Consider the following 115,343-nt stretch of genomic DNA (forward strand, 5'->3'; position numbering starts at 1 on the left):
GAACCGGTGGCGTGTCGCCGATGGGCGATCCGTTGGCGATATTGCCGCCGATCGACCCCATGCTGCGGATTTGCCAACCCGCGATCCGGTCCCAGAACGCGGCAAGGTGCGGGTAGTCGTCAGACATCGCCGTCCGGCTGTCGGTATAGCTTACACCCGCGCCGATTTTGATCTCGTCCTCTGTGACGTCGAGTTGGCGCAGCTCGTCCAGATGGCTCAGGAACACGACGGGAGAGATATCGCGCAGGAACTTCGTCACCCAAAGACCAACATCGGTCGCCCCTGCGATGATCGTCGCGTCAGGGGTTTCCAGCAGAACTTCCGCCAGATCATCTACAGAAGCGGGCAAGATACAGCGGCTGCCACCGCTTGACACTTCAACCCGTTTGCCATCGCGCAACTGCGCCAGCTTGGCGGTCATTGCCGCCCGTTCCAGTGTCAGCGCGTCATCGGCTGGGCTGCCGTGGGCGGTCACGGCCTTCGCTGCTTTGATGATCGGCTCGTAACCCGTGCAGCGGCACAAGTTGCCTTGAAGCGCGGTTTCAATCTCGGTCTCGGACGGTTCGGGGTTCCCCATCCAAAGCGCATAAAGCGACATGACGAAGCCCGGCGTGCAGAAGCCGCACTGGCTGCCGTGATGATCCACCATCGCCTGTTGGACGGGATGCAGCTTCCCGTTCGGACCGGACAGATATTCAACGGAGACAACATGGCAAGCATCGAGCGACGCTGTCAGCCGGATGCAGGCATTCACCGGCTCATAGCGCAGCACGCCATTTTGCAACCGTCCCACCAGAACCGTGCACGCGCCGCAATCGCCCTCGGCGCAGCCTTCCTTGGTGCCGGTCAGGCGGCGATCAATCCGCAGGAAATCAAGCAAGGTGTCACTTGCGCTCACGGTGTCCAATGTCACGTCGCGGTTGTTCAGCACGAAGCGTATTTCGGATCTGGTTGTCATAATTCCTCCCTTGCCGCAGTCGGGAATCTGCGATCTCAGCAACTATGACTCACTTAACTATCCCGAAATACGGCGCATTCGGCTACGCTCTTTCAACGATTCGTAGATAATCAGAGGTTCCCGTGCCCTATCTTGAAAGCCTGAGAGTATTCGTGAGAGTGGTCGAGCTTGGCAGTATCACAGCCGGTGGGCGCGACCTGCGACTGACACCGGCGGTCGCGAGCAAACGTATCAAAGAGCTTGAACGACGGTTGGATGTGCGTCTGTTCAACCGTACGACCCGCAAGCTGTCCCCCACGGACGTCGGCCAAACATTCTACGATCACGCCCGCCAGGTTGTGCAAACCCTGGAAGACGCCGAGGCCGCGATTTCCGGCTATTCCCAAACACCGCACGGCACCGTGCAGGTGACAGCACCCCTTGGCGTCGGAAAGCGATTGGTCGCACCGATCATTCCCGAATTTGTCGATATGTATCCGGATGTGTCGGTGCGGCTGCGCCTGTCAGACCGCAAGGTGGATCTGTTGGAGGACGGCCTTGATGTGGCGCTGTTCATTGGCCGGCCGCCGGATTCGAACCTGAAGCTGCGCAAGATTATGGACACGCCGCGGATCCTTTGTGCCGCGCCGTCCTATCTTGAAAAACACGGTGTGCCGCAGACACCCGATGATTTGACGCGCCACAATTGCCTGCTCTTGCGTTACCCACGATCGCCCGAATGGTTCTGGACGTTGTCGACATCTGAAGGCCCTAAGCGGATGGACGTCTCGGGCAGTTACGATTCCGATGACGGAGATGTGCTGACGGCATGGGCCTGTGCCGGGCGTGGTATCATCAACAAGCCGCGTTTTGACGTCATCTCCCACCTCCAGAGTGGGGACCTCGTCGAAGTGCTCCCTGAAACGCCGCCAGAACCCGCGATGTTCGGATGCCTCTATCCGCACCGGCGATTGCAGGACAACAAAGTCCGCCTTTTCATTGATTTCTTGCTTGAGCGCTGCCGTGAGAAGCTGTCCCTGACATGAACTGTGGATAGGTCTCCATCAGGGCGAAAGCAGACACGGCAAACGCAGGCTCGAATAGCCGGTGTGCCCCGCAATGTTGGCCTCGAACTACTTTGCAGCGAACATCCGGTATCCGCCCTTTTTCCAAACGCTGACTGGACTTCATGGGCACGGGAAGCGTGGGTGTGGTCACGGCGTCACTCAAACCTCTGCATGGCGAAAGGGACGCCGCCTAGTTCGGACCGAGCCAGATCTCATTGACCCTTAGCCCGATATCCGGTCACCGCCAACATGATGGCAAACATAACCACCCGCCCGGCTCAGCTGCACAAGCTGCGCACCCGCAAAAGTGGCGCGACACGACGCAGATCCAGAAGAGCTTTGATTGACAGCCGCATACAACCAGAGCAGCAATCTCGCGATTGCGTCACGCCAGCGATGTCGTTTGATCCTCCGTTGCTAACTACAGGGGCGGACCACCTCTGTGGGGTAGGATCAACCATCCTTTCGGACGAACGAACACACTTACCGATCAAAATCCGAAATCTCTACACCAATTGATCAGCGTCAATTTGGCTGCTGCTTCATGCGCAAGACTTGGCGGGCAGACGGCATCATCCTAGTTGGTCCGCAGCGACCCGTCGCCCTGAAAGAAAATAGTCCGGCAAAACTCCATCCGATTTGCCTGCGGTCTGACCAGTTCATGATGGATGAGCTTTGGACAGAAAGTGACCTGATGATACGGCTTTCAGAATACGCACTCGACAGAATGCTGAGGTCGACTCTGCGCGACGGTGCACTGCACGTCGTCATGCCGTCCGGCGACAGTCATAGATACGGCGACCAAAGCCGCCATCCAGTAACAGTTCGGCTACGCGACGCCTCGACCGTAAGGCGTCTGGCATTAAACCCAGAAATGGCGTTGGGCGAAGCCTATATGAACGGGTCGCTGACGATAGACGGGGATGATCTGCAAGGATTTTTGTCGTTGATCGTGCGCAATGCTCGGCTTGCTGCTGGAAATCGGGTCTGGTGGCAAAAGCCGCTGCTAAGATTACGGTCTTCTTTGAGGGTGCTGGCGCAAAACAACGTCATAGAACGCGCGCGCGGCAACGTGGCACATCACTATGACCTTTCGGGGCGTCTGTACGACCTCTTTCTAGACGAGGACCGGCAGTATTCGTGCGGTTATTTCAAAACCCAGAACGAGACGCTGGAGCAGGCGCAGGCGTGCAAAAAGAAGCATATTGCCCGCAAACTGATGATCGAACCGGGCATGTCGGTTCTGGATATTGGGTGCGGCTGGGGCGGAATGGCACTGACCTTGGCCAAAGACTACGATGCACGTGTTGTCGGCATCACGCTGTCGCAAGAGCAGCATGCCTATGCAACACGGCGCGCAGAACGCGAAGGTCTGGCGCACAGGGTCGACTTTCGGCTCTGTGACTATCGCCACGTCAATCAAAGCTTTGACAGGATAGTCTCTATCGGGATGTTCGAACATGTGGGGTTGCGCCATTTCGATGAATACTTCCAGACGGTGCGCGACCGGCTGTTGCCGGATGGGATCGCCCTGATCCACACAATAGGCTGGGCTGGCCCGGCGGAGGGCACGAACCCGTGGATCGCCAAATACATCTTTCCGGGTGACTACATCCCGACCGTTTCAGAAGCCATGAGCGCCGTCGAGAAAGCCCGGCTGTGGGCAACTGACATCGAGTGTTGGCGCCTGCACTATGCCTATACATTGCGACATTGGTACAACCGCTTTCAGAAGAATGAAGATCAGGTGGCGGCGATGTATGATGATCGCTTTGTCAGGATGTGGCGCTTTTATCTTGCCGCGTGCGAGCAAACCTTTCGCAATGGCCCGCAAGCAGTTTTCCAGTTCCAGTTGTCACGATATATCGATGCCGTCCCGCCGACGCGCGACTATATCTATGACAGATCAGGTTTTGCGGCGATCACACAGGCGGACGGTGCAGGACGGCCAACGCATTATGCAGGCAATGGACGGGCAGTTCGTCCAAACGATTTAGGCAATTCACATTATTTCCCTCGAAAGGAGCAAGACAATGATCGACAAAATCCTTCTGGCCGTCGATGGGTCTCAGAACGCACAAAGGGCCGTTGACCTTGCAGCTGAACTGGCAGGCAAACTGAACGCAAATATGTTCATCGTGCATGTCACGATGCGCGGTCGTCCGGCCGAGGAGTTGGTGCATATGGCTGAGGTGGAACATCTGGTCAAAGAAGTGCAAACAGTCATTTCTCCGGGCATCGCATATGTGACGGGAAGTCACCCCGAATTTCTGGGGGGCAGTAGGACGGATCCAAGAACCGAAAACATCATATCGGTTCTTGGAGAGCAGATCGTCGCCAGAGCGAAAAAACGTTGCGCTGAACGAGGTGTCAATAACGCCAAGACCTCCGTGCGTGCAGGCGACTACGCCGAAGAAATCCTGGGCGCCGCCAACGAATTCAACGTCGACATGATCGTCATCGGGTCGCGCGGACTTGGTGTTCTCAAGAGCACCGTATTGGGCAGCGTCTCGCAAAAAGTTCTGCACAATGCGGACTGTAGCGTCCTGACAGTCAGATAGGTCAGCAGACCCGCTTTTCGAACGCCGCAGCGTCCCATGCACATTGGATCAGGCTTCGCCGTCGATATTCCAGACTTGGCGAAGATCAGTAACGATATTTTTGGGTACCTTGAAATAGCGCGCAATCTCTGGATCAGACAGCCCGAGGTCTGCGAGCGTTGCCAGGCAACTTTTCGGCGTTGGCCCCAGAATATGCATGTATTTCTGCAATTCATAAGTCAGTTCGCTTCGCTTTGGTTGAACCTGCGACGGAAGCAAACGCCCGCCGGGGCCAAGCCACCGCATAACATCCAGGCAGCTTTCATTGTCGGTCATCGCGAAATTTTCACCTCCACACATGGCTAAGCACGAACGTGATTCAACTGATAAGAGCGATAATTATCCCTCAAGTGATTCCGATCAATATGTCCGTTGGAATTCTTTCGTTTGGCAGAAATTTGCTGACTACAGATTAAGGATAGGCGGCATTTTTACCATGGCCGAGTGATCCGCATCATTCTTGCCCGCAACAGACGGTTTACAAGCCGTGGCCATCGATGGAGAGAAATTGATGAAAGCAATGGTTCTGCACAAAGGGACGGCCGAACTTCGGCTTGAGGATGTGGCTGTGCCAACCTGCGGGCCCCGACAGGTACGGCTCGTTATTGAGGCTTGCGGTGTCTGTCGCACTGACTTGCATATCGTCGACGCGGAACTAACGGACCCGGTGTTGCCCCTTATTCCCGGACACGAAATTGTCGGTAGGATCGCGCAAGTCGGCGGGGAAGTTGAAGGATTGGCGATCGGCCAACGCGTGGGGGTGCCATGGCTGGGACAGACCTGTGGCCATTGCCCCTATTGCAAGGCAGGACGCGAAAACCTGTGTGATGCACCCGGTTTTACGGGATACACCTTGAACGGCGGCTATGCCGAAGAATGCGTCGCCGATGCCGCCTATGTTTTTGCGCTTTCGCGCGATGCGGACCCGGTCGGGTTGGCCCCCCTGCTGTGCGCCGGACTGATTGGGTATCGCAGCTATTCCATGGCGGGTGACGCGCAGCGATTGGGGTTCTATGGTTTTGGCGCGGCGGCACACATCCTTGCCCAGATCGCTGTATGGCAGGGCCGTGACGTATATGCCTTCACGCAACCGGGCGACAGCGCCGGACAGGATTTTGCGCGCGCAACTGGTGCCGTCTGGGCGGGCGGTTCCGACATGGCCCCCGACGTTTTCCTGGACGCTGCGATCATCTTTGCACCTGTGGGCGCGCTTGTCCCAAAGGCTTTGAAAGCAGTCCGCAAGGGTGGTCGTGTCGTCTGTGCGGGTATTCACATGAGTGACATTCCGTCATTTCCCTATGCGGACTTATGGCATGAGCGTCAGATCATGTCCGTCGCCAACCTTACGCGGCAGGACGGCGCGGCTTTTTTTCCGCTGGCCGAAAAGGCCGGTGTCCAAACCCATACAACACGCTATCCACTCAAAGACGCAAATAAAGCCTTGGACGACCTGCGAAACGGCCATCTGAACGGTGCCGCGGTGCTTGTGCCCTAAGACGTTCTTGGCCTGAAAGATACTTCGCGCCACGATTGATCGACCTCACTCTTGGAAGCCGCCGACGTCATAGACTCGCCACCATGGAACAAGTGATTTTCACGTTTACTGATCGCGCTGACGCGGGCCGGCAATTGGCTGAAGTTCTGGTGGCGCTGGAGCTTGATCAGCCGTTGATTTATGCCCTGCCCCGCGGCGGCGTGCCAGTGGCCGTCGAGATCGCAAAATCGCTTCATGCGCCGCTTGATCTATTACTAGTCCGAAAAATCGGTGCACCGCGAAATCCCGAGGTTGCCCTTGGCGCAATTGTTGAGGGAGCGAGCCGAGAGATTGTCATCAACGAAAGCGTGAAACGCCTGTCTGGTGCTGACGAGGCTTTCATCTCAGAGGCTGTGGCCAGCCAACGAGCCGAGCTTGAACGACGCAAAAGGCGTTATCTGGGCGATCGCCCGAGGCTGGACCCAACGGGTCGAACCGTTGTTGTCGTAGACGACGGACTGGCCACCGGTGCCACGATGAAGGCGGCTTTGATCGGGCTGAAACGCTCCAATCCGAAGCGGATCATCGTTGCCCTTCCGGTCGCGCCGAAAGAGGCATTGGAGGAAATTTCCGATCAGGCAGACGATGTAATTTGCCTGCATCCAGCGGAAGTGTTCCGGGGCGTCGGCGGCTTTTACCGCAACTTTCACCAGTTGTCGGACAACGAAACAGTGGCCCTGCTGGGTCAGGTTTCGACCCGACCGACAAATACCGCGCGCGCAGTCACGCCAGCCCGCCACAAACGGCAAGCGTCCATTCCTCCGCTTGGCTTGCCCGGCGATCTGACGGTTCCACCAAATCCGCACGGCATCGTCCTGTTTGCGCATGGTAGCGGGTCTAGCCGCCACAGCCCACGAAATACATACGTGGCCGACAGACTCAATGCAGAAGGGTTTGCGACGCTTTTGTTCGACCTTCTGACACCGGAGGAAGGACAAGACCGCAGAAACGTATTCGACATACCGCTGCTGGCCGACCGCGTGGTGGAAGCGTCGATCTGGATCACATCTGAGCCTGATCTTGAAGATTTGCCGGTCGGGGTTTTTGGGGCAAGCACGGGTGCCGGAGCCGCGCTTGTAGCAGCGGCTGAACTCAAAGGCCGGGTGGCAGCGGTTGTTTCGCGTGGCGGGCGGCCAGATTTGGCCACGGATTACTTACCGCAAGTCACCAGCCCTGCGTTGCTGATCGTTGGCAGTCTGGACCACGACGTCATCCGGCTGAACCAACAGGCGCTTGCTGCGATGACCTGTGAGAAGAAACTGGAGATCGTGCCGGGGGCGGGTCATCTATTTGAAGAGCCGGGCACACTGGATCGTGCCGTCGATCATGCCGCCCAATGGTTCAAGGCGTATCTGCGCCCGGCGGTGGCCGCACGACCGAAGCCCGCGCCGCGACCAAAAGTCGACACCGCCCTGTCCGTCCTGCGGGCCGCCGCTGAGCCCCTGCCCCCGATCAATGATCCTGATTTCGCAAAGGCATTCGACCGTTTCGGAACAAAGCGCGTGGTGCTTCTCGGTGAGGCCTCACATGGCACCTCGGAATTTTACCGGGCGCGGGCCGCGATTACCCAACGACTGATTGAAAATTTCGGCTTTTCAATTGTCGCAGTTGAGGCCGATTGGCCGGACGCTGCGGCCGTTAACCGCCACATTCGACAAGTGAGTCCCGCACCCATGAACCCGCCGCCCTTTGCGCGCTTTCCCACATGGATGTGGCGCAACGTCGAGTTTGATGCTTTCACGCGCGATTTGGAGAAATACAACCGGGCAAGAAAGATCGACGACCGCGTCGCATTCTATGGCCTCGACCTCTACAATATGAATGCATCGATTGCGGCGGTTCTGGCGTATCTTGATCGCGTCGACGAAGCGGCAGCCGCTGTAGCCCGCTCGCGTTATGCCTGTTTGTCAGCATGGTCGCATGACCCCGTTGCCTACGGCCGCGCTGCGCTGACGCGCGGGTTTTCTGAATGTGAAAAGCCGGTCACGCAAATCCTGATTGATCTGTTCAAGAAGCAATTGGACTATACCGCGCAAGACGGCGATGCGTTTTTTGATGCGGCGCAAAACGCACGACTGGTCACCAGTGCAGAGCGGTATTACCGCGCGATGTATTACGGTTCGCAAGTGTCTTGGAACCTGCGCGACAAGCACATGTTCCAGACATTGAACCAAATTCTAGACCATGCTGGGCCGGACAAAAAAGCTGTTGTCTGGGCGCATAATTCTCATATCGGCGATGCGCGTTTCACGGACATGGGACGCAACCGTGGCGAGTTGAACATCGGTCAACTTTGCCGCGAGAAATATGGCGACGCGGCCGCCCTGATTGGATTTGGAACTGCATCAGGCACCGTTGCTGCCGCGTCCGAATGGGACGCCCCAATGGAGACAAAAGACATCCGCCCCCCGCGCCCCGAAAGCTATGAGGCGCTTTTCCATGGCCTCGATCTTGAACGCTTCCTGTGGGACTTCAAAAAGGAACAATCAGCTGATTTCCTGCGGCTCCTGTCCCAGCAAAGATTGCAGCGCTACATCGGCGTCATTTATCGGCCCGAGACTGAACGTGCGAGCCACTACAGCTATGCCACGCTGCCTGACCAATATGATGCTTTCGTCTGGTTTGACCAAACGCAGGCGGTCACAGCGCTGCCCACACTGGCAAACACCAAAGAGGACGAAACCTATCCGTTTGGCTTGTGAACTTGCCCCGAAAACCTGCGGGTCGTTCTTACATCTGCACGTGTCTCAGGTGCCTTCTTTATGTCTTGATGAGGGAAAATATGACGAACAGAAAGCAGCATGGAAGTAAGCAAAGAGACGACTGATCAAACCAACGAGGAGTCGGCGACGGAAGAACCCGACATAGCCATCCCGGATTGGGACGAAGAACGAGAGATGCGCACTTGCCGAGGCCGAGAGCGCGCGCAAACGCGCCACGAAAAAGTGACTTAAGTTCAGCGGCTTACAGGCGCTAATGCACGCACTGGCACCGTGCTCCGCTCACTCTTGATCATACCTGACGAAATCGGCAAATGCGGGATTGCGTTGGGTCACCGCCACCTCGACCGACATTCCGGGTTCCCTGGTCCGCAGTTCATCCAACACGTCCTCGATCAATCGCAGGAACGCGACATTGCGAACTTCCGCATGACCGATCCGTTTTGTTGATATCGTCATGTTCAAGAGGCTGAAGCGGCACCGCGCTGTCAAGAACAGATGTCGCACATGATCAACGTGCCCGTGTGTTTGCAGACACTGCCAAAATGTCTCGGTCTCGGGGCTGCCAAAAGTCAGCAACGTCCGAGAGTCCGGGTCGGCGAGCACTGTCTCAAACAGAATCCGACCCGAGGCTTCATCGCGGATTGTCACGTCAACACCGTCATCGGTGCCCATGTCCGTGATGTCCAGTGCCAGCAATGGCCTTTCATTCATCGGACTGGCAGCGTGCCGGAGCTGACCGGTTCTGTTGAACGCGCAGCGCATATGACCTCTCCTTCGACAAGGCAGGCTTTCCTCGCCCGCCAACTGTCTTAGGGTGGTCCAAATTCCCGCACTGGAATTGATATTTCTCAAAGGCCGTTGAAAATATGTTCTGTGGCGCTGTTAAGTGGGTGCATCCAGCAATTTGCGCAGGGTTTTGGAAAGTGTGTCAATGTCATAGGGTTTGCGCAGAACTGGCCAAGTCGCATCATCGGTCGTGCGGGCAAATCCGGTTGTCAGAATGATCTCCAAGTCCGGGTGAAGCGCGCTTGCCCTGTTGGCCAGTTCAAACCCGTCGATGCCCCCTGGCATCACAATATCTGACAGCATCAGATTGATATCACGCCCTTTTTCCAGATGCGCCAGCGCTGCGCGCCCGTCCGCAGCCTCGACAACCGAGTAGCCCAAGTGTTCAAGACGCTGCTGAGTCAGGTTTCGCACCCTTGGATCGTCCTCGACCAGAAGAACGGTTTCACCCTTCGCCTCTCCTACTGCCCCATTCGCCGCCGATGCGCCATTCTGTACGGCATCATTCCCCGCCGCGACTGCGGGTAGGTAAAGGCGCACCTCGGTGCCTTCGCCCAGTTTGCTGCGCAGGGTAAGAGCGCCGCCACTTTGCCGAGCCCAGCCATACATCATCGGCAGGCCCAGGCCGGTCCCCTTGCCGGGGTCTTTCGTGGTGAAAAACGGCTCGAACGCGCGGTCCATCACTTCGGATGTCATACCCGACCCTGTATCAATGACCGACAGGACGACATAATCCCCTGGGGCCAGATCAGCGTTGTCATCCGCGTGCTGACCCGCGCCCACCTTTGCGTTATGCGCCCGGATCGTCAGGGTTCCCCCCTGCCCCATCGCGTCGCGGGCATTGATTGCCAAATTCAGCACGGCACTTTCGATCTGCCCCGGATCAGCCAGCACCAGATCGACATCACTGTCCACGTCCGCCCTTATGACGATATGCTCGCCCAGTGTACGTTGCAAAATAGGTTTGAGCGCTTCAATAACATGGCTCATATCCAGTCGTTCGGGTGCCAGTCGTCGCCTTTTGGACAGTAGCAGTAATTTGGCAACCAGTGCCGCACCAAGATTTGCAGCCTCAAGGGCTTCGCCCAGAATGGACGCACGGTTGGGATCGTCAGGGCGCATTTCCAACAATTCGATATTGCCGATTATGACGGTCAGCAGGTTGTTGAAATCATGCGCGATGCCGCCTGCCAACTGGCCGATAGCCTCCATTTTCTGGGCCTGTTCCAGCTGTTTTCGGCTTTCCCTTTCTGCGGTCAGATCGCGTATGACGCCCAGAAACTGCCGATCACCGCCGATCACTACCTCTGATACTTTCAGATAGATCGGAACGGACGCTCCGGATTTTTGGCGCGCTTCCAACTCGCGGCCGATGCCGATGATCTTGGCTTTTCCGGTCGAAAGATAGGCTGAAATATATCCGTCGTGCTGGTGTCGGTGCGGTTCGGACATCAGCATGTTCACGTTGCGGCCCAGCACCTCGGATTTGGTATAACCCAGAATCATCGCCGAGGGCGGGCTATAGCTGGTGACGATCCCGTTAGTATTGATCGTGATGATGGCCTCAGGTACGGCATCCATAATGGCATGCAACCGGGCCTCCCGATCACGCAGCGATTGTTGCGCCCTTTTTTGTTCGGTCACATCTTCCAATGCCAATAAGATAAGGTCCGCGGCAGCATCTGGATTGGCCATCTTTTGGGCGTTTAGAACCAAATCCCTTTTGCCTTTTCCAGCAACCTTGATCGTCAGGCTGAAGGCCTCGACCGATGGTCCCTCAGGCACGACACGCCCAAGATGGCGGCGCAACTCGGCCGTATCCCATTGGCCGTCTGCCAGCGCAAAAAGGCTTTTTCCGACGACGTCTGCATCTGTCGTATCGAACAGCCGATGAAAGGACCGGTTGGCCTGGATAAGATTCAGGTCTTCGTCAAGCGCCAGCAAGGGCGCGCGAGCCGTATTTACAATATTCTCTGCAAACCGCTGCGCCGTCAGTGTCTTGTGCTGGAACGCCTTGAGTTCAGAAACGTCCGAATAGGTAATCACCACACCGTCAATCTTTTCGTCCTGCGTGCGGTAGGGCAAAATCTGACGGTTATACCATTTGCCATCCTCCGCCTGCACTTCGGCCTTAACGGGAACCAGGGTTTCCTGCACTTTCGCAATGTCATCGAACAGGCTTGGGTCGTCGAGCTTGCTGGTGAAATCGCTGATCGGGCGGCCGACATCCTTGCTGATCAAATTGAAAAGACCACGGGTTGTCGGTGTAAAGCGCATGATTTCCCGGTCGCGATTCAGGAAAATCGTGGCAATTCCCGAGCTGGCCAGAAAGTTGTTCAGGTCGTCCGACAGTTGCCGCTCGGCGTCAATCTTCTGCTGCAACTGAGTGTTCAGCGTGATCAGTTCCTCGTTCAGTGACTGCAACTCTTCTTTTGAAGTTTCAAGTTCTTCATTCGTCGACTGGAACTCTTCGTTCATCGACATGGCTTCTTCGTTGCTGGCCTTCAACTCCTCAGTCGAGCGCTCATAGTCGCGAATGGTATTGCGCAGATCGGCGCGGGTTTTTTCCAGCTCGCGCTCCAGCAGATGGGTCGCTGCGCCCTCTTGCGGTGGGCTGGTCGTAACCGATGCTGGTTCCGCACGATCCTGGAAGGTCACAAGGAACGGTCGTGCACCATCCAGAACGATCGGATGTGCGTGTATGTCAACGGTCACGCTGGATCCGTCCCGCATCATTCTTGCGGTGTTGCTTGCCGTGTTGTCCGTTTCGCGCGCGGCGCGCAGAACGCTGGCCAACGGCGTGCGTAAACCGTCGCGCGCCATGGCCAGCAGATCGCGGCTGGCCTCGCCGGTTGCCACCTTGACATAGAGATCTGTCCGACCTTCCAGATACAGGGTTTCTGCATTGGCATTCACTAGTACGGCGGCGGGTGCATAATTCTCGACCAACACACGCTGGCTAAGGTCGGCCAGTCGTAATCCACCGGGCAAGGGTGGCATGGCATGCGGCGAGGCACCCGTTCGCAACTGATAACCGGGGCCGACCGGCAACGGCAAGTGGCGCGCGCGTGACGCACCACAGCGTTTGAAGATGTGATGTTTCTTGGACAGCGGCTGAAAAAGCGCCTCACTCTCGCTGACGGTCTCTGACATCCCCAGAAACAAAACGCCCCCATCGCTCAGGGCGAAATGAAAGACCTCCATCACGCGGTCCTGCGCTTCTGCCGTCAGATAAATCAGCAGATTGCGGCAGGAAATCATGTCCAGCTTCGAAAACGGCGCATCGGCCAGGACGTTATGATGTGCAAAAACAACCGCTTCGCGCAATTCCCGCGACACGCGATAGCTGTGGTCTTCCTTGACAAAAAAGCGGTCCAGCCGCCGCTGCGAGACATCGGTCTCGATCGAATCCGGATAGAGACCGACGCGGGCCGTTGCCAAAGTGTGTTCGTCCACATCGGACGCGAAAATTTGGATTCTGATATCCTTTTTCAGGCTTGATACCCGTTCGATCAGCAACATCGCCAGCGAATAGGCCTCTTCGCCAGTGGCGCAGCCCGGCACCCATACGCGAACCGCCTCGCCTGCCGGACGCGTGGCCACCAGTTCAGGCAGCACGGTGTCTTCCAACCAGGTATAGGCGTCCGCGTCGCGAAAAAAAGACGTGACGCTGATCAACAGATCGCGGCACAGGGCCTCTGCTTCTTCCGGTGAATCCATCAGCAACGCATGATAATCCACTGAATTCTGCATGTGTCGCAGCACCATGCGCCGTTCGATCCGGCGCAGCAGCGTGCCTTCCTTGTACAGGTCGAAATTGATCGGCGAATGGGCTTTGAGCGTGGCCACGATCCCTGCCAGCGACTGGCGCGCATTTTCGCCGAATGGAGCTTTGGAGGCAGTCGATGCCACAAACGCATGTTGAGCAAAGTCGGCAATGATCCCCGGCATCTGAGCAATCGGCACGACATGATCGGCGGCACCGGTTGCAATCGCGCTGCGCGGCATCCCGTCCTGCTGCGCCTCTGCCGGGTCCTGAACCAGCACGATACCGCCCTGCGCCTTGAGCTCGGCAATCGCGGCTGATCCGTCAGTTCCGGTGCCGCTTAGGATCACCGCAACTGCATTGCTTCCCCGATCGCGAGCCAGCGACAACAGGAATCTGTTGATCGGCAACCTTGTCCCGCGCTTGTCCTTTGGCTCTGATAGGCGCAGAACGCCTCTTTCGATCTCCATGTAACTGTTCGGGGGGATGACATAGACATGGTTCGGGGCCACCGGCATATCATTTTCAGCCATTTCGACGGGCATCTTGGTGTGTTGCGCCAACAGTTCCGCCATCAGGCTTTTGTGCTGGGGATCCACGTGATGCACCAGAACATAGGCCATACCGCTGTCGGGCAGCAGAGCTTTCAGGAATGCCGTGAACGCCTCAAGCCCGCCAGCCGACGCGCCCAACGCGACAACCGAGAACGGTTTTTCCTGCGCCTTGGCGCGGGTGGTTTTGCCGCTCTTTGGCTTGGTTGTTGGTTTTTCTTTGGTCACTCTAATTCCTGACGATCTTCCAGATCTTTTTCGGCCAACAACCCCGTTCTGGCCACACACGTGTTCAGGCAGCGTTCACAACAGCCTCGATATCAGGGATCGGCAAGTTCGTCAGGTCCTTTGGAATTTCGCCGACCAGCCGTTCCTTCAGCGGCGCACCATATGCGGGCCGCATCTCGCCAAGTGTTTCGGGATCGGCGATGATCACGATTTCGTTGAATCGTTTCTGTTCGGCCCGTTTATTCAGCTCGGTAACGAGCTGTTTTGCGAACGCCGTTTCCAAAGCCTCGTGCTGATTGTTCTGCTTGAACCCGGAGACCCCCGGACGAAAACGCTCATGTTGCCGCCCTGCGCGGTCTCTGGCGAGATCCTGTGTCTGCGGCACGTCAATCTGGTCATGTTTCAGCACACGCAAATCCAGACGTGTGGGAAAGCCCACGTTGTTGAGGAGAAGGTATTTGGTGCCATCAGCCACAACAACCCAAGTGTCAGTTTTCAGTTTCATCATGAAATTCCTTTGCAGCAACGGATATCTTCTTTCGTACAATCCACAGACGCTTTGCGCATGGACTTGAATCAATTTGTGCAAAAAAAATGAGCACCGGCTGAGGATATTTCAACAACTGCTGCTGTGTCTGGCGATATCCAGATGTAGCGCCAACCGATTGATCTTCGTCAAAACGCGCGGGCGAACCGGCACTACATTTGGTCCAAATGATAAATATTCGGGGTGCCGCCATGTTTCGTTCGATCCTGACAACAGTGTTTGCTCTTGGGCTCTTGGGTGCCCCGCCAATTACCGCCCAGACGGTCGAGCGGGTTCACGGCGGGGACACTTTCGTTGCCGAGCCGACAGTCAGTCAGACTTTTGCGGCCGAGCGGAATGTATTTGCCGTCGGCAACGTGATCACCGCAAAGGGATCCGCGAATGGTGATGTGTACCTTCTTGGTTTTGACGTCGATCAGGGGACCACAGTGGGCGGCGATCTATTGGCGACCGGCATGACTGTCGCGCTGGGGGCGCCAATTGCGGGCGATGTTACTGCCACCGGCTTCAGTGTGCGCAATAGCGGCAATGCCCCCATCGGCGGCAACGCCTTTCTGATCGGCAACACGGTCACGATTGACGGCCCTGTTTCGGGTGCGTTGACGGGCTTTGGGCAGAACGTGGTTTTGAACGCCCAGATTGATGGTGATGCATGGCTGGTGGGCGAGGACATCAGCTTTGGTCCCGATGCGGTCATCGCGGGTCAGTTGGTTTATTCAGCGGAAGACCAGATATCAGTGCCGGAACGGGTCATTTCCCCGGACCGTGTCCGCTTTGAGAAGTTGCAGCCTCCACAGGTCGCCTCGCGGATACGCGAGGAGTGGAGAGACTATCCGGTCTTTCCAGCATTCATGTCGATGTTTGCACTTTTTCTGGTGTCCCTTGCCTTTTTCGTCGCCCTCGCTGCTATCTTTCAGACCTTCCTACCGAAACAGTTGAATCGCATGCAGGCCGCCATTCAGGCCCGGCCGGGGCAGATATTTCTGTTAGGCGTCATCGGCCTGTCGATGCTGTTTGGCATGGTGCCGATCATCGCGCTGACGGTGTTTGGACTTCCACTTGTGCCGATTGTCTTGCTGGCAATCGTAGCTGTCTGGACATTGGGATACGCTTTGGGTGCATATGCTATTGCACAACGGTTTTTGCTGGCGTTCGGCGGTAAGGTGGAACCGACGAATCTGATCCGGCTCGTTGCATTTGCAGGGGTGCTGATCGTCGTCGCCGTCCTTAACTTCATTCCGTTTCTGGGCTGGATCGCAAATTACGCGCTGGTCCTGCTGGGCATCGGGGCGATGACGGGGGCCGTCTTCAACCGGATCCTCGGCAATCCCGGCCTTGCGCTGGATGTCGATATGAACCCAATCGACACCTAGATTTCTTGAAACATTGCAAACAGGAGAAATTCACATGTCCGCCACAGGATTAGAAGTTCTTGATCGCACTTGGCAGAAAACCCACGAGTGGGTAAATGAACTCCGCGACCGACTGGATTGGAGCAGTGACCGGGACACACTGCGCCTGTTACGCGTTACACTGCATCAGATCCGTGACCGGGTTCATGTCAACGAAACCGCGCAACTTTCAGCACAGCTGCCCATTATGATCCGGGGGATGTTCTTTGAGGGGTGGCAGCCACATCTGGTGCCTGTGCCTGGTCGCCGTGCTGCTGATTTTGTCACCGCCGTAGAACGCCATGTTGGCGATGTCGTGGAGTATCGGGGCCAGCAGGATATCGTTAAGGTTTTCAAACTGCTGAACGCCCGGATTTCACCGGGCCAAATCAACGACATTCGCGGCAATCTGCCAGAAGACATCCGCTCCCTGTGGCCAGAGCCATAGGGAGCGGCCGACAGGCTTAGGCCCGTTGTCCGGCAAGCGCGTCAGGAAGCTGCGGGCGCAGCAAGATGATTTGATGAATATTTTTGATTTCAATCAGCTTTGCGCGGCGCAACTCGGTCAGGCTGCGGCTGACGGTTTCCCGGGTCAGCCCCAAATAGTCGGCAATGTCCTCGCGTGGCATCGGCAGCTCGAACACTACATGTCGACCCAGTGGAACCCCTATACGGTCACCGAGAAATGAAAGAAACGCAGCGATCCGGTCGCGGGCGCTTTTGCAGCTCAGCATCATGCAATGTTCTTGCATGGCCTCAACTTGCCGAAGAGCCCCTTTGAACAGTACCTGCTGCATTTCTGGCTCTGCGTCATTGCTTTGCAGCAGTCTGGGGCGATGGCTGATCACCTTGGCAGCGATAAGCGCATCACAATCCGAGATATGGTGCTGATCCGGCCCGTACCCCAGTATGTCGCCGGGAAAGCCGAAGCCGACGACATAGCGACTCCCGCCGCGCGTCACACGGCTAAGCCGAAACACCCCGCTCTCTACCTCGAAAAGACCAGAACAGGCATCCCCTTCGCGAAATAGGTTTGCACCTGTCTGCAAACAGTAGGGCAACCGGCCCCGTGGCTGTCTGAGAGGAACGGTCGCGACCGGATGTGCCTTGAGCTTGGCAGGGCTCGTCATATACATATCGATCTCCTTTCAATTTCAAGAAGATCATGGGCAATCTGGGTCGCCACAGTTTCGCAGGCATGTATCAAATTGTATCTGCGGGGATGGATTGGGAAGATCGGCGACTAACCGCGCAGGCAGACATTGTATTTTGTCAACAAATGACTGCTAAATATATCTATAGTAACGAAAATCGGTTTTTGGATTAGCGGGATACCATGGCAGATGAAAAAATTCTGGTCGTCGACGACGATCCCAAGATACGCAGTCTGCTGTCGCGCTGCCTGACGGGCGAAGGGTTCACGGTTCTGGAGGCTGAAAATGGGCCTCAGGCACTGGATCTGGCGAAATGTGCCCGGCCCGACCTCATTACGCTTGATATTAATCTTGGCCACGGCGACGGGTTCGAAGTTGCCCGCGAGGTGCGGACTTTTTCGGATGTTCCGATCATCATGATCACCGGCAAGGATGATGTGATCGACCGGGTCGTTGGCCTTGAATTGGGCGCAGATGACTACATCACCAAGCCGTTCCATCTGCGCGAACTGATTGCGCGGGTGAAATCTGTGCTGCGCAGAGGTAGGATCCGGCGAGCCGATCTTTTGGTACAGCAAGCGGAGGAACCCGGCACAGACCAACACATCATCCCAGACAGCGATGTCTTTCGTTTTGACGACCTGACCGCCATTCCCGACCAGTTCAAACTGCTCGACCGTGATGACAAGCCTTGCGAACTGACCAGCGGAGATTTCAAACTTCTCAACGTGTTCCTTCTGCGCCCCAAGCGTATCCTTTCGCGCGAACAGTTGATGGACCTGATCGGCGGACCAGACTGGACCCCGCTGGATCGGACAATCGACAATCAGGTCGCGCGGCTTCGCAAAAAGATCGAGCGGGATCCAGCACATCCGAAACTGATCACGACAGTGCGCGGGGTGGGTTATTCGTTTACCAGCGAGGTTGTGCGCTCAAAACAGACTGGGTCACAGCCCGAAAAGGTCTAGACTATCGGCGCGGCAGTCAAACACAGCCCGATCCATCCTTTGGCAAGATGGCACTGCTGGGCTGGTTGATAAGGGCTGACTGTCACGATCAGGCCCATCATAGTTTTGGCACCCCGGTTTTCGTCAGCGCTCTCTAGTTCTTTTTTGCGAAAAATGGCGATGTCGCCCCCTGCGCGCCCGACACTGCACCAACCTGCATTGAGAGAGCCAGAAAACCGATCATGTCCGAAATGGAAATCACACCCAGCAGTTGCGTGCCGTCCGCGACAAGGTACTTGCGCCGTTTTGAATGGTTCATAAGTTTGAACAGGTCCTCGGCTGGCATGTCAGGGCCGACCGTGTTGCCCTCATCGCTTGCGATGAACACGTCACCGATGCGGGTTATGGGCCAGTTATCCCGATCTATCCGGACAACAACATCCAGATCGACATAACCCAACAGACGCCCATTCTCGACCACGGGACAAAAGTTCAAGCGCTTTGCGAGCACATTTTCATTGACGAAATCCGACAAGGATCGTTCCGGCGTTGTTGTCACGACGGTTGTGCTCATCAGATATCCGACGGTCTGGCCTGCCATCGCGCTTGTCATCAATTGTTGCTGATAGGCATTTTTTGCTGCACCCAATAGGAACAGACCGATCACGACCTGCCACAGGCCGCCGATCTGGGCGCCTTTAAAAAAGGAAAAAAAGCCCAGCCACACCAGCAACCAGGCAAAGACAGTGCCGGACAAAGATGCGACGCGCGTTGCTTCAAGCAGATTGCCGTGGCGTTTCCAAAGCAAGGCCCGCAAGACCCGCCCCCCATCCAGCGGAAAAGCTGGGACCAGATTGAACAGCGCCAGAACCAAGTTGATCAGCGCGAGATAGGTGAGTATCGCCGCCAGCGCGGCGGGCAAATCCAGCACCATTGCAGTTACTCCGGCGAACCAGAACACCGCTGCCAGCGCGATGCTCATAGCCGGCCCTGCCAGCGCGGTCCAAAGTTCGGCACCCGCAGTATCAGGTTCCGCAGCCAGTTCTGCGACGCCGCCAAACAAGAACAAGGTAATCCCCTTGATCTTCATGCCGAATTTTCGCGCCACCAGTGCATGCGCCAGTTCGTGCAGGATCAATGATCCGAAAAACAGCATCATCGCCGCAAGGGCCATGGATATGTAGTCGGCGCGGGTCGCATCGGGGATGGCGACAGGGAAATACCCGGTCGCAAGGCTCCAGGTAATCAGGGCTGCAATCAAAAACCAACTAGGGTCGATTTTTATCTCGAACCCAAGCAACGACATGAGTTTGAACGATCTTGCAAACACTGCACACCTCTTGGACTATGACATCCAGCTTACATCTGTGGGGAAGCAGAGAATTGATAAATCTCAATAATCAGCTTCAACAGTGGACGGGCAGCAAAATCGGGAGGGGAAAGGCCTGCATGCCGAGTGGTATGGACGGGCCTTCGGTCGAGAGGCACCCGGCAAACGAAAATCGTTTGCATTCAGCGCCTCATACAAAATGATACAAAACAACGCAGTTGGATCATAAGTCAGATTACACCACCTGTCCAAAGTGGCCTCCGAACAATATGGGAGCCAAAAATGTATGTCACCATCCCGACTTTCTACGCCGACAAATCGCTCGTCAGCCACTTCACAAATAACACCAAACGTTTGCCCGAAGCCCGCTTGAAAACCGGGTCATACCTCTATTTCGAGGGGGACGAGGTGGAGTGGGTGTATCTGGTGACCTCGGGCGTTCTGCGCCTCACCCGTCTGCTCGACGACGGTCGCCGTCAGGTCATCGCGTTCGGATATCCCGGAGACATCGTCGGATTTCCTGCCAATGGTCGACATAACGCCGATTGTGACGTTCTTGTCGATGCCACCCTGCAACCTTATCGCTTGGCGTGCCTCGAAGGCTGCTGCTCTGACCTGAAAACCCATCAGCAGCTTCTTCAGGCGGCGCTTCGCGAGATCAGCGCGATGCAAGACCATTTCATGATGCTCGGTCGCAAGTCTGCGATCGAAAAGGTTGCCTCGTTCCTCTGTGTCCTGACAGACCGGGTCGGCGAACAAGTCGGCAGATTTGTTCAGGTCGAGGTGCCGATGATGCGTTCCGACATTGCTGATTTTCTGGGCCTGACGAAAGAAACTGTCAGTCGATCACTCACGCAGATGCGCGAGGACGGAATAATCGTCATCGACAACATACACACGATCATAATACTGCGCCCCACTGCCTTGCTCGACTTGTCGCTGACAGGTGCCGACTGAAATGTGATGCCCACCAAAGCCATTCAGACAAGGCACATTGGCCGCAAAGTTCACGTGGGCATTTTCGTGCCATCAACCCTGATCCACAATTGATCTGCGTCAGTTCCCGCCCGCCGTGACCATCTAACCTTGCCCTTGACTAAAAGACAGCGAGGCAAACCTAATGGACAGTCCCCCCATTACGAAGGCTGCGCGAACTCGCGCTGCGGCGAACATGCCAGACTACGCCCAAACAAGGGCCGAGTTTTCTTGGGAAGCCGCCGAAAAGGCCATCGACGGCCTAGGCGGCAACAGGCTCAACATGGCGCACGAGGCAATTGACCGGCACGTCGCCGCAGGCCATGGCGACCAGATCGCTATGCGCTGGATCGGCAAGGCAGGCGATGTGCAGGACTTTTCGTATCGTGATCTTCAGCTTCAAACTAACCGATTTGCCAATGCACTGCGCGCCCACGGCCTCAACCGGGGCGACAAAGTCTATTCGCTTCTTGGCCGCGTCCCCGAACTTTACGTCGCCGCCCTCGGAACCCTGAAAGCGGGCTGCGTTTTTTGCCCGCTCTTCTCAGCCTTCGGGCCGGAACCGATCCAATCCCGCATGGAAATCGGCGGTGCGAACGCGATTGTCACTTCAACCCGCCTCTATCGCCGCAAGCTTAAAAAATTAAGGGCCGACCTGCCCGAGTTGCGCCGGGTGTTTCTTACCGACGGGCAAGAACCGGACACCGTTAAGCTGGCCGAAGCCACAGAAAATGCATCCGACGCCTTCACGACCGAGCCGATGGGCCCCGAAGACCCGGCACTGCTTCACTTCACCTCGGGCACCACTGGCAAGCCCAAGGGCGTGGTCCATGTCCACCAGGCCGTCGTCGCGCATCACACCACCGGTCGCTTGGCGCTCGATCTCTGCCCTGACGATGTCTACTGGTGCACAGCCGATCCAGGATGGGTCACCGGAACCTCTTATGGCATCATAGCTCCGCTGACCAATCGCACGACGATGATCATCGACGAGGCCGAGTTCGACGTTGAAAGCTGGTACAACACCTTAGAGCGCGAGGCGGTCAACGTTTGGTACACCGCGCCAACAGCGATCCGCATGCTGATGAAGGCGGGCGCCGCGCCCGCCAAGGCCCATGACTTCCCGGCGCTCAGGTTCATGGCCAGCGTCGGCGAACCCTTGAACCCCGAAGCGGTCATCTGGTCCAACGACACATTCGGTATGCCATTCCACGATAACTGGTGGCAGACCGAAACCGGCGGCATCATGATCGCCAATTATGCTTCAATGGACATCAAACCGGGTTCAATGGGCAAGCCCCTGCCCGGCATCGACGCTGGCATCGTCAAGATCGACGACACAGGCCTTCGCGAATTGACCGAGCCCATGACCATCGGTGAACTGGCACTTCGGCCCGGTTGGCCCTCGATGATGCGCGCGTATCTTCACGAAGAGGCACGCTATGCCAAATGTTTTCGCGATGACTGGTACCTGAGCGGCGATTTGGCAATGCGTGATGCCGACGGTTATTTCTGGTTCGTCGGGCGCAGCGACGATCTGATCAAAAGTGCGGGGCACCTTATCGGCCCCTTCGAAGTGGAAAGCGCCCTGATCGAGCATCCGGCGGTTGCCGAAGCTGGGGTCATTGGCGTGCCGGACGACACCGCCGGTGAAATTGTCAAAGCCTTCATCGCCCTGAAACCGGGCTATGAGGCCTCGGAGGGTCTTAGACTCGAGCTAACCGGCCATGCGCGTAAGCGCCTTGGTCCTGCCGTCGCGCCTAAGGCCATCGAGTTTCGGGGCAACCTGCCGAAAACACGCAGTGGCAAGATCATGCGTCGCCTTCTGAAGGCACGTGAACTGGGCCTGCCCGAAGGCGATATCTCAACTTTGGAAAGTGACGAGACATGACGGACGCAAACCTCAAGCCCCGCCTGGACCACGCCCATGTGCGTGATCTGCTCAAAGCCATGATCCGCATACGCCGGTTTGAAGACCGCTGCGCCGAGTACTACACCCGCGAAAAAATACGAGGGTTTCTTCACCTTTACGACGGGCAAGAAGCTATAGCCGCGGGCGTCATCCCCGTCCTTGGCACCGATGACAGGATTGTCGCCACCTACCGCGAACATGGTCATGCGCTTGCCCGCGGCGTGCCCATGGGCGCGATCCTGGCCGAGATGTTCGGCAAAACCGAAGGCTGCTCGGGCGGACGTGGCGGCTCGATGCACCTGTTCAGCCGCGACCACAATTTTTACGGCGGCAACGCCATCGTGGGTGGCGGCCTGCCGATGGCCGTTGGCCTTGCCTTGGCCGATCGAATGCAGGCGACAGGAGCCACCACTGCCTGTTTCTTCGGCGAAGGTGCCATTGCTGAGGGTGAGTTTCACGAAAGCATGAACCTAGCGGCCCTCTGGCAGCTGCCGGTTCTATTTATCTGCGAAAATAATGCCTATGCCATGGGATCGGCGCTTGCGCTGACCGAAGCGGAAACCGACATCACCAAGCGGGCGGGTAGCTATGGGATTACTGCGGAAACCGTCGATGGCATGGATGTTGTCGCGGTCGAAGCCGCCACCCGGCGGGCGATGCACGCCATCTCGGAAACAGGGAAGCCCTATTTTCTTGAATGCAAGACCTACCGATTTCGCGCGCATTCCATGTTTGACCCACAGCTCTACCGCTCAAAGGAAGAGGTTGCCGAATGGCGTGCCAAGGGGCCAATTCTGCGGTTCCAGTCCTGGCTTGAAGGCAACGGTTTGCTCCACGAAGACGATGTTGCCGCGATCGAAGCGGAAATCGATACCGAGATAGCCGAGGCCGTTGCCTTCGCCGAAGCAGGTACAGACGAGCCGGTCACCGATCTGGCCCGTTTCGTCATGTCACCAGACCGCCCCGCACCGCCGCCACCGCCCGCGACGGCCCACGAGATGCGCACCACGACCTACCGCGAGGCCATGAAAGAGGCGATCACCGATGCGATGACCCGCGACGACCGGGTGTTTCTGATGGGTGAGGATGTGGGCCACTACGGTGGCTGCTATGCCGTCAGCAAGGGGCTGTTGAACAAGTTTGGCCCGGACCGCATCCGCGACACGCCGCTGTCCGAAGCGGGTTTCACCGGCGCTGGGATCGGTGCTGCGATGGCCGGTATGCGCCCAATTGTGGAGGTGATGACCGTCAACTTCTCGTTGCTTGCGCTTGACCAGATCCTAAACACCGCGGCCACGCTGCGTCATATGTCGAACAACCAGTTCGGCGTGCCTGTCGTGATCCGCATGGCCACCGGCGCGGGCAAGCAACTGGCCGCACAGCATTCGCACAGTCTGGAAGGTTGGTACGCACATATCCCCGGTCTGCGGATCTTGGCGCCCGCGACGCTGGAAGATGCACGCGGCATGCTCTGGACAGCGCTTGAAGACCCTGATCCAGTGCTGATTTTCGAAAACGTCATGCTCTATAATCAAGAGGGAACGCTTGCCGAGAATGCCGGCCCCGTCGACATCGACCGGGCCGCAATCCGTCATGTTGGTGATGATCTCACCCTTATCACTTACGGCGGATCGCTTGAAAAAACGCTTGCCGCTGCGCAGCGGCTCAGTGACGAAAATGGGATCAGTTCCGACGTCATCGACCTGCGCACACTCCGACCCCTCGACTTCGATACAATTTTGGCATCCGTCCAGAAAACCCGCCGCGTGTTGATCGTCGACGAAGGCTGGAGGAGCGGCAGTCTTGCCGCCGAAATCGGCATGCGCCTTGCGGAAGACGCCTTTTTCGAGCTGGACGCCCCCCTTTCACGCGTTTGCTCAGAAGAGGTGCCAATCCCTTACCCCCATCACCTTGAACAGGCCGCCATTCCGCAGGTCGACAAGATTCTGGCCGCCGTTGCACGCTTGATGAAGGACAAGACATGAGCCAGTTTCTGATGCCCTCGCTGGGTGCCGACATGACCTCGGGCAAGCTTGTGGAACAGACGATCGCAGCGGGCGAAGCCTTCCAACGGGGCGATGTGATCGCGGCGGTTGAAACCCAAAAGGGTGTGATCGAGGTTGAGGTGTTCGAGGATGGCGTCCTTGATCGGTGGCTTGTCGATCTGGGCACCGAGGTGCCGGTCGGCATGCCACTTGCTGTGATCGCGCACGAAGGCGACCCGCAGCCGGATCATCCCGAAATTCCATCCGAACCGAAACCACCCATGCCGCCCGACATTCCGGTAGTCCGGGCAGAACCCGATCCAACACAAGAACCCACGCCGCCAGAAACCGTGCCATTGCCGCCGGAACCCCAGCCCCAGTTGGGTGAACTGTCACCGACAACTGCATCAGAAACGTCAGCCACGCCTTACGTCGGCGCAACGCGCCCCAGAATTACCCCGGCGGCACGGCGACTTGCGGCCGAGTTAGGTATTGATCCTGCAGGCCTTACACTCGCAACGGATCAGATCCTGAATCGTCAGCAAATCGAGCAGCTGGCCGTGACCTTGGCAGAAACCCGCGACAGCCCCGCTCCGAAGTCGGATGCCGCTGGCGAGATGCGCAAAGCGATCGCCGCCGCCATGACCCGGTCCAAACGGGAAATACCGCATTATTACCTTGCCCATCAGGTCGATCTGACGACCGCCGATGCCTATCTGACCAAACTGAATGCCGAGCGCGCTCCCACCACACGGCTGCTTATGGGCGCGCTCTTTGCCCGAGCCATTGCCCTCGCTCTGACGAAATTCCCCGAGTTCAACGGTCACTACAAAACCGACGGTTTTTGCCCCGCCGAAGCCGTCCACCTTGGCATCGCCATCCATATCCGTACTGGCGGATTGGTGGCGCCTGCGCTCTTTGATGCCGAAACCCGAACGGCTGACGACCTGATGCAGGGTCTCAGCGACCTTGTCTCGCGTGTGCGCGCTGGCCGATTCAAAGCCCGAGAATTGTCAGACGCCACGATCACCATGACCAGCCTTGGCGCGCGCGGCGTTGATCTGGTGACCGGCGTGATTTATCCGCCGCAAGTCGCCATCGTCGGCGTCGGAACACCGCGCCTACGGCCCATGGTCCACGATGAACACGTGGTGCCCCGCCTCTCCGCCACGCTGTCGCTCGCCGCCGACCATCGGGTCAGCGACGGCCATCGCGGAGCGCTTTTTCTCAGGGCCATCGACACCAAGCTACAGGAGCCACAAAACCTATGACCCAAGCAGAGATCGAAACCGCTCTTACGAACGAGCTTTATAAGATCGCCCCGGATGTCTCTTTGGATGACATCGACCGCGCCGGTGACCTCCGCGAAGAATTTGATATTGATTCCATGGATTTCCTTAACCTCGTTGCGGCTCTCGGCAAGCGCTTCAACCTCCCGATGCCGGAAGCGGACTATCCGCAAATGTCGTGTTTCGACGATCTGGTGCGCTATCTGGTCGACAAATCGCCGTAAGCCCATCATTCCAGCTTACCTAACAGCGCGGTCATATGTGCGATGGCTTGCGGATAGAGGTTTTCGATCTCTTCAGCTTCATAGACATGCCCGCTGCCATCAATCCCACATGTCGCGTCATCAAGCCTTAAAAGGAAAAGGATTGGGCGCTTCTCGCCGTCTGCAACCAATGCGCGTGAGGTGGACCGGACAGATATCCGGGTTTCGACGATGGCGGCGACCGCATTGCGACCGATCCGAACCGGGGGGTCTATGGCCCAGTTCATCGGTCTGGCCAAAACGCCGACCAGCCAAAGCGGATGAACGGCGGGACAAGCATGAATGGGACAAACGACAAATCCAGCGCCACTCTGCCTTTCAAGATGGCCCGATCAAACGCTGGATCCACATTGATATGGACCCGCGGCGCGGCAGATGTGCCATAAATCAGCGGGGTCATTTGACCAAAAGCCTGACCTGTCTCGGCGGGATCGTCCAAACCGAACCGCAGATCAAGCGTAGCTGCGTCGACCCGCACACGGTCCCAAATATCCATCACAAGCCTGATCGCAGCGCTGACAATCTGCAGCGGCGACGCCTTCCAAAACCTCCGACGAGGCGACTTTTTGGTCTTCGCCTTGGGCGCGGCCTCTGACCTCTTTCGCTTGCGGTCCGATAGGGAGATCTTTGGGCCAAACCGCCCAAAAGGCCGCAGCGCCAAGGAAAACCGAAGCGCTTCCTCTTAGGACAATTGCAACTCAATCCTCAGCGGCAGCGCGAGGATCAACACGAGCAATACCAGCACCGCGACCAGCATCCACATAACCACTGTGACTACGGTGAGCATCGTCCTACGTCAGCCCTGCGCGTTTTTTGGCTTCACATTGTCCGCGGTTTTTTCGATGGCCTTCCCAGCAGTCTGACCCAGCACCTCGGCAAAAGTGGTCATTGCGCCTTGTACCGACTCCACTCGGGCACCGTCCTTGTCGATAATAATCGCACCAAGCGGTTTAATCCCACCGCCGCCGCCCGTGCCGGCACCGTCCCCGGACTTGGCGTTGCCGCCACCGCCGGCTCCAAACCCGAAGCCGTAGCTGACAATGGGGATCACCATCGCACCGTCCTTTTCAATAGGATCGCCAAGCACATTCTTAGCGTTCAACAGACGGTCCAACTCGTCGACGGTGCCTTTTAACAGGCGCTCAACGTTTTCCATGGGTCTTCCTTTCCTAGAACTATCAAAATCAATGCATGCAGCCTTACACCTTTCATCCTGTTCCAGTTGACATCGCTCAATTCGTTGCATCCGGCTGATCTGTATCAAGCCGTGCCGAAATCAATGGGGCATGCTGGAGGCGACTCAAATCCAGGAAAGGCGCAGCATGGCCCGTACCACTCAACACGTCGTCAACTTCACCAATGTAAATCGCGGTGATGTCGGCCTTGTCGGCGGCAAGAACGCATCGCTTGGCGAAATGATCGGAGCACTTCAACCCAAAGGTATTCTTGTCCCACCGGGCTTCGCCACAACCTCCGATGCCTTTCGGAGCTATCTGGCCAGCAACGATCTGAACGGCGCGATCGGGCAGCAGCTCGACGCTTTGGCGGGCGGCAAGATAACACTTCAGACGGCTGGCAAACGGATCCGAGCGCTTATCCTTGGCGGCGACTGGCCCGACGAAATAGCCGAGGCCATCGCCACCCACTATCGTGCGCTCAGTGAAGCCGCGAACGAGGCCAACGTGCCCGTCGCTGTCCGCTCAAGCGCCACTGCCGAAGACCTGCCAGACGCCAGTTTCGCGGGCCAGCAGGAAACCTTCCTGAACGTCTCTGGCGAAGCAGCCCTTCTTGATGCGTGCAAGCGATGCTACGCTTCACTTTTCACAGATCGAGCCATTTCCTATAGGCAAGTCAAAGGCTTCGCGCATGAACACGTGGCGCTTTCGGTCGGCGTTCAGCAAATGGTACGTGCTGAGGACGGCGGTTCGGGCGTGATGTTCTCGATCGATACGGAGTCGGGATTTCCCGACGCGGTGTTGATCAACGCTGCTTGGGGGCTTGGTGAAAATGTCGTGCAAGGGGCGGTGGACCCCGACGAATATCAGGTCTTCAAACTCTTTCTCGACAAGCCGGACCTGACACCAATCCTTGAAAAACGGCTGGGGGCCAAAGCGATCAAGATGATCCATGGCCGAGACGGCGCGCCGCGCAACGTCCCCACGTCCAAGGCCGAGCGTCAGAGCTTCGTTCTTAGCGATCCCGAGATCCTGTCATTGGCCCGACAGGCAAAGATCATCGAAGACCACTATGGCCAGCCGATGGACATGGAATGGGCGCGCGATTCAGTGACTGGTACGCTTTATATCGTACAGGCCCGGCCCGAGACGGTTCAGTCCCGCGCCGATATGGGGACGCTCAAAAGTTACGAGGTTATCGACCCCGGAGAAGTGCTGCTAACCGGGCTCAGTGTAGGAAGTGCGGCGGTCGCCGGGCGGGTGTCGATCATAGAAAGCGCCGACGACATCGGCCGTTTCGTTGACGGCTCGGTGCTGGTGACTGGCACGACCGATCCGGACTGGGTGCCGATCATGAAACGGGCCGCCGCCATCGTTACCGACCACGGAGGACGCACATCGCACGCCGCCATTGTCAGCCGCGAACTGGGTCTGCCCGCTATCGTCGGTTGCGGCAACGCCACCCATCTGCTGCATGACGAACAAGACGTCACCGTGTCCTGTGCGGGCGGAGAAGAGGGCGTCGTGACCGCCGGTCTCTCTGACATCAAGATCACCGAAGAGGCTCTGGAAGCTCTGCCCGAGACCAAAACCAAAGTTATGCTGAACCTCGCCAATCCCAGTGCCGCGCTACGCTGGTGGCGTCTGCCGGTCGATGGCGTCGGGCTGGCGCGGATGGAGTTCGTCGTCAACAGCGCGGTCCGCATCCACCCTATGGCGCTGGCCCATTTCGAACGTGTCACCGATGAAACCGCCCGAGCCGAAATCGCACACCTGACCGCTGGCTACGCTAGCAAACCGGACTATTTTGTCGACCGGTTGGCCCGCGGATTGTCGCGCATCGCGGCCTTCTGCTATCCAAAACCCGTCATCGTACGGATGAGTGATTTCAAGACAAACGAATACGCCGACCTGTTGGGTGGCCGGGATTTTGAGCCGCACGAAGAAAACCCGATGCTCGGTTTCCGGGGTGCCTCGCGTTATTATTCCGACCATTACCGAGATGGATTTGCCCTTGAATGTCAGGCCATTGCGCGGCTTCGCACCCAGATGGGCTTTGACAACGTCATCGTCATGATCCCTTTCTGTCGGACACCCGAAGAAGCCGACAAAGTGCTTGCCGTTATGGCAGAGCATGGCCTTGAACGGGGCCGCGACGGGTTGGAAGTCTATGTTATGTGCGAGATTCCGGCCAACGTCGTCCGCGCTGAAGAATTTGCCCAAAGGTTTGACGGCTTCTCGATCGGATCGAATGATCTGACGCAGCTCACCCTTGGTATTGATCGCGACTCCGACGCGCTCGCCCCGCTTTTCCGCGAGGACGATCCGGCGGTGCTTTGGATGATCGAAACCGTGATTGCCAAGGCCCACGAAGTTGGATCAAAGGTCGGCTTCTGCGGTCAGGCCCCCAGCAACGACCCGGACTATGCGCGCCATCTGGTCAAGTTCGGCATCGATTCCATCTCCGTCACACCCGACAGCTTTGTTCAGGTCCTGCGCAATGTGTCGGACGCCGAAAGCGGTTAGATAGAAATGGATGTCCTGCGAAACATCGTGGTATCACTTTGCTTCGCAGGCCAGCTTCCAGCCGAGACCCTTAACTGCCCCGACCCGCTTTTGCAGGTCACGGGCGGCGACGCAACCTTGCGCGCCCGCACTTGCAAGGTCGCATCTGGCGCACGAATGTTCCTGGAAAGTTGCGGGGTCGCCTTACGCCGAACCGTCGAAATCGAAATCCAAATCGTCAAGACGTTCGATGAGCAGTACACCTCCTGTCTCGGCCTCTATCATTGCGGCGAAAATCGGATTGAGATCCTTTCTCCTCAGGGCATGAGCTTCGCCCGTAACAAGGAAGGTGCCTTCAAACTGATTTCAGACGATGCCTATTGGGACAGCATTCTTGTGCACGAATTGACCCACGCCGCCTATGATAAGGTCGAATGCCCGTTCTTCAATTGCATCGTGACAAGCGAGTATGCCAGTTTTGCCATGCAGGTTTTGTCGCTGCCCAAGGATCAACGATCACTCTTCGGCCAAACAGTGACGCTTCGAAGTAAGCCGAGCGACGACTCGATTTCGGAAACCATGCTCTTCCTGTCGCCCAGCCATTTTGCAACGCTTGTCTGGCTTCATTTTCAGGACAGAAATGATCCATGTGAATATATGCAGCAGATCATGGCTGGACAGGTGTTCTTTGACCAATAGCGGCCATAGCCCGCGCAAGACAGCGCCATACTATTGGTCACAGGTTCCAATGGCTGCCTCGGCTTGGTTCATTCTTTCACATAGGGCTTGCCGTCCGCCGCAGGCGCACGCGCGCGGCCGACAACGCCAGCCACCACGACGATCGTGGCGACATAAGGGGCCATCGCCAGAAACTCTGACGGGATCGGTGTGCCCAAAAGGGCCAACTTCTGTTGCAGTGAATCGGCAAATCCGAAAACCAATGCCGCCAGTAAAGCCCCTATCGGATGCCAACGCCCAAAAATCATCGCGGCCAGCCCGATAAAGCCGCGCCCGCCGGTCATCCCTTCGTCAAACCGCCCGACGGATCCAAGCGTGAACCAGGCCCCGCCAAATCCCGCGACCATGCCCGCCACCGTCACGTTGATATAGCGCGTGCGATAGACGTTGATGCCTAACGTATCGGCAGCGCGCGGGTGTTCCCCGACAGCCCGGGCGCGCAAACCAAGTCGGGTGTGGAACAGGTAATAAGTTGCCAGCCCCGCCAGTATAAACGCACCATAGACAAAGATGTTCTGGTTGAAGAACACCGGCCCGATCACCGGCAGATCGCTGAGGTAAGGCACGCTGATGGCCCGGAAGACGGGTGCATTGTTCAGCGCGCGGTATTCTTGAAACACTTGGCTTGAGATGTAACTGGTCAATCCCAGCACAAAGAGGTTGATGAACACCCCCGCGATGATTTGATCCATTCGGTAGGTCACCACAAGCGCGGCCAGCACGAACCCGAACAACCCGCCAACGGCTACCGCAGCGACCAGACCGGCGACTCCACCCGCAAGCGAGCCGACCAAAGCGCCAGTGAAGGCCCCCGCCAGCAACATCCCCTCGATGCCGATGTTCACGACCGCGACACGCTCGGACAAAACGCCTGCCAGACCGCCAAGCGCGATTGGCACTGCGCGCACAAGGCTCGCCTGCAACATGCCGGTCAGCGAAAAGGATTTACCTGCTGTGGCCCAGACAAGAAACGCCGCGACGGCAATGGCCAGACCGATCCCCAGCGTCAGCGCGCTCCACTTTGCAGCCCCGCGCAGGAACTGGCGCACACCAAGGAACACCAGCAAGGCCGACACCACGTAAATGAAGGGCCCACCCGGAACGAGCAGGTTCGGCACCGGCCAGACATCCGTGGGGCGTGACAGGCGGAACGTGGCTACGCCCGGCGCGTTAGGTGCCAGAAAGACGGCCATCATCACGCCCAATGCGATCAATATGCCTCCGGTGATCCGTGTTTGACGCAGACGGGCTTTGTCCAAAAGTGCGCTCATGATCCGCCCTCCCCCGTCCGTTCCCTGCGAAATCCCCAAGGGAAAATCGCCCGCACCAGAAGCGGCGCCGCGATGAAAACGATGATCAGGGACTGGATGATCGCGATCAAATCAATGCTGACGCCTGCGTCCACCTGCATTTGACGGCCTCCCGCTTCCAATGCGCCAAAGAGAACGCCAGCAAAAAGCACGCCAACCGGATGCGACCGGCCCATCAGGGCGACGGCAATTGCGTTAAAGCCAATCCCGGCTGAAAATCCTGGTGTCGCGCGGTCCAGAACGCCGAGCACCTGATTGGCCCCGGCCAGCCCAGCCATGGCACCCGCGATGGCCATTGCCAGGATAATGGTCAGGCTCGCATTCATACCCGCGAACCGGGCCGCCACGGCGTTTTCGCCACTGGCGCGAAATTCGAACCCCAGCTTGCTGCGAAACAAGAGCCAATAGGCAAGTGCGACCATGGCAAGCGTCAGGAAAATGCCCGCGTGCACCCTGAGGTTCGGATCGAGAAACGCCAGAAGCTGCGGCAGTTCTGCGGAATCCGGCACGGCCTTCGAGATCGGATCGGCACGGCCCTCCTTTTGGATCAAGGGCGTCCGCAACAGATAGTCCAACAAGCGGTAAGAGATCAGGTTCAGCATGATGGTCGAAATCACCTCATGCGCGCCCGTCACCGCCCGCAGCCACCCGGCGATACTGGCATAGAAAGCCCCCGCCAGCGCGCCGGCAAGCACCGCGCCGGGCAATGCGATGATGGCAGGCATGTCTCCTAACGCGACACCAGCCACCACGGCAGCCAACCCGCCCATGATGACTTGTCCCTCGGCGCCGATGTTGAACAAACCTGCTCGAAACCCAAGCGCCAGGCCCAACCCAGCCAGAACCAGCGGAGCAGCAGCGGTCAGCGTTTCCGACACGGCGTTGATAGACCCGACCGACCCCCGCACCAACGCCACATAAGACGTGCCGATCGTCGCCAGATCAACACCCGTGGCTGCCATCACCAGCGCGCCCAGAACCAACGCGGCAACAAAGGCGAAAACCGGTACGACCACCAGATCTTCCAATTGACTTCGACCCAGAAGCTTGCCGCTCACCGCCCGTTCCATAGCCTTGGTCATGCCGCCGCTCCTGCCATGGCCAACCCGATGACCGCCTTGTCAACCGGACCCTCGTGTGGCGTGTATTCCGCCACGATCCGGCCCTTGAACATCACCAGAATACGGTCCGATACCGCCATGATTTCGTCCAGCTCGGACGAAACAATCAGTAGCCCGTCACCTTCATCGCGCGCTGCCATCAACTGGGCGTGAATGAACGCAATCGAGCCGACATCCAGCCCCCGCGTCGGCTGCCCGGCAATCACCAACCGCGTGTCCCGCGACAATTCCCGCGCGACGACCAGCTTTTGCTGATTGCCACCTGACAAATGCGCCGCAGGTACATAAACCGAAGGGGTGCGCACATCATATTGCTCGGCCACTCGCGCCGCCTCGGTATGGACGCGCGGCCAGTCGATTCCGGCCCCGGTCGAAAACGGTGGGCCGTAATAGTTATCAAGCACCATGTTCTCGGCCACGGTGAAGTTTCCGATCAACCCGGCGCGCTGACGGTCTTCGGGGATATGTGCGATGCCCATTCGGTGACGCGCCCGGGGGCTGGCTTGGGTAATATCTTTGCCATCGAACAGCACATTGCCCGCTACGGGGCGGCGCAATCCCGCAAGTACCTCGATCAGGGCTGATTGGCCATTGCCCTGCACACCCGCAATTCCCACAACCTCGCCGCTTCTGATCTTTAGCGAAAGATTGTCGACAGCCACCGAACCATTGTCTTGCAGCACGGTCAGATCGGCGACATCAAGGATCACATCGCGCGGCGCAAAGGGCGCGCGTTTCACCTCGAAATCCACCGGATGTCCGACCATCATCTCGGCCAAATCCGGTCTGGTCAGCGTTTTGGGGTCACCGCTGCCAACAATCTCGCCGCGCCGAATGACGCTGATCCGGTCCGAGATTTCAAGGATCTCGTTCAGCTTGTGCGTGATGAAGACAATCGCCTTGCCCGCTTCGCAAAGTGACCTGATGATCTGGAAGAACTCGTCGACCTCTTGCGGGGTCAGAACGGCGGTCGGCTCATCTAGGATCAGCACATCGGCGGCACGAAACAGCACCTTGATGATCTCAACACGCTGTTGCACGCCGACGGGCAGTGTTTCGATGATCGCATCCGGATCGACCGTCAGACCGTATTCCTCGCTTAACCGGCGCACTTCATCGCGTGCAGCGGCCAGATCAAGCCGATCCAGATGGCCGACGGGTTCCACACCCAGCACGACGTTTTCCGCCACAGAAAAAACCGGCACCAGCATGAAATGCTGATGCACCATGCCAATGCCCGCCCGGATCGCATCGCCGGGACCGCCAAAGCGCACCGATTTCCCGTCAATGAAAATCTCGCCCTCTGTCGGCTCATAAAGGCCGCAAAGCACGTTCATCAATGTTGATTTTCCTGCACCGTTTTCGCCCAGAAGCCCAAGCACTTCGCCGGGCTCAATGGTCAGATCAACGCCCTTGTTTGCGACAACCGGGCCGAACCTTTTGGTGATATTTTTCAGCTCGACCCGCATCGCTCTGGCCTATTCAGACACGGAAATGCTGCCGTCGATGATTGCCGCCCGGATCGCCGCCAGTTCGGCTTTCAGATCGTCGGGCACAAGGGCCTCCATGTCATGGAAGGGCGCCAGATCTACGCCGCCATTTTCCAGCGTGCCAACCAGCAGCCCACCTTCGAACTCACCTTTCATGGTGTCCTCAATCACTTGGGCAACGGTCGCGTCCATCCGCTTGGTAATAGAGGTCAGATAGACATGCTGGCGCTCGGTATCGGTGAAAAAAAGGTCGGCATCAACACCGATGATTTTCAGCTTGTCGATGCCAAGTTCATCCGCCAGCGTAGCCGAGCCAAGGCCGACAGGTCCGGCAACCGGAAGCACGATGTCCGCCCCTTCGTCATAGAGGTTCTGCGCAAAGGCGCGGCCGTCATCAAGGTTGTCAAAGTTGTTGGTGAAAAGCCCTTCGCGCGTTTCGATGTCCCATCCCAAGACGCTGACGGTGTCGCCTTTCTCGGCGTTCCAGTGGTTAACACCTTTGACAAACCCGTCCATGAAGATGGTCACAGGCGGAATATTGATGCCACCGAACGTGCCAAGTATCTTGGTCTTGGTCATCCCGGCCGCCAGATACCCGGCCAGAAACGCCGCCTGATCGGTGGCATATATCTGCCCCAGTACATTCGGGATGGTCGGTTCATAGGCGAAATCAACGATCGAGAAAGGCTGTTCAGGATTGGCTTTGGCAGCCTTCTCAGTCGCGTCACCCAACAAGAAACCGACGGTGATAATCACATCGCAATCGCCGTCGATCAGCGAGTTGATGTTGGCATCATAGTCGGTCTCGGCCTGGGATTCCAGAAACCGGGCATCGATCCCGAATTCCTTCTGGGCATCCTGAACACCCTTCCACGCAGTCTGGTTAAAGCTGTTGTCGTCAATGCCGCCAGTGTCGGTGACCTGACAAGCGGTAAATGCCACGGCCGGGCTGGCCATCACCAACGCAAGGGCCGCGACGACGGCGATGTGTCTTAGTTTCGATCCTGAATAACTCATGGCGCATCTCCTTTTCGGCGCTGTATTGGTGTGCATCCTATGGCAGTTGAACTGGCGACCTTTGAGGAAGATCAATCGCCGCGCTCGTCCTTTTTCAGTATCATTGAAAGGCGCAGCAAAGCCGCCAGTATGGCCTGAGCCAGAACCGGAGACCGCCCCATGCCGATGGCCGCATCATTGTCGCGAGCATCGCCCTCGCGCAGTGTACAGCGCCAGTGTCCGTTACGATCATTGGCGCGTCCGCGGATATGAACGACCCAATTCGGATAGGCCTCGTCGGCGACATGTATCGCACCATCGGTCGTGCCGATGACCTGCGATGTCAATCCATCGGCCGTCTTTCCGGGCAGCAGAAATTCAAGCGCATGAACTACGGCGTCGAAGTCCGCGACCGTCATGGCCTCGCGTCCTTCCAGCTCGTCAATAAGGATGTCTAGTTCCGGGTCTTTCATGTCCACAAGCTCCATTGTTGTAGGAAAATTCCATCAAATCTCGGCGACACCGATGACGTAGTTTTTGCCGTAAGCGCGGGCGCATTTCGGACAAGTCGTATAGAACATAAAGATGCGTTTCGCGGTTTGCCCCGCGGCCTCGGCAGCCGTTTCCATCACATGGTGCCATTCCTTGGCATGACGATATGGGCCTTCAAACACACGGGTGATGAAGTCTCCGGTCAGCGTCGTCATCTCTTCGTCAGGAACATCACGCGTCACAGCAAATAAATGCTCGGCTTCTGTCGACGACAAATCACGGCTGAGCACCAGATAGCCTGTGGGATTCTGCGCACCGGCATCTTCAATATGCTCCTGAACCCTCGTAAAAACGGTGCCCATGTTGATCGGCACATGCAGCAGACTGCGGGTTGTGGCCCGCACGAACGGCTTGTCCTCGAAATGCAACTGGCGCCCATCCCACCCTTCGGGATTGAACTTGGGGCAGCAGCCCGTCGTGTTAGTCGACATATCCATTGCAGGCAGAAGATTGGTATCCATGGCAAACACCGTGATTGGTTTGTGTGGTGTTCAGCCTAACGGTGACGCAGAGGCTGCGATTGATTTACCTCAATCACTGTCACCGAATAACTCGCGAATATCCGGGTCGCAGAGCAGGACCGGCCAGACCTTTGCCGGGATACCCCCGCATCCGGCAATGTGGCGCTGGCACGCATTGCGCCTTCTATCGCTACATTGGCTCGAGTATCGACGAAATACTGCTGCAATGTTCTGGCCGTCCAGCACGATCCTGATCTTCTCTTCCGCTGAATATTGCTTACGCGTCGCACGGCGAATGTCCTTCACGATCTTCTCGCCGTGGTTCTTCCGTGTTCAGGACTTCTGTCTCATCTTCACTCCTTGGTTGTTACGATGAGCCAAAACCCTCTCTTATCAAACTGCCCTAAACTGTCCCATCGGTGCTGACCTCTCATATTCTCCATGCGTGATATTGCGCGCCTGCTTTCGGTCAGGACTCAACCTTGGATGGGCAGGCCCGACAGGTGTGCTTCAAGGAAGCCCTTCCCCGTGTGAGTCCGATCCCTCTGCTTGGCACAAATGCTGGCACAGGAGTCGCGGACTTTGCACATCTCAATCACATCGCAACCGCATCTCGAATAGGCGCGACATCGCGCTGTTCCGCATCAGACAGCATGCTTGAGAGGGTTTTCAGACGAGTTGCCAAATGTTCGTCAGTCAGCAGCATGGCGGTCAGCAAGTGCGTTACAATCAACCACCGCAACAAGTTCAAGAAGTGCCACGCTCTGCGAAGGTGCAAGTTAGCAATCCGCCTTGCGCAGTCTGGGTCAACGGGATGATTTTCGAGCAAGTCAGGGCGAACGCCTTCGATCCAACCATTAGGATACAGATCAGCGATAGACGTTACCAAGGCGATCCTGACGCTTCGATTTTGATCGGAACGCAAAGGGATACTGGAAATCAAATTTGCACCCACTGCAATATTGGGAATTGCGTCTTGCGGGCCAGAGATTGGCAGATTGGCGGCGACGATTGCATGTGCATCTTGTAAAAGCAGAATTTCAGGGACTTTTTGGCGACGGGCCGAACTCAATCAATGCCACCTTTCATGTTGCATTACTTGGTCGAAAACCTGCATTTCCCCGCCAGTGACCGGCGTCTCTTCCGACGCCGCAAGCAGTGCCGTTAGCGATAGAATCCCAAATCGGGTGTTTCGGACCTAGGGCCCAGAGGATAAACACGTCGTGCTGCTTGAACCTTTAGCGCAAATCAAATGAAATGTTTGAGGATCTGGGGGTACCGGAAGGCGATGCCGGATGCTCGTCCAGTGGCAGGGCATTTTCCGACCTATAAGCGCGTTACCCCTGCCCTTGGGCGCCAGCATGTTGGCCTGACTCCGGGAGGAGTAGCCAGCAGAATCGTGACCTATCTCGTTCAGGGAGGATGTGTCCCAAGAGCGTCGATCAGAAACGGCTTATAGTGGTAGATAGTCGCTTTGCCGCAGACAGGATCGGAACACTGCCGCTTCATGGGCTTTCAAGGTTGGGGCGACCGTAGGGCCGAAACTCGCCATCTCTTTGGCGAGCGACGGAAAGAGATCCAACAGTTCCTGTCGCGGTCCTTGATCAAGCGCATTCACGGCGTGGTCGGCCAAGAAGAAACTCTCGGAGAGGGCGCCGGCAGATTGCACGACAATATGCTGGTCACACATGAAATGGGTATAGCGAATACGGTCCCGTTCCTGGATCGAAACACCCGGCAACCCGCACAAGTGTTTGGCCGGGACCAATATCTCGGGGGTGCCGAACAACAGTTCGGAATGGGCGTTTTCAAAAAAGATGCGATGCTGCTGCGACACGACCAACTCCCGCGTGTTGCCAATCGCACCGGGTTCGAACACGACCGGGGCGAAGGACCCTGTGCCCGGCACCTCGGTCGTCGCAATCCAACGAACGCGATGGTCACCGCCATCTCTGGACCAGACCGCCTGACCTCGGCTCAGTTGTTCCACCGGGATCTCGCCGCAGGGCGTCGCAATCGGAGTTCCGGGGCCAAAGCAGGCGACAAAATCACTGTAGCGCGTAGTGCCGATATTATTGCCGCCCGTCTTGATATAGGACGTGCCCGGCTCAAGCTTGGTATCACTACCAAAACCCCAGACATCCGATGTGGTGCCATTCTGCGAAAACACCGTGATCGTGATCGTTGGACCTGTCGGATTGCCCGAGCCGTCGAGCGCACGCAGTTCAATGAGTGATTCCGCCTCGACTTCGGTCCCGTTCGCGACGATGCCACCGCCATCCGTGATGACGTGGTCCTGTTCTCTGTCATCATCGAATCTGCTGCGGCGACTCGTATCGTCAAGCTCCACGGTCGTGCCGCCGCCGCCGCTATAGGAAAAGATAGTGCCGTTCGGCGTATCCGAATTGTTGATGACGGAATTGCCGACAATCGACGTGTTCGAACTTGACGTGACCACAAGACTGGCGGAGTCGATCGCAAAAAAACTTCTGATAGCCATACCTTGTTCCCAACGATTTACCTCAATTCAGATTGACGCCGCCGAACACATGCTGTCCGCGCAACGCAATCCATGAGGGTTGCACTGTTATTTCGCTGACGCATATACGTCAACGAAAGCTATTGCCGCCTAACAGATTTCAGCAGGGCTTTGAAGTCGCCGGTCTTTTCAGGCCGTTACTGTGCACAATCTTGCCAGTTGCGATCCATTGTTGCTCTCGGCAATTGTGAACGATGCAATCATTGGTTGGCCGGACGAAGGGTGGATTGGCCGCAATTGCGCCAATGACGATCTTGATCGTTTCTTTTGTATCAAAACAAAATCAATCCTGACAGCACAGCAGTTCTCAGTGTCATCTCATCGCACTCGGTTTGGCAATTTGTGAGATACGCTGGAATTTCTTTCGATACGCAGCGGGTGAAAGACCGACGCCCCGTTTAAATACCCGGCGGAATGAAGCTGGGTCTTCATACCCAACTGAACCGCCGACATCGTCTATGGAATGCACATCCATTTCAAGCATCTGCTTGGCTTCTTCGATCCTGAGCGCCTGCACATATTCTATGGGCGCAAAGCCAGTTGCCGACCGGAACCGACGCGAAAAAGTACGAGGGTTCAGGCCGGATCGCGCAACCATCTGTTCGACCGGCTTAGCGAGGGCGTAATTGTCAGCGATCCAAACCTGGCAATCGGAGATTTGCGCATCCGAGATTTCCATAGGGCGCGTCATGACCGAATAAGGTGACTGGCCGTCAGAGTGGCCGCTGATCAAAAAGACTTTCGCGGTTTCGATCGCTTGCCGGTATCCGCAGAACCTGGCGATCAGGTAGATCGCCAAATCATGCCACGCGGTGACCCCACCGACCGTCACAATGCGGTCTGCTTCGGCCGTCAAACACATGATCGATTCACTGCAAAAAGCGACTTCCGGAAAATGGCGTTGAAACATATCACGATACGCCCAATGCGCCGTCGCCTCTTTCCCGTCCAAAAGCCCTGCTTCCGCGAGAAGGAGCGATCCTGAACAGACGGACGTAAGCATAGCCCCGTCCGCGTGCATCTTTCGTAACCAGGCGCTTTCTCGGGGGTATCGGTCCTTCGGTACATCGTAGATCGACGTATACATGTCGCAAACAACAACGGCATCAGGTGTCGCCTGATTGTCGACCGGCATATGCGGTTCAACCGGGATATGGCCGATACAATGAAACGGTTTTCCGTCTGCCGACGCGATCTTGATGTCCAACAGTTCATCACCCGGCAATCCGGGGATCATGTCACAGCGAACTGCGCCTGCGGATTGCAAGATATCAAACAACCCATAGAGAACCGACGCTGATGATTCTGGCGCGGCAAGCAGCACGATCTGAGGCTTCTTGGGTTGGGTCATGGCTGCTCCTTGTCCAATTCGGCACGGTATTGGCAAATTTGCCTTGGCCACTTGTCCAGTATGCCTCGTGCTTGGCCTCAATGCCACTCTGCCAGGCTTGAGTGTTGGGTTAGCGTGATGCGAAATTGGAAAAAGGGATGCCCAAGATGGATGACTTCACAAACACGCTGGATAGGCTTTCGCTTGATTTTCGTGGCGAGATGTTCGGTCCGGAAGATGCGCGATTTGACGATGCGCGCGGGGTCTGGAATGCGATGATAGATCGCCGCCCTGCGCTGATCGCTCAATGCAAAACTGCCAGCGATGTGCAGGTCGCGATCAGGCTAGCGGTTGCCCGTGACCTGCCCATTGCCATTCGTGGCGGCGGGCACAATGTTGCGGGTCATGCGGTCTGTGACGGCGGCGTGATGATCGACCTTTCGCTCATGCGCGGCGTGACGGTTGATGCATCGGCACGGGTGGCAAAGGTAGAAGGCGGCGCGCTCTGGCGCGATGTGGACGCTGCCACTCAGGTTCATGGGCTTGCGACCCCCGGCGGATTGATCTCCGATACTGGGGTAGCAGGATTGACGCTTTCGGGCGGCATTGGTTGGCTGCGGGCCCAGCACGGTTTGGCAATCGACAACCTTTTGGCCGCCGACGTTGTCACTGCTGACGGGACGCTGATCCATACCAGCGCAGAGGAAAACCCCGAATTGCTTTGGGCCCTGCAAGGTGGGGGTGGCAATTTCGGTGTCGTGGTCGGATTCGAATTCGCACTTCACCCCATCGGCCCGGAAGTCATGTTCGCAGCCCCGATCTATGCTGTTGAAGATGGCCCCGCACCCATTCGAGCCTGGCGCGACTTCCTTGCTAAACACGGCGACTTTGTCGGGTCTTTGTGCGAATTTTCCACGGCAGGTGGCGAAGATTTCCCAGAGGAGTATTGGGGCAAGCGGGTTTACACTTTGGCCTGCATTTACAACGGTGATGTGGCCGAAGGTGAAGCGCTTCTCAAGCCGCTCAGTGAGCTTGGAAAACTGGTCACAGATTTCTCCGGGCGGATGAACTACTGCGACGTTCAGCAGCTGTTTGACACGCTCATACCCGCCAGAGAGTTTCGCTGTTACTGGAAGGCGCGCTATCTGACCGACCTTTCTGACGAGATGATTGATCTGGCCATGGCCAACGCCTTGGCGGCGCCGTCGGACAACTCGCTGTCATCTCTTTGGAATTTCGGCGGGGCAACCGCCAAAGTCGCGGCGGACGCCACCGCCTTTGGCGACAGGTCGATGGGGTGGATGTATTCGCTGGATGGCGTTTGGACCGATCGTCGTGACGATGACGCAAACATTTCCTGGTCACGCGAAGGCTGGTCCAACTCCGAACGATTTGGCCATCATGGCCGCGCCTACCTTAATTTCCGGGCCATGGTGAGGACAATGCGGCGCTGACGCGGGCCAGTTTCGGTGCTAACTATGAACGGCTTGTCGCGATCAAGACCAAATACGATCCGCAAAACCGGTTTTGCTTCAACCAAAACATCGCGCCTGCGGTCTAACGCCGGCGCGCAATCCCCTTCTCAGTCACTTCAATAGACCTGACAGGTGCATCACATGTCCCGATCAACACCCCGTTTGCCCCACCAAACCGACGACATTTTCTTGACCGACGGCGGAACGGAAACTTGGCTTATGTACAAGCGCGGGTTCGAACTTCAGAAATTCAGCGCTTTTCATTTGCTGAACGATGAACGATCGGCCAAGGCATTGCGGGAATATTACACCGCCTTCGCCAATATCGCGGTGAAACTTGGAACATCTTTCATCTTTGACAGCCTGACCTATCGCGCAAGTCGGGACTGGGGTGCTTTGCTTGGATACTCAACCGAAGGACTGGCCGAGATGAACCACAAATGCATAGAGTTTTACCGCGAATGCGCCGCCGAGGCTGGTTTGGCGGCAGAAAACACAGTTCTCAGCGGCTGCATCGGACCGAAAGGGGATGCCTATAGGTTAAACAAGGGCCTCACGGCCGAGAGCGCCGAAAGCTACCACAGAGAACAGATTGATACATTCAAAGCTGCCGGTGCCAATATTGTCACAGCGTTGACCTTAAGCACGACAGCCGAAGCGATTGGCGTCGCAAAGGCCTCAGCCGAAGCTGGTATTCCGTCGGTCATCGCCTTTACAATCGAAAAAGACCGCAAACTTCGTAGTGGAGAAACGTTGAAACAAGCGATTGAAACAGTTGATCGCGAAACGTCCAATGCACCCGCCTATTACATGATAAATTGCGCGCATCCAGTTGATTTCGGCCCTGCGCTTGCAAACGAGGATTGGGCTAATCGCATCCGAGGGCTTCGGGCCAATGCGTCATCCGTGGCTCATGGGACCTTGTGCAAGTTGGGCCATCTTGATGAGGGTGACCCCGAGGAACTGGCGCGCCAATACGTAGATATCCGGGCCGCCCACCCAAAAATGAATGTTTTTGGCGGGTGTTGCGGCACGGATTATGTGCATGTCGAGAAAACTGGGCGGGCCTTGTTAGCTGCTGCGTAGTCCGCTCGCAACATCGCATTTGGACCGCAAGCGGACATGGTGCGATCCGAAACATTCGGCTCGATTGCGACCCGTTAACGCCGCCGGATCATCCGAACAGCAACTTGTGCGGAACCGCGCACAACATCGCCCAAATTTGCATCGCTCAGATCCATCACACCAAACCCGTTATTGGGAGAGGTCACAATTGCGATCAACATGACATGGTCGCGCCGCCCTAAAAAATTCAGGTCGACCGAGAATTTCACCGCCCTGGGGGTTCGCGCATCAACTGCAGACGTCGGGTTGAACCGCCCGATATGCGTTAGGCCTGCAGGCAAAGCGGCCGCTGTCCCGTTCACGGTGTTCGCAACAGCGGTCCGCCATGTATCCGTCAAAATATACCTGTCTATGCCACGGCGCGGTGCATCCTGTTGCATGAAAATATCAATATTCATGTCCGCCCCCGCGACGGGCGTTGTGTGCCGGTGATGCACCATCGCAAACCCGTCATATACGCGCTTGCGAAAGCTGCGTGGCACGCGCGCGTCCATCATTTCCGCCTCATTGGGCAGACCCGGATCCCATGGATGACTGCCGCTTGGCAACAGGATCAGATCAGAACTTTCGTGCAGTTTCAAAGCTCGATTGCTGCGCGGATCAAGCGGTGGGTCCGGAAGGGTAAAGCGCCCTGTATCTGTTGGTACGGTTCGTATGAACGTCGTCCCGACAGACGTGGGGAGATTGGAGATGTCACGTTCCCAAACCCCACGGGACACCAGCCCAGCCTGAAGAAAGGCGTCACCGTCATAACGCTGAATGTTAAGGTCCTGCACGACAGTATGCGGCAACCCTTCCATTGCTGGCTGCCACGTCCATGTTGGATGGGTTCCACTATCATCGAACGTCCCGCGCCACACACCGATCCGATTGCCGACATAGACCTCGTTGGTGTCGTCCGGGTTGACCACAACCGAGTAGGCAGGTGCCGACGATCCACCCTGCCCCGTTGTTGCGTTCAGGACTTGCGACATCAAACCGGTCGGATACCAGCGCCCAGACCCATCATACCACCACAACGTATCCATTGCGGGGTCGGCCTCAAGATCACCAGAAACCGCGTTCCGGCGCAGGCTACCCGTCGTCGTGACATAGAACTGTTCGCGGTTGGCGACGGTGCGGTGCGGTGCGATATCCGTCCATTGCGTTCCCGACAGACGCGGCAATTGCCGAAGGAACGGATCGCCAACACCGGGTGCTGCAACTGTTGATGTCGCGCTAACCACGGAATTTGCAACGGACGTCCACGCGCCTGCAGTAAAGCGGAACAACCGCACTGTGCGTGCGCAAAGAACTAGAAGTGCAGTGTTTTCATAGGTGGCCAGCGTTCCTTCGTTCTGGATGTCAATCGCAACCACCGGGTCCGAACTGGCACTTTCTGTCAACTGATCCTGCGTCGTATTTCGCCTCCGGTAGGGATCGGACATCGTAGGAATAGTGACCCAATTCATCCGACGTCTGGGCCGGTTCCAGTTGGCGGAGTACCAAATTCTGTCGGTCCCGATAAACAGCCGCGCGTCATCTGCGTTGTTGGAGCGCGCGACGGCCGCCTGAGAATAGAACCCCGCGCGACCGCTCTCGGTTGTTTCGTGGGTGCGCGCACTATTGGCGCGAAACACCGGGCTGGAGGGCCTGAATCGGTCCGGGCGGAATTCCCAGTCAGCGTTGGTGTATTGCAGAAACCGAAAATGTGGTTTTGTGGGATGGAACAGACAGCCCCCGCCATCGCCTTTGCGTTCCAAACGCCAAACCGTGTCACCGATCCTCTGGATTGATCCATTGTCCTGCGTTCCGGCAATCAATGTGCCATCATTGGTCGGGTGCCCATCAATGTATCCAATTTCGACCGAAGATAGCCCGGCATTCAAGGATCGTGCGTTATTGCTGCCCTGCCGTTGGAAAACGCCCCCATCACAGCCGACCCACAAGTCCGCGCCGGCCCATGCAAGGCTGTGGACATCCGGGTGAATGCGCGAACCGATAAAGGTGCTGTCACGATGGGCGCGGTGTTGATTGCCAGGTCTGAAGTTCGTGCGCACCGCGCCACTTGCGTTGATAGAGATTGTCAGATCGAAAATTGCGGCATTCCAGGCATTCTGTGAATATTCGAGCGATCCGCCAACAGTGACCTTATCGCTGCCGCCATCCTGACGCACAGCAATTGCCTGATCGTAATCTGACTGGTCGTTCTCGGTGATGAAGTTGCGGCCCCTTCGTCGTTCGACGGAAGACACAAACAATCCTATTGGTGTATTGGAAACAGTCCGCGCCACCGTTGCGTTGTGGGTCAGATCTACCAGCCACAATTGTGCATGGCCGGTATGGCGAGTTGCATCAACCGGGCTTGGTGTTTTGCCCAAGACATACATGCGGTCGGTGTTATGGGCGGCTTCGCCAAGGCTTAGTCTGGCCGCAGCTTCATAGGTGGGCAGGTTGATGCGGACAAAAGGACCGGCAGTGCCGTTGACTGACCGATAAAGGCCGTCAGCCACACCATTGTTGTTGGTCCCAACGACGGTCACCCAAAGGCCTTTGTCATTCCAGACCACGTCCGAACAGTGGATTTGGCTGCCATATGTCGACGTGGCATTCGCCAAAAACTCGACCAACGTCCAATCCTGATCTGCGGTAAATGCGCCGCTGCGTGTGTAAAGCCCCCACGATGTCGCCGCGACCAGCGTTCCCTGCCCTGCTGCATTAAATGTAGCTGCCGGGTCACGGGCAAGGCGATAGAAACCCGCTGCCGACAGGTTTTCCGCTTCACGTGCCCATGGGTTGGATTGCTGATTGGCAAGCACTGTTGGCAATGGATCTTTCAGGCGTAAAACGCCAAGGCCACCAAAAGATGAGCCGGGCGTGGCGCTTGTGCTGGGGCGCCCTTCGCCGGTGGCGGCATAGACGATATCAGACGCCTCGGTTGCGCCAAACTGGACCAAAAGCGCGCCCACGGTCAGCGACAGATCGGATCGGTCCGTTGTCGGTGCCAGACCCGCGCTACCCAAAGGCCGCCATGATCCATGGGCTTGCGTCCAATACCACACGCCGCCATTCGCGGTCCCGGCATAGGCGCGGGTGCCGTCCGGGCTGACCTTGATGTCCCTGGTACGGCCCGAGACGATCGGATTTCGTGTTGCTTGCCCGTTGGTCAGGATATGAGGCCCAAGCGGCATCCACAGCCGGTCTTCGTCAAAATTTCGCGCGATCACCTCGTCAAGCAAATCAATGTTACCGATTGATCCATCGGCGGATTGGGTAACGACGCCGGAGCGAAGTGCGCGTTCTTCGCGGTGTATCAGCCGGTCGGGCGACTTTCTGAATTCACGGGGCCATTCATAACGTGCCATCAGCCTGCTCCCGGTTCATTGTCGATGTCTTCGTCGGGCGTGATGCGGATGTAGCCCTCTTCCACCGTTACCCGCCCTGCAGGCAGGACCGCGGCTTGGGTGGCGGCCAGAATGGGGTCATAACGCCAGGTCAGCGGCGTGTTACGCCGGGTCCAGGTTTGGCTTGCGCCAAAGGCTGCGATCTTGGGCAGGCGCACCCGGTCGGGGTCAATCAACACCGGACCCACGCGCGCTGACGGTGCGATGCGGCCCATGCCCTTGGTCACCCATTCGCGCATCAACTCCAACGCTTTGCGTGGCAGGAAACCTGTCGTGGCGTGAACGCGCGCGGTTGGGTGCATCAAAAGGGTCAGATTGACACGCTGTCCCGCATGCACGGCCAAGGCTTCGCCAGCCGAGATATAGGGCGACTTCAGCGGGTCTGGCACCGGCAGAAAGCCCGGCCCCAACGTGTCGGCGACCCCGCCCAGCATGGTTCGAAAGCCGGTGCCAAGTTTGGATATGCGCGCGCTTGAGCGTACCTCTTTTTCGATCACGTTCAGCGTCGAAAAATCATCACCGATAAAATATCCATACAACCCATCATTGCCTTTCGCCAATTCACCCAACCGCACCCCAAAGGCGCGGGATTTGACGGCTTCATAGACGCCTTGGCGAACAAGATGCGCGGCGATGTTGTCGGCCTGCTGTCCAAATGCGCCCGTCGAGGCAAGGTCCTTTGGAATATCCAGCCAAAGTTGCGTCTTGACGACGGCAATTGGGCGGCCAACCAAGCCTGCGATTGTGGCCCCGGCATGCGTAAGGCTGCCATCCACACTCCACATCGTTGTGTCTACAGCGCGAAGAAAGGCACTCAGAGGGCTTTCTTCGCCATCAAACTCGGGGTCGTTGCGCTGGAACACATCGGCCGCAATCATGCCGTCCGCGATGTCGCCGATCCGGCTTGCACTTATCGGCAAATCACTGCGCGGCGAGGACGAGACAGGGCCTTCGCGCCCAACACCCCCTTCCCATGCCAGGCCGCCGGTCACCGCGTCATGCAGAATTTCACCCAACGGATTGCCATCCTGGTCAAAAAATTCAAGGCTTTCATCCATGAAATCAGGCAGGATGTATCCGGCCACGGGGTTGATCGTCCGGGCGGGATCGCGTTGGTCGATGCGCGCCTCGCGCGGCACCGCTGCACTGTCGGCAGGGTCAACAAATCGCCACATCAAACGGGACGGCAAGGTCAGGCGTGGCGGCATCGCCAACGCCGCGTTGCCACTTGAATCCTTGGTGGCAAGCGCGACAGGCAGTGTGGGATTGTTCGTATTGATATCGCGGTATCGCCCGAATGTGTCGATCACCCGCGCCCGCGTCAGGCGCAACGTTCCGTCCGCGACAAGGCTTGGCAAGGCGACTGCCTTGAATTCGTCTGCAACCTCTTCTGGAACCGACATCTCTTTGCCATCAGGGCCGGAACGGATCGCAAGCCACACATCACTCAGGCGATCAATTGTGATCGAACCCAGATCAGTTCTATCTAAAAAACCAGAAAGCGAGGCAAGCGTTCGTGCGGTTGGGCCGCCGATCTCGCCGTCTTGGGTAATGTCGCGTTGGGCTTCGGCGATGAGGTATGTATCAATGACCGATTTGAACGTCTTGGACAGACCTGTTGTGATGGCTGATCGGCCAGACAGAACAAATGTTCCACCCCTTGGAATGCTCGCCCCTTCAAAGGTCACCCGGTCCAGCGACCAGCCCTTAAACCCTTCACCCGGTTCAAGCGCGATTTCCCATTCAAGCCAGATCGGGCACCATGGCTGGACATAATTCGTAACAGCGACGGGGCTGACTTCGCGTCCGCCCAGCAGCGAAAACCGCAGCATATCCTGTTGTACGGCCACGCTGACCGAGCGCGAAACCTTGCCCGACGCAACGACATCCTCGCCGCTTCTGAGCAATGGGGACATTCCGTCAAACACCCCGTCTGGCGAATGGCGAAGCGCCAATTCTCCAACATAGCGTGTTTGGGTTGCTTCAATTCGTTCGGGCTCGATGGTTTCCTTGAACGCGTCCAACACCCAAGGTGCTGCGTGCGCGTCGTTTAAAAAAGCATCGCGCAGGATTTCTGCCGTCGCGTTTGGGATGGCTTCATGAGTCAGTTCGGGAACATAACGTTCCAGCGGGAACCAGATCGCAAATTTACGCCGTATTTCCCGGGTCCAGCGGCAATGAAGATAGCCGTCTTCGCTAAACAGCCCATCCCCAAGGAAGCGGTTTGACTTGCCGTAGTTTCTTAGGCCGACTACCGGCGGGCGGGCCATGTGATAGCGTGGGCCGGGGCGGCGGACAGTTCTGAAAACGGGGGCATCACTTGTAGCGCGGATCGTTTTCTTCGTGTCGTCACTGTATGAGGCGGCCGCATCGCGAAGTTCGTCTTTGCTGGCGACCAAACCGCCCCGTTTGCGTCCGTTCCAGATCAGATCGGCTTTTGGCGGGCGCGGCGTCTTTGATCGCGCAGCCTTGGTGCGCAACGGACGGCCAGCCTTGAAGTCTTCGCGCTGTCGGTCTGCCACGATTTCTTCAACCACATCAGGGCCTTGAAACGCCTCAAACCCATCCGCATGTTCGGCTTCGTCAAGACCGATCACCCCGTCGCGCTCATCCACACGCATCAAGGATGTATTGGCCACAGCGGTCATCAAGGTTTCCATAAACTCCTTGCGCGCCGTGCCGCTTACGCGCATTCCGGCCGATGCCTGAGCGGCCAATAGACGTTCAAGCGTCGGTGCCATCGAAAGCTTGATTGCCGACGCTCTCGGGGCTGCGTCTCTGCCCACACGGCCACGAACCGGCACGCCATAGACGGCACCATGCATAACCGTTTCATAAAGCTCGCGTTTTGGAACGATGGTCACATGGTCAAGGCCATATTCGCGATAATCATCCAGCAAAGCGACGCCGGAGGTTGTGAGTTTAAGGGTCGACTTCAAATCTACGGTTCCAAACCGTCCGTCACTTTCAGAACGATGAACCTGTGGTGGTTGCCAATCCGACACCTTCGGCGCTGACGATGCCGTCCACCCAAGCGATTTGATGCGTCGCGGCACGCCCCATGGCGAATAGACCCCGGCCAATGGGTCACCCGTTCGGCTGCTCCACCAGCCAATCACCACATAGCTTGCCCGGCCCGTGGTAACTTCACTTACGGTCAGGTCATCTAATGGGTCATGGAAGGCAAAACGGTTCAGCGTGGCATCATAGGAGGCCGTCCAATTCGGGGACCCACCGATGACACCGGTAAGCTCGCCCGCCTCCACCTGCGCATCGGACTTGGCAACGGGGTCACCGGGATATTTCTCTAACTCAAACGCAGATCCTTTGTCGGCCTCGATGATCCAGGCTTTGTGATCCTGACTTGTGGCACCACGACGACCAGTCATACGTACGACTAGCCAGCGGTCTGGCAAGGGGCGCATTTTGATCGGCGTGTCATTGTCATCCACCATCTCGCCACGCAGCAGACCATCGGGCATCGCCCAATGCAGATGCACCCCATGCGTGCGGGCCACGGGCGTTGAGAACGGCGCGACGTCGTCCTGTCCGTCGTCCATGTCCAGCGGCAGGCGGACATACCGCTCGCGGTGCGATTTCGGCACATACAGCGCCTGAACATCCACCGGAACCAGAAGCGCAGGGCGTGGTTCGGGCAAGGGTCGCGGAAAAACTGCAGTTGGCGGCAGGACGTATTCTGCCATTGCAGCGGTGAACTGCCAGTTATCGGAAACCAGCAGGTCTGCCATGAGGTCAGCGCGGATCGGGTCTGCCATTGGCGTCAACTCCTTTCGATCCGTGCTTTCAGCTCAGCCGTATAACGTGCTGTCACGTCACCAAGGCTGGGTTTGAAAGCATCGTTCTGTGTTGCCGTTGTGCCTGCGTCCTGTGCGAAAATCTGGCGGTAGGGAAACCGGATCATCTGCATGGCAAATTCGGCACCATCCACTTTGCCGTCGAGGTTCATGCTGGTCGCCGCTTCATCGGCGAAATTGCGCGCCGTGTTGGTCAGATCAAGCACACCGGGGGCTTTGCGTCGAAAACGAACCGGTATTTGCGCCGCGTCATTCGGGTCGTCCTGTTCGACCCCCGCCGCATTCACATATTCCGCAGACCGCACATTGCGCGCAGGCACGGTCGCCGAATAACTTCCGCGACGCCCGGCGTGCAGATTATAGCCAAACTGCAATCCCTGACGCGGCTCTTCGATATGCAGTACCTTTGGCAGGCCGTCGAACAAGCACAGCAAAACCGCAGGCGACAGGCGTTCCAGACGCAACAGTTTGATGCGGCTTGGGTGGCTTTCGGGGAAAACCTCGGTCGCGCTGCCGGCGGGAGGTTGCGAATAGGCGCGTACATGCATGCCGGGCCACCCCGCGACAGCAGCCGAGCGCATCAGAAAGCCCGTCACCAACCCAGCCTCGCCCGTCAAAGCTGGTTCACCACCGGGCGCGCGCACTTGCCGTTCGGCTTCGTCAATCTCTTTTTCGATCTGGGGATAAAGCCGTTCCAATTGCGCCCGTTCGATGGTGTTGCCTGTCGCTACGGAAAGCGCGCCCTGCACGATTGCATCTGTCCAGGCGCGATCCAGATAGAAAAACCGGATCGATTCATTTGGCAGAAGTTCGGTGTCGGGCACGATGTTGTTGAAGGGAACGCCCTGAAGAAGACGCAGGCGGGCAAGAAACGTTAGAATTTCCTGAGGCGCAATCGTGCCTTCCGCATTGGGCGGCAACACGTCCACGGTCATGACAGCCATATACATGGCTTCCATCGGTTCAGATGTGTGAGCGACCATTACCGTCTCCTCCCCAAGCGATCATTGATGAACGCGTCAAACGTTTCGAAAGATTCCATGTCCCGGATTGTGTCGCGTGTGATGTCGACGCCACCAACCGCGGTTTCGGCGATGATGCGGACACCTTCGACCAAACGTGCGTCCAACAGCTCGTTCACGCGCCCGTCGACGTCATAGGCAACATCTTCCACGACCCTTGGTGTGGTTTGTTTCAGCTGATTGACGGCGCCAAGATCAAACGCGTCACCTGCCAGCGATTTGGTAAGGTCATGGTCAAGCCCAAGCCCAGTCGCGAGCTTTTCGGTGAACCCATCCGCAAGAACCGCGATCGGGTCGCCGGGGCGCACCAAAGGCACCGGCTGGGACACAGCGGCTTCACGGGCCTTGTCCAACTCGTCAAACAAACCGCCAGTCAGAATGTCACCAATGCCGCCCAACCGCACCCGTTCCAGCAGAACATCAATATCGGCAAACTCATCAAGACGCCCAAGCAGATCCAGCTTATCTGCGAGGTTCAAGCCCGCGGTCGCTTTGGCCCGTGCCGCGCCAAAGGTTTCTGCCCGCCACCGTTGAAGGGCGGCAACAAAAGAAGGCTGCGACATCGCCATCAGCCTGCCCGTCTCAAAAGCCACAGCGAGCGAGACATCTTCGCGCCCATCAGGCGTCATCATGCGCAAGTGGTCACTGACATGGGCGAGGATTGGGAAGGGTTCTTCATCCGCCAAGGGATTGCGCAGCAGTTCATGCGTGGAAAACGGGCCTCGATACCAAGCGTTGGCGTTCTCACCAGTGCGCGTTAGATGCGGCAGTCCGACATGGCCCGTCTCTGCAATCTCAAGCGGCAGGGCTGTCACGGGGGGCTCACCGGGTGCTTCACCTTCACGCGGACCACCGGTGCAGGGCGGCAAAGGTCGCTCAAACCCACCGGGTGATGCCGTGCCCAACAGCCCCACATCAAGTCCGTTCATCAACTGCTGAAAACCGCCGGCACCCGTGCAAGTGAAACGCCATGACGTCAGAACCGGGAAGCGGTAGAAGGTTTCGGGAATGATGACTTCAAGCGGAAGGCTAAAGCCTGCGAAGCTTCCGGCCACTTGGAACACCTGACTGTCTGACGTCGCATCGCGACGCACCCTGCTGAAGTTTCCGGATAGGAAGTCTTCCTCATCCAGACGCCCCAGCACGTGCAACCCGTTTCCATCGACGCCCGCGCGATCAATCAACGTGCCTTCGTGAAACACAACCTCGCCGCGCCGGACAGCATCGCCAAGCGCGCCGTTGTCATTGGTATCCAGCACGCGCGGGCTGGCAGTGGCGGTTAGCGGAACAGCGGCGCCTGATTGGGTCGCCGTCGCCAGCATTTCCACCGTTTCGTTGATGTAAAGCGTGCTGATATCGTAGGTTGGAACCGGCGGCGTTGGCGGTGGCAGGACGCCAAGTTGCCCTTCCAGACTGATCAGACACGCGGTGTAGGCTTTGGGCTTACAGTTCTGCGTGTCAAAAAGCGGCGTGCGATTGGCAATGACAACGGCCAGAAACCCATCATCGTCGCCCATGGCGTTTTCGGTGTCATCCGGGTTCACCTCGCGCACATGAGTGAGCAGGGAAATATCGTCGAGCGTCGGGAATATCGTGTCGACGGTTGATTGAGGGACGGACAGATAGCTTCCGGTCGGCTGGTCCATCGGTCCGGTTATCGGCGTCTCGGCGGTAAAGCATTCCTCCCACGGCTGATCGTGGACAAGCTGGCCCTCGCCTTCGGCAATCACCACAAGCGCCAGCCATGGGGTTGTTTCGGTGACCGTTTGATCGTGATGCTCATCCCCCACCGTGCCCGCAGCCCTGTCCCAAGGCAACGTTCGCCGTTTCAGCACAATCTGCGGCAATCGGTTTTCGAATGCGCCTTCTGAATTGGCGGGCGGAAAGGTCATCAGTGCTTGGTCAGGTGGCAGCTTCAGGCGCGGGGCAGTGACATTGAAATGAGTTTCCAGCGTGTCGACGGGATAAGACGTTGTGCTATTGCTCTTTAGCGACAAGTCACCAAACAAAGTGTAACTGCCAGCCGTCAGGGCCGGGTCGATGCTGTCATAAAGAAAGAATTTTCCGCGCGCGACCATGGCTTACTCCAGCTCTACATCTTTTGGGGGTATCCAGCGGGCAGTTGCGCCGCTGGCTTTGCTGTCGCTGATTACCTCAAGGTCCAGATTCATTGCACTGTTGAGAACGCGCGAGATCAGAGCGTCAGACCCAAGCGATGTTGCCAAAACACCGTCAAGGCGCTCTGCGATCCGGCCAGCAACAGACACGCGCAGCGATGCGCCTTTGTCATCTGACGTGATGTCGTAAACCAATAGCGTCTTGCCATCGAACGGCACGATTTGCGGCCGCTGATCCACCAATTTCGCGCCAGAAATTGCGATGGACAGATCAGCAAGATCAGCCTCGGTGCCCGGCCCTTCAAGCACGACCGCAACACATGTCGCGCCCGCATCAAAATCGGTTTCAACCAGTGACGATTGGTCCACCAAGTCGCGGGCCGTCATCCAACCTGTACCAGCTTTTCGTCCACCCCTTGCCCGGCCCGCACCTTCAGCACGCACAACACCGCCGCGGCATCGTGCCAGCGAATAACCTAGATAGGCGACATCGGTGCTTTCCACCCAACCGGCGATTTCTTCAGACGAGGCTTCCACACCAGCAATGATCGCAAAGGCACGGTCGGTGGCCGACAGCTCAACCTGTCCGCCAACCTTCCGGTTTTGTGAAAGTTCACCGTCGCCGCCGATCACCAGCAGACGCCCTGCCCCGGATAAGGCCAACGCTCCGTTTGAGGGGAACCGGGTGACGGCTGTGCTGGCTGGCAAGTCAAAGACCGCGATCTGGCCGCCTGACAGAACGGTGTCGCGGCTGCCTTTTGTACGGGTGCCAACAAGGTTGTTTTGCACGTCGCCCAGAACTGCGCGCTCGGCTGGCCCGCTGCCTTTCGCGGCAAATGACACGGCAGAGGCCGCGCGCGCAGTCTCGGGCGTATGGCCTTCTGCAAGCAGCGTTCCGGCTTTAGTGGGCGCGCGTACCTCGGTGCGCAACAGGACCGAGCGTTCAGCTTGCATGGCATCCAGCAAGGGCGGTGCCATGCGTTTCAGCCCTTTCGCTGCGCGTGTGCGGGCGGTGACTTGGGTTCCTTTTTCGGCGAATACGCCATCGGTGCTGCGCAATTCCTGCTGCAACATACCGCGCAGTTGAGGACGCCGATATTTCTGCGGAATTGCACTGTCCGTTGGCCTGCGCTTAAGTTTCTTGCGGCCAGTTCGCACAGAGCCCACGATCCGTTCGGACAACAATCCAACCCGCATGGGCGTTGCCCTGTTCCCTTGGAAAGATCGCATGGCAGTTGCGGACCGAGGCGTCAGTGAAAGATCAGTATTGCGCGTCGCTCGATGCCATTCGCCTGCATATATTGGCATCTGGTTGTGATCGATGGTCTTTAACAACGCGCGTTGCTGCTGCGCAGCCGCAATCACACGCGCCCGGATGGCCCCGCCGCGCCGCAATGGCAATGGCGCAGGTCGGCTCGGCTCAACCTGATCAAACGAGACGCCACCAGTTGATGCAATCGGAATGCGCGCGTTCAGAGACGGCACGAATTTCAGGTCGACACCTTCGGTTGCGGGGATCACATCGCCTTTCGGAATAACTTTTTCGTCTTCACCGGGCGCAATGCCCCAGACACCCTTGGGGAAGCGACCCGTTGTGCGCGGCGTAATCGTCACACGTGCGGTATCCTGCAGCGCGATCGGGCCACCGGGCGATCCATGTTTGGGGACCAGTCGCAGGTTCAGCCTTGACGTTCCCAGCGCACGCCGCATCGGCGCCAGGCCAAGATTGGCATTGGGCATTACATTGTTCTGGGCATCAAACTCTTTGCCCTCAAGCGCGATTGACAGGATGGGAATGGTTGACGTCAGGCTCAACTCAAACTCGCTCATCACCTCGAACGGATGGGCCGCACTTCCGTCTGGTGTCGCGCCCCGTTCACTGCCGGAACTGCTCTGAACGGGTGGCGGCAATGCGCCACGCCCTGCGATTGATGACAAAGCGGCCGCCCGGTTGCCCGGTGCCAATTCCAGATATTTCTCGACGAAGGCCACCCATGAAAGCGGGTCTGGGGTCTGTCCGTTGGCGTTGCCAAATCGGACAGTAATGTCAATCGGTCCAATCTCGACGCGCGCAGATCCGTGGAATTCTGGGCCCGCAACCTCGACAAATGCACCGAGCGAAAAGGACAGGTTAATCGTGCCAAACAGCACATTTATGCGAATGCCTGCTGACACCCGCACATGGGCGTCAGCCTCATACCGGAACGGGTCAAAATACACGATGGCGTTGCCGCCAAACGATAGATGGGCATAGGCCGGTCCGAATTTCGCACTGGCCTCGAACAGTCCGCCGGCCATGAACGCTTCAGAGGTCAGCGCAAAATAGGTTTCGGCCTTCACAACGATGTTGCTGGACACGGACCAGTTGAAGCCGAGCCTGGGCACAACCGGATAGCCATCACGATGAAAGTTCGGGTGATAGCCACCCAAAGTGATCACAAACTCGCCCGCTTTCGCGCCCTTGAACCAGCTGACATAGGCAAACCCGCCCGTCAGGCGCGCGCTTTGATGAAACAGCCAGGAATTCTCGGTAAGCTGGGCTTGGATCCAAATGACACCCTCTTCCGTCGAAAAGCGTGCGATCAGTCCGAGTTCAATGGACACAAGTGCCGCCTCGGGACGCGGAAGCGCCATGCGCGCGAGGCCAAAGATCGACAGCTCGAACCCATGACCAAATTCGACCGCAACAACCGCAATCCCGTCGACAAGCGCGAATGAGTTGAAGCTGATCCCGGCGGCGAACCAGAAGTTGCCTTTCTTGGGCAGAAATTCGTTTCGCACTTTCTCCATCTCGGCCATCAGATCGTCTGATGGCCGATAGGCCGGATCAAGCGCGGCAATCATGGTGAATTCGTTAAATTTGCCAATATCATCAGGAGGTTTTATGTCGCGATTAATCCCAAACCCGCCACCGACACCCGTCAGGAAAAAGCACGGCGGCCCGCCAAATGGCCCAAGAACAGCACCATAGACAAAAAACGCGCTGTATTGATCATTGTCTTCGTTGACCGAGGAATAACCGCCATAGACCGACAGGCCATAGCTCGCAAAGCGCGCCTGCAGCATACCGATGTAATCCACACTTGGCGGATCACCAAACTTGCGCAAACCGCCTGCCAGTGTGACGCCTGACATATCCGCGGAAATCGCCAGACCTGCAAGGTCGACCGCCCACGCTTCGGGGTCAAAAATACCGCCACGATCAAGACGATGGCGCAGTTCCAAATCATCGACAGCCGCTTGCAGACCGGCAATCGAGACGTTGCCATCAAATAGAAGCGAGACAGATTTCAGGTTCTGCGTCGCCGCGTCCATCTGCGCGCCCAGCCCTATCTGATCAATGTAGATCGGACCAAATTGGCTTCGGATCGGCAACCACCATGGCCCGTCACCTTCGCCTGCACGAAACCCAACAGCAATTCCACCACCGGGCTTTGTCTGAACTGACAAGGCGGGCGAGAATGCGGGCGCAAGCGGTGCTTCTCCGTCATTGGTTTCGGACAACATCCCTTCGGCGACCCCGTTGCCGTCAGAGCTTTCACCGCTGCCCCCACCGACCGCCACGGAAATCTCGGCCAGTTCAACCTGCGCGCCGCCAAGAACCTGTCCGGGTTGAAGGGCTGCATAGATATGAAAAGCGACAGACCCCAATCCGATCGGCTCGGTCAAAAGCGGTGCATTCGAGCGCCCGATCCGAAGGCCAACACCGTTGACCGACAGACGGGGGGCAAACCTGATGTTGATTGGGTTCGAGATATCGACAAGACCGACGATCACGCCCGCATCGGGCGTTCCGATGATCCATCGGTTATCATTTTCCAACCAGACGGCGATATCGCCCTGCGCAATTGCCAGTCTGTCGGCAAGTGCTAGGTTGATGCCCAAAACACCGTCAATGGTCGACAATCCTATGGTCAACACACCGTCAATGGTCACCGATGGATTGGCGCTTGCGATATTCTGCAACAACTTGATGACCCGTGCGATCTTGCTGTCGATCAACTGCTGTTCGCTTTCACCCGGATTGCGCATTACGCGGAAAAGCTCTGCGTCCAACGCTGTGCCCGTGTCATTCAGGACAACGTCGCTTAACAAGAAGCGTATGTCCCTACTGCCAACCGTTTCGTTCAGAACCGCATCAACTTCAGGCAGTTGCACAACAAATCCACCCAGCATGTCGATGGCGAAATGCAGTATGCCGGTCGCGATCTCTTCCGGTGAATTGCTGCCAAAGCCCAGATCGAAGCTTTGGGTGTTGAAACTGTAACGCATTGCCAACGCCTGCGAATGCGCCGCGTCGACCGACAGACCGACACTGACGAACGGGCTTGGAACGGACGAGCCGACATCCAAACTGAAAACCGGACGCAAAGTCAGCGCGGGATCGACCGGTATCTCGGCTGGGCCGAGCGTCGCGTTCAGCCGGGCAAGCCCAGTGGCATCAAACCGCAACGTGGTCGCGACCGACTCAATGAAGGGCAGGCCAGCAAAGACCCCTCCGAGTTCCACGAACAGCGGCGCTTGATTGAACGTCAGCGTCATGTTCCAGCTTGGGCTGCCGGCTTGAGCAATGGTCACAGTGACACCGCTGGCATCGCTGCTCGCGCTGATGTCGGCAGGCAAAGCATCGTCTAAATTGCTAAGCCCCGAAGCAAGCAAAGCGGGCCAGCGCGTTTGCAAGCTGCCAGCCGGATCTGTCGCCCATGCTGCCAGCGTTGGCCCGTGAAAACTGCCGCTTTGCCGAAGAAGCAAGGCGTCCCCAATGTCGGCAATCAAATCGCCATGATCCGTTCCGCTATCCGCTATTGCATCAAGCACGAGGGGAAGGGCCGCCGTGACAGCGGCCGTGGTGATGGCACCCAGATCGGCCGGGTTGGGAAATATCTCCAGATCGCTGCCCGCTGCGTTACGCACGAAAAGGCGCGTTGCTCCATTGGCAACGGTCAAGTGCGCTGCACTGTTGCCCGGCACGCCGCCCGCAAGGCCTGCAAAGCTGCTGATGGCCGGAAGCACGCGCCCATCGGCGGTGAATTCAAGCCCCACTGCGCCGCCAAAATCAATATCCGCGCCCGGCATGAATGCGGCTGGATCAAAGGCAATATCCAGCACAAGGCCACCGACGTCACGCGCCCGCAAGGACACACCAGTCGCCAGTGTCAGCACACCAGAGGGGCCAGCCAGACCCGTGATGGGTTTAAGCGCATCTATCAGAGCCGCAACGCGCACGGGTTGGAACACGGCGCCGTTGCCCAGAATATCGCTTTGTCTCAGGGCGGATGCGGGGTCGATAAACAGTAGGGGCGGAATGCTCGTGCGCCCGTCTTGCAACATGCCCAGTGCGTTCAGGAAGGCATCGGTGATCGTCTTTGCTTGCGGATGGATATCGCGCACGCCTTCCAAAAGCTCTTCGGCTGCAACGGCGGCCAGTGCGGGCAACGCTGTTTTTGCAAGATGTTCGAAATCTATCGTCGGCCAAAGTGGCAGGGTCGTTGGCAGCCGACCCATTCGCGCCCCATCGTCTGGTGCGATTTGAAGATTGGCCGCAAAAGGCAGGAAGTCGACCACTAACCGCGTACCGGTTAGAGCGCCCAAACGCAGCCCTGCCGCTGTGACGCCGCCCCCGGCGATGGTTGCGTCAATGCTCCATTCCGTGAACAGCGGCAGTCCGGTGTTTGCCCCACAACTGATTGAGAGCGCCGAGGATATTGGATCGAATGTTAGCCCAGCATGGTCGCCCGACAGGTTTTCGATTAGTCCGACCAGCAATGCATATTGCGCCGTATCGGACAGGACCTGTTGCAGCCGGGCGGCGGGATCATCAATCCAATTGGACAAGGACAGCGCATCGAAATGACCGTCACCGTCCACAATTTGCAACGCGCGCAATGCTTGCATGAAGCGCTGAAGAACCGGATCGACACTTGTCGCAGCCTCGTCAAAAACCGCACGCAGCAGGATTCCCATCTCGGGCGACGTGGGCATATCGAAACGATCCGGTCCAATCGCGGCGTCAACATCTTCTGGTGTAAGCGTCACTCGGGCAAAGCGCTGGTCGTTGATCCTGACGCCATGCAGCGTAACTGCGACCCGGTTTCGAGCTGGCTCGGAACTGGCACCAACCGTCAGCTGAGCTTCGACCTCCAACGCGCGCAATTCCAGCAGGTCATCGGTCCCGGGTCCGCCGACAAGCCAACCACCCTCACGGCGCAGCCCCGCTGCCAACACAACGGCATGTGCTGTACGCGGCGAGACGGACGGCGCATCGACATCAATGTCGACCCCGACAATCTCTGCCAAAAGATGTCCGGTGAACGCAATGCCAGAGCCGCCCGTGGCTGTGTTAAGCGGCAGCAGAGCACCCAGCGAGGCGGACTCGATCTTTTGTAATTCTCGCTGAATATTTCTTGCTTGTGCGGCAAGGCTCAACCCAGCCGCCGCAGCAGCGGTCATTGCCCGCAGTGCGGCATCAGTTTCGATCACGCCATAGACAAGATGCGCGTCCAATCCGGGGCGAAGTGTTGTTGACCAGCCGGGCGGCGGGGTCAGTTCGCGAACGATATCCAGGCCAGTGTCCAAATGCTGTTCAAGCAAAGCACGCGCGCGGGCGAGATCGTCGTCGTCAGGCTCGTCCGTATCAGGGGCTGGCATGAATTCAGACAAACGGCGCAACGCTTCTTCGGTTTCAAATGGCAGAGCGGTGGGGGCGTCCGCAAGCGTCAGCGGCAAGCCGATCGCAACAAAGCGATCAATGCCGGAACCCATTTCGACAAGCGCCAACCACGCCGCATGACCTGCTTCGGGTGCTGCAACAAGCACAACACCCGGCAATGAACGGATCAGCGACAGCGCGTGGCGCAACCGGGCCACTTGACCCAAGATCCCGCTCGCATCCCCGACAGCCAAAGCCGCATCACTGCGTGGGGCCAAAAGAATGTGCCAGTCGCCATTGGTTGCGGGTAGCGGTGTAAAGGCCAAGGGGTCGCGGCCCGCCTCTCGCATGTCCAGAACGCGCGCGGCATCGACACCCGACGGCAGGTCGGCATCTGCAGGCAAGACCCTGACGGTCACGCTCACAGTTGGCGCGCTGTCCAGAATTTCCGTCAAATCTATTCCTGCCAGAAGCGCCGTCGCGGTCTGGTTTTCGACAAGGTGCAGCGTTGTGCCGGGCACATCGACTTCTGGCACGCGCACGCGACCGTCGCTTTCTTCCCACAGGGCCGCAACGCCAGCCAGCCCGTCGCCCAGACTATCGCGCGCAAGCTCTGTTCCGAACGGGCCAAGGGCGGCAGGGTATTCGCTGAGTATTGCATCTGCCAGAATGCCGGGTTCCAGTCCGACGTCACCGGGCAACCAGCGCCGGATCGGGATCGAGCGGGTGACGTCGGGGATTGGCAACGGCGTGTCCGGCTGACGCCAAACCGCTATGGCTGGAAGGCCTGCGCCAGGTAAGAGATCAATCCGCCATGGATCGGCAAGCGTGCCAGACCCGTCAATGTGAACATCTGCATCACTGTCACCGGAAAGGAAGCGCGCAAGCGGTTGTAAACGCCGTGCAATGTCGATCTGCGCATCGCTCAACATCTCGGCGACCCATGCCCGCAAAGCGGCTTCTGCGTCATCTACCAGATCGGCCAATCGCAATCGATATATGTCGGGTTTTCCCAAAATTGGTGCAGATCGCTGCCAGCCCACCGCATCGATCAGATCTCGCAGCCAATCGGCACTGGTCACCCTGTCGGTCAGTGCCACCACAAGGCGCTCGATTGCGTCCCAGTCTTTATCGTCAAAAGAGGCCACAAGATCGTCATACCGCGCCCGGATTTCGGGCAGTGGTATGGGCACGTCGACACCGTCCAGAAAAAGTTCGGGGTTCGGGGTTTCCGGCGCAAAATCAAACCCATCCTGAGCCCGCCAGAGCAGCGCCAATGACAGATGATCCACCGCAACCCGCGCGCTGCGGCGACCCAGCGAAAGGCGCGACCCATCTTTCATGGCGGCGCGCGCCTGAACAGTGATTTCTGGCAGGAACCCCGTGGCGCCGCTGTCCAGATCGACCGACAGAAGGGCGACCCGCGCACGCGTCTCGATGACGGTTTCGCCGTTCGCGATGGTGTCGACAGATTGTCTGACACCAAGCCCCAGCACCAAGCGCCCGCCACCGTTCTGCCATATGGCGACATAGACACCGCCATCAAGCGCAAGTTCCCAAGGGTCGGCGATCGTGCCGCTTCCAGTGATCGCATCTGCGGTCGTATCACCGGTTATCAGTCGACGCAGATTACCCAACACGCGTGAGACATCCGGCGCGTGATTGGCCAGAACATCCTTCCAGTGATCGCGCAATTGTCCAAGCGGGTCGCCAAAGAAGGCGATCAGATCAATGACCGGAAAGCCCGCCGGCGCACCGGTTGGTGCGCGCCAGCCAAGCACCACCGCGATCAGATCGCCTGCTGGGCCAAGATTGCCAAGCACTTCGGCCAACGCATCTGTGACCGCTGCCGCCGCGGTGGCCGCCAGCGCCTCTGGATTGGTCAGGTCCAAACGCGGGTGGTTGGTGCCAAAAACGGTCGCGTTCAGAACTTCGATGATCAGAAGCGGGCGACGGCCCTCGTTCAGCCCGAACCCAAGGACCAGCGCGTCGGCCGATACATTCGGCGCAGCAAGCGTGGAAAGATCGTATCGAAGCTGCGCGCGAAGCGATGGCACGGCCATGGCCTCGCCGGTGCCAAGGTCCAGCTTCACGATATCTGCTACGAACTCGGCTTCAGCGTTGCCGCTGGTCATGCCAAATCGGGTGGACATTGTGATGACCGGGCGGCCAGCCGCTCCGGGTCCAACCCTGAACCCAACGCGCAGATTGGCGGACCCCACAGGCAGGCGGACGGTATCTGCGCCCTCAACAGCCGCACCATTCGCAAGAAGGGCCGCCAATGATTGCAGCCACGCGGTGCGCGCCGCCGTTTCACCCAATGTTTGAGCAAGCCAATCCACCAGCACGTCGGGGCCGGTGTCGAAAATGTCCGTGACAGGTAAATTCGGTATCACAGGATTGGTCCCAAGCCCCAACAGCTCTGCAAGGGCGGCCACCTGCGGGTCCGCGCTGGCCCCCAACTGTGCCTGCATAAGGCCTACGATCAGCTCGATCCCTGCATCCCCTAGCGCGTCCGGGTCGGTCAGCGACAGGTTCAGGTCCCTGCCCGTCGCCTCTCCGGGCAGTTGCAGGCCGCCAAGGGTCAAAGCCACCACCGGCAGACCATCCGCCGCGATGGTCGGCACAAGCAGCCGCAGTCCGACCGCGCGCAACCCCGCCTCGCCCGGCGGGGTGGGAGTGTTGGCGATGGTAATTTCCGAAGAGATTGCGAAAAACCCACCGCGCTGGCCGATCAGGTCAGGGCTTGGGCGCGGTGTGCCCTCTTTGCCAGCTCGGAAAAGCGGGATCATCAATGATGACTGGCTTTCGGTCAAAGGCGCACGCGTGTCGAATTTCACGCCAAGAAAAAGATGCACTTCCGTTGACGGGACCGGATCGTCATCAAGAACTAGATAGAAACGAATGCGCGCGCCTGTGCTGACATTATCGGCGAACAGTTCGATCCAGTATCGCGCCTCGGCGTCCCGTTCTTCTTCGCCGCCACGCGCGCTTTGCGCGAAGGCAAGTAGCGCCGATCGCTGTGCATCGTCGGCAAGGATATCGCGCAAATAGTCTTCCGGGTTGCGTAGCCAGTCTTCGTTAAATTCGCCGTCGCCATCGACAAGCCCCAGCGCGCGCAAAAGGTCGGATGTGTCGCCGAAACTGTCAGGGCTAAACGCATTCATCGCCGTGCCCTTTCGATCTGACCGCGTGCCGCGATGCTATCAATCGTCAGGCGCCCTCGGGTCGCCGTAAGTGCGCCCGCAATCAGGCGTTGGTTTTTGGCGTCCACGCCCACTGCTCCGGCCACGCTGGCAGTGGCGGCAACAATCGAAGAATGCGCCAGTGCGATAAGCGCGTCCCCCCAAACGCGCGCGACCAAAGCGTTGCCAGCGGGGCGATCAACCGTCGCCATCACGGTGCCCGCGACAGTCGTTTTTGATCCGACAGCAATGGGAACAGACATCGTATCACGCAACCCATCAGCTTCGACCGGAATATCAACGCGCACCCGTCCCGATGTCACCGTTGACTTGATGCGCCCAAGATGGACGACAAGTTGGTTGATCCCGTCATCCCAGATAACGCTGGCCTCGCCCTTGGCGCGATCGCGTGCGGCATATTGCAAAAGCTGTTCCAGGGATTTCGAGGCAAGGGGGATAGACGGCCCATTCTTTCCGATATCTATCGTCGTTTTCGGGAAGGCCTCGGGATCTTTTTCGCGCAGAAATTCGACCACCAGCCCGGTCACATTGTGAAGCCGCGCGTCTGAGGTCGGGCGCTCGGCGGCCGTGGCCTTTTTCAGCGCTTCGGCCACGGATTGAGGGGTGAGCTTTGACGTTTCAACCTTGGGCCTTGGTTCGGTCACCACCAGCACATCGCGCACGTCAATCGCGTCGATCCGGCCAACTTCGTCAATGACCCGATCCAATCGTTCCCGGTCAGATGGCGAAAGATCATCCAGTCGATCAAGGTCGTCAATACGTGTCCCGACAGACGGACGCCGGCCTATGCTCCCAGATAAATTTGGTCTGCGCGTCATAGAGGCCTCCCTCGCACGCCAAGCGTAAGCTTGCCCAAAATAGGACCACTGTGCGACGTCTCATACGTCCCCAACTAAGGGAGAAGGCGATCTATTTTTTTAGCGTATCTTGAACGAGATGCAGCATGGCACCCAATGTGAGCCAAAGGGCCAGGAAGCCGATAAGTTCTAAAGCAAAGCTTCCCCACTTAAAGAAGATTTGAGCCACGGTAAGCGATACGGCAAACGGCAAAGCTTCCCGTACCAAAATCTCGCGCAATCCAAAAACATTGACCAAAGAGAACAAAATCACCCCTCCTGATTGAATAGCTGAAAATGTTCAAAACCGCCCGAAAAACACAGCACTGGCGTGGCCCGATGATAGCGGCGCGAATATCAATCTGTCAAATTACCGCCTTTAGGACGCTCATCTGCTCTGCTGGACCGGGCAAGGGCGCCGCGCCGAATTGGTTCGTTCGACCGAGTGAAATCGACGGGGGCCACTGTGGCGTTCGTTCGTTGACTTGGCCAAGTAACTTATCTAAATTATTGTTTTTAAGTATTTATATGCCTGCAACGGGCGGCTCTATCCGTGTCGAAGAAAGACCTTTAGCAGGTCCGCGCGGTCAAGCATCCCGACAAGTTCACCGTTACGCATAACCGGGAAACTACGAAAAGGCTGGTCCAGAAACACTTCTGCCGCCGTCACAAAATCGGTCTCTGCCTCTATCGTAGTGATGTCGGTGTTCATGCTGTCGGCGACGGTTCCGCTCCACTGTTGGTAGTAGCTCGCGTTCAGCGCAGGGCGGAAGCAGTCCTTTTCGGTAATGATCCCAATGAGCTGCCCTGCCTCGTCAACAACCGCCGCGCCTGAAGAGGCCCCTTCCACAAGACGTGCTGTTGCCTCACGGATTGGGCAGTCGCCAGACAGGCGCAGGAAATCGGTCTGCATGACCGACGAAATACGTTCCTCAGCCATCTACATTCTCCTCAGATTTTGCACGCCGTGGACATCCATCGCACCGATTGCCGGGAATACATGACGCGCCACCGCAGGATGTCTGCGGTGGCCGCCCCGTCAGCAGCAGTCCCAGCGCCAAGCCGCCAAAGACCAGAAGAAAAATACCCATCGAAAGGATCAGTTCCATTTCGTCACCTCATTTGCGGCATGTGCATCAAACGTCCCGGTGGCGATTTGGCTCAACGCTTGGCCTTCCGAGATCAATAACAGCGCCGCGATGTTGTGCTGCCGGGCAAGATCCGGCCCCTGACGCGCGCCCGCACGCGTTGCGAAAGTTCGACAGTTACAGTTTCGGAAATTGCTTGTCATGTGTCAGGTTCCGAAATCGTCGTTGAAAATATTGCGGCGTTCAACGCCCATCTGCTCAAGCGTCGCGATGACGGCTGAAATCATGACCGGCGGTCCGCAAAGGTAGTATTCGCAGTCTTCAGGCGTGGGATGGGCGGACATGCCTTTGCGAACTGTTTGGTGAATAAAGCCCGTCTCGCCCGTCCAGCGATCACCGGGGGCGGGATCGGACAAGGCTGGCGTCCAAGAGAAGTTCGGATGTTTGGCCGCGATCGCGTCGAACTCGTCGACATAAAACAGATCGGCGGCAGTGCGCGCGCCATAGAAATAGAACATCCGCCTGCCAGACCCCTGCCCGATCTGTTCGTGGATCAACGCGCGCAGCGGTGCCATGCCGACGCCGCCGCCGATGAACACCATGTCCTTCCCGGTCGGTTGCGCATGGAAATCGCCGAAGGGACCCGCTGCGCCAACCGTGTCGCCGCTTTTAAGGGAAAACAGATAGGACGACACGATGCCCGGCGGCACCTCACGTTCTTGTCCTGCCGGGGGCACCGCAAGGCGAATGTTGAACACAAGGCGACCAGCGTCTTCAGGTCGGTTAGCGATAGAGTACGCGCGGCTTACCGGCACGTCCGAGCCACCTTTCAAGCCCGTCCAGCCCGAAATTTTCCACGTCTCGGCAAAAGGTGCGGGGATATCGAGGCGTGAGAAATCCAGATCGTAAGGCGGCGCGTAAAGCTGCATGAAACTGCCCGCGTGAAAGTCGATCTTTTTTCCGTCCGGTAGGTCAAGCACCAGTTCACGGATCAGCGGCGCGAGCATTCGGTTTGAACGGACCCGGCAATCAATGCTTTCTGCGTCAAGAATGTCAGCCGCGACCGAAACGCCGACCGCGCCGCGCAAGTTAACCTGACAGGCCAGCCTCACGTGATCGCGCCGCTCGGACGGCGACAGAATGCCGCGTTCGGTCGCCACGGGCAGGCCCGCGCCTTCGCCCGAAACAGCCAAGCGACACAACCCGCAGGTACCCTTTCCACCGCAGGCCGCCGGAACGGGGACGCCAGCAGATTGCAGCACCGACAGCAGATTGTCGCCGCGTGAAGCCTCGATGCTGGTGTCGTCATTTACGGTCACGATCAGGCTTTCTTGCGGGATAAGCCTGTTGCGCGCCGCCAGAAGGCCGACCGTCAACAAGACGACAAGCAAGATCAGCAGCAGGCTTCCAACGGCGATTTCTGTCATGTCGCCACCATCTGCGCAAAGGCCGCAAACCCAAGCGACATAAGCCCGGTCAGAATGAACGCGATGCCAAGGCCGCGCAGCCCGTCTGGCATGTCGGCATAGGCAAGCCGCGCCCGCAGCGCACCAAGCAGGATCACCGCCAGCGCAAAGCCCGCCCCACTGCCAAGGCCGAAGGCGACGGATTCGACGAAATCATATCGTCGTTCGACCATGAAAAGGCTACCGGCCAAGATCGCGCATTGCACCGTCAGAAGCGGCAGAAAAACCCCGAACGAGGCATGCACGGCGGGCAGAAACCGGTCCAGCAGCATCTCGATCAATTGCACCGTCGCCGCGATCACCCCGATGAAAGCGAGCAGCGAGAGGTAGGATAGATCAAGCGCTCCATACCCCGCCCAAGACAGCGCACCGGGGGCAAGAAAAGTGCTGTATATCAGGTTGTTCAGCGGAACCGTGATGCCAAGGACCGCAATGATCGCGATACCAAGGCCAACGGCAGATTCGGTGCGTCGCGACAGCGCCAGAAACGTGCACAGCCCCAGAAACAGGGTCAGCGGCATATTGTCGACAAACATGGCGCGCAGAAAGATATCGACCAAGCCGCTCACGGCGTTGTCTCCTCAACCTTTGGCGCATCGAACTCTGACGGCTCGGCCTGTTCGCGCCAGATGGACCGGACGATCCAGACCAGCCCGCCCAGAAGAAAGAAGGCGCTTGGGGCCAACAGCATCAGATTTAGCGGTTCGAACCAGCCACCCTGATCCACGGTTGGCAGAAGCTGATAGCCAAGCAAACGCCCGGTTCCGAACATCTCGCGCACAGCGCCAATGATCGTCAAAACCAATGCATAGCCCAGACCGTTGCCAAAGGCGTCGGTCATCGACACAAGCGGCGGGTTGTTGCGCGCAAAGGATTCCGTGCGCCCAAGGACAAGGCAGTTCGTGGTGATCAGGCTGACATAGACCGACAGGCGTTGGCTGATGTCAAAAAAGTACGCCTGCAGAAACTGGTCAATCACGATAACCAGCGATGCCACGATGATAATCTGGACGATCAGCCGGATCGAGCTTGGGATGTGACGACGGATCAGGCTGACGATCCCCGCCGAGGCCACGATGACGACGATCAGCGAGGCCGACATTGTCAGCGCCGTATCCAGCGTTGTGGTCACCGCCAGCGCCGAACAGATGCCAAGGATCTGTAACGTCACCGGGTTCTGGCGCACCAGCGGTTCGATCAATCTTGTCCAGTAACGCGCGGTGCCTGCCATCGCTCAGAACTCCCCGCGCCGGACGGCATCAATCAAGGGGCCGTAGCCGTCGGGGCCGACCCAGAAGCGGACCATGCGGGTGATCGCGTTGCTCGTCCGGGTCGCTCCGGTGATGCCGTCCACCTCGTATTCGGTATTGGCCGGTCCGCGCGCCACTGAAAACCGCAGCGTTCCCTTGTCGTCGGCGATCTGCTTTCCGGCAAACAGCGCTTGCCATTCGGCCTCTTCTATCCGGGCGCCAAGGCCGGGGGTTTCAGCCTGATCGGTGATCGTCAGCCCGGCAATCGTATTCATGTCGCCGCGCAGCGCCAGCATCGCACGGATCGGACCGTTATAGCCCGAACCGATGATCGGCAGCAGCAATAGCGCGATCCGATCCTGATCCCGCAGGATGAATATCTGCGCGATGTCCGGGCGTGCACCGATGTCCGCTGTGTCCTGTTCTGGGGCCAGCTGGGTCCAGTTGCTTGGATCGTCAAGCGCGGCTTGAACTGTTTGCGACGTCTGACCTTCGGCAACGCTCCCCTTGGTCAGATCGACCACCACAGAAGACAGCGCACTCCCGCCTGCCTCTGCCACGATCTCGGACATGCCGGGAATGGAGGCAAGCAGCTTGTCCAGCCGCAATTGTTCCTCCGCCGCGCGGTTCTGAATTTGGATGGGACGCAGATAAACCGTGGCTGTCGTTACCAGAACGGCACAGGCCGCCGACAGCAGAAAGGCGACCACGATCGTTTTCGTACGGCTTTCGTTGGGCAGCGCCAACAGACGTTTCCAGCCGGAAATCGGGTTCAGATCAATCAAGTTTTCGCCTCCTTTGCGCGACCCAAAGGGACACGATGGCCTCGTCGATCAGCGGCACGGCAAGTGAGACAAGAAACGCCGCCGAAACCGCCATCTGGACATCAGCCGACCCTTGCCATGTCGCGTGGAACAGCGCGACAAACCCGGCGTAAAGCGCCCCATTCACCCAAGCTCCAACCGGGGTTGATGCGCTGGCGACGGGGTCGGCAACCAGCAGGACCAGAACGATCAGCACCGTCGGCCAAAGTTCCAGCAGGCCGGGGTCAATCCAAACGGCTGCGGCAAAAACCACCCCGGCACCAAGCAAAAGCCGCGCCGAAACAACACCGAACCACGCCGCAACAAGGGCCGCGGGAATCGCCGCCCAACCCAGCTGGATGGGCAGCTCCGGCCAAGGCGCGCCCGGAAAGCCAAAGCCAAGAAACGCCAGCGTCACCGTCGCAGGGTTAAGGATATTGCGCCCCCAACCGCCAAAGGCCAATTCGCCGAATACAATCCCGAGACTCACGCCCAGCACCAGTTGCAACGCGCCCAGATTTTCCGGGGCAAGAATGACAATCGCAAGCGCGGTCAGCAGCACGGCAAAGGACGGCGGCTGCGCGCGCGCCAGCATCCAGATCAACTGCCAGATCCCGATACAAAGCGTGACGAAAACAAGACGCGCAACCGCGCCCCAACCTTCAGCCAGAAACCACGTGACCATAATCGGCAAGCTCGCACACAGCAGCAGCAGGGCCACAGTTTCGCGATCCCAGATGCCCCGGATCATGACGCCTCCTCCTTCGCGATTTCGCGCAGCATGTTATCCAGAAGCGCCGAATGGCGCGGCGCGGCACAGGTCACATAATCGGCCAGCGTCAGGTCCTCGCCAACAAGGGACAATGCCCCGAGGCGGGTGGCGGTTTCGCGGTCGCCGACAGCCAACGCGCGCAGCAAGGCCAGTGCGGGCAGTGCGCCACCAAGGGCGCGTTCAATGGCGGCCGTTGGAATAATCGGGCGCGGGCGGGAAGCCTGTTTCAGTGCCGATACAAGCCAATGATCTCGTTGATCGGACGCGCCGGCGTTCATGACAGACACCTGACGGTCCCGCGCGCCCAGCCAACGCCTCGCACGGCCTTCAAGCGGTGATCCGGACAGCGCGATATGCGGGCCATGTGTCACCCGGCCATAGCACAAGCTGCGCAGGTCTGCGCCCGGCTGGCAGCGAAGAAGCCGCGCGTCCGTCACCGCAGGCCCCGCAAAGGAGATAAGGCGCGTCTGTGGCACAAGGCCGGTCGCGAACAGCGCACCGATGGCGGCCACATCTTCCAGATGAATGTCCCAGACTGGTCGCGACAGGGTTGCCGGATGGTGCTGGTGGACAAGAAATCCGGGCAGCCCCCATGGGTGGACCGGGGCAACCTTCAGCCGCCTAATTCTGTCATTCGGTGCAAACTCGGCGAAGCCCTCACCTGCATCCCCAGCCTGACACAGATAGACCGGGCCGTGCGTCAAGCGCAGCAATTGGGCGATGCCGCGCGCGACATCCTCTTCGCGACCTTTGACGGACAAAGCAGGGTTCGGCGCAAGCGGTTTGGTGTCCAGCCCAGCAATGAAGATGGCCGCTGGCTCCTCGCCCGGGAGTGGCGCGCGCCCGAATGGCCGTGAACGTAATGCCAGCCACAGCCCGCTTTCCATCAGCAACAAACGCAGCGCGTCGCCGCTTTTGTGGGCCGCGTTAGGGGCATACTGATGGCGGTCACCGTCGTTTTCGTGAAAAAATCGGATTTCCGATAAACGCCTGCCCGGCGCAAGATCAACAACGGCGACGCGCCCGGCCATCGGGGCCACCTGCACGATGTCGGGATGATGGCGCAGCCTGAAGATCGGCGCGCCCTGAGCGACAAGCTGGTCTTCGTCCACCAGCATTGTCACCCGCAGATCATCGTCTGCCGACGCGCTAAGCGCCGCCTCTTCGGTAATGTTGTGCTCAACCGGAACATGTGCCGCCGGCACGGGACCTCGGACATCAACAGTCAGACCTGTCTGGCGATTCCAAAGCACAAATATCGCTCCGCCGATGATAGGGTTCAGAGCCATCTGATATTGTTTTCAGCCCAGCAATCCCGTAACGTTAGTCTAGGCAAATCAAGCCGACGACATCAAGCGAAACAAGGGAGTGTGACATGATGCAGCACCCAGCCAAGATCGTCCTTCAAGTTTTCGGATTTGCCGCCCTGCTCGCGTTTGGTATGAATCTTGGGCCAAGCGGCAGCTTCGCGCAAGAAGAGAAACAAGAGGAGAAAGAGGCCGCAGAAAGCATTGCCGAGCCAATGTTCAACATGCCCAAGAGCGGCCCGTTTGCGCCAGAAACAATTTCCATTCCGAACGCCAAAGCGATTGCCGCATGGTCGCGGTCAGGCCATGCAGACGCCGCATCCGAATCCTTTAGCCACTGGAACGAAGAAGGCGAGATCCCCGCCAATTGCGCGACCTGCCATTCAGGAGTGGGCTTTCGGTCCTTCCATGGTCTGGACGGCAGCCCCAAGGGTTTGCCAGAAGACCCCTTCCCGATCGGCGGCGTGGTCGATTGTGAAACCTGCCATAACCCGGGACTGTCACGTATCACAGAAATCGCGCTGCCGTCCGGGGTGGTGCATCCGGTCAGCGGTGGTGACGTATCTTGCATGACATGCCACCAAGGTCGCGCCAGTGGCGCACGGGTGACAGAAGCCACAGCGGGCATCGCCGAGGACACATCAAGTGGCGAGCTTCGCTTTGTGAATCCACATTACAACATTGCTGCGGCCACCACTTTGGGGGGCTATGCCCGGCTAGGGTATCAATACCCTGACAAGACCTATTCGGGACGCTTCAACCATGCAAAACCGGTCGCAACCTGCGTTTCATGTCACAAGCCGCACGATCTTACGGTTGCCGAGGCGAACTGCCTGACATGCCACCAATCCGGCGACGCGAAAGCCATCCGGATCGCCCGCCAAAGCTACGACGGCAGCGGCAAAACCGACAAGGGCATCTACCATGACATCAACGCGAACGCCGATCTGCTGATGTCGCTGATTCAGGACTACGCCACAGAAATTGCAGGCAAAGCGATGATCTATGATGGGACGCGTTATCCCTACTTCTTTGCTGACGCAAACGCGGATGGCCTTGCGGACGAAGCAGACGGGCGGTCTGTCAGCTATGACGCCTTCACGCCCCGCCTTCTCAAGGCCGTATATAACTGGAAGTTCATCACGGCCGATCCGGGCATCCATGTGCACAATCCCCATTATGCTCTGGAACTCGCTTATGATTCAGTCGAGGATTTATCGGCCGCCTTGGGGCGCGATTTCGCCGAGTTTGGCTTGCTCCGGTGATCGAACGCCGAGGTATTAACCCATACTTCGTTTGCTTGAATGAGGGCTGGGGATGTATGTCACCGGTTGGCTGAACGTCCTGAGAAGGGCGATGGCTGTCGGTACATTGAACTTGACCGAGCCTTGCTAAGGCGCGAGGTTGACGCGTTTCACCAAATGCGGATCAGTGCGCTCCTGTTGTGTTAATCGTATCCGTAGGGCCGCATTTTGCAGGAGGCCACAGGCACCATGACATCACAAGTTCGCGGTCGATTGAACGTCGCGTTGGTAACCATTGCGCTGGTTGGTCTTGTGTCAGGCTTGGGTCTGTGGCTGGTCGAAAAATCGCAATTGGCGGATTATGTCTGGATTGTCGGCGTCATCCCGGTTCTCGCTGCCCTTGTGGTCGAAATCGTACGAAGCCTTGCCAAAGGCGATGTCGGCCTTGATATCGTGGCCGCCCTTTCGATGTCGGCGGCACTGTTTTTTGACGAAACGCTGGCGGCGGCGGTGGTTGCCCTGATGTATTCGGGCGGCACTTTCCTTGAAAGCTTTGCCGAAGGGCGCGCCCGACGCGAGATGAGCGATCTGCTGTCGCGAGTGCCACGAACCGCAACGCGACACCACAATGGATCGCTGGTCGAGGTCGATCTGGAGGCGATCGTTCCCGGTGACCTGCTGTTGATCCGACAGGGCGACATTGCCCCGGTAGACGGGACCCTGGAAACCGACAGCGCGATCCTGAACCAGTCGGCCCTGACTGGTGAGGCGATGCCAGCCCTCCTGCTGCGCGACGGCTACGTTATGAGCGGGTCGACAAACGACGGCGAAGCCTTCGATCTGCGCGCCACCCGCCGGGCCGCAGACAGCACCTATGCTGGCATCGTCCGGCTGGTCGAGGCGGCACAGAAATCCAAGGCCCCCATGGTGCGGCTGGCCGATCGCTATTCACTGCTGTTCCTCGCCGTCACTGTTACCATCGCCACCGCTGCATGGTGGTTCACCGGTGATCCGATCCGCGCGGTTGCTGTTCTGGTCGTGGCCACGCCCTGCCCGCTGATCCTGGCCGTGCCGGTCGCGCTTGTGGCTGGCATGTCGCGCGCCGCGCATTTTGGCGTGTTGATCAAGGGGGCAAGACCGCTGGAGGCAATGGCACGGGTCAAGACGCTGATCCTTGACAAGACCGGCACGCTGACCGACGGACGCCCCCGGATCGTGTCAATCGAGGCGCAGGCGGACCTTAACGCCAACGAAATACTGTTTTTCGCTGCAGCACTTGATCAGGCGTCAAGACACCCCGTTGCGCAGGCTATCGTGGCCGCCGCCCATCAGCAGGGCATGGCGCTGCCGACTCCCGCTGATCCCATTGAGGCTCCCGGCGAAGGCGTGATGGGCAAGATCAACGGGTGTAAGGTCATCGTCGGCGGTGCGGATTTCGTAGCCGGGCAGATCAGCGGGCCTCTGCTGGACCACCCTGCCCGCTCGGAGTCCGAAGTGATCGTCGCAATTGCCGTTGATGGCCGCCTTGTTGGGCATCTTGTTATGGCGGACATGCTGCGCACGGGCACGCGCGGGTTTCTTTCCGGGCTGCGCCGGGTCGGCATGACGCGCATCCTGCTTGCAACCGGGGATCGCCGCGTGGTTGCCGAAGCCGTAAGCGAAGGCCTTGATCTTGATCATGTGCACGCGCAGATGACACCGGATCAAAAGGTGCGTCTTGTCTTGAACGAACGCGAGAGCGGCGCGGTGATGATGGTCGGGGACGGGGTCAACGACGCACCTGCGCTGGCGGCTGCCGATGTGGGCGTGGCGATGGGCGCGCGCGGAACGGCGGCGTCGGCCGAAGCGGCGGATGTCGTCCTGCTGGTCGACCAGCTTGATCGTCTGCTGCCGGGATTGGAAGTCGCGCAAGGGGCAAGACGGATCGCATTGGAAAGTGTGGTCGTAGGCATCGGCCTGTCGGTTGTGGGCATGTTCGCGGCGGCCTTGGGATATCTTTCACCGGTACAGGGCGCAATCTTACAGGAACTGATCGATGTGGCCGTTATTCTAAACGCTCTTAGAGCACTAAAGATCGTACCGCAGGACGCAAACGAACACGACCGCAACCAAGCCGACCCGTGCCCCAGCTGATCAACACATGTGTCCGGTACGCCACAATATTTCGTCCAATACCCCCTTCACGAAATATTTATTCGTCGATTTCCCCTAATTATCTGTTAACATGTTCATACCGAAAGGTCTCTGGTGGGGAAAATGGTGCGTCATATTTAGGCGCAAACCGAATTAACTGGAGTTGGGGAAATGGTATATAAGTCACAGACAAAACAGATTAAAACACCAAAACGTGTCGTTCGTTATCTTCGACAGCAAACACCGCCGAAAACAGACAGAACGAAGACCGAGGAACCGGAAACACCCGCCGTGGTGTTCACGGACTGGGCCAGTATCTGACGGGTTTTCACGGTCGGACAACACGTTTAAGTTGGGATCATGACTGATCCTGTCTCGTCCATACGCAATCTTGGGCCAGCGTCGGATGCGTCCTTTGCGCGCGCCGGCATCCATACGGCCGAAGAGTTGCGCGAACTGGGCGCGGATGAGGCCTATCGCCGTCTCTTGGCGTCGGGATCACGGCCGCACTTCATCGGATATTATGCCATGGTCATGGGGTTGCAGGGGCGCCCTTGGAATGACTGCAAAGGCAAGGAAAAAGACTCCCTGCGCGCCCGGTTTGATGCGTTGAAGGCCGAGGCCGAAGTAAAACGCCCCTCTGAAGACAAGATGGAAGTCATTTTGGACCAGATAGGCATCCGCGCGCCCTGACACCCGACCCTGAATTGAAAAAGCCGCCCGGATTTCTCCGCGCGGCCCTTTTTTTTGCGTCCAACCAGCCTTAGCCGACCAGTTCGAGACCCGAGAAGAAGTAAGCGATTTCTTCTGCTGCGGTTTCCGGTGCGTCCGAGCCGTGGACCGAGTTTTCGCCAACCGATTGGGCAAACTCTTTACGGATCGTGCCTTCGTCAGCGTCGGCCGGGTTGGTGGCGCCCATCACGGTGCGGTAGGTTTTGATGGCGTCGTTGCCTTCCAGAACCTGAACGACAACCGGCTCGGAGATCATGAATTCAACCAGCTCACCGAAGAAGGGGCGCTCTTTGTGGACGCCATAGAAGGTTTCGGCCTGGGCTTGGGTCATGTGGATGCGTTTTTGCGCAATGATGCGCAGGCCAGCGGCTTCGATCTTGGCGTTGATCGCGCCGGTCAGGTTGCGTTTGGTGGCATCGGGTTTGATGATCGAGAAAGTGCGTTGAATGGCCATGTCGGTCCCTTTTGCGTTGGGCAGCGGGACCCCTGCCCCGGTGCGTGTGTGATTTGCGGCCCCCGGTAACATGGGATCGGCGTTTTGGAAAGCAGCGATTGAAGGCGATGATTGACGGGCCTTCCAAGCTCAGGCACATGGTGCCCATGCTTAGAATTTCAGACATCACATATTCCATCTCTGGTCGCACCTTGGTTGAAAACGCCTCGGTGACCATTCCGACGGGCCACAAGGTGGGCCTGGTGGGGCGCAACGGCTCTGGCAAAACGACGCTGTTTCGGATCATTCGCGGCGAGATGGGGTTGGACACGGGCGAGGTTTCGCTTCCCAAGGGTTGGAAAATTGGCGGGGTCAGCCAAGAAGTGCCCGGCAACGAGGTCTCATTGATCGACACGGTTTTGCGGGCAGATACGGAACGCGAAGCTCTGATGACGGAAGCCGAAACGGCCACTGATCCGACCCGCATCGCCGAGGTTCAGACCCGCCTGTCTGACATTGACGCGTGGTCGGCCGAGGCGCGCGCGGCCTCGATCCTGAAGGGGCTTGGCTTTACCCATGACGAACAGCAAATGCCCTGCTCGGCGTTTTCCGGCGGGTGGCGCATGCGTGTGGCACTGGCGGCGGTGCTGTTTTCCGAGCCTGACCTGCTGCTGCTGGACGAACCGACCAACTATCTGGATTTGGAAGGCGCGCTGTGGCTTGAGGCTTATCTGGTCAGATACCCCCACACGGTGCTGATCGTCTCGCACGACCGTGAGCTGCTCAACCGATCGGTGGGCGGCATTCTGCATCTCGAAGACAAGGGGCTGATCTATTACACCGGAACGTATGACATGTTCGCCAAACAGCGGGCACAGAAACGTGCCCTTCTGGCGTCCGCGGCCAAGAAACAAGACGCGCAGCGTGCGCATTTGCAGGCGTTTGTGGATCGCTTCAAGGCCAAGGCATCAAAGGCGAAGCAGGCGCAATCGCGCGTGAAAGCGCTGGAACGAATGGAAACCATTCGCGCGCCGGAAGATGCCGCGCGTACCGTGTTCACCTTCCCCAAACCCGAAGAGCTTCCGCCCCCCATCATCGCGACCGAAAACGCGGCTGTGGGCTATGGCGACACCGTTGTTCTGCGCAATCTGAACCTGCGCATTGATCAAGACGACCGCATCGCGCTGCTTGGGCGCAACGGCGAAGGGAAATCCACGCTCTCCAAACTGTTGTCGGGTCGATTGGACCTGATGGAGGGCACAATGGTGTCCTCGAACAAACTACGCATCGGGTTCTTCGCCCAGCATCAGGTGGAGGAGCTGTATGTCGACGAAACGCCCCTGCAACACCTGATGCGCGAACGCGCCGCCGAGGGACAAGCAAAGCTGCGCGCCCGTCTGGCGGGGTTCGGTCTGGGACCGGATCAGGCCGACACCGAGGTCGGGCGGCTGTCTGGCGGTCAAAAGGCGCGCCTGTCGCTGTTGTTGGCCACCCTGCCCGCCCCGCATTTGCTGATCCTTGATGAACCGACCAACCACTTGGACATTGAAAGCCGCGAAGCGCTGGTCGAAGCGCTGACCGCCTATAGCGGTGCGGTGATTTTGGTCAGCCACGACATGCATTTGCTGTCCATGGTGGCGGATCGCCTGTGGTTGGTGAAAAACGGGCATGTCGCCCCCTACGAGGAAGACCTGCAGGCTTATCGTAAGATGCTTCTTGCCACGGATGAGGATAAGAAACCGCCCAAGGCAAAAGCCCCCAAGCCGAAACCGAAACGCGCCGACCGGGACACCATCCTTGCCCTGCGCGCCGATTTGCGCAAAGCGGAGGCACGGGTCGAAAAGCTGGAAGCGATGCGCGACAAGCTGGATGCCAAGCTGGGCGACCCAGAACTTTACGAGCCCGAGCGAAAAGACGAAGTTGTGGTTTGGCAAAAGAAACACGCCGAGGTTCACGAGGCGCTGGATCGCGCCGAAGAACTGTGGCTTCGCGCGCAGGATAAGCTAGAGAGAGCAGAGGGTTAAGCATGGAACTTGACCTCTTCGTGCCCGCTTTTGTTACCCTGTTCGTGGTAATGGACCCAATTGGCATTTCACCTTTATTCATGGCGCTGACGCAAGGCAAGACGACGTCGCAGAGGCGCGCCATCGCGCTCAGGGCCTGCACCATTTCAGCCCTGATCCTAACGCTGTTCGCGTTTCTGGGCGAAGGGGTGCTGAACTTCCTTGGCATCTCGATGCCCGCATTTCGGATCTCCGGCGGCATTCTGCTTTTGCTGACCGCACTGGACATGTTGTTTGAACGGCGCACCCAACGACGCAAGGACCAGTCCGAGGAAGGCGTGGCCAGCGATGATGATCCATCCGTGTTTCCGCTGGCAATGCCCCTGATCGCTGGCCCCGGCTCGATTGCCACGGTGATCTTGCTGTCAGGTCAGGGCGACGGGCTGGCAGGTGTCGGGTTGGCATTGGCGGTCATGGCACTGGTGCTTCTGATCGCCTTCATCCTGTTTAACGCGGCGTCGCTACTGGAACGGCTGTTGCGCGAAACGGGGATCAAAGTGGTGACCCGGCTGTTGGGCATGCTTCTGGCCGCCTTGGCGGTTCAGTTCGTGCTGGAAGGATTGCGTGACTTTGGTCTGATGGGCTGACACGCGGCGCATTGCCCCGATGACAAGCGCTGGCGGGCTTCCTATATCTTCTTGGTAAGGGTTTTGGAGTTTAGGATGACCGGCGACGACTATGCACGTATTGCCTATTTAACACTGCTATTGGCGGCAATCGGCGGGTATTTCATTGCCGAAAACCGCAAGAATATCGGTCAAACCTTCCGCCACGCCCTGATCTGGGCACTGATTTTCGTCGGCGCGTTGGCGGGTGTCGGGCTGTGGCAGGACATTCGAAACGACATCACACCGCGTCAAAACGTTGTGCAGGAAACCGGACAGATTGAGCTTCCGCGCGCGCGTGACGGCCATTTCTATGCCACCTTATTGATGAACGGCCAGCCCATCGAATTCGTCGTCGATACCGGCGCCAGCCAGATCGTTCTGACGAAAGAGGACGCTTTGAAGGCCGGTGTTCAAATGAACGCGCTGCGCTTCTTTGGCCGCGCGATGAGCGCAAATGGCCCGGTGCGCACAGCCCCCGCCCGCATCGCGCGTGTTGATTTTCTGGGCATCGAGGATTTCGGCGTCGAAGTCTGGGTAAATGACGGCGAAATGCCGGGATCACTGCTGGGCAACGACTATCTGCAACGGTTTGAAAAGATCGAGATTGAGCGGGACAGGCTGATCCTAACGCGCGGCGATTGACGTCTGGCCCGAAATTTAGTCTTCGCTTTCTGCACCTTGCGTGCTGACCTTCATTTCCCAGCGGCCGCTTTCCTGGCTCCAGTACTTCGCGGTACACCCTGCTGCGACAACTTCTTTCCATTGCGATCTGGCATGGGCGACGGCGTCGGGGTCGTTGCCGTCAAACAGGATGCTGACGCGGGTCAGCGTTGTCATTTCTTCTCGACTTACCGACGCCCCATCGACCGAGATCAGGGCGTTGGCTGCATTGGGTGTTCCTTTGGGTATCTCAGCGTCAGTTGTCAGCAAAACAGGCTGATCGACCTCATGCAGCCCACCCGCTTTGCCGTGTGGCAGGAACCCGTCATCCGTGGTGGTCCACAACCGTTCATCCAGCCAGTCGATCCGCTTTGCATCTGTTCCCCGGACGCAGACCTTCCAGCCTGCTTCCAGTGATTTTTGCAACAAGGTTGGCAACGTCGCCTCAAGCGGGCTGCGCGTCATGTGATAGAAAAGGACCTCTCCGCCCGTTTCTGTCGAAGCACCCTGCTCGCTTGAGGTTTCATTTGCCGTATCCGCCATCCCATCAGGCCTCGAACATGTCCTGAACCAGACGGTTCAACGCCAATACACCCCAGCCGGTCGCCCCTTTCGGGTGCAATGGTCCGTCTTGGTCCACCTGTGCGGTGCCCGCGATATCAAGGTGGATCCAGGGCTGGCCGTCTTTCACGAAGCGACCAAGGAATTGGGCGGCGGTGATGGACCCTGCGGGACGACCGCCGACATTCTTCATGTCCGCCTTGTGCGACTTGATCAGTTGGTCATAGCCGGGGCCCATCGGCATCCGCCACGCGCCTTCACCTTCTGCCTTTGCAGCGTCCAGAAGCCCGTCACAAAGCGTGTCGTCGTTCGAGAAGACGCCGGTGTTTTCATGGCCCAAACCGATCACGATCGCACCGGTTAGCGTTGCAAGATCAATCATCCCAGCCGGTTTGTATTCTTCCTGCGCGTACCACATCACGTCACACAGGACGAGCCGACCCTCGGCGTCGGTATTGATCACCTCGATCGTGTCGCCCTTCATCGAGGTCACGATGTCGCCGGGCCGCTGAGCGCGCCCGTCCGGCATGTTTTCAACCAGACCGACCAGCCCAACCACGTTGGCCTTGGCTTTGCGGGTGGCCAGCGTCTTCATGACGCCTGCAACCGTGCCCGCGCCGCCCATATCCATGGTCATATCTTCCATGCCAGCGGCGGGCTTGATGCTGATGCCGCCCGTGTCAAACACGACGCCTTTGCCGACCAAGGCAAGCGGGGCCATGTCCTTTTCGCCGCCCATCCATTCCATGACAACCACTTTCGACGGAGCCTCGGACCCCTGACCGACCGCCAGAAGCGCGCGCATGCCAAGTTTTTCCAGCGCCGCCTCGTCCAGCACTTTGACCTTCAGGCCAAGACCCTTCAGCTCAACCAGACGGTCGGCAAATTCAGTGGTGGTCAGGACGTTGGCAGGCTCGTTCACCAGATCGCGGGCAAAGAAAACACCGTCGCTCTGTGCGGCGATCCGCTCGCTCGCGCCGTCAAATTGGTCGACCCGCGACACCATGAGTTTCAGGCTGCCCCCACCCGCATCCGCGTCCTTGTCAGACTTATGATCATTGAACGCGTAGGCACGCAAGATCGCCCCAAGCGCCAGATCATCAGCGTGTTTGACGGGGCCTGCCAAAACCAGAACATCCTTACCGGCCAAATGCTTACCAATGGCACCGCCCGCCTTGCGCGCAAGATTCAGATCAGCGCGTGGGGCAAGGCGGACGACCTGCACAGCTTCGGCTTTCATGCCCGTCGGAAACGCCAGTTCATGTGCATCACCGTCTTTCATCTTCTCGAACGCTTTACTTTCGGCAAAGCGCAACAACGCGCCACGGGTCAGCTTGTTGACTCGGCGTGCTGCCGGATGCAGCTTGCCCGGCTCGGACAAAACGACCACTACGCGGCCAACATGTTCGCCGATGGGATCAAGGTTTACTTCGCTGAAAACAGGCTGGATCGGGGTCGTCATATGACATTCCTTTCAGGCAATCTTTTGCCATTCCTAGCCAGCCACGCCAAGAATGACCAGATAGCAGTTTTCCCCGGCGATGGGATCGGCTAGAAAATGAACCACAACATGTTGGGGTTCACCGGGGGTAACGTGGCCAGATTCGACCGCTATATGCTGTCGCAGCTTATTTTGCTGTTTGGCTTTTACGGGCTGGTGCTGGTTTTGCTTTTTTGGGTGAACCGGGCGGTTAAGCTGTTTGATCAGTTGATTGCCAATGGGCAGACCGCAATGGTGTTTTTGGAATTCTCGGCGATGATTGTGCCCGGCGTGATCGTCTTTATCATCCCGATTGCGTCGTTCGCGGCAGCGGTTTCGGTGACAAACCGGCTGAATTCGGAAAGTGAGCTTGTGGTGGCGCAGGCCGCGGGCTTTGGCGCCTTCCGCTTAGCGCGACCTGTTCTGGTCTTCGGTGTGTTCACCGCGCTGTTCATGCTGGTCCTGACCCATGTTCTGGTTCCGATGAGCCAACTTCGCTTTGCCGAGCGTCAGGCCGAGGTCGCAGAAAACATCACGGCCCGCTTCCTGACCGAAGGCAGTTTTGTGCATCCTGTCGAAGGCGTCACCCTGTATATTCGCGAGATCAGCGCGGCGGGCGAGCTGAAAGACATCTTCCTGTCGGACGAACGCGATCCGGCACAGAAATATACTTATACCGCGAAAAAAGCCCTGATCCTGCGCACCGATGCAGGGCCACGTTTGATCATGTTCGATGGTCTGGCGCAGGTCTTGAACAGCAATAGCCAACGTCTGTCGACCACAGGGTTCAAAAACTTCACCTATGACATCTCGGCCCTTCTGACGGGGCCGATTGGGGGCGACCGCACGGTGACCCAAATTTATACCTCGGAACTGCTGAACCCGCCCGCCGCCACCCTGACCGAGACGGGTGAAACCCGCGCCGCCCTGCGCGCCGAGGGCCATTTCCGCAACGCTCAGGCATTGTATTCTATTGTCACTGCGATAACCGGGTTTTCCATGTTGATCGTCGCGGGGTTCAGCCGATTTGGGCTATGGCGGCAAGTTGTCATGGCGCTTGGCGCGGTTGCGCTATTGCAGACTCTGGACAATACGATGCTTGATCTGGCGCGCCGCGCAGATGGCAGCTTGTGGCTTGTCTATGTTGCGACTGTTGTCGGCGCGCTTTTCAATATCGTGGTGCTGAACATGGCCAGCCGTCCGTCGCCAAGCGACATGCGCCTGCGCCGACGCACGCTGCGTGAAATGACCCGCTTGCCCGCCGGAGGCACGGTATGAAGCTGCACCTGTATATCGCGCGCCGGTTCATGTTTGCCTTCCTGACCATGCTGGTCGTACTGGGCATGATCTTCGTGCTGCTGGATATGGTGGAAAGCATGCGTCGGTTCGATGCTGCTGCGGTGGGGTTTGGCAACATTCTGGGTCTTACCCTTCTGAATGCCCCGGTGTGGATATATCGCATCCTGCCGCTGATCGTCATTCTGGCGACGCTTTGGATGTTTCTGAGCCTGTCGCGCAGCTCGGAAATGGTTGTGACACGCGCCGCGGGCCGGTCAGCCCTGAACACGCTGGTATCGCCTGCACTGGCGGTGTTTCTTTTTGGCGTGATCGCGGTGGCCGTCGGCAACCCGATCGCGGCTGCAACATCAAAGAAATACGAGCGCATTTCCGCGCAATACAAGGGCACCGGCGGCTCGGTCCTGTCCATTTCAACCGAAGGGGTTTGGCTTCGGCAGGGCAACGAGGATGGCCAAACGGTGATCCGCGCCGTTCGATCTGATCTGGAGGGCACCAGCCTGTCGGGCGTTACCTTCTTCTCATTTGCGCCCGACGGCCTTCCCACCCTGCGGATTGAGGCGCAAACCGCCAAACTAGAGCCCGGCCAGTGGGCGTTGACCAAGGCCAAGGTCTGGGACTTGGAAAACGCCGACAATCCCGAGATGGAGGCCGAAGCTTACGACGAATACCTCGTGTCCTCGAACCTGACACAGGACCAGATTCGCGACAGCTTTGGCAAGCCAAGTTCGATTTCGATCTGGGAAATGCCACGTTTTATCCGCCAGTTGGAAGCCGCAGGTTTTTCGGCGCGCGCGCATCAGGTTTGGTTTCAGATGGAGCTTGCGATGCCGTTTTTCATGGTCGCCATGGTACTGATCGGCGCGGGCTTCACCATGCGCCACACGCGGTTTGGGCGTACGGGGATCATGGTATTGATGGCACTGGTGATGGGCTTCGGGGCTTATTTCATTCGTAACTTCGCCCAGATTTTGGGCGAGAACGGACAGATTCCCATCATATTGGCCGCATGGGCCCCGCCCATAGCCGCGATCATGATGCCCATGGGGCTTCTGTTACATCTGGAGGACGGGTGATGCGCCTTTTGCGCCAACTTCGCACCAGCCTGTCGGCACTTTGGCGAGGCCTCGCGATGGCCGCTGCTGTTGTCACGCTGTCCGCGCCTCCCGCGTTGGCAGGACAGGCCAGCTTGATTGCGGACTCGGTGCGGGTTGAGGGGAACGGCGCCCTGATCGCTCAGGGCAATGTGGTGGTTCTGTATGAGGGGACGCGTCTGACCGCAACGCGCGTGGTCTATGAAAAGGCAACCGATAAACTCAGCATTCAGGGGCCGATCACCATTGCCCGCGAAGATGGAACAGTGCTGGTTGCCGAGGCGGCCGAACTGTCGTCAGACCTGCGCAATGGCATCCTGAAAAGCGCGCGTCTGGTGCTGGACGAACAATTGCAGATCGCAGCCGCCCAGATCAATCGCGTCAACGACCGCTATACACAGATGTCGCGTGTGACGGCCTCGTCCTGTCATGTGTGCAAGTCCAACCCGGTGCCATTGTGGCAAATCCGGGCCGACCGCGTGGTGCATGACGAAAAGGCGCGCCAGCTTTATTTCCATGGGGCACAGGTGCGGGTTGCGGATGTGCCGATCTTCTATCTGCCGCGCCTGCGGCTGCCCGACCCGACCCTAAAGCGGGCGACCGGGTTCTTGCCCCCGAAAATCCGCACCAGTTCGACGCTGGGCGTCGGCATTGTCGCCCCGTTTTTCCTGCGGTTGGGCGATCACGCAGATGTCACCTTGTCGCCGTTTCTGGCCGCCAAGACCACGACGCTTGAACTGCAATACCGCCAAGCGTTCCGCGCGGGCGACATCATGTTTACCGGCGCGGTCAGCCAAGACAGCGTCCTGCCTGACCAGACCCGGTATTACGTGTTCGGCAAGGGCCAGTTTGCCCTGCCCCGCGACTATACGCTGAGCTTTGAGCTGCAAGAGGTCTCGGACCCCGCGTATCTGCTGGATTACGGCTATTCCGATCAGGACAGATTGCGCAATGCCATCACTGTGATGCGCGCGCGCCGTGACGAATTCGTCTTCGGTGGGATCACCCGCTATGACACGTTGCGCGAATCCGAGCTTCCGATCTTTGACCAGCTGCCCTTCGCGCAGATTGACACGTTTTACGAACGCCGCCTGTTCCCGCCCTGGCTGGGGGGCGAAGTGCGCGGAAACCTGTCGTGGCAGGCCCACTTCCGCGAAAGCAGCGCTGACATCCTTGGCCGCGATGTGGCCCGGCTTGGCGCAGGGCTTAGCTGGCATCGCGATTGGGTTGGCCCCGCCGGGATCGTGATCGAAGCTGAAGCAGGCGTTGACGCCAATGTCTACTGGATCGAACAAGACAGCCGCTTTGTGTCCGAGCAGAGCTTTGCCGCCCCATCCGCCGGTGTCACGCTGCGCTGGCCGATGTCGCGGGTAACATCCTCGGGCGCGGTTGACATATTAGAGCCCATTGCGCATATCGCATGGTCCGAACAGGTCGGCGCCGACGTCCCCAATGAAGACAGCGTTTTTGTCGAATTTGACGAGGCCAACCTGTTTGACCTGAACCGCTTTCCCGGACAAGACCGGCGCGAAGACGGCGCACGCGCCGCCGTTGGGTTAAGCTGGACACGTCATTCACCGTCAGGCTGGGCGTTCACGCTGGCCGCAGGTCGGGTGTTTCGGGAAGGCGGGTTTGATCAATTTACCAACGCATCAGGGCTGGCGGGCGACCGCTCGGACTGGTTGTTGGGGGCGCATGTGAACATGGGCGGGCGGTTCGCGCTGCAGGGCCGTGCCCTGCTGGACGACGATTTCGCAATCACCAAATCGGAAACCCGCGCCGCCTATCTGGCCGAGGATTTTGAGGTCAGCGCCGCCCATATCTGGGTGATCGAGGACATCGCCGAAAACCGCCCGGACCCGACCCACGAGCTGCGCCTGGACGGGTCATATCAGTTCAGCGACTTCTGGCGTGTGTCCGCAGATGGCAGCTTTGATCTGGAAGCCCGTCAAGCCACCCGCGCCGGGTTGGGTCTGCAGTATCAAAATGAATGCCTTTTTGTGGATGTTTCCCTCTCGCGTCGTTTCACATCCTCGACTAATGTGACGCCAACAACGGATTTCGGCTTTAAGGTCGAACTGACCGGTTTTGGCGGCGCGCGCGGCAAGACAGCCCATAAATGCGGCGGCTGAAACAGGCAGTCGATTGACCGGAACCGAAGATTGAGATGACGAAGAGCAGATCGGACAGAAAAATGGCGAAACGCATGATCAACATCCGCACCAGGACGATAGCGAACCCCCGCTGGGCACAGCGTATCGCCGCAACTCTTGTGGCTGGCCTGCTGATCGCGATGACACTGGGTGCCTCAAGTGCGACGGCGCAGAACCTTTTCGCCCCGGTCAAGAAAATCAATGATCGCGTGATCACCGCCTATGAGCTGTCGCAGCGCATGGCCTTCCTGACCATCCTGAAAGCGCCGGGCAACCTGAACGAACTTGCGATGGAGCAGCTGACCAACGAGGCACTGCAACGCCAAGCCGCCGAGCTTGTGGACGTGAAGCCCACGGCTGAAGAAGTGCTTGCGGGCATGGAGGAATTCACCGGCCGGTTCAACATGGATGTCGAGACCTTCAACAAGGTCATCGCACAGGCCGGTATTGCACCCGAAACCTTTCGCGATTTCGTCTCGGGCGGGGTTGCATGGCGCGCCGTCGTGCGTGCCCGCTGGGCCGGGCGCGTTCAAGTCACCGATGACGAGGTCGATCGCCAACTTGCGCTGACACGTCCCGGCGCTGGTGTGCGCGTCCTTCTGTCAGAAATCATCCTGCCCGCGCAAACGCCTGCGCAGATGCAAATATCCAATGCCCGCGCCTCGGAACTCAGCCAGATCACCACCCTGCCCGCGTTTGCCTCGGCGGCGCGGCAATATTCTGTGGCACCGTCACGCGGACGGTCTGGTCGGCTGGAATGGATGGACCTGTCGAACCTTCCGCCTGCCGTCGCCGCCCAAATCCTGCCACTTGCCCCCGGACATGTCAGCGATCCGATTCCCGTCAAGAACGGCGTCGCGGTTTTCCAATTGCGCGCGATTGAAGAAACAGACACGCCCACGCCAACCAGTGTGACCGTCGATTACGCCACTCTGTTGCTGCCCGGCGGTCGCACCGAAAAAACACTAACCGAGGCTGCTAAAATCCGCGCCAAGGTGGACCGCTGCGATGACCTTTACGGCGTCGCCAAGGATCTGCCGCCCTCGCAATTGCAGCGTGAAGCCCTTCCGATGGGTCAGGTTCCGTCCAACTATGCGCTGGAACTGGCCAAACTTGATGAAGGCGAGGTGTCGACCGGTCTGACCTCGGCGTCCGGTCAGAACCTTGTGTTCCTGATGCTGTGTTCGCGCAGCCGCGACCTGCCTGAAGAAATCAGCCGTGAAGACATTAAGCTGCAATTGCAAAACCAACGCCTGCAAAGCTTCGCCAACGCCTATTTGGACGAGCTGAAAGCGGCGGCTTATATCGAAGACTACACCGGCCAATGACCCCCAACGCGCGGCCCTCGGGCACCTTGCTGCCGGTGGCGCTGACCATGGGCGAACCTGCAGGGATCGGCCCGGATATCGCAGGCCCGGCCTTCGCGACTTTGAAAGGCGAGGTTCCGTTCTTTCTGATCGGCGACCCCGCGCACCTGCCAATAGACACAGCATTCACTGAAATCGCCGCGCCAATCGACGCAATCACTGCGCCCTCGCTGCCCGTCCTGCCGCATGATTTCGGCGGCGCGCGCAGCGCCGGACAGCCACAGCCTTCGCAGGCTCAACATGTGATCAAAGTGATCGAACGCGCCGTCCACCTGACCCAAACAGGCGAGGCGCTCGCGGTCTGCACCAACCCGATCCACAAGAAGGCCCTAAAAGATGGCGCGGGCTTTGCCTTTCCCGGCCATACTGAATTCCTCGCCCATCTGGCCGGTGGCGCAGATGTGGTGATGATGCTGACGTGCGAAGGTCTGCGCGTCGTTCCCGCCACCATCCACATCGCCCTGTCCGAAGTGCCCGCCGCGCTGACGCCCAAGCTTCTGAAGCAAGTCATCCAAACCACCCATGCGGCATTGATCCACGATTTTGGCCTGACATCGCCGCGCATTGCCGTCGCAGGTCTGAACCCCCATGCAGGCGAAGGCGGCGCGATGGGGATGGACGAGATCAACATGATCGCGCCTTTACTGGACGGCTTACGCGCAGACGGATTTGACCTGATCGGACCGCTATCCGCCGACACCATGTTTCACGCCGCGGCCCGCGCGGGTTATGACGCGGCAGTCTGCATGTATCACGACCAAGCCCTGATCCCGATCAAGACCATCGACTTCGCGGGCGGTGTCAACGTCACGCTCGGCTTGCCCTTCGTGCGCACGTCGCCCGACCACGGCACCGCGTTTGACATTGCGGGCACAGGCAAAGCTGACCCAAGCTCGCTGATCGCCGCTTTGCGCATGGCCCACCAAATGGGCCGCACCCGACAGGAACGTCTTACATGAGCCAGATTGACGGCCTTCCCCCGCTGCGCGAGGTCATTGCGACCCATGGCCTGATTGCCAAGAAATCCATGGGGCAAAACTTCCTGCTCGACCTGAACCTGACCGCCAAAATCGCGCGCCTGGCGGGCGACCTCAGCAATTCTGACGTGCTTGAAATCGGCCCCGGCCCCGGCGGGTTGACCCGTGGGCTGCTGGTCGAAGGGGCGCGCAAAGTGCTCGCCGTGGAAAAAGACAGCCGCGCGATGGCCCCGTTGGCCGAAATTCAAGCGATCTATCCAGACAGGTTGCAGATTATCAATGCCGACGCGTTGGACCTTGACCCGTTGGAACACTTGTCCCCACCGATCCGCATCGTGGCCAACTTGCCCTATAATATTGGGACCGAGCTTCTTGTCCGCTGGCTGACGCCGCCAAGCTGGCCGCCAGTCTGGGACAGTCTGACGCTGATGTTCCAAAAGGAAGTCGCCGAACGGATCGTCGCCCAACCCGGATCAAAGAAGTATGGCCGCCTTGCGGTGTTGGCCCAATGGCGCACCACCCCGCGCGTGGTGATGGAGCTGCCACCCGAAGCATTCATCCCGCCGCCCAAGGTCCATTCCGCTGTGGTCCATTTCGACGCCCTGCCCGCCCCGCGTTTCGAGGCGGACGCGGACAAGCTGCAAACCCTTGTCGCAAAAGCATTTGGACAACGTCGCAAGATGCTGCGCGGCTCGTTGAAAGGCCTTCACCCGCAGATCGAGGATGTGCTGACATCGGTTGGCATCAAACCGACCTCGCGCGCCGAAGAAATCGGGATCGAGGAATTTTGCGCCCTCAGCCGCGCGCTGTCCTCCTGAAAAGTCTCGACTATCCCGCCAAGCGAACAGCCCCTGAACAGCCTCAGCTATGCTCCTCTGCCGCCGTGTCCGCCAACACGCGGTTGAAGGCTTTCAACGCGTCCACATGAAACACCGCGCCCCACAGTTCGGGCGGATCGCCCTCACCGCCCAGCGTCACGACGGGAATAAACTGCGCGCCTGAGATTTCAAACATTGGCATCACCGCTTCCAATGTGGCATTGCCGTCGACGTAAACGCCTTGTTCGATCAGTTCCCAACATGTCTCCTCGCCCGCCGCGCGCGCGTGTTCGCGGTCTCGCATGATCGACGCGACGCGCACTGTGGACAGCAGATAAGCCTGCGGACCGGCGGCAAGGTGAATGCCGCGCCGCTCTAACTGGGTCAGGAAGAAACTGCGGTCCACCCACCGGCTGGCCAAAGCTGTGGATATGGACACCGCGGCCATCACGGCAATGCCTGTCTGCCAGTCGCCCGTCAGTTCAAACACAATCAGCGTGGTCGAGATTGGCGCACCAAGAACCGCCGCCGCCACGGCCCCCATACCCGCAAGGGCATACAGCGTTTCGGACCCGGACACGTCGGGAAAGACAGCGGTCGCCACGATCCCAAACGCCAACCCGGTCAGCGCGCCGACCATCAGGGCGGGTGAAAAAACTCCGCCACCCATGCGCCCGGCCATGGTGATCGCCACCGCCGCAACCTTCACGACGACATAGGTGATGGCCAGGTGCAGCCCCAGCCCCCCCGTCAATGCAGCCGAGGTCGTTTCATACCCAACACCGATGATATGCGGGTACCAGATGGCAATCGCGCCAAGGATCAACCCGGCGAATGCTGGCCGCAGAACTTTTGGAAGCCGCAATTGTTTCTGCACCGAACTGCCAACATCCTCGGCCCAGAAAATCGCCCGCATCAGAACGACCGCAACCACACCGCAGACAATACCAAGGATCAAAAAGGCTGGCAGTTCGACGTAAAAGTCCAACGACCCCTCGGCAGGCAGGATGAATTCGGTCACGCCGCCATATTCGATCCGGTTGATCACAGTCCCGGCCACCGACGCGATGGCGATGGGCGCAAAGGCGTGCACGGCGAAGTGGCGCAAGACAACCTCTAACGCGAACAGCGCCCCGGCAATCGGTGCGTTGAAACTGGCAGAAACGGCAGCTGCCACGGCGCAGCCCAGCAGATCACGGCCCGTCACGCCGTTTGCGTTGATCCGCGCGGACACCCAGCTGGAAATCACCGCGGCTAGGTGCACAACCGGACCTTCTCGACCTGAAGAGCCACCGGTCGACAGCGTAATCATGGACGCCAGCGCCGAACCCAGCCCCGCGCGTTTTTCAACCCGTCCATCCCACAGGGCGGCGCCTTCGATCACGTCTGCCACGGCGCGCACGCGGCCGTCATGGGTAAACCAATTCAGGATGATCCCGACCGCCAGCCCGCCAAATGCAGGGATCAGCAGCACCCAATACCACGGCAATGTGCCGGCAAAGCTGTGCAGATGCGCCAGATCATCGGTGCCATACAGCGCGGCCTGAAGCGTTTCGATCCCCTTTCGAAACCCCAAAGCGGCAAATCCCGACGCGATCCCGATTATCAGGGCAATCAACCAAAACTGAAGTTGGCTTGGCCCTTTTTGAGCCAGAATATGCCAACCGGTAGAGGCTCGCCCGACCAAATCCCGCCACGCGCGATCTAAGAACAATTTTAGCCGATTAGGCATGGTCCCCCGCCCGCGCGGCCCTTCCCAAGATCACGCATTTACCATAAGTTGTTCCGGCTTTGCTGGGGAGGATGGGATGACCATCGACACCGTGTTAACCGAGCTTTCGTCCATGCTAGGCGATCGGCTCAGCCGCTCCAAGTCCGATCTGTTGCACCATGGCGCATCCGAAAGCCATTTCGCCCCCACCCCACCCGATGCGGTGGTCTGGCCGGAAACCACGGACGAGGTAAGTCGCATCCTGAAACTGTGCCACGGCGCGGAAGTTCCGGTAATTCCATATGGTGCGGGCACGTCGCTTGAGGGACACACGAGCGCGCCTTTGGGTGGGTTGTGTCTGGACATGTCGCGCATGAATGCAGTCGTCACGGCCGACCCCGGTGACATGATCGCGGTCGTCCAGCCCGGCTTGACCCGCGAAGATCTGAACCATGAGCTGCGCACGCTGGGCGTCTTCTTTCCGGTCGACCCGGGGGCGAATGCGTCAATCGGCGGGATGGCAGCGACGCGGGCGTCTGGCACCACCACCGTGCGCTATGGGTCGATGCGTGACAATGTGCTGGGCCTGACTGTTGTGCTGGCAGATGGGCGGATCATCAAAACCGGATCGCGCGCGGCGAAATCGGCGTCGGGCTATGATATGACCGCGTTGTTTCTTGGGTCAGAGGGCACATTGGGTGTCATCACCGAACTGACCCTGCGGCTGCATGGTATCCCCGAGCAGATCAATGCGGGCATTTGCGCTTTTGCCGATATGGCGGCGGCTGTCGGAGCTGTTCAGCAAGTCATCCAGATGGGCATCCCCATGGCACGGATCGAGTTCGTCGACGCCGACACCGCGCGCGCCTTCAATGGCTATGCCGGCACGGATATGCCGGAATGCCCGCATTTGCTGGTCGAATTTCACGGAAGCCCCGCCGCCGTGACTGAGGCCAGCGAGGGGTTTGGCGAGGTCGTGGAAGATTTCGGCGCGACCGCATACAAACATGCAACCCGCACCGAAGACCGCAACGCGCTTTGGAAAATCCGCCACCACGCATTTTATGCCGTCCTATCACTGCGACCCGGCGCGCGGGCGGTGGTGACAGATATCTGCGTGCCGATCTCGAAACTGGCGCAGGCAGTCGAGGAAACGCAGGCGGACATCGCCGCCTCAGGGCTTCTTGGACCGATCCTTGGTCATGTGGGCGACGGGAACTTCCACGCGATCTTATTGATTGAAGACGGCAACGCAGCTGAAAAAGCCACCGCCAAAGCCCTTGCCACTAGGATGAGCGAGCGCGCCCTTACGATGGGCGGCACCATTACGGGCGAGCATGGCATCGGCATGGGCAAGCTGGATTTGATGGACTCTGAGCATGGCGCGGCATGGTCAGTGATGGGTGACATCAAGTCGGCGCTGGACCCGAGCGGGATTCTGAACCCCGGAAAGCTTGTGCCGCAATAGTGATCCGGTCTAGCCGCCCAGCAGTTCTTTCGCCGCCGCCCGGCCAGCCTCGGTGATCGTATCGCCCGAGATCATGCGCGCCACCTCGTCCACCCGCGCCGCATCGTCCAACGCCAACACCGTGGACCGTGTCATGCCGTCCATCACCGATTTCTGCACCTGCCAATGATGATCGCCCAAAGCGGCGACTTGCGGGCTGTGGGTCACAACCAACACCTGCCCGCCATCCGACAAAGCCGAAAGACGACGCCCCACGGCGTCGGCCGTCGCACCGCCGACACCCCGGTCAATTTCGTCAAAGATCATGGTCAGCCCGTCGGCTTCGCGAGTCAGGCAGACCTTCAACGCCAGCAAGAAGCGGCTAAGCTCACCCCCTGAGGCGATCTTGTTTAGTGGGCCGGAGGGTGCGCCGGGGTTGGTGGCGACAGTGAAGGTCACCTGATCGCGCCCCTCGGGTCCGCCATCCGCGACGCTCAGCGCTGTGGTGAACACCGCGCGTTCCATCTTGAGCGGCGCAAGTTCGCCCGACATCGCCTTGTCCAGATCCTTGGCCGCCGCCGTGCGGGCGCGGGTCAGTTTTGTGGCGGTGGTATCATAACGCGCCTGCGCGTCTGCCACGTCCTGTTCCAGACCGGCAATCGCGCCGACGCCCGCGTCCAGCGCTACAAGGCGCGCGCGCAAGTCTTCCGCAAACGCCCCAAGATCATCTGGCGCGACCTTATGCTTGCGGGCCATGGCACGGATTGCGAACAGACGTTCTTCGACAGTCTCAAGCTCATGCGGGTTGAAGGTGAGCGATTCCATCGCCGCCTCAACGCCCTGCACCGCATCGCCCAGTTCGGACAACGCGCGGCCAAGGGCTGAAATCGGCGCGTCGAGCGTTTCGCCTGCCTGATCGGCCACGCCTTCCAGCCACCTGAGCGCATCGCCCATCCGGGCCTCAGCGCCCTCGCCCGCGCCAAGCGCTTGGTGGGCTTTGGTGATGTCTTCACCAATCCGTTCGGCGGCCTGCATCAGCCGGCGACGACTGTCGAGTTCGGCATCCTCGCCGGACATCGGTGCCAGCGTGTCCAACTCGCCAACGGCGTGGCGTAGAAATTCTTCCTCGGCCTGTGCGGCTTCCAGATCAGCACGTGCCCGATCCAATGCCCGTTGCGCGCGCGACAGATCGCGCCAAGCGGTGCGGGTGGCGTCAAGCTGCGCGCCATGCCCGCCGAATTCATCCAGCAATTGGCGGTGCACGCGCGGGTTCAAAAGCCCGCGGTCATCCTGCTGGCCATGCAGTTCCACAAGCGTATCAGACAGGGCGCGCAGCACCTCTCCCGAGGCACGTCTGTCGTTCACCCACGCCGTCTTGCGTCCATCGGCTCGGTTCACGCGGCGCAACACCAATTCGTCCTCAACCGGCATCCCGGCATCGTCGAGCACCGCGCGGGCCGGATGACCGTCCGGTAAATCGAATATCGCCGTCACTTCGCCCTGTTCGGCACCCGCGCGCACAAGGTCCGCCCGCCCGCGCCAACCCAGAACGAAACCCAGGCTGTCCAGCAGAATGGATTTGCCCGCGCCGGTTTCACCAGTCAACACGTTCAGGCCCGGCTGGAACTCAAGCTCCAACCGGTCGATGATCAGAAGGTCACGGATATCAAGACCACGCAGCATAATGCCCTCGGTCGTGCGTTGCTCTGCCCCCGTGAGGGATCAGAGCCATTCGCCCTTGACCAGCTGGCGGTAAATCCCGTTCAGCCAGTTGTTGCCTTTTGCTTCGGGCTTCAGCCCGGCCTTAGTCAGCAGACGATAGCTGCTTTCATACCACTGGGTCGATTGGAAGTTGTGACCCAGAATCGCACCGGCGGTCTGTGCTTCATTAACCAGCCCAAGCGACAGATAGCCTTCCACCAGTCGGTGCAAGGCCTCGGCCACATGGGTTGTTGTCTGGAACTGCTCGACCACCACACGGAAGCGATTGATCGCTGACGAGTAATGCTTGCGCTTCAGATAATAGCGCCCGATTTCCATTTCCTTCGCCGCCAAGTGGTCAAAGGCAAGATCGAATTTCAGGATCGCCGATTTTGCGTATTCGGTGTCAGGATAGCGTTCGATGACCGCGCGCAAGGCTTGCAGAGCCTGATAGGTCAGACCCTGATCGCGGCCAATCTCGTCAATCTGGTCATAATAGCTGAGCGCCAGCAGATATTGCGCATAGGCCGCATCCTCGGAGGCCGGATAGAAGTCGATATAGCGCTGTGCACTGGCGCGCGATTGTTCGTAGTCGCGGTCCTCATGGAAGGCAAAGGCCTGCATGATCAGTCCGCGTTTGGCCCATTCGGAATAGGGATAAAGGCGTTCAACTTCGCCGAACCATTTGGCGGCCTCGGACGGGTCGCCGCGTTCCAGATCATATTCGCCGCGTTTGAAAATCTCTTCCGCAGTCCACTGATCAATCGGCTTTTTTTCGACAGGTTGGGAAAACGCGCCAAACAGACCACGTCCGCCGCCCGAGCCGCCACCGCCGCCCGAACTACCACCAAGACTGCCAAATCCCAGGCTGCCAGAGCCACCACCGCATGACGACAGAACCATGCCCGAAACCAGCGCTACGCCGATAAAGCGTTTCGCCTTGATATTGCCGCTGGCTTTCAAGGTGAAACGTGCACAACGCTCAGATGTCGCGCTGCGTTTCGCAAAAAGCTGAAATACAGGTTCTTTGCGATACGCTTTTGCTTTGCCCAAATTCACGCGGATCATCACCGGTGCCACCCCAAAAAATTTCTTATTCGTCCAGAAGTCCGAACTGTTCCCGCCTGTCCTAGCACAGAAATTTTCGGGGCAAAATGGTTTGCTCGGCTATTTTCGCAGGTTCGGGTCACTTGGGTTGCAATCGCGCACCCAATCCCCCGTGAAAAACAGAAAATGCCACGCACCATAGGCGTGGCATTGGCTTTGTAATCAAAGGGTTCAGATCGCAATCAGGCGGTCATCGGCAGATCAGAGCGACGCACACCAACCCCCGGCAAGCGCCGCGCCGTGGCTGCGTCACATTCCACCACACGCCAGGCGTCCGGTGTGTCAAAAAGCGTGCGCAGAAGCTTGTTGGTCATCGCGTGGCCGGATCTGTGGCCCACATAGCGTGCTTTCAACGGTGCCCCGGCCAAGGCCAGGTCGCCAAGCGCATCCAGCATCTTGTGACGCACAGCTTCGTCCGCGCGGCGCAGGCCACCCGGTGTCAGCACCGCGTCGCCATCGACCACGACCGCATTGTCATAGGTGCCGCCAAGGGCTAGCCCCGCGTCATGCATCGCGTCCACATCGGCGCGCCGACAGAAGGTGCGACAGTCGCTGAGTTCGCGCACGAAATTGCCATTCGACATGTCCATACTCATTCTCTGCGTGCCAATGGCCGGATCCGGGAACGAGATGTAAAAGTCGATTTCGAACCCATCCGAGGGCTCCAAGCGGGCCCACACTGCATGATCGCCATCGTCTTCGCGGTATTCAATCGGCTTCAGAACCTCAATCACGCGCACTGGCGCGTACAACTCACGCACCCCGGTTTTCACCAACCCGTCGACGAAACGCGCGGCACTGCCGTCCATGATCGGCACTTCGGGGCCATCAAGTTCGACCAGCGCATTGTGGATGCCACAGCCCGCCAGCGCGGCCATGATGTGTTCGATGGTTTTGACCTCAACACCCGCATCATTGCGGATCAAGGTGCACAATGGCGTCGGCACGCCCGAAGCCCAATGGGCCGGAACAAGATTGTCGCGGTCCAGAACATCGACGCGTTTGAACCAGATGCCATATTCCGCAGATGCGGGCTGCACACGCATACGCGCCGGGCGACCGGAGTGAAGCCCGGTCCCGGTGAATGTTACAGTGTTTGCAACTGTAGTTTGCACGTATCGTCTCTTCTCTTGCCTTGGTTGGCTCACCCCTCGTCTGACGAGGTCTTGGTGGGCCGATCAATTTCGTCGCGCCAGTAGCCGCAGGCGTCTGGGTTTCTGTGTGGAGTAGCACAGGTCCGAAACGCCTTGGGTCCGCGTGGGGGTTCGACTTGGTATGAACGCCCCCATCAGTCCTCGTGCAAAAAATGGTGTGTTGAACCGTTTCAAGCAGCGGCAGGTCTGACGCGCTCCAAGCCTTTGTAACTTGGTAAGGCAGAGGTAAGTCCTGCCCGGTCGAATAACAATTCAAACCTCTGTAACGCTCTGTAACATCAAAACACGGCCCGGCAAGAGGTCGCCGAGCTGTCGAGCTTTGCGCCATAAATCGCTGACTAAAAACGAAAAAGACCTGCCCCTTGGCAGGTCAATTTCGGATTTTTTGTGAACTGTGTGGCAGCGCGTCATCGTCGATTGTTTCAAGCTGTGGCCACCTTGTAACATCCGGGTCGCGCGAAAGTTTCCCCGCGCGCCCGGCGTCTGTCTGCCTCAGTTCGCCTGACGTCGCAGGAAGGCTGGGATTTCAACCTTGTCTTGCTCGATATCTGCGGCTTGAGTCTGCGGTTGAGCGGGTTGGGCAGGCTGTGCGGACTGGACCGGCGGTTGGCTGCGTGCGTGATCTTCTGCACCAGCAGCACCCGACCCTGTCATCCGGTTGATCAGCGAGTTGATCCCGAAACGCGGTTTATCCTGCGCTGAATCACCGCCATGAGCCGGTGGCTGCTGTGCTGCGGGCGCCCCTTGCGCACGGGGTTGGTTGTGAACCGCCGCTTGCAAACGGGCCAGAGCTTCCGGCGATGGTGTGCCTGGCGCGGGTGCCCTTGGGGCCACGAAGGTCGCTACGTCCTGCTCGTCACTGTATTTGGAGTCAGGTGAATAAGGCGCGGCAGGTCTTTCAGCGGCAGCTTCGGCTTCGCGTGGCTGATAGGCGGGCGGTGGCACATCACCCCCTGCCCGGTCTGCCTGGAAGACGTTTTCGGTGGGTGCTTGCCGCGCAACCTCTTGGCGTTCCGTATTTTCTTGGCGCTCCATATCGCCAAACAGGGACGGCTCGCTTGCAGCAACTTCAGCCACCGGCGCTTCCGGAGCCTTTGGAGCAGGCGAGTTTTCGATCGCGGCGGCAGCGGCAACCGCTTCGGGTGCTTCTGCTTCCATCTTCTGCTCGACATCAAGCGGCGTTTGCAGCGGCGCGGCCAGACTACGACGCGGCACCGGCATTTCGGTGTTCACGTCCACTGCGTCGATGCCGGTCGCGACAACGGATACGCGCATTGCGCCTTCCATGTCGGTGTCCAGCGTCGAGCCTACGATGATGTTGGCGTCCTGATCCACTTCCTCGCGGATGCGGTTGGCCGCTTCGTCCAGTTCGAACAGCGTCAGGTCGTAGCCGCCGGTGATGTTGATCAACACACCTTTTGCGCCACGCAGGCTGATTTCGTCCAGCAGCGGGTTGGCAATGGCTTTTTCGGCGGCCTGAACGGCGCGATCTTCGCCATCGGATTCGCCCGTGCCCATCATGGCCTTGCCCATCTCGTCCATCACAGCGCGGACATCCGCGAAGTCGAGGTTGATAAGGCCAGGGCGAACCATCAAGTCGGTGACGCCCTTAACACCTTGATAAAGAACGTCATCTGCCATCGAGAAGGCTTCGGTGAAGGTCGTTTTCTCATTTGCCAGACGGAACAGGTTCTGGTTGGGAATGATGATCAGTGTGTCGACCATCTTTTGCAGCGCTTCAACGCCTTCTTCCGCCTGACGCATCCGTTTTGCGCCCTCAAACTGGAAGGGTTTGGTCACGACGCCGACCGTCAGCACACCCAATTCACGCGCGGCTTGCGCGATGATCGGGGCGGCCCCTGTTCCGGTGCCACCGCCCATTCCGGCGGTGATAAAGCACATATGCGCGCCAGCAAGGTGATCGACGATCTGTTCGATCGATTCCTCAGCCGCGGCTGCGCCAACTGATGCGCGCGCACCTGCACCCAGACCTTCGGTGACTTTCACACCCATCTGGATGCGGTCTTTCGATCGCGAGTTCTGCAATGCCTGCGCGTCGGTATTTGCTACAACGAATTCTACGCCCTCGAGTTCCTTCTCGATCATGTTGTTGACAGCGTTGCCACCGGCACCGCCCACGCCAAACACCGTGATACGAGGTTTCAACTCTTCCTGACCGGGCAAAGTAAGGTTCAAAGTCATGATTTGTCCGCCTGTTAATGTCCGCGCCGCATCGATGTCCCCCGATGACGGCAAATACTGTCTATTAATTCCGACTGAATCGCCGGTTACTGCCTCGTTTCCCCCATGTTACCCCACTATACAGCCTTTCGTCACGCACTAATGGCGTGGAAAACCGCAAAATATTGATGTCATATGGGATATTTCAGCAGGATTTCGCCGAACGCACCGCATATTGGTGGTTGGGCTGCCTGATCACCAATTGTCTTTGAACCACTTAAAGGCTCGCCGCATGCTGCGGGCAGGATAACTTTCGGCGGGAATATCGAAATCCCACCATTCATCCTGCGGATGTGCTGCAAAAAGACACAGCCCAACCGACGAGGCGAACCCCGCCCCTGTCGCAGCCTGTGGCAAGCCTTGCACCCGAAGCGGGCGCCCGATACGCACCTGTTGACCCAAAATTTTCGGCGCAAGCCCATCCAGACCGGGGATCTGGCTGCCGCCACCTGTCAGCACGATTTGCTGGCTTGGCAGATGCTCAAAACCCGAGGCGTCCAGGCAGCCGCGCACCTCTTCTAGAATTTCCTCGACGCGCGGGCGCATGATGCCGATCAGCTCGGCGCGGCTGACGGTGCGCCGATCATGCTCCCAATCACCAGTGTCTCCGCCAATCTCGATCATTTCGCGATCGTCCATCCCGGTGGCGACAACGCCGCCATAGAATGTCTTGATCCGTTCGGCTGTGGACAGCGGCACCTGCAAGCCTTTTGAAATGTCCGAGGTCACATGATCCCCACCCAGCCGCACGCTGTCGGTATAAATCATGTGCTTTTTCATGAAGATAGACAGACCAGTTGACCCACCACCTAAATCAATGCAGGCCGCACCAAGCTCTTGTTCATCCTCGACCAGTGCCGAAATGCCTGACACATAGGCCGAACTGGCCAGCCCCGCCAACTCAAGATCACAACGTTTGATACAATACAGCAGGTTCTGAATGACCGCACTGTCCACGGTCATCACATGCAGATCGGCGGCCAGACGGTTGCCGATCTGCCCGCGCGGATCGCCCAAGCCTGACCGGTGATCCAGCGCAAAGTTGACGGGCTGGGCATGTAAAACCTCGCGCCCCTCTCCGATTTCGGGCATGTCGCACGCCGCCAAGACGCGCGCGACGTCTTCTTCCGAGACGGCGTTGTTGTTCAACTCGACCGCCCCGGCCAGACCATAGCTGCGCGGGTTCGCGCCCGAGAAACAAGCGATCACATGATCGACCCGGATGTTTGCCATTTTCTGCGCCGCCTGCACGGCGGTGCGAATGGCGCGTTCTGTTTCCTGCATCGCATCGATTTCACCGAACCGAACCCCGCGCGACCGTGTGGTCGCCGCGCCGATCACGCGAAATGCGCTTTGCCCGGCAAGGCTGCCCACCCCGTCGCTTTCGCGGAACTGGTCCGGGCCATCAAAGCGCAGGATCAGGCAGGCGATTTTGGAACTGCCAATATCCAGAATAGCAATGACACCCCGCTGCATGGCGGCTTCGCGCATCGAGCGCATGGCGCGCTGCTGGCTGTAAAGATCGGTCATTGCGGGTCTTCTCCAAACTCAATTGCCCTTATGCGGCGCAGCTCTTCGACGGCGGGTTCGGCCAGTCGAAGCGTCGGACGCAAAGGGTTTCTCATGTCAACTACAGTTAAATCTCGCGCCATTACTTCTTGCGCCTGATCCAGCGCAATCACCTGTTCCAGCGCGGCAACAGGATCGTCAGAGGGCAAAAGGATGCGCTGCTTTGAGGCAAGCACAACATCCCAGCGACGTTCGCCCACGCGCACAAGGCCGCGCAGTTTTGTGCCAAAGGGGCGAGCTGCTTTGATCAAATCAAGCGCCTCACGCACGGCTTTGTCCGCCCCCGCACCAGCGATCAACGGCAGGTCGGGTCGCCCATTGCGGGCCAACATGCTGGCAACCCGGTGACCGGTGCGGTCCAACAAATCAAGTATTCCGTCGTGACGCCATACAATGACCGGCTGGCGTTCGGTGATCGCAACTTCAAGCACGCCGCCGGGGCGGACGCGCAGCGCGGCATTTTCGACCACATCCAGCGTGGTGATTTCCTGGCGCATCACCTCTAGATCAAGATCGAAGCTTGAGATCGGGAAGTCGATTGGGAGCATCTGGCGCACGGCATCGCTGACGACCGGGGTCGCACCTTCGACAGCCATCAGCTTGACCATGAATTCGGGGCGTTCCTGCACAGAGCGCTGAATCTGGGTGACCTTCTCGCCAATCGCGTTTCGGTTGGCGGGGTTCGAGAAATACGAACCCACCAGAAAAAGGACGACAAAGACCGGCAGTCCGACCCGCAAAAACCCGCGAAAGGCTGGCGTCAGCCACAAGCGATGCACCTTATAAGCAAGCCGCGAGGGAGCGGGATCGCGGCGCGCGCCCTGCCCCGCCTCATCGGCCTTGCTTGACCGCGAGGCTGCGACGGATTGGTATTGACCGCTATTTTTCGCGCGCTTTATCTGTCGCATGACGCGTCCTCCACCATCCAGGCGCAAAACTTACTGAAGGAAATGCCCTTGTGCACCGCCTGTTCGGGCGAAAGCGAGGTTGGCGTCATACCGGGCTGAGTGTTGGTTTCGAGAATGATCAGCCCGTCCAGTCCGCGGGTCTCGTCCCAACGGAAATCCGTGCGGCTGACACCGCGGCACCCCAGCACCTTATGGGCGCGCAGGGCGTAGTCCAGACACGCGGCTTCGATGTCGGCGGGAATGTCGGCGGGGAAAACGTGGCGCGATCCGCCCTCGGCGTATTTCGCGTCGTAGTCATACCAGCCGTCGGTCAGAATATCCGTCACGCCAAGAGCTGTGTCGCCCATCACCGAGGTCGTCATTTCGCGCCCCGGCGCATAGGTTTCGACCATCACCGTCTTGGGCATCGTCGGCGCCAGCTTGGGCGGAGAGTTCGCGCCGTCCTGCACAATATAGATGCCGACCGAGCTGCCTTCGTTATAGGGCTTCACCACATAGGGCGGCTCCATCACATGGCGCGACCGCACATCGTCCGCCGAGGCCAGCACACTGTCCACAACCGGCAGGCCAGCCATCCGAAACGCATCCTTCGCGCGCTCCTTATCCATCGCCAGAGACGAGGCCAGAACGCCGGAATGGGTATAGGGGATTTGCAGCCACTCCAGCAGGCCTTGCACGCAGCCATCTTCGCCCCAGCGGCCATGTAGTGCGTTGAACACCACATCAGGGGCTTCGGCGCGCAGCCGCTCGGCCAGATCGGGGCCCGCGTCAATCTCAACCACGTCATAGCCAGCAGTCCTCAGCGCCGCGCTGCATTCGCGACCCGAGCTCAAGGACACCTCCCGTTCGGCCGAAGGGCCGCCCAGAAGAACCACAACTTTCGAGACTGTCTTGCCCGACATGCCTGCTTTTGCCTCGTCCGTGATCGCACAAAGCGACCAACTGCCCAGCCGTTTCCGGCGCCCATCCGCACATTACGCGCGGCATTTTTCTTTATCGGAGGCTGTACCGCCCCTTTGATAACAGGGCTTTATGCCCCTTGTTTTCAAGGGCGTTTTGCCCCTTTCGACCAGCTCTTGTCGGCTGTGTCCGAAGGGCCTGCCCGACCCCGGTATCTGCGCGCGTCTACCAGCTTATTTGTCTGCCGGTTCACCCACGCGCATAATTTCCCATTGTAGCTTTATGCCACTGTGTTCGTAAACCTTTTTTCTGACCTCTTCGCCCAAACCTTCAAGGTCTGCGGCGGTGGCATCGCCAGTATTTGTCAGAAAGTTTGCGTGCATCGGATTCATCTGCGCCCCGCCCAATGTGGCGCCGCGCATCCCTGCATCCTCGATCACCTTCCACGCCTTCAGCTCCTGGCTGTCATCGGCGCGCCCGGTTGAGCTGTAGCCAGCCGGGTTGCGAAAGGTTGACCCTGCGGTGCGATCCTTGGTCGGCTGGGTATCGTCGCGCTTGGCCAGTTGGGCCTCCATGCGGGCGGCCAAGGCGGCAGGATCACCCTTGGGTGCCTCGAAAACAGCGTGCGTGATCACCCAGCCCTCCGGCAGATCTGACTGGCGATATTGAAAGTTCAGATCATCGGCGGTCAACGTCACACGCTCGCCCGTTCGCGTGATCGCCTGTGCTTCACCAAACACGTCGGCCACATAGGCCCCATAGCACCCAGCGTTCATGCGAACCGCACCACCAATGGCACCGGGGATGGTGCGCAGGAAAGTCAGATCAACGCCCGCGTCTGCCGCCTTGCGCGCCACATGGGCATCAAGTGCGGCGACGCCTGCGGTGACCCGCGTGCCGTCAATCTCAATCCCGTTGAAGCCACGCCCCAGCCGGATCACCACGCCGCGAATGCCGCCGTCGCGCACGATCAGGTTCGACCCGACCCCCATGGGAAAAACTGGAGTGTCAGGGTCGAGCGCGGCCAGAAACTGCGCCAGATCATCTTCGTCTGCGGGCATGAAGAACCAGTCGGCGGGGCCGCCCACACGCAGCCATGTCAGGCCGGACAGGTCCTTTTGCGCAACCAGCGTTCCGCGCGTTTCGATCTTGCTTGGATGGGTCACATCAGCCTCGTGTCTTGCGAATCCACCGGATCAGATAAATGACTGGCCAGCGCAGAATTGACATTGCTGCGATCATGACCAGCAGCCCGACCAGCGGTCCGTTTTGGTAAACCACGTAACCCAATAGCGGAATGCCCACGGCAATCAAGACGTAAGCCGCAGGCCAATGATGGTGGCGCGACGGGAACAGCGCGATGACCTGCGCGATAACCGCCCAGAAACACGCAAGGATCAGTGACAGAGTCATACTCGCCCCAGTGCTTTACGGCTGAGATACCAAAGGGGGCGGCGGAACATGGATATGAAAGCGCCCAGCCCGATCACAGACCATATCCATCCATGCGCGGCCCCGATCCAGATGATCAGCACAGGGGCGGCGGCCAGCAAAACAAAGCCCGGCACGAATTGCCGACGCATGGGCAAAAACGCCACTGCGCTGGCGGCGATCACCCATAGGGCGGCGGCGATCAGGGATGGGCTCATCTCGCAGGTCCGGTCATGCCAGGCGCGCGGGCAGGTTGTTGGCCCAGGCCGAGATCGTGCCAGCCCCAAGGCAGACCACCAGATCGCCCGGCTTGGCGTGCTCTTTCACCAAAGCCGTCAGAGCGTCTTCGTCGGGCACCGCAAAGGCGTGGCGGTGGCCGTGGCGCACCAGACCGGCGACCAGATCGTCACGGCTCGCGCCCTTAATCGGGTCTTCGCCAGCGGCATAGACATCGGCGATGCCAACCACGTCGGCTTCGTTAAAACAGGCGCAGAAATCTTCAAACAGGCCATGCAGGCGCGAATAGCGGTGCGGTTGGTGCACGGCGATCACGCGCCCTTCAGTGGCTTGACGGGCCGCTTTCAAGACGGCGGCAATTTCGACCGGGTGGTGGCCGTAATCGTCGATGATGGTGACGCCGTTGACCTCGCCCACTTTGGTAAAGCGCCGGTTCACACCGCCGAAACTTTCAAGCGCCGCGCGGATTTCGTCGCGCTTCATGCCAAGGTGACGGGCCACCGCCACCGCCGACAGGGCGTTCGAGACGTTGTGATCGCCCGGCATCGGCAGGGTGCAGCCTTCGATCCGCGTGCCTTCGTTGTGCAGCTCAATATCGAAATGCGCGACGCCACCTTTATACCTCAGATTCACGGCCCGCACATCCGCCTGCGCGTTGAACCCATAGGTGACGACCCGGCGGTCAGTGAGTTTGCCCACCAGCGACTGCACTTCGGGGTGGTCGGTGCAGCAGATCGCCAGCCCATAGAAAGGAATGTTGGATACGAAATCCAGAAAGCCCTGGCGCAGCGTGTCGAAATCGCCCCAATGCTCCATATGTTCGGGGTCGATATTGGTGACGATGGCGATGGTCGCGGGCAGCCGATTGAAAGTGCCGTCGCTTTCATCGGCCTCAACCACCATCCATTCGCCCTGCCCCATGCGCGCGTTGGACCCATAGGCATGAATGACGCCGCCGTTGATCACGGTCGGGTCAATGCCGCCATGCACCAGCAGTTCTGCGACCATGGTCGTGGTCGTCGTCTTGCCATGCGTGCCCGCAACGGCGATGTTGGATTTCAGGCGCATTAGTTCGGCCAGCATTTCGGCGCGGCGCACCACTGGCAGGCCGCGCGCGCGCGCTGCGTCCAGTTCCGGGTTGCCCGGTTTGATCGCGGACGAGATCACAACCACCTCGGCATTCTCAAGATTTTCGGCCCGTTGCCCCACGAATATCTCGGCCCCAAGATCGGCAAGCCGGTCGGTGATCTTCGAGGTCTTCAGGTCCGACCCCTGCACGCGATAGCCATGGTTCAACAAAACTTCAGCAATACCGGACATGCCAATACCGCCAATGCCCACGAAATGGATCATACCCATTTCAATGGGAAGTTTGGTCGCTGCTGCGTTCATGATGCTACCTTTCACTCATAAGACCAGCCCGGTCACGGGGTTGGCGCGTAACCCGTCAATTCTTCCACCAACCCAGCCAGCGCATCCGTGGCGTCGGGTCGGGACTGATCCAACGCGGCCAAAGACATCCGCATCGCCCCAGCTGGGTTGTCCAACACGGCCCAGATCTGATCAGCCAATGTCTCTACATCCAGTCGATTTTCGGGGATCAGGATGGTCGCACCCGCATCCACCAACCCACGCGCATTTGCGGTCTGGTGGTCATCCGTCGCGTAAGGATAAGGCACGAGGATCGACGGGCGACCGATCACCGAGATATCGGCGACCGACGACGCCCCGGCCCGGCTAATCACCAACTGCGCCTCAGACATGCGGCGCGGAATGTCGTTGAAAAAGGTCTGAACTTCGGCATGGATGCCATGGTCTGCGTAGAAGGCGCTGACACGTTCCATATCCTCATCCCGGGCCTGATGGCTGACCGAAACATGCTTCAGAATGTTTTCGGGCAAGCTGGCGATCGCGGCAGGCACGTTGTCCGACAAGGCGCGCGCGCCCTGCGAGCCGCCGATGACAAGGATCGCCATGGGATAGTCGCCCGGCGGGATATAGCCCGCGCCTTTGCGGGCCAGAACCTCGGCCCGGACCGGATTGCCAGTATAGATGGCGTTTGTGCCTTCGGGCAGCGTGGTCGGCCAAGTGCCGCAGGCCACCGCGTTTACGCGGGTGGCGAAAATCTTGTTCACCCGTCCCAGCACGCCGTTTTGTTCATGGATCATACGGGGCAGCTTCAGGACGCGCGCCGCAGACAGCGCAGGAATGGTCGGATAGCCGCCAAAGCCCACGACGGCGGTCGGGCGGTCGCGAAACATTTTCCAGACCGCGCCGATGACACCTGCCCCAACGCGAAACGGGACCAGCGCCTTGGCAAGGATGCCGCCGCGCGCGAAGGTCGCAGACGAGACCTCTTCAATCTCGACCACATGCGGGAAGCCGCCGGTATAGCGCGCGCCACGCGCATCGGTGGACAGCTTCACGCGCCACCCTTTGCGCAGCATCACCTCGGCCAAGGCCTGCGCGGGAAACATGTGGCCCCCGGTGCCTCCGGCTGCAATTACGAGAAGTGGCCTTTTCTGGGTCATCGACCTTGCCTGTTTGCGAACACGTCTTGGATGCGGCCCTGAGGCCGGGTGCGGGTAAAGGCCAAAAGCATCCCAAGTGCAATCCCCCCCGCGATCAAAGACGACCCACCATAGCTGACAAACGGAAGTGTCATGCCCTTGGCAGGCAACAATCGAACAGCCACACCCATATTGATCAGTGCCTGAATACCAAACATCGCGGCCAGACCAGAGCCCGCCAGGCGAATGAACGTGTCACGTTCACGGATCAGGCGCAGGAAGCTGCGCACCACAATCGTGGCATACAGCGCGATAATGATCAGGACCAGGATCAGGCCGTATTCCTCGGCGGCGACGGCGATGATGAAATCAGTATGCGCGTCAGGCAGTGACCACTTCACTTGCCCCTCGCCCACGCCAACGCCAAAAAATCCACCTTCGCGAATGGCGTTGGTGGCATAGCCAAGCTGGGTGGTGGGCTCCACGTCCGGGTTCAGAAATCCGTCGATGCGCCGCGCGAAGTGCTCGGAATTATTATACGCAAACATGCCGCCCAGAACGACAAGCCCAGCCGCCGCCGCCAGAAGGACAATCGGGGCGCCTGCCAAAAAATACATCACGCCCCAGCCAAACAGGATCAGCGCGGCTTGGCCGAAATCGGGCTGTAGCGCGAGAAAACCGACAATGACCAACACCAGTGCCAGTGACATGCTGCGCCCCGGCGGGCCGTTGATTTCCTGACTGGCCGCCATCAACCACGCGGCGACGACGACGAAACCGGGCTTCAGAAACTCGGACGGCTGGATCGCGGCGAAGCCTAGCGAATACCAACGCGTCGCGCCTTTGCCGAAATCAGTGCCCAGCACAGGCAAGAACATTACCGCGCCCAACGCAACCAAGAAGCCCAGCACGCCAAGGCGGCGTACCATCTGCGGGCTCATCATCGTTGTGGCGAATAATGTGACCAGCGCGACCAGACCAAAGATCAACTGGCGTTCTACATAGTGGAAATGGCCAAGGCCGTTGCGTTCTGCCAAGGGCGGCGACGCGGCGAGGCCCAGAAGAATGCCGATCCCAAACAGGATCAGAATGCACGACACCGACCACTTGTCGATCGTGCGCCACCACCGGGGAAGAATAGGGTCGCCGTCACGCGCGGGAACCGCGCCGTATACCATTTCTGTCATGCGAAAATGCCTGTCACTTGTCTGTACCGCTCGTATTCACCAACGGACGGCCCCGTTTTCGGGTGCTGCAACCGCTGATCCTCATTCGCCCGTCTGATGCGGGTCATTGCGCAAAGGATAGCTAGGTTTTCACCGTTTTTCCAGACAATTCGCGCCGCATGCCCACCCTTACGCAATCAACTGCCGGGTGGGCTGACGGCGCGCGATTTCGACCGGTCGCGGCCAAGCTTCGCTTCTCGCCAGATGATCACCATCCCGGCGCTGACGACGATGCCTGCGCCCACCAACATTTGCAGGGTCGGCAGTTCGCCAAAAAAGACGTATCCGAAGGCCAGCGCGAAGATCATCGACGTGTAGTCGAACGGCGCAATGGTCGACGCATCGGCATGGGTATAGGCGGTCGTCAGCATCAATTGGCCGACGCCTCCGGCAAGCCCCGCGCCCAGCAAAAGCGCAAATTCCCACGCTGTCGGCCAGACCCAGCCGAAGGGCAGCGACAGAAGGGACATACAGATCGCCGTCAGCGAGGCGTAGATCACGACGGTTGAGGGTGGATCAATGCCCACAAGCTTGCGCACAAGGATCTTGGCAACCGCCACGCAGCAGGCGGCAATCAGCGCCAAAACCGCCCCGAACGCCCTGAGCGCGTCAGCCTCGCTGCCGCCGCCAAAGCCTTCAAGCCGTGGCCATAGAATGACCAGCACACCGACCAGCCCCGCCAGCACCGCGCCGATGCGCACCATCCGCACCTGTTCACCCAAGAAGATCGCAGCAAGGATGACCGTGACAATCGGGGCGGCATAGAAGATCGCCGTAACCTCAGTCTGTGGCAGGTAGCCGAGCGCGGCAAAGCTAAGCCCCATCGCCAACACACCAACCATGCCTCGACTGATATGACCCCACGGGTTTTGGGTGCGCAAAGCTGAATGCAGGCGCCCTTCATAGGCAAGCCAACCCAAGATCACCGGAAGCGCGAAGAACGACCGGAAGAACACCGCTTCGCCCACAGGCACATGGCCCGACACGGCTTTCACCATCGTCTGAAGCGAGATGAAGAAAGCCACCGAGCCGAGTTTCAAAGCAATGCCGCGAGAAGGGTTCATCCCCCTCGCTTAGCGCGTTTGCCTGACGGTTGGAAGCGAGAGGCCGTTGAAACGAAAAACGCCCCCGACATGCGGGGGCGTTCCTTGATCGTTGCTTTCGTCTAGTTGATCATCGTCAACAAGGTGTCCAGCGACTGTTTCGCGTCACCATAGAACATGCGCGTGTTCTCTTTGAAGAACAGCGGGTTTTCGATGCCCGAATAGCCGGTGCCCTGGCCACGTTTTGACACGAAGACCTGCTTGGCTTTCCAGCATTCCAGCACCGGCATCCCGGCGATGGGGCTGTTGGGGTCTTCTTGGGCTGCCGGGTTCACGATGTCGTTTGAGCCGATGACGATGGCGACATCCGTATCGGGGAAGTCGTCATTGATCTCGTCCATCTCAAGCACGATGTCGTAGGGCACTTTGGCCTCGGCCAGCAGCACGTTCATGTGACCGGGCAGACGCCCTGCGACCGGGTGGATCGCGAAGCGGACGTTTTTGCCCTTGGCGCGCAGGCGGCGGGTCAGCTCGGCCACGTTTTGCTGGGCTTGCGCCACAGCCATACCGTAACCGGGGATGATCACCACGCTGTCGGCGTCTTCCAAAGCAGCCGCCACACCATCGGCGTCGATGGCGATCTGTTCGCCTTCGATTTCCATGGCGGGACCAGAGGTGCCGCCGAAACCGCCTAGAATAACGCTGATGAACGACCGGTTCATCGCCTTACACATGATGTAGGACAGGATCGCACCGGAGGAGCCAACCAGCGCACCGACTACGATCAACAGGTCATTGCCAAGCGAGAAGCCGATCGCCGCCGCGGCCCAGCCTGAATAGCTGTTCAGCATCGACACAACGACGGGCATATCCGCGCCGCCAATACCCATGATCAGGTGATAGCCGATGAAGAAGGCGGCCAGCGTCATCACAAAGAGCGGGAAGAACCCACCCGTGTTGAAATACCAGATCAGGCAGATCAACGACAGGATCGCGGCACCGGCGTTCAGCATGTGACCACCGGGCAGCTTTTCTGCCGCCGAGCTTACTTTGCCCGCCAGTTTGCCGTAGGCGATGACCGACCCGGTGAAGGTCACGGCACCGATGAACACGCCCAAGAACAGCTCGACCCGCAGGATGTTCTGCTCGACCGGCGTTTTATGCGCAAGAAGGGCTGCGAAGCCTTCAAGCCCGTGGCGGGCCTCTTCGTTCATCGACAACACGTTGCCCAGTTCGATATGGGCGTTATAGCCCACGAACACAGCAGCCAGACCGACCAGCGAGTGCATCGCGGCGACAAGCTGAGGCATCTCGGTCATCTGGACCTTCTGCGCCACATAGGTGCCGATAATACCGCCGCCCGCGATCAGAAGGATCGACAGTAGCCACAGGCCCGAGCCGGGGCCAACCAGCGTGGCGACAACCGCCAGCGCCATGCCGACAATGCCATACCACACCGCGCGTTTCGCGCTTTCCTGTCCTGACAAACCGCCAAGGGAGAGGATGAAAAGAACTGCCGCAACAACATATGCGGCCGTGGTGAAACCAAATTCCATGATCCCTACCCCCTTAAGATTTCTGGAACATGGCGAGCATACGCCGTGTCACGAGGAAGCCACCGAAGATGTTGATCCCGGCCATGAAGATGGACACCGCCGCCAACAAGATCACAAGGAACGACCCCGACCCGATTTGCATCAGCGCGCCCAGAATGATGATCGACGAAATGGCGTTGGTCACAGCCATCAACGGCGTGTGCAGCGAGTGGCTGACATTCCAAATCACCTGGAAGCCCACAAACACGGCCAGCACAAAGACGATGAAGTGCTGCATGAAGCTGGCCGGCGCATAAAGCCCCAGAAGCAGCATCAGCACTCCGCCTACACCCAGCAAAGTGAATTGCTGCTTGGTCTGCGCCTTGAACGCGGCTGCCTCGGCGGCAAGCTTTTCTTCGCGCGTCAGTTCCGGCACCACCGCTTTCGGCTTGGCCGCAATCGCTTGGATTTTCGGAGGCGGCGGCGGGAACGTAATCTCGCCCTGATGGGTGACCGTCGCACCGCGGATCACGTCATCTTCCATGTCGTGATTGATCTTGCCGTCCTTTTCAGGCGTCAGGTCAGTCATCATGTGACGGATGTTGTTGGCATAAAGCGAAGACGCTTGCGAGGCCATGCGCGACGGGAAGTCGGTATACCCGATGATGGTCACGCCATTGTCGGTCACGATCTTTTCGTCCGGGACGGTCAGCTTGCAGTTGCCGCCTTTTTCGGCCGCAAGGTCCACGATGACGCTGCCCGGCTTCATGGCTTTCACCATGTCCTCGGTCCACAACTCGGGTGCTTCGCGGTTCGGGATCAGCGCGGTGGTGATCACGATGTCCACTTCTGGCGCCAATTCACGGAACTTTGCCAACTGGGCTTCGCGGAATTCGGGGCTGGAGACCGAGGCGTAACCACCGGTGGCCGCGCCGTCCTGCTGGTCTTCCTCAAAATCGAGGTAGACGAATTCGGCGCCCATCGATTCAACCTGCTCAGCCACTTCCGGGCGCACGTCGAACGCATAGGTGATCGCGCCAAGCGACGTCGAGGTGCCGATCGCAGCCAGACCCGCCACACCCGCACCGACAACCAGAACCTTGGCAGGGGGAACCTTACCAGCCGCTGTCACCTGCCCGGTGAAGAAGCGGCCGAAATTGTTGCCCGCTTCGATCACCGCACGGTAGCCCGCGATATTGGCCATGGACGACAGCGCGTCCATCTTCTGCGCGCGGCTGATCCGCGGCACCATTTCCATGGCGATGACATTCGCGCCCGAGGCTTTGGCCTTTTCCATCCCGGTCTCGTTGCCGCCGGGATTGAAGAAACTGATCAGCGTCTTGTCAGCCGACAAACGCTTGAGCTCCGTGTCGTTGGGCGGGCGCACTTTGGCGATGATATCGGCCGCTTTCCACAGCGCGGCGGCGGTCTTGACGACCTCGACACCAGCCTCTTTGTAAGCTGCGTCCGAGAACCCCGCAGCGCTACCTGCCTTGGTTTCGATCACACAGTCATAGCCCAGCTTTTGCAGCATTTGGGCGCTTTCCGGGGTCATTGCGACCCGGTTCTCGCCCTCGAAAACTTCCTTGGGTACACCGATTTTCACAGTCTCTTCCTTCTCCCGTCGTGTGCCGAGTCGCGGGGCGTTCCCCGGTCCCGGCGGTTTGCTCTGCATCCTATACGCGGCCCGCGCGCAAGATGCTATCGTTACGGAGCGTATTGCGACAATATTGTTTCAATACGCGACTCGTCGTCTTTGGGCAATGCTGCTTTGCAGCACACCCTTTACACCCAGCGACGCACGCGCGCCGCCCATTGCGAATAGTCGTCCCCAAACCGGGCCAGCAGCCCAGCTTCTTCGCCCCGAATGAAGCGCTTGGTGATCAACCATACGAAAATTGGAACCACCACCAGCGCGGGCAAAACGTCCCACCTGAGCACCAGCCCCGCAAGGATCATCGCATCGCCCAGATAGATCGGGTTGCGTGTCAGGCGATAAATCCCGGTTTTCAAAAATGACGTCGGCACCTCTCGCGGTATGACCGAGGTACGGGCGCGCCGAAACTCCCACATCGCCAACCCCATCAGGCCGAAGCCAAATACGATCAGCGCATTGCCCAGCCCATGCGTCCAGCCCAACCCAAACCCCAGACCGGGGACAGCCCGGTCCAGCGCAAACGCAGCGCCGGCCAGCACCGCAAGCCAAACCGGCGGCATATCAAGCCAGTGCTTAAGGTTGCGCATCGGGGTCTCCGGTCTCGGTTTTGTCGCTTGGCGAAAGTTGTAACGGTTCGGATGCGATGTGCAACGCGATTTGCGCCCAAATGGGCTTGTTCGGCCCCGTGAAATCCATACTCTACGTTTGAAGCGTGTCAGGAGGGCGAGATGACGGATTTCAACGCAACCAAGCGGCTTTTTTCCCTGCCCGATGGCGTGACTTATCTGGACGGCAATTCACTTGGCCCCTTGCCTGTCGCCGCACAGGACCGGGTGGCGGCCTGCCTGCGCGATGAATGGGGCGAGATGCTGATCACCGGGTGGAACAAGGCGGGCTGGATGGACCAGCCGCGCGCCTTGGGCGACCGGATCGGGCGGCTGATCGGGGCCGCGCCGGGCAGCACGGTCGTGGGCGACACCCTGTCGATCAAGGTCTATCAGGCGCTGGCCTCGGCATTGGAGCTGCGTCCCGACCGCCGGGTGATCTTGTCGGACAAAGGCAACTTTCCGACCGACCTTTACATGGCTGAAGGGTTGGTGCGGTCACTGGGTCAGGGACACCGGATTGAGATGCCCAGCCCCGAGGACGTTGCCGAGCGCATCACGGCGATCGGCAACGATCTTGCCGTTCTGATGCTGACAGAGGTCGATTACCGCACTGGGCGGCGCCACGACATGGCCGCGTTGATCCGGGCAGCTCACGCGGTCGGGGCCGTGGTGATCTGGGATCTGGCGCATTCGGCAGGCGCGTTCCCGGTTGATGTGACGGGCACGGATGCAGATTTCGCGATTGGCTGCACCTATAAATACCTCAATGGCGGCCCCGGCGCGCCCGCGTTCATCTATGTCGCGCCCCGCCACGCGGATCGCATTCACCCTGCCCTGTCAGGATGGCTGGGCCACGACGCACCCTTTGCCTTCGACCCGGACTATCGCCCCGGCCCCGGTATCGACCGGATGCGCGTCGGCACGCCGCCGGTTTTGCAGATGGCCTCGTTGGACGCCGCTTTGGACATCTGGGATCAGGTGGACATGGACGCCCTGCGCATCCAATCGGTCGCGCTGTGCGAGCGGTTCATTGAGGGGGTCGAGGCCGCCTGCCCTGACCTGACCCTTGCCAGCCCACGCGAGGCCGCGATGCGCGGCTCTCAGGTCAGCTTTCGGTTCGAACACGGCTATGCTGCGATGCAGGCCTTGATCGCGCGTGGCGTGATCGGCGATTTCCGCGCGCCCGACATCATGCGGTTTGGCTTCACGCCGCTTTACATCGACGAAGCGGATGTCGACAGGGCCGTTGAGATCTTGTCTGACATCATGGCGACCCGCCAATGGGACCGGCCCGAGTATCACACCCGGGCCGCCGTCACATAGGTTTAGTGTGCGGGCTGGATGAACGTGCCGTTGCGCAGATCGGCCATCGCCTGCCGCAACTCGTCCTTCGTGTTCATCACGATGGGTCCATGCCACGCGACGGGTTCGCGGATCGGGGCGCCTGCGACCAGCAGAAAGCGCACGCCTTCGGGACCAGCCTGCACGCGCACATCGTCACCTGCGCCAAAACGGACGACAGTGCGGTTACCGGACAGGTCGCGGATGTTGACCTCCTGCCCCATCACCTCTTTTTCCAGCAACACACCTTGCGGTGCGGCGGCATCGGTGAAGGCACCCGCGCCTTCGAACACATAGGCGAAGGCCTGACGGCGCGTGTCCACGGGGAAGGTCTTGGTCACGCCAGCTGGCACGCTGATATCCAGATACAGCGGGTCCGCCGCGATCCCGTCAACGGGACCGGACTTGCCCCAGAAATCACCGACGATCACGCGGACCTTGGTGCCGTCATCTTCCTCGATCACCGGGATCTCGACCGATGGCACGTCCTGATATTTCGGCGCAGTCATTTTAAGATCGCGCGGCAGGTTGGCCCAAAGTTGGAAACCGTGCATCTGCCCGCGTGCGTTCGCGTGGGGCATTTCCTGATGCATGATCCCCGAGCCTGCGGTCATCCACTGGATATCGCCCGCACCAAGACGGCCCGCATTGCCAAGGCTGTCCTCGTGCTCAACCTCACCGGCCAGAACATAGGTGATGGTTTCAATGCCGCGGTGCGGGTGCCACGGAAATCCCTTCTCAGAGAGACGCGGATCGTCGTTGCGGAAGTCGTCGAACAGCAGGAACGGGTCATAGGCCTCGGGCTCGTGGAAGCCAAAGGCACGGTGCAGGTGAACGCCTGCGCCTTCCAGTGTGGGTTGGGCGTGCGAGGCGGACAGAACGGGACGAATGGACATGTGATCCCCTTTCAGAAGGTGATGTGGCGTTGAGCATCATCTAGGGATGCGCGGCATGCTCTACAATTGCGCGCAGCTTAACAGTCGCTGCGCATTATTGCACAATTCGCGTGTGGGGAAGCGCGCGCGCCGCTTTCGTGTTATACTTGCAGAATTCTTTTATGGATTGAGGCACCTATGGCCCAGCAATTTACCGACGCCGAATGGCAACAGATCGAAACGCATCTGGATCAAGCCCTGAGCCTGGACCCTCAGGCCTATGGCCTGCCGGAACAGCGCGACGGGTCGGTCATCCTGATGTCATGGAACATCCGCAAGTTTGGCGCGGTGGCTGATCGGGATGGCCTCAAGAAAAGCGCAGGCGCGACGCGGATGATCGAACGGATCGCGGCCCAGGCCGACCTGTTGTCGATACAGGAGCAGCAAGACGACACCGGCGCGTTGGAGGCGCTGGTCGCCGCGCTGAGCCCCGATTATGGCGTCATTTACAGCGACGTGACGGGCCGCAGTCCCGGCTACAAGGGCATGTCGGAACGGTTCGCGTTCCTTTACCGCCATGACCACGTGCGATTGGGTCACTTGGCCTCGGACCTGTCCTATGATCGCACCGCAATTGCCGCCAACATGAACGAGGCGCTGAAAGCGTCGTTCGATACCAGCGTGCCGGGGCAGGATGACCCCGGCTATCTTGAGCGTTTGATGACTTGGGTTCAAAACACCACACGCCTTATGGGCTCGCAGTTCTCCAAGTTCGTGCAGTTTATCCGCAGCCCCTATCTGGTGGAATTCCTGATCGACGGGCCAGACGGGCAGTATGAGGTCTATGCCGTCAACGCCCATCTTGTCTCCGGTAAGAAAGGCGAGCGGGAACAGGAGTTCTTCGCGCTGTTGGAATGGCTTTTGCACGATAGTCGCAAAACCGTCAGCAAGCGCGGGAAGATCATCATGATCATGGGCGATCTAAACCTTGATTTCGACAAATCAAACGACCTGAGGCGCGTCGGGATCGAAAACTATGTGACTGGGATCAATGCCAAAAGGCGGCTGGACGCCAAGGTGAATTTCCCGTTTCTTGATGGAAATTTCCAAACCAACGCGCGACGCACCCAGACCTATGACCACATCGCTTGGATCGCCAATGACACGCGACTGGCGCGCGGACGGCACAATGATCTGGCGGGAACGCTTGGACCTGACGGCTTTGACTATGGAATGTTTGACTTCACCCAGCTTTTCATCGACGCAGGTCCGGGTCTTCAGCCAGATGGCACACCGGATTACGCCCGCTTCGCCCATGACCTGTCGGACCACATGCCGATCTGGGTCAGGCTACCGCTGCCCACAGCAGACCAGCACAGATTTACGGAGTGACCGGATCCTCACAGGGGCTTGCCGCGTTCTCGAAGCAAAGTTTATCATATTCTCTGGTACCTGAGACGACGACGTGTTCAAAATCACGCGGATAAATACCCGTCCAGCGACCCGGAAACAGCGGTTCATACTTGGCCACAGTCTCAACAACGAAAAGACTTTCACCTACGTACATTTTTGGAATATGCGGCCCAAGAAATTCCCGCATAGTGGTTCTTGTGTGACCCGATATTCCGCTGTTGTTGCTTGCTTTGGAGCCCAGCCTTCTCAGTTTCCGCGGTACCTGTTCATTGCATTGCACGAGTGTTTTGTTGTCGGGGCATTGGACCATTGTGACACGTACCCAGCTATCTTCACCGGTTTTTGACATATATTCAAAAAGTTCATCCAGACCTTCAAGGGTGTTGCGATCAAATTTGTAAACGCGTGACAGGTAGTCTGCGATCGCGTAATTGGCCTTCAAGGCGAGGCTTTGTTTCCGATAGGCATCGAAATAGGAAAAAGTCGCCATGACGCCAAAAAACAAAAGCGGAAGGATAATCACGCTTTCAACCGTAACAGTCCCGGTTTCGACACGGGAAAACAGGCGCACCCGCTGCATCAAACGACGGCAGA

General features: G+C 58.8%; 91 protein-coding genes (2 of these 91 running past the window's edge). 33 read left to right on the forward strand and 58 right to left on the reverse strand.

Going from position 1 to position 115,343, the window contains the following annotated elements; genetic code table 11:
- Nucleotides 1–958, reverse strand: the 5' portion of a protein-coding gene (xdhA, locus tag MUY35_RS01050; RefSeq protein WP_248363160.1) for a xanthine dehydrogenase small subunit. 500 nt of this gene lie to the left of the window's left edge; the window shows 958 of its 1,458 coding nt (coding positions 1–958); it begins with the start codon at nucleotides 956–958; its stop codon lies beyond the left edge, outside the window.
- Between the two features lie 122 nt (nucleotides 959–1,080).
- Here xdhA and MUY35_RS01055 point away from each other — a divergent pair, with 122 nt between their 5' ends.
- The 3 genes from MUY35_RS01055 to MUY35_RS01065 all read left to right on the forward strand — a co-directional run bounded on the left by MUY35_RS01055 (nucleotide 1,081) and on the right by MUY35_RS01065 (nucleotide 4,565).
- The gene (locus tag MUY35_RS01055; protein ID WP_248363161.1) at nucleotides 1,081–1,983 is read left to right on the forward strand and encodes a LysR family transcriptional regulator; all 903 of its coding nucleotides are present in this window, start codon (nucleotides 1,081–1,083) and stop codon (nucleotides 1,981–1,983) included.
- Nucleotides 1,984–2,548: 565 nt separating this feature from the next.
- On the forward strand, nucleotides 2,549–4,096 hold the full coding sequence (locus MUY35_RS01060; protein ID WP_248363163.1) for a cyclopropane-fatty-acyl-phospholipid synthase family protein: 1,548 nt from the start codon (nucleotides 2,549–2,551) through the stop codon (nucleotides 4,094–4,096).
- The gene (locus MUY35_RS01065; protein WP_248363165.1) at nucleotides 4,038–4,565 is read left to right on the forward strand and encodes a universal stress protein; all 528 of its coding nucleotides are present in this window, start codon (nucleotides 4,038–4,040) and stop codon (nucleotides 4,563–4,565) included. Before MUY35_RS01060 ends, MUY35_RS01065 begins: the two co-directional genes overlap by 59 nt.
- Nucleotides 4,566–4,613: 48 nt before the next feature.
- Here MUY35_RS01065 and MUY35_RS01070 read toward each other — a convergent pair whose 3' ends face one another.
- Entirely contained in the window at nucleotides 4,614–4,880 is a 267-nt protein-coding gene (locus tag MUY35_RS01070) for a hypothetical protein (RefSeq protein WP_248363167.1), read from the reverse strand.
- Between the two features lie 235 nt (nucleotides 4,881–5,115).
- Here MUY35_RS01070 and MUY35_RS01075 point away from each other — a divergent pair, with 235 nt between their 5' ends.
- The 3 genes from MUY35_RS01075 to MUY35_RS01085 all read left to right on the forward strand — a co-directional run bounded on the left by MUY35_RS01075 (nucleotide 5,116) and on the right by MUY35_RS01085 (nucleotide 9,092).
- A complete protein-coding gene (locus MUY35_RS01075) occupies nucleotides 5,116–6,099 on the forward strand; it encodes a zinc-dependent alcohol dehydrogenase family protein (protein ID WP_248363169.1) in 984 nt (327 codons plus the stop codon).
- Between the two features lie 83 nt (nucleotides 6,100–6,182).
- A complete protein-coding gene (locus MUY35_RS01080; protein WP_248363171.1) occupies nucleotides 6,183–8,840 on the forward strand; it encodes an erythromycin esterase family protein in 2,658 nt (885 codons plus the stop codon).
- A gap of 99 nt (nucleotides 8,841–8,939) precedes the next feature.
- The gene (locus MUY35_RS01085; protein ID WP_248363173.1) at nucleotides 8,940–9,092 is read left to right on the forward strand and encodes a hypothetical protein; all 153 of its coding nucleotides are present in this window, start codon (nucleotides 8,940–8,942) and stop codon (nucleotides 9,090–9,092) included.
- A 48-nt stretch (nucleotides 9,093–9,140) separates the two neighbouring features.
- Here the strand turns inward: MUY35_RS01085 and MUY35_RS01090 are convergent, their stop codons facing one another.
- The 4 genes from MUY35_RS01090 to MUY35_RS01105 all read right to left on the reverse strand — a co-directional run bounded on the left by MUY35_RS01090 (nucleotide 9,141) and on the right by MUY35_RS01105 (nucleotide 14,932).
- Complete coding sequence (locus tag MUY35_RS01090; RefSeq protein ID WP_248363175.1) at nucleotides 9,141–9,557, reverse strand: hypothetical protein; 417 nt, start codon at nucleotides 9,555–9,557, stop codon at nucleotides 9,141–9,143.
- Between the two features lie 186 nt (nucleotides 9,558–9,743).
- Nucleotides 9,744–14,192, reverse strand: coding sequence for a chemotaxis protein CheB (locus MUY35_RS01095; protein ID WP_248363177.1), 4,449 nt, complete (start codon nucleotides 14,190–14,192; stop codon nucleotides 9,744–9,746).
- Nucleotides 14,193–14,256: 64 nt separating this feature from the next.
- Nucleotides 14,257–14,697 carry a host attachment family protein gene (locus MUY35_RS01100; RefSeq protein WP_248363179.1) on the reverse strand — a complete coding sequence of 147 codons (441 nt, stop codon included), beginning with the start codon at nucleotides 14,695–14,697 and terminating at the stop codon, nucleotides 14,257–14,259.
- Entirely contained in the window at nucleotides 14,681–14,932 is a 252-nt protein-coding gene (locus MUY35_RS01105) for a hypothetical protein (protein ID WP_248363181.1), read from the reverse strand. Before MUY35_RS01105 ends, MUY35_RS01100 begins: the two co-directional genes overlap by 17 nt.
- On the opposite strand from MUY35_RS01105, the gene MUY35_RS01110 reads away from it, so the two are divergent.
- Both MUY35_RS01110 and MUY35_RS01115 read left to right on the forward strand, forming a co-directional pair.
- A complete protein-coding gene (locus MUY35_RS01110) occupies nucleotides 14,931–16,112 on the forward strand; it encodes a hypothetical protein (RefSeq protein WP_248363183.1) in 1,182 nt (393 codons plus the stop codon). The two genes, MUY35_RS01105 and MUY35_RS01110, sit on opposite strands and share 2 nt — an antisense overlap.
- A 34-nt stretch (nucleotides 16,113–16,146) precedes the next feature.
- A complete protein-coding gene (locus tag MUY35_RS01115) occupies nucleotides 16,147–16,578 on the forward strand; it encodes a DUF2267 domain-containing protein (RefSeq protein ID WP_248363185.1) in 432 nt (143 codons plus the stop codon).
- A gap of 16 nt (nucleotides 16,579–16,594) precedes the next feature.
- Here MUY35_RS01115 and MUY35_RS01120 read toward each other — a convergent pair whose 3' ends face one another.
- Entirely contained in the window at nucleotides 16,595–17,266 is a 672-nt protein-coding gene (locus tag MUY35_RS01120; RefSeq protein ID WP_248363187.1) for a Crp/Fnr family transcriptional regulator, read from the reverse strand.
- A 200-nt stretch (nucleotides 17,267–17,466) separates the two neighbouring features.
- Here MUY35_RS01120 and MUY35_RS01125 point away from each other — a divergent pair, with 200 nt between their 5' ends.
- A complete protein-coding gene (locus tag MUY35_RS01125; protein ID WP_248363189.1) occupies nucleotides 17,467–18,252 on the forward strand; it encodes a response regulator transcription factor in 786 nt (261 codons plus the stop codon).
- Nucleotides 18,253–18,385: 133 nt separating this feature from the next.
- On the opposite strand, the gene MUY35_RS01130 is transcribed toward MUY35_RS01125, so the two are convergent.
- Complete coding sequence (locus MUY35_RS01130) at nucleotides 18,386–19,561, reverse strand: site-2 protease family protein (RefSeq protein ID WP_248363191.1); 1,176 nt, start codon at nucleotides 19,559–19,561, stop codon at nucleotides 18,386–18,388.
- A 282-nt stretch (nucleotides 19,562–19,843) separates the two neighbouring features.
- Here MUY35_RS01130 and MUY35_RS01135 point away from each other — a divergent pair, with 282 nt between their 5' ends.
- The 5 genes from MUY35_RS01135 to MUY35_RS01155 all read left to right on the forward strand — a co-directional run bounded on the left by MUY35_RS01135 (nucleotide 19,844) and on the right by MUY35_RS01155 (nucleotide 25,946).
- A complete protein-coding gene (locus MUY35_RS01135) occupies nucleotides 19,844–20,518 on the forward strand; it encodes a helix-turn-helix domain-containing protein (RefSeq protein WP_248363193.1) in 675 nt (224 codons plus the stop codon).
- Nucleotides 20,519–20,681: 163 nt separating this feature from the next.
- A complete protein-coding gene (acsA, locus tag MUY35_RS01140) occupies nucleotides 20,682–22,427 on the forward strand; it encodes an acetate--CoA ligase (RefSeq protein ID WP_282569148.1) in 1,746 nt (581 codons plus the stop codon).
- Complete coding sequence (gene pdhA, locus MUY35_RS01145; protein WP_248363197.1) at nucleotides 22,424–24,433, forward strand: pyruvate dehydrogenase (acetyl-transferring) E1 component subunit alpha; 2,010 nt, start codon at nucleotides 22,424–22,426, stop codon at nucleotides 24,431–24,433. Before acsA ends, pdhA begins: the two co-directional genes overlap by 4 nt.
- Nucleotides 24,430–25,704, forward strand: coding sequence for a dihydrolipoamide acetyltransferase family protein (locus MUY35_RS01150; RefSeq protein ID WP_248363199.1), 1,275 nt, complete (start codon nucleotides 24,430–24,432; stop codon nucleotides 25,702–25,704). Before pdhA ends, MUY35_RS01150 begins: the two co-directional genes overlap by 4 nt.
- Nucleotides 25,701–25,946: an acyl carrier protein gene (locus MUY35_RS01155; RefSeq protein WP_248363201.1), complete on the forward strand. Its 246-nt coding sequence runs from the start codon at nucleotides 25,701–25,703 to the stop codon at nucleotides 25,944–25,946. Before MUY35_RS01150 ends, MUY35_RS01155 begins: the two co-directional genes overlap by 4 nt.
- A 5-nt stretch (nucleotides 25,947–25,951) precedes the next feature.
- Here MUY35_RS01155 and MUY35_RS01160 read toward each other — a convergent pair whose 3' ends face one another.
- The 3 genes from MUY35_RS01160 to MUY35_RS01170 all read right to left on the reverse strand — a co-directional run bounded on the left by MUY35_RS01160 (nucleotide 25,952) and on the right by MUY35_RS01170 (nucleotide 27,141).
- The gene (locus tag MUY35_RS01160; RefSeq protein WP_248363203.1) at nucleotides 25,952–26,212 is read right to left on the reverse strand and encodes a hypothetical protein; all 261 of its coding nucleotides are present in this window, start codon (nucleotides 26,210–26,212) and stop codon (nucleotides 25,952–25,954) included.
- Complete coding sequence (locus tag MUY35_RS01165; RefSeq protein WP_248363205.1) at nucleotides 26,209–26,481, reverse strand: DUF2953 domain-containing protein; 273 nt, start codon at nucleotides 26,479–26,481, stop codon at nucleotides 26,209–26,211. The genes MUY35_RS01160 and MUY35_RS01165 overlap by 4 nt, the downstream gene beginning before the upstream one ends.
- Nucleotides 26,482–26,781: 300 nt before the next feature.
- A complete protein-coding gene (locus MUY35_RS01170) occupies nucleotides 26,782–27,141 on the reverse strand; it encodes a spore germination protein GerW family protein (RefSeq protein ID WP_248363207.1) in 360 nt (119 codons plus the stop codon).
- 166 nt (nucleotides 27,142–27,307) lie between these two features.
- Between MUY35_RS01170 and ppsA the strand changes: the two genes are divergently transcribed.
- Together ppsA and MUY35_RS01180 are read left to right on the forward strand one after the other, a co-directional pair.
- A complete protein-coding gene (gene ppsA / locus MUY35_RS01175) occupies nucleotides 27,308–29,686 on the forward strand; it encodes a phosphoenolpyruvate synthase (RefSeq protein ID WP_248363209.1) in 2,379 nt (792 codons plus the stop codon).
- A 6-nt stretch (nucleotides 29,687–29,692) separates the two neighbouring features.
- Nucleotides 29,693–30,364, forward strand: coding sequence for a DUF6639 family protein (locus MUY35_RS01180; RefSeq protein ID WP_248363211.1), 672 nt, complete (start codon nucleotides 29,693–29,695; stop codon nucleotides 30,362–30,364).
- Between the two features lie 68 nt (nucleotides 30,365–30,432).
- Here the strand turns inward: MUY35_RS01180 and MUY35_RS01185 are convergent, their stop codons facing one another.
- The 9 genes from MUY35_RS01185 to MUY35_RS01225 all read right to left on the reverse strand — a co-directional run bounded on the left by MUY35_RS01185 (nucleotide 30,433) and on the right by MUY35_RS01225 (nucleotide 40,079).
- Complete coding sequence (locus MUY35_RS01185; RefSeq protein WP_248363213.1) at nucleotides 30,433–31,674, reverse strand: ABC transporter permease; 1,242 nt, start codon at nucleotides 31,672–31,674, stop codon at nucleotides 30,433–30,435.
- Entirely contained in the window at nucleotides 31,671–32,795 is a 1,125-nt protein-coding gene (locus tag MUY35_RS01190) for an ABC transporter permease (RefSeq protein ID WP_248363215.1), read from the reverse strand. Before MUY35_RS01190 ends, MUY35_RS01185 begins: the two co-directional genes overlap by 4 nt.
- Entirely contained in the window at nucleotides 32,792–34,303 is a 1,512-nt protein-coding gene (locus MUY35_RS01195; RefSeq protein WP_248363217.1) for an ABC transporter ATP-binding protein, read from the reverse strand. Before MUY35_RS01195 ends, MUY35_RS01190 begins: the two co-directional genes overlap by 4 nt.
- Nucleotides 34,304–34,312: 9 nt before the next feature.
- Complete coding sequence (locus MUY35_RS01200; protein ID WP_248363219.1) at nucleotides 34,313–35,341, reverse strand: BMP family ABC transporter substrate-binding protein; 1,029 nt, start codon at nucleotides 35,339–35,341, stop codon at nucleotides 34,313–34,315.
- A gap of 71 nt (nucleotides 35,342–35,412) precedes the next feature.
- Nucleotides 35,413–35,793: a hypothetical protein gene (locus tag MUY35_RS01205; RefSeq protein WP_248363221.1), complete on the reverse strand. Its 381-nt coding sequence runs from the start codon at nucleotides 35,791–35,793 to the stop codon at nucleotides 35,413–35,415.
- Nucleotides 35,794–35,826: 33 nt separating this feature from the next.
- Nucleotides 35,827–36,333 carry a hydrolase gene (locus tag MUY35_RS01210; protein ID WP_248363223.1) on the reverse strand — a complete coding sequence of 169 codons (507 nt, stop codon included), beginning with the start codon at nucleotides 36,331–36,333 and terminating at the stop codon, nucleotides 35,827–35,829.
- A gap of 595 nt (nucleotides 36,334–36,928) precedes the next feature.
- Entirely contained in the window at nucleotides 36,929–37,405 is a 477-nt protein-coding gene (locus MUY35_RS01215; protein WP_248363225.1) for a hypothetical protein, read from the reverse strand.
- Between the two features lie 381 nt (nucleotides 37,406–37,786).
- The gene (locus tag MUY35_RS01220; RefSeq protein ID WP_248363227.1) at nucleotides 37,787–38,833 is read right to left on the reverse strand and encodes a Hint domain-containing protein; all 1,047 of its coding nucleotides are present in this window, start codon (nucleotides 38,831–38,833) and stop codon (nucleotides 37,787–37,789) included.
- A 352-nt stretch (nucleotides 38,834–39,185) separates the two neighbouring features.
- Complete coding sequence (locus tag MUY35_RS01225) at nucleotides 39,186–40,079, reverse strand: helix-turn-helix domain-containing protein (protein WP_248363229.1); 894 nt, start codon at nucleotides 40,077–40,079, stop codon at nucleotides 39,186–39,188.
- Between the two features lie 281 nt (nucleotides 40,080–40,360).
- On the opposite strand from MUY35_RS01225, the gene MUY35_RS01230 reads away from it, so the two are divergent.
- Complete coding sequence (locus tag MUY35_RS01230; protein ID WP_248363231.1) at nucleotides 40,361–41,656, forward strand: FAD-dependent oxidoreductase; 1,296 nt, start codon at nucleotides 40,361–40,363, stop codon at nucleotides 41,654–41,656.
- Nucleotides 41,657–41,818: 162 nt separating this feature from the next.
- A complete protein-coding gene (locus MUY35_RS01235) occupies nucleotides 41,819–42,763 on the forward strand; it encodes a homocysteine S-methyltransferase family protein (protein ID WP_248363233.1) in 945 nt (314 codons plus the stop codon).
- 74 nt (nucleotides 42,764–42,837) lie between these two features.
- On the opposite strand, the gene MUY35_RS01240 is transcribed toward MUY35_RS01235, so the two are convergent.
- The 15 genes from MUY35_RS01240 to MUY35_RS01310 form a co-directional block, all read right to left on the reverse strand.
- Complete coding sequence (locus tag MUY35_RS01240; protein ID WP_248363235.1) at nucleotides 42,838–46,146, reverse strand: hypothetical protein; 3,309 nt, start codon at nucleotides 46,144–46,146, stop codon at nucleotides 42,838–42,840.
- Nucleotides 46,146–49,961 (reverse strand): hypothetical protein, encoded by a 3,816-nt coding sequence (locus tag MUY35_RS01245; protein WP_248363237.1) that lies wholly within the window; start codon nucleotides 49,959–49,961, stop codon nucleotides 46,146–46,148. Before MUY35_RS01245 ends, MUY35_RS01240 begins: the two co-directional genes overlap by 1 nt.
- Before the next feature lie 5 nt (nucleotides 49,962–49,966).
- Nucleotides 49,967–50,983, reverse strand: coding sequence for a hypothetical protein (locus MUY35_RS01250; protein WP_248363239.1), 1,017 nt, complete (start codon nucleotides 50,981–50,983; stop codon nucleotides 49,967–49,969).
- Nucleotides 50,983–53,100 (reverse strand): hypothetical protein, encoded by a 2,118-nt coding sequence (locus MUY35_RS01255; RefSeq protein ID WP_248363240.1) that lies wholly within the window; start codon nucleotides 53,098–53,100, stop codon nucleotides 50,983–50,985. The genes MUY35_RS01250 and MUY35_RS01255 overlap by 1 nt, the downstream gene beginning before the upstream one ends.
- A gap of 3 nt (nucleotides 53,101–53,103) precedes the next feature.
- Nucleotides 53,104–62,955 (reverse strand): DUF6603 domain-containing protein, encoded by a 9,852-nt coding sequence (locus tag MUY35_RS01260; RefSeq protein WP_248363241.1) that lies wholly within the window; start codon nucleotides 62,953–62,955, stop codon nucleotides 53,104–53,106.
- Nucleotides 62,952–63,812, reverse strand: a complete 861-nt coding sequence (locus tag MUY35_RS01265; protein ID WP_248363242.1) for a hypothetical protein — start codon at nucleotides 63,810–63,812, stop codon at nucleotides 62,952–62,954. Before MUY35_RS01265 ends, MUY35_RS01260 begins: the two co-directional genes overlap by 4 nt.
- Nucleotides 63,813–63,903: 91 nt before the next feature.
- Complete coding sequence (locus tag MUY35_RS01270) at nucleotides 63,904–64,098, reverse strand: hypothetical protein (RefSeq protein WP_248363243.1); 195 nt, start codon at nucleotides 64,096–64,098, stop codon at nucleotides 63,904–63,906.
- A 279-nt stretch (nucleotides 64,099–64,377) separates the two neighbouring features.
- The gene (locus tag MUY35_RS01275) at nucleotides 64,378–64,770 is read right to left on the reverse strand and encodes a CBS domain-containing protein (protein ID WP_248363244.1); all 393 of its coding nucleotides are present in this window, start codon (nucleotides 64,768–64,770) and stop codon (nucleotides 64,378–64,380) included.
- A 159-nt stretch (nucleotides 64,771–64,929) separates the two neighbouring features.
- Nucleotides 64,930–65,121 carry a hypothetical protein gene (locus MUY35_RS01280; RefSeq protein WP_248363246.1) on the reverse strand — a complete coding sequence of 64 codons (192 nt, stop codon included), beginning with the start codon at nucleotides 65,119–65,121 and terminating at the stop codon, nucleotides 64,930–64,932.
- 3 nt (nucleotides 65,122–65,124) lie between these two features.
- Entirely contained in the window at nucleotides 65,125–66,345 is a 1,221-nt protein-coding gene (gene nqrF / locus MUY35_RS01285) for an NADH:ubiquinone reductase (Na(+)-transporting) subunit F (RefSeq protein ID WP_248363248.1), read from the reverse strand.
- Nucleotides 66,342–66,953 carry an NADH:ubiquinone reductase (Na(+)-transporting) subunit E gene (gene nqrE, locus MUY35_RS01290; protein ID WP_248363250.1) on the reverse strand — a complete coding sequence of 204 codons (612 nt, stop codon included), beginning with the start codon at nucleotides 66,951–66,953 and terminating at the stop codon, nucleotides 66,342–66,344. The genes nqrF and nqrE overlap by 4 nt, the downstream gene beginning before the upstream one ends.
- Nucleotides 66,950–67,615 (reverse strand): NADH:ubiquinone reductase (Na(+)-transporting) subunit D, encoded by a 666-nt coding sequence (locus tag MUY35_RS01295; protein ID WP_248363252.1) that lies wholly within the window; start codon nucleotides 67,613–67,615, stop codon nucleotides 66,950–66,952. Before MUY35_RS01295 ends, nqrE begins: the two co-directional genes overlap by 4 nt.
- Before the next feature lie 3 nt (nucleotides 67,616–67,618).
- A complete protein-coding gene (gene nqrC / locus MUY35_RS01300) occupies nucleotides 67,619–68,419 on the reverse strand; it encodes an NADH:ubiquinone reductase (Na(+)-transporting) subunit C (protein WP_248363254.1) in 801 nt (266 codons plus the stop codon).
- Nucleotides 68,412–69,188 carry an RnfABCDGE type electron transport complex subunit D gene (locus tag MUY35_RS01305; RefSeq protein WP_248363256.1) on the reverse strand — a complete coding sequence of 259 codons (777 nt, stop codon included), beginning with the start codon at nucleotides 69,186–69,188 and terminating at the stop codon, nucleotides 68,412–68,414. The genes nqrC and MUY35_RS01305 overlap by 8 nt, the downstream gene beginning before the upstream one ends.
- On the reverse strand, nucleotides 69,185–70,498 hold the full coding sequence (locus MUY35_RS01310) for a Na(+)-translocating NADH-quinone reductase subunit A (RefSeq protein ID WP_248363258.1): 1,314 nt from the start codon (nucleotides 70,496–70,498) through the stop codon (nucleotides 69,185–69,187). The genes MUY35_RS01305 and MUY35_RS01310 overlap by 4 nt, the downstream gene beginning before the upstream one ends.
- 86 nt (nucleotides 70,499–70,584) lie before the next feature.
- Here MUY35_RS01310 and MUY35_RS01315 point away from each other — a divergent pair, with 86 nt between their 5' ends.
- The 3 genes from MUY35_RS01315 to MUY35_RS01325 all read left to right on the forward strand — a co-directional run bounded on the left by MUY35_RS01315 (nucleotide 70,585) and on the right by MUY35_RS01325 (nucleotide 74,586).
- Nucleotides 70,585–71,781 (forward strand): cytochrome c3 family protein, encoded by a 1,197-nt coding sequence (locus tag MUY35_RS01315; RefSeq protein ID WP_248363260.1) that lies wholly within the window; start codon nucleotides 70,585–70,587, stop codon nucleotides 71,779–71,781.
- Nucleotides 71,782–72,009: 228 nt separating this feature from the next.
- Nucleotides 72,010–73,893 carry a heavy metal translocating P-type ATPase gene (locus tag MUY35_RS01320; protein WP_248363262.1) on the forward strand — a complete coding sequence of 628 codons (1,884 nt, stop codon included), beginning with the start codon at nucleotides 72,010–72,012 and terminating at the stop codon, nucleotides 73,891–73,893.
- 360 nt (nucleotides 73,894–74,253) lie between these two features.
- Nucleotides 74,254–74,586, forward strand: coding sequence for a TfoX/Sxy family protein (locus MUY35_RS01325; RefSeq protein WP_248363264.1), 333 nt, complete (start codon nucleotides 74,254–74,256; stop codon nucleotides 74,584–74,586).
- A 70-nt stretch (nucleotides 74,587–74,656) separates the two neighbouring features.
- On the opposite strand, the gene ndk is transcribed toward MUY35_RS01325, so the two are convergent.
- On the reverse strand, nucleotides 74,657–75,079 hold the full coding sequence (ndk, locus tag MUY35_RS01330) for a nucleoside-diphosphate kinase (RefSeq protein ID WP_248363266.1): 423 nt from the start codon (nucleotides 75,077–75,079) through the stop codon (nucleotides 74,657–74,659).
- A 146-nt stretch (nucleotides 75,080–75,225) separates the two neighbouring features.
- Between ndk and MUY35_RS01335 the strand changes: the two genes are divergently transcribed.
- From MUY35_RS01335 to MUY35_RS01345, 3 genes are all read left to right on the forward strand, one after another.
- On the forward strand, nucleotides 75,226–77,082 hold the full coding sequence (locus MUY35_RS01335) for an ABC-F family ATP-binding cassette domain-containing protein (RefSeq protein WP_248363268.1): 1,857 nt from the start codon (nucleotides 75,226–75,228) through the stop codon (nucleotides 77,080–77,082).
- Nucleotides 77,083–77,084: 2 nt separating this feature from the next.
- Complete coding sequence (locus MUY35_RS01340) at nucleotides 77,085–77,708, forward strand: MarC family protein (RefSeq protein WP_248363270.1); 624 nt, start codon at nucleotides 77,085–77,087, stop codon at nucleotides 77,706–77,708.
- A gap of 75 nt (nucleotides 77,709–77,783) precedes the next feature.
- Nucleotides 77,784–78,371, forward strand: coding sequence for a TIGR02281 family clan AA aspartic protease (locus MUY35_RS01345; RefSeq protein ID WP_248363272.1), 588 nt, complete (start codon nucleotides 77,784–77,786; stop codon nucleotides 78,369–78,371).
- A gap of 15 nt (nucleotides 78,372–78,386) precedes the next feature.
- Here the strand turns inward: MUY35_RS01345 and MUY35_RS01350 are convergent, their stop codons facing one another.
- Both MUY35_RS01350 and MUY35_RS01355 read right to left on the reverse strand, forming a co-directional pair.
- Nucleotides 78,387–78,932 (reverse strand): DNA polymerase III subunit chi, encoded by a 546-nt coding sequence (locus MUY35_RS01350; RefSeq protein WP_282569149.1) that lies wholly within the window; start codon nucleotides 78,930–78,932, stop codon nucleotides 78,387–78,389.
- Nucleotides 78,933–78,936: 4 nt separating this feature from the next.
- On the reverse strand, nucleotides 78,937–80,412 hold the full coding sequence (locus MUY35_RS01355) for a leucyl aminopeptidase (protein ID WP_248363274.1): 1,476 nt from the start codon (nucleotides 80,410–80,412) through the stop codon (nucleotides 78,937–78,939).
- A 96-nt stretch (nucleotides 80,413–80,508) separates the two neighbouring features.
- On the opposite strand from MUY35_RS01355, the gene lptF reads away from it, so the two are divergent.
- From lptF to rsmA, 6 genes are all read left to right on the forward strand, one after another.
- Nucleotides 80,509–81,708, forward strand: a complete 1,200-nt coding sequence (lptF, locus tag MUY35_RS01360) for an LPS export ABC transporter permease LptF (RefSeq protein ID WP_248363276.1) — start codon at nucleotides 80,509–80,511, stop codon at nucleotides 81,706–81,708.
- Complete coding sequence (gene lptG, locus MUY35_RS01365; RefSeq protein WP_248363278.1) at nucleotides 81,705–82,802, forward strand: LPS export ABC transporter permease LptG; 1,098 nt, start codon at nucleotides 81,705–81,707, stop codon at nucleotides 82,800–82,802. The genes lptF and lptG overlap by 4 nt, the downstream gene beginning before the upstream one ends.
- Nucleotides 82,802–84,952, forward strand: coding sequence for an LPS assembly protein LptD (gene lptD, locus MUY35_RS01370; RefSeq protein ID WP_248363280.1), 2,151 nt, complete (start codon nucleotides 82,802–82,804; stop codon nucleotides 84,950–84,952). The genes lptG and lptD overlap by 1 nt, the downstream gene beginning before the upstream one ends.
- A gap of 62 nt (nucleotides 84,953–85,014) precedes the next feature.
- Entirely contained in the window at nucleotides 85,015–86,301 is a 1,287-nt protein-coding gene (locus MUY35_RS01375; RefSeq protein ID WP_248363282.1) for a peptidylprolyl isomerase, read from the forward strand.
- Nucleotides 86,298–87,299, forward strand: a complete 1,002-nt coding sequence (gene pdxA / locus MUY35_RS01380; RefSeq protein WP_248363284.1) for a 4-hydroxythreonine-4-phosphate dehydrogenase PdxA — start codon at nucleotides 86,298–86,300, stop codon at nucleotides 87,297–87,299. The genes MUY35_RS01375 and pdxA overlap by 4 nt, the downstream gene beginning before the upstream one ends.
- The gene (gene rsmA, locus MUY35_RS01385; protein WP_248363286.1) at nucleotides 87,296–88,135 is read left to right on the forward strand and encodes a 16S rRNA (adenine(1518)-N(6)/adenine(1519)-N(6))-dimethyltransferase RsmA; all 840 of its coding nucleotides are present in this window, start codon (nucleotides 87,296–87,298) and stop codon (nucleotides 88,133–88,135) included. The genes pdxA and rsmA overlap by 4 nt, the downstream gene beginning before the upstream one ends.
- A gap of 43 nt (nucleotides 88,136–88,178) precedes the next feature.
- On the opposite strand, the gene MUY35_RS01390 is transcribed toward rsmA, so the two are convergent.
- The gene (locus MUY35_RS01390) at nucleotides 88,179–89,867 is read right to left on the reverse strand and encodes a chloride channel protein (protein ID WP_248363288.1); all 1,689 of its coding nucleotides are present in this window, start codon (nucleotides 89,865–89,867) and stop codon (nucleotides 88,179–88,181) included.
- A 76-nt stretch (nucleotides 89,868–89,943) separates the two neighbouring features.
- Between MUY35_RS01390 and MUY35_RS01395 the strand changes: the two genes are divergently transcribed.
- Nucleotides 89,944–91,314: an FAD-linked oxidase C-terminal domain-containing protein gene (locus MUY35_RS01395; protein ID WP_248363290.1), complete on the forward strand. Its 1,371-nt coding sequence runs from the start codon at nucleotides 89,944–89,946 to the stop codon at nucleotides 91,312–91,314.
- 9 nt (nucleotides 91,315–91,323) lie between these two features.
- Here MUY35_RS01395 and recN read toward each other — a convergent pair whose 3' ends face one another.
- The 17 genes from recN to MUY35_RS01480 all read right to left on the reverse strand — a co-directional run bounded on the left by recN (nucleotide 91,324) and on the right by MUY35_RS01480 (nucleotide 111,099).
- Nucleotides 91,324–92,976 carry a DNA repair protein RecN gene (gene recN / locus MUY35_RS01400; RefSeq protein WP_248363292.1) on the reverse strand — a complete coding sequence of 551 codons (1,653 nt, stop codon included), beginning with the start codon at nucleotides 92,974–92,976 and terminating at the stop codon, nucleotides 91,324–91,326.
- 39 nt (nucleotides 92,977–93,015) lie between these two features.
- Nucleotides 93,016–93,897 (reverse strand): outer membrane protein assembly factor BamD, encoded by an 882-nt coding sequence (locus tag MUY35_RS01405; protein ID WP_248363829.1) that lies wholly within the window; start codon nucleotides 93,895–93,897, stop codon nucleotides 93,016–93,018.
- Nucleotides 93,898–94,283: 386 nt separating this feature from the next.
- Nucleotides 94,284–95,216, reverse strand: coding sequence for a UDP-3-O-acyl-N-acetylglucosamine deacetylase (gene lpxC / locus MUY35_RS01410; RefSeq protein WP_248363294.1), 933 nt, complete (start codon nucleotides 95,214–95,216; stop codon nucleotides 94,284–94,286).
- A 531-nt stretch (nucleotides 95,217–95,747) separates the two neighbouring features.
- On the reverse strand, nucleotides 95,748–97,457 hold the full coding sequence (gene ftsZ, locus MUY35_RS01415) for a cell division protein FtsZ (protein ID WP_248363296.1): 1,710 nt from the start codon (nucleotides 97,455–97,457) through the stop codon (nucleotides 95,748–95,750).
- A 234-nt stretch (nucleotides 97,458–97,691) separates the two neighbouring features.
- Nucleotides 97,692–99,026 carry a cell division protein FtsA gene (gene ftsA / locus MUY35_RS01420; RefSeq protein ID WP_248363298.1) on the reverse strand — a complete coding sequence of 445 codons (1,335 nt, stop codon included), beginning with the start codon at nucleotides 99,024–99,026 and terminating at the stop codon, nucleotides 97,692–97,694.
- On the reverse strand, nucleotides 99,023–99,973 hold the full coding sequence (locus MUY35_RS01425; RefSeq protein WP_248363300.1) for a cell division protein FtsQ/DivIB: 951 nt from the start codon (nucleotides 99,971–99,973) through the stop codon (nucleotides 99,023–99,025). The genes ftsA and MUY35_RS01425 overlap by 4 nt, the downstream gene beginning before the upstream one ends.
- Nucleotides 99,961–100,875, reverse strand: a complete 915-nt coding sequence (locus MUY35_RS01430; RefSeq protein WP_248363302.1) for a D-alanine--D-alanine ligase — start codon at nucleotides 100,873–100,875, stop codon at nucleotides 99,961–99,963. Before MUY35_RS01430 ends, MUY35_RS01425 begins: the two co-directional genes overlap by 13 nt.
- Nucleotides 100,876–101,106: 231 nt before the next feature.
- On the reverse strand, nucleotides 101,107–102,039 hold the full coding sequence (gene murB, locus MUY35_RS01435) for a UDP-N-acetylmuramate dehydrogenase (protein ID WP_248363304.1): 933 nt from the start codon (nucleotides 102,037–102,039) through the stop codon (nucleotides 101,107–101,109).
- Nucleotide 102,040: 1 nt separating this feature from the next.
- Complete coding sequence (locus MUY35_RS01440; protein WP_248363306.1) at nucleotides 102,041–102,286, reverse strand: DUF2484 family protein; 246 nt, start codon at nucleotides 102,284–102,286, stop codon at nucleotides 102,041–102,043.
- A complete protein-coding gene (locus MUY35_RS01445) occupies nucleotides 102,283–102,522 on the reverse strand; it encodes a DUF2484 family protein (RefSeq protein WP_248363308.1) in 240 nt (79 codons plus the stop codon). Before MUY35_RS01445 ends, MUY35_RS01440 begins: the two co-directional genes overlap by 4 nt.
- Nucleotides 102,523–102,535: 13 nt before the next feature.
- Nucleotides 102,536–103,933 carry a UDP-N-acetylmuramate--L-alanine ligase gene (gene murC, locus MUY35_RS01450; protein ID WP_248363310.1) on the reverse strand — a complete coding sequence of 466 codons (1,398 nt, stop codon included), beginning with the start codon at nucleotides 103,931–103,933 and terminating at the stop codon, nucleotides 102,536–102,538.
- 32 nt (nucleotides 103,934–103,965) lie between these two features.
- Complete coding sequence (locus MUY35_RS01455; protein ID WP_248363312.1) at nucleotides 103,966–105,072, reverse strand: UDP-N-acetylglucosamine--N-acetylmuramyl-(pentapeptide) pyrophosphoryl-undecaprenol N-acetylglucosamine transferase; 1,107 nt, start codon at nucleotides 105,070–105,072, stop codon at nucleotides 103,966–103,968.
- Nucleotides 105,069–106,238, reverse strand: a complete 1,170-nt coding sequence (ftsW, locus tag MUY35_RS01460) for a putative lipid II flippase FtsW (RefSeq protein ID WP_248363314.1) — start codon at nucleotides 106,236–106,238, stop codon at nucleotides 105,069–105,071. The genes MUY35_RS01455 and ftsW overlap by 4 nt, the downstream gene beginning before the upstream one ends.
- A gap of 176 nt (nucleotides 106,239–106,414) precedes the next feature.
- Nucleotides 106,415–107,341 (reverse strand): DMT family transporter, encoded by a 927-nt coding sequence (locus MUY35_RS01465; RefSeq protein WP_248363316.1) that lies wholly within the window; start codon nucleotides 107,339–107,341, stop codon nucleotides 106,415–106,417.
- A 101-nt stretch (nucleotides 107,342–107,442) separates the two neighbouring features.
- Complete coding sequence (locus MUY35_RS01470) at nucleotides 107,443–108,876, reverse strand: NAD(P)(+) transhydrogenase (Re/Si-specific) subunit beta (protein ID WP_248363318.1); 1,434 nt, start codon at nucleotides 108,874–108,876, stop codon at nucleotides 107,443–107,445.
- A 13-nt stretch (nucleotides 108,877–108,889) separates the two neighbouring features.
- Complete coding sequence (locus MUY35_RS01475) at nucleotides 108,890–110,461, reverse strand: Re/Si-specific NAD(P)(+) transhydrogenase subunit alpha (RefSeq protein WP_248363319.1); 1,572 nt, start codon at nucleotides 110,459–110,461, stop codon at nucleotides 108,890–108,892.
- Nucleotides 110,462–110,640: 179 nt separating this feature from the next.
- Entirely contained in the window at nucleotides 110,641–111,099 is a 459-nt protein-coding gene (locus tag MUY35_RS01480) for an isoprenylcysteine carboxylmethyltransferase family protein (protein ID WP_248363321.1), read from the reverse strand.
- A 141-nt stretch (nucleotides 111,100–111,240) separates the two neighbouring features.
- Between MUY35_RS01480 and kynU the strand changes: the two genes are divergently transcribed.
- A complete protein-coding gene (gene kynU, locus MUY35_RS01485; protein WP_248363323.1) occupies nucleotides 111,241–112,443 on the forward strand; it encodes a kynureninase in 1,203 nt (400 codons plus the stop codon).
- Between the two features lie 2 nt (nucleotides 112,444–112,445).
- Here the strand turns inward: kynU and MUY35_RS01490 are convergent, their stop codons facing one another.
- On the reverse strand, nucleotides 112,446–113,357 hold the full coding sequence (locus MUY35_RS01490) for a pirin family protein (protein WP_248363325.1): 912 nt from the start codon (nucleotides 113,355–113,357) through the stop codon (nucleotides 112,446–112,448).
- Nucleotides 113,358–113,534: 177 nt separating this feature from the next.
- Here MUY35_RS01490 and MUY35_RS01495 point away from each other — a divergent pair, with 177 nt between their 5' ends.
- The gene (locus MUY35_RS01495) at nucleotides 113,535–114,728 is read left to right on the forward strand and encodes a hypothetical protein (protein WP_248363327.1); all 1,194 of its coding nucleotides are present in this window, start codon (nucleotides 113,535–113,537) and stop codon (nucleotides 114,726–114,728) included.
- Here the strand turns inward: MUY35_RS01495 and MUY35_RS01500 are convergent.
- Nucleotides 114,718–115,343, reverse strand: the 3' portion of a protein-coding gene (locus tag MUY35_RS01500; protein WP_248363329.1) for a hypothetical protein. 43 nt of this gene lie beyond the right edge of the window; only the last 626 of its 669 coding nucleotides appear in the window; the start codon falls outside the window, past its right edge — the gene reads right to left on this strand; it ends in the stop codon at nucleotides 114,718–114,720. The two genes, MUY35_RS01495 and MUY35_RS01500, sit on opposite strands and share 11 nt — an antisense overlap.

The organism is Aliiroseovarius sp. S1339, assembly GCF_023195695.1.
Classification (GTDB): domain Bacteria; phylum Pseudomonadota; class Alphaproteobacteria; order Rhodobacterales; family Rhodobacteraceae; genus Aliiroseovarius.

Excerpts from the sequence above, each read along its gene's own strand:
- MUY35_RS01075 (WP_248363169.1), top strand. The coding sequence starts at position 5,116 with ATGAAAGCAATGGTTCTGCACAAAGGGACGGCCGAACTTCGGCTTGAG.
- MUY35_RS01350 (WP_282569149.1), bottom strand. The coding sequence starts at position 78,932 with ATGGCGGATACGGCAAATGAAACCTCAAGCGAGCAGGGTGCTTCGACA.
- MUY35_RS01490 (WP_248363325.1), bottom strand. The coding sequence starts at position 113,357 with ATGTCCATTCGTCCCGTTCTGTCCGCCTCGCACGCCCAACCCACACTG.
- MUY35_RS01345 (WP_248363272.1), top strand. The coding sequence starts at position 77,784 with ATGACCGGCGACGACTATGCACGTATTGCCTATTTAACACTGCTATTG.
- MUY35_RS01430 (WP_248363302.1), bottom strand. The coding sequence starts at position 100,875 with ATGTCGGGCAAGACAGTCTCGAAAGTTGTGGTTCTTCTGGGCGGCCCT.
- ppsA (WP_248363209.1), top strand. The coding sequence starts at position 27,308 with ATGGCCCGTACCACTCAACACGTCGTCAACTTCACCAATGTAAATCGC.
- MUY35_RS01080 (WP_248363171.1), top strand. The coding sequence starts at position 6,183 with ATGGAACAAGTGATTTTCACGTTTACTGATCGCGCTGACGCGGGCCGG.
- MUY35_RS01200 (WP_248363219.1), bottom strand. The coding sequence starts at position 35,341 with ATGAGTTATTCAGGATCGAAACTAAGACACATCGCCGTCGTCGCGGCC.
- MUY35_RS01240 (WP_248363235.1), bottom strand. The coding sequence starts at position 46,146 with ATGGCACGTTATGAATGGCCCCGTGAATTCAGAAAGTCGCCCGACCGG.
- MUY35_RS01275 (WP_248363244.1), bottom strand. The coding sequence starts at position 64,770 with ATGGCTGAGGAACGTATTTCGTCGGTCATGCAGACCGATTTCCTGCGC.
- MUY35_RS01315 (WP_248363260.1), top strand. The coding sequence starts at position 70,585 with ATGATGCAGCACCCAGCCAAGATCGTCCTTCAAGTTTTCGGATTTGCC.
- nqrF (WP_248363248.1), bottom strand. The coding sequence starts at position 66,345 with ATGACAGAAATCGCCGTTGGAAGCCTGCTGCTGATCTTGCTTGTCGTC.
- MUY35_RS01325 (WP_248363264.1), top strand. The coding sequence starts at position 74,254 with ATGACTGATCCTGTCTCGTCCATACGCAATCTTGGGCCAGCGTCGGAT.
- lptF (WP_248363276.1), top strand. The coding sequence starts at position 80,509 with ATGAACCACAACATGTTGGGGTTCACCGGGGGTAACGTGGCCAGATTC.
- MUY35_RS01060 (WP_248363163.1), top strand. The coding sequence starts at position 2,549 with ATGCGCAAGACTTGGCGGGCAGACGGCATCATCCTAGTTGGTCCGCAG.
- MUY35_RS01135 (WP_248363193.1), top strand. The coding sequence starts at position 19,844 with ATGTATGTCACCATCCCGACTTTCTACGCCGACAAATCGCTCGTCAGC.
- recN (WP_248363292.1), bottom strand. The coding sequence starts at position 92,976 with ATGCTGCGTGGTCTTGATATCCGTGACCTTCTGATCATCGACCGGTTG.
- MUY35_RS01280 (WP_248363246.1), bottom strand. The coding sequence starts at position 65,121 with ATGACAAGCAATTTCCGAAACTGTAACTGTCGAACTTTCGCAACGCGT.
- MUY35_RS01235 (WP_248363233.1), top strand. The coding sequence starts at position 41,819 with ATGTCCCGATCAACACCCCGTTTGCCCCACCAAACCGACGACATTTTC.
- MUY35_RS01310 (WP_248363258.1), bottom strand. The coding sequence starts at position 70,498 with ATGGCTCTGAACCCTATCATCGGCGGAGCGATATTTGTGCTTTGGAAT.
- MUY35_RS01155 (WP_248363201.1), top strand. The coding sequence starts at position 25,701 with ATGACCCAAGCAGAGATCGAAACCGCTCTTACGAACGAGCTTTATAAG.
- MUY35_RS01165 (WP_248363205.1), bottom strand. The coding sequence starts at position 26,481 with ATGGATATTTGGGACCGTGTGCGGGTCGACGCAGCTACGCTTGATCTG.
- MUY35_RS01085 (WP_248363173.1), top strand. The coding sequence starts at position 8,940 with ATGGAAGTAAGCAAAGAGACGACTGATCAAACCAACGAGGAGTCGGCG.
- MUY35_RS01390 (WP_248363288.1), bottom strand. The coding sequence starts at position 89,867 with ATGCCTAATCGGCTAAAATTGTTCTTAGATCGCGCGTGGCGGGATTTG.
- MUY35_RS01190 (WP_248363215.1), bottom strand. The coding sequence starts at position 32,795 with ATGACCAAGGCTATGGAACGGGCGGTGAGCGGCAAGCTTCTGGGTCGA.
- MUY35_RS01250 (WP_248363239.1), bottom strand. The coding sequence starts at position 50,983 with ATGGTCGCTCACACATCTGAACCGATGGAAGCCATGTATATGGCTGTC.
- MUY35_RS01195 (WP_248363217.1), bottom strand. The coding sequence starts at position 34,303 with ATGCGGGTCGAGCTGAAAAATATCACCAAAAGGTTCGGCCCGGTTGTC.
- MUY35_RS01255 (WP_248363240.1), bottom strand. The coding sequence starts at position 53,100 with ATGGTCGCGCGCGGAAAATTCTTTCTTTATGACAGCATCGACCCGGCC.
- MUY35_RS01445 (WP_248363308.1), bottom strand. The coding sequence starts at position 102,522 with ATGAGCCCATCCCTGATCGCCGCCGCCCTATGGGTGATCGCCGCCAGC.
- MUY35_RS01115 (WP_248363185.1), top strand. The coding sequence starts at position 16,147 with ATGTCCGCCACAGGATTAGAAGTTCTTGATCGCACTTGGCAGAAAACC.
- MUY35_RS01425 (WP_248363300.1), bottom strand. The coding sequence starts at position 99,973 with ATGCGACAGATAAAGCGCGCGAAAAATAGCGGTCAATACCAATCCGTC.
- MUY35_RS01295 (WP_248363252.1), bottom strand. The coding sequence starts at position 67,615 with ATGGCAGGCACCGCGCGTTACTGGACAAGATTGATCGAACCGCTGGTG.
- ftsA (WP_248363298.1), bottom strand. The coding sequence starts at position 99,026 with ATGACCGATCTTTACAGCCAGCAGCGCGCCATGCGCTCGATGCGCGAA.
- MUY35_RS01065 (WP_248363165.1), top strand. The coding sequence starts at position 4,038 with ATGATCGACAAAATCCTTCTGGCCGTCGATGGGTCTCAGAACGCACAA.
- MUY35_RS01395 (WP_248363290.1), top strand. The coding sequence starts at position 89,944 with ATGACCATCGACACCGTGTTAACCGAGCTTTCGTCCATGCTAGGCGAT.
- MUY35_RS01495 (WP_248363327.1), top strand. The coding sequence starts at position 113,535 with ATGGCCCAGCAATTTACCGACGCCGAATGGCAACAGATCGAAACGCAT.
- MUY35_RS01100 (WP_248363179.1), bottom strand. The coding sequence starts at position 14,697 with ATGAAACTGAAAACTGACACTTGGGTTGTTGTGGCTGATGGCACCAAA.
- MUY35_RS01205 (WP_248363221.1), bottom strand. The coding sequence starts at position 35,793 with ATGAAAGACCCGGAACTAGACATCCTTATTGACGAGCTGGAAGGACGC.
- MUY35_RS01320 (WP_248363262.1), top strand. The coding sequence starts at position 72,010 with ATGACATCACAAGTTCGCGGTCGATTGAACGTCGCGTTGGTAACCATT.
- MUY35_RS01465 (WP_248363316.1), bottom strand. The coding sequence starts at position 107,341 with ATGAACCCTTCTCGCGGCATTGCTTTGAAACTCGGCTCGGTGGCTTTC.
- MUY35_RS01375 (WP_248363282.1), top strand. The coding sequence starts at position 85,015 with ATGGCGAAACGCATGATCAACATCCGCACCAGGACGATAGCGAACCCC.
- MUY35_RS01480 (WP_248363321.1), bottom strand. The coding sequence starts at position 111,099 with ATGCGCAACCTTAAGCACTGGCTTGATATGCCGCCGGTTTGGCTTGCG.
- MUY35_RS01105 (WP_248363181.1), bottom strand. The coding sequence starts at position 14,932 with ATGGCGGCACCCCGAATATTTATCATTTGGACCAAATGTAGTGCCGGT.
- MUY35_RS01455 (WP_248363312.1), bottom strand. The coding sequence starts at position 105,072 with ATGACCCAGAAAAGGCCACTTCTCGTAATTGCAGCCGGAGGCACCGGG.
- MUY35_RS01170 (WP_248363207.1), bottom strand. The coding sequence starts at position 27,141 with ATGGAAAACGTTGAGCGCCTGTTAAAAGGCACCGTCGACGAGTTGGAC.
- pdhA (WP_248363197.1), top strand. The coding sequence starts at position 22,424 with ATGACGGACGCAAACCTCAAGCCCCGCCTGGACCACGCCCATGTGCGT.
- MUY35_RS01335 (WP_248363268.1), top strand. The coding sequence starts at position 75,226 with ATGCTTAGAATTTCAGACATCACATATTCCATCTCTGGTCGCACCTTG.
- acsA (WP_282569148.1), top strand. The coding sequence starts at position 20,682 with ATGGACAGTCCCCCCATTACGAAGGCTGCGCGAACTCGCGCTGCGGCG.
- MUY35_RS01405 (WP_248363829.1), bottom strand. The coding sequence starts at position 93,897 with ATGGTTCTGTCGTCATGCGGTGGTGGCTCTGGCAGCCTGGGATTTGGC.
- lptD (WP_248363280.1), top strand. The coding sequence starts at position 82,802 with ATGCGCCTTTTGCGCCAACTTCGCACCAGCCTGTCGGCACTTTGGCGA.
- MUY35_RS01160 (WP_248363203.1), bottom strand. The coding sequence starts at position 26,212 with ATGAACTGGGCCATAGACCCCCCGGTTCGGATCGGTCGCAATGCGGTC.
- MUY35_RS01230 (WP_248363231.1), top strand. The coding sequence starts at position 40,361 with ATGCCCAAGATGGATGACTTCACAAACACGCTGGATAGGCTTTCGCTT.
- MUY35_RS01440 (WP_248363306.1), bottom strand. The coding sequence starts at position 102,286 with ATGACTCTGTCACTGATCCTTGCGTGTTTCTGGGCGGTTATCGCGCAG.
- MUY35_RS01265 (WP_248363242.1), bottom strand. The coding sequence starts at position 63,812 with ATGACGCGCAGACCAAATTTATCTGGGAGCATAGGCCGGCGTCCGTCT.
- MUY35_RS01125 (WP_248363189.1), top strand. The coding sequence starts at position 17,467 with ATGGCAGATGAAAAAATTCTGGTCGTCGACGACGATCCCAAGATACGC.
- ndk (WP_248363266.1), bottom strand. The coding sequence starts at position 75,079 with ATGGCCATTCAACGCACTTTCTCGATCATCAAACCCGATGCCACCAAA.
- ftsZ (WP_248363296.1), bottom strand. The coding sequence starts at position 97,457 with ATGACTTTGAACCTTACTTTGCCCGGTCAGGAAGAGTTGAAACCTCGT.
- MUY35_RS01120 (WP_248363187.1), bottom strand. The coding sequence starts at position 17,266 with ATGTATATGACGAGCCCTGCCAAGCTCAAGGCACATCCGGTCGCGACC.
- lptG (WP_248363278.1), top strand. The coding sequence starts at position 81,705 with ATGAAGCTGCACCTGTATATCGCGCGCCGGTTCATGTTTGCCTTCCTG.
- murC (WP_248363310.1), bottom strand. The coding sequence starts at position 103,933 with ATGAACGCAGCAGCGACCAAACTTCCCATTGAAATGGGTATGATCCAT.
- MUY35_RS01110 (WP_248363183.1), top strand. The coding sequence starts at position 14,931 with ATGTTTCGTTCGATCCTGACAACAGTGTTTGCTCTTGGGCTCTTGGGT.
- rsmA (WP_248363286.1), top strand. The coding sequence starts at position 87,296 with ATGAGCCAGATTGACGGCCTTCCCCCGCTGCGCGAGGTCATTGCGACC.
- MUY35_RS01305 (WP_248363256.1), bottom strand. The coding sequence starts at position 69,188 with ATGATCCGGGGCATCTGGGATCGCGAAACTGTGGCCCTGCTGCTGCTG.
- MUY35_RS01185 (WP_248363213.1), bottom strand. The coding sequence starts at position 31,674 with ATGAGCGCACTTTTGGACAAAGCCCGTCTGCGTCAAACACGGATCACC.
- MUY35_RS01210 (WP_248363223.1), bottom strand. The coding sequence starts at position 36,333 with ATGGATACCAATCTTCTGCCTGCAATGGATATGTCGACTAACACGACG.
- ftsW (WP_248363314.1), bottom strand. The coding sequence starts at position 106,238 with ATGACAGAAATGGTATACGGCGCGGTTCCCGCGCGTGACGGCGACCCT.
- MUY35_RS01260 (WP_248363241.1), bottom strand. The coding sequence starts at position 62,955 with ATGAATGCGTTTAGCCCTGACAGTTTCGGCGACACATCCGACCTTTTG.
- MUY35_RS01180 (WP_248363211.1), top strand. The coding sequence starts at position 29,693 with ATGGATGTCCTGCGAAACATCGTGGTATCACTTTGCTTCGCAGGCCAG.
- kynU (WP_248363323.1), top strand. The coding sequence starts at position 111,241 with ATGACGGATTTCAACGCAACCAAGCGGCTTTTTTCCCTGCCCGATGGC.
- MUY35_RS01150 (WP_248363199.1), top strand. The coding sequence starts at position 24,430 with ATGAGCCAGTTTCTGATGCCCTCGCTGGGTGCCGACATGACCTCGGGC.
- MUY35_RS01070 (WP_248363167.1), bottom strand. The coding sequence starts at position 4,880 with ATGACCGACAATGAAAGCTGCCTGGATGTTATGCGGTGGCTTGGCCCC.
- MUY35_RS01245 (WP_248363237.1), bottom strand. The coding sequence starts at position 49,961 with ATGGCAGACCCGATCCGCGCTGACCTCATGGCAGACCTGCTGGTTTCC.
- pdxA (WP_248363284.1), top strand. The coding sequence starts at position 86,298 with ATGACCCCCAACGCGCGGCCCTCGGGCACCTTGCTGCCGGTGGCGCTG.
- MUY35_RS01355 (WP_248363274.1), bottom strand. The coding sequence starts at position 80,412 with ATGACGACCCCGATCCAGCCTGTTTTCAGCGAAGTAAACCTTGATCCC.
- MUY35_RS01340 (WP_248363270.1), top strand. The coding sequence starts at position 77,085 with ATGGAACTTGACCTCTTCGTGCCCGCTTTTGTTACCCTGTTCGTGGTA.
- MUY35_RS01220 (WP_248363227.1), bottom strand. The coding sequence starts at position 38,833 with ATGGCTATCAGAAGTTTTTTTGCGATCGACTCCGCCAGTCTTGTGGTC.
- MUY35_RS01470 (WP_248363318.1), bottom strand. The coding sequence starts at position 108,876 with ATGGAATTTGGTTTCACCACGGCCGCATATGTTGTTGCGGCAGTTCTT.